Origin of the sequence: Pseudomonas sp. s4, from assembly GCF_046764235.1 — a bacterium.
GTDB lineage: Bacteria > Pseudomonadota > Gammaproteobacteria > Pseudomonadales > Pseudomonadaceae > Aquipseudomonas > Aquipseudomonas asiatica.
Genome location: NZ_CP177209.1, coordinates 2922000 through 3037342 on the forward strand (window position 1 = coordinate 2922000; position 115343 = coordinate 3037342).

A 115343-nucleotide genomic window follows, 5' to 3' on the forward strand; every position below is an offset into this window, starting at 1 on the left:
GCGGTCTGCACCAGTTCGCCACCATTGCGGCATAAATCTGCGGGGTGTAGGCGACGAACGCACCACCGTGGATGTACAGCAGCACGCGCTCCTGCCTGCAACTGGCCGGCGACAGCCAATGTGCAGGGGTACCGTTGCACGAGACTCTCGTCCGAAGCACGTCCGTTGGTAGCGCTTGGCCTTGGCGATCCAGCTGCGCGAACTGCTTGCGCAGGCGCTGGATATCGATACCCATGCCGTGGCGGGACTTCACCGACAGGCGCAATAGCAGGTTGAGCAGCCTGCGCTTCCAGCGACCTTCGCTCGGGTCGATGACACGGGTATCGGCCCGGCTTCTCGCAGGGGCGTTCATGACGCCACCTCGCGCGCTGGTGAGCCCGGCCATTGGTAGTCACGCAACGCCTGGCGCAACTGGATCTTGCTGACCTTGCCGGTGGCAGTGTGCGGCAGTGCCTCGACGAACACCACGTCGTCAGGGATGCAGAAGCGTGCCACTTTGCCGGTATAGAGCGCGAGGATCGCCTCACGGGTCGGCGCCTCTCCAGGCTTGGCGACAACTACCAGCAGCGGGCGTTCGTCCCATTTCGGATGGGCGATGCCCAGCGCGGCAGCTTCAGCGACGGCAGGGTGGCCCATGGCGATGTTCTCCAGCTCGATTGAACTGATCCACTCACCGCCCGACTTGATCACATCCTTGGCCCGGTCGGTGATCTGCATGAACCCGTCCTGGTCGAGACTGGCGACGTCGCCGGTCGGGAACCAGCCGTTCACCAGCGGCGTTTCATCACTGCGGTAGTAGCGATCGACCACCCAATGGCCACGTACAACCAGGGCTCCCGAGGTCTTGCCGTCACGCACTACCTCGTTGCCATCATCGTCAACGGTTTTCAGCTCGATGCCGAACAGTGGTCGACCTTGCTTGATGCTGATGGCAAAGCGCGCTTCTTCGTCCAGGGGCAGGTGCGACGCTTTCAAGGTATTGACGGTGCCCGTCGGTGACATTTCGGTCATGCCCCAGGCGTGCTGGATCCGGATACCGAACTCCTGTTCGAAGCTGCGCATCAGTGCAGGCGGACAGGCGGCACCACCGACCACCAGACGCTGCAGGCTGGGCAGGCGCTTTCCGGTCTGCTGCATGTACTGCTGAAGGCTCAGCCACACGGTGGGCACGCCGGCCGAGAAGGTGACACCTTCCTGTTCGAACAGCTTGAAGACGCTCTGACCATCAAGGCCGGCACCGGGCAGCACTAGCTTGGCGCCCACCAAGGCCGCGGAGTACGGCAGCCCCCAGGCATTGACATGGAACATTGGCACGATCGGTGCCACGACCTCGCGGGCCGACAGCGAGAGCGAGTCGGGCAGGGCACTGGACAGCGCGTGCAGCAGCGTGGCGCGATGGGAGTAGAGCACGCCCTTGGGGTTGCCGGTGGTTCCGGAGGTGTAGCACAGCGCCGCCGCCGCATGCTCATCGAGGGTCGGCCAGACGAACGTCGCGGGTTCGGCAGCCAGCAGCTCCTCGTAGCACAGCAGGCGGGTCTCGCCCGCGGTCGGCATCTGCGCAGCATCCGACAAGGCGATCCAGTGCTTCACGCTCGGGCACTGCGCCGCGATGTCGGCGACCAGCGGAGCGAAGCTCTCGTCAAAGCAGATCACCTCGTCTTCGGCATGCCCGATGATCCACGCGACCTGCTCCGGGAACAGTCGCGGGTTGATGGTGTGGGTGATCGCCCCCATACCCGAAATCGCATAGTAGAGCTCGAAATGACGGTAGCCATTCCAGGCCAGGGTACCCACCCGGTCGCCAGGTTTGACGCCCAGGCGGGTCAGGGCGTTGGCGGCTTGCCTGGCACGCTGGTGAGCGTCGGCATAGGTGTAGCGGTGCAGGGCGCCGCCAGGGAGGCAGGAAACGATTTCCGTATCGCCGTGATACCGCTGCGCATGCTCCAGCAGTGAAGGAATGGTCAGCGGGAGCGTCATCATTTGACCTAGCATGATATTCAGCCTTTTACCTTTCTTGTTTTTCACGCACTGGCGGCGAGGCCGTGGGCGTCGTGGTTCAACCGGTGACCTTGGCGGGCCGCGGGGTGAGTGCTTGTTGCTGGGCGCGCTGGAACTCCAGGTGGTGGTCTTCGATCGGGTCCTTGAGCAACATCTTCTTGTCGCGCCCGTAGTGCATGAAGACGAACCAGGGGTGCGACCGGCCCTGACGCGGCAGGAAGTGCTGGTCACGCTGGATGTAGCCGGACTTCATCGAATTCAGGATCCCGTCGCTCAACGCGTTGTTGGCGTTGTCGTAAGGCGTCACGACATCCAGGTTGCGTTGTTCCATGTAGCGGAACAGGCGGCACAGGTAAGTGGCGGCCAGGCCGACCTTCAGCGTCCACGAAACGTTGGTGTAGCCGAAGATCCAGGCCATGTTCGGCAGGTTTTCCAGCAGCACACCCTTGTAGGTCATCTGCTCGCCGATCGGGTACGGCGTGCCGTCGACCGAGACGGTCATGCCGCCGAGCAACTGCAAACGCAGCCCGGTGGCAGTGATGATGATGTCGGCAGGCAGCTCCTTGCCCGACTTGAGTCGAATGCCATGCTCGGTGAAACGCTCGATATGGTCCGTTTCCACCGACGCCTGGCCGTTGCGAATGGACTTGAACAGGTCGCCGTCGGGTACGGCGCACAGGCGCTCGTCCCAAGGCATGTAAGTCGGGGTGAAGTGGCGCATGTCGGCATTCGGGCCTACCTGGCGGCGCACGTGTGCCAGGATGATCCTGCGCATCAGGCGTGGCCATTGCCGGCAGGCAATGTAAACGGCGCGGTACAGCATGATGTTGCGTTTGCGTGCCAGGCCGAGCGCCCAGCTTGCGGGCATGATGCGGGAGAGCACGCCCGTGAGCTTATCGGTCGAAGGCAACGAGTAGATGTACGAGGGGGAGCGTTGCAGCATCGTGATATGGCGGGTCTTGTCGGCCATCGCCGGAATCAGCGTGGCAGCGGTTGCGCCGCTGCCAATGACCACGACATTCTTGTCGCGATAGTCCAGGTCCTCGGGCCAATGCTGGGGATGGATCCGCACACCTTTGAAGTCGTTCTCCCCTGGAAAGGCGGGCAGAAAACCCTCGTCATGGTTGTAGTAGCCGGTGCAGCAGAGCAGGAATCGGCAGGTGTAATGCCGGATATCCCCGCTGGCTTCGTGCAGCACCGTCAATTGCCACAGGCGCTGCTGGCTGCACCAGTTCGCACTGAGGGTCCTGAGGCCGTAATGGATCTTGTCGGCAAGGCCGTACTGCTTTGCCGTGTCCTGGATGTAGCGCCGGATCGAGGCTCCGTCAGCCAGCACCTTGGGGCTGTCCCACAGGCGGAACTTGTAGCCGTAACTCAGCATGTCCGAGTCGGAGCGGATGCCTGGATAGCGGAACAAGTCCCAGGTTCCGCCCATGCATTCACGCCGTTCCAGAATGGCGAGATTGCGGTTGGGAAACTCGTCCATCAGATGGCACGCCGTGCCGATGCCGGACAGGCCTGCACCGATGATCAAGGTATCGAAATGAAGGTTGCTCATGGAGTCTCCGCGCCTTCGGAATTTGACCGGGTCATTGATTGAAAGGTGGGTATCAGCGCGCACGCGATCACGCGGTAGTCGTTCGGCAGCCGCGAGACGGCAGTGCTGAGGCCCGGAGGAGGGTGGCCGGCAGCGGGTGGGGCAATGGAGTCGTGCATACGATGCGCTCCGTTGATTGTTGTTGTTTGACTGCACTGTAATCCGCTCTCGACTTTAACGCAACGACTGTTATGTTTAAGTTCGAAACGTTTTTTTCCCGCCGCACCAAGCTCGCGTGATAGCGCCGTGGAACAGGGGCGGAGGCTGAGCATCCGCCCTTTGACAGGTCAGCGGCTGGCGGCGGCAAGGCCTGCGAGGTAGTGCGCCAGCGCTTGTGCCTCGGCTGGCGAAAGTAGACCGGCAGTCGCGTTCATGGCCCCACTCGGGTCTGTCCGCGTGCCCTGCTTGAACGCCAGGAGCTGGCTGAGCAGATAAGCTTGTCCCTGCCCGGCGAGGCGCGGCCCAGCTGCCCCGCCCATGAAATCGCTGCCATGACAGGCGCTACAGCCACGCGCTGCGGCGCTCGCCTGGCCCTCGGCCGACAACCGCTCATCCGCCGCCGGGGTGTCTGTGCGCAGCGGCGCCTGCCGGGCAAAATACTGCGCCAGCGACGCGATCTGGTCGTCGGTCAATGTTGCGGCCAGTGGCTCCATTTGCGCACTTTGCCGTTTGCCCTCGGCAAATGCCTTGAGTTGTGTCTGGAGGTAGCTGGCCTGCTGCCCGGCGAGGGATGGGTACTGCTCGTTCTGTGACTGCCCGGAGGCACCATGGCATGCGTTGCAGGTATCCTGGGGTTGCGGCCAGGTTCCGACATCGGCGTCGTAGCGGGCGTAATGGCTGTCCAGTGCACTCATGAATCGATAGCCTGCTAGCATTTGCGGGCCGGCAATGACTGCCGCCAGCACAAGCCCGGTAACGCCGATCGCAACACCTATCAGCAAAGCGCGTTTCATCATGCGTTCCTCCGATTGGCAACCAGCGCCTGCAACGCTTCCAGGGCAGCTCGGTGGCCGGAGCGCACTGCGCCATCCATGCTGCTGGCCCAGATGTCAGCGGTTTCGGTGCCCGACCAGATCAGTCGACCGACGGCAGGTTTCAGGTAGCGGCCCCAACGGGTGAGAAAACCGGGAGGGATGGCGCCGACGCAGGTCAAGGTCCAGGGGTCGACCTTGGCCCAGTCGTGATCGTGGTACTGCCTGAACTGCAAGGCTTCATCACCCAATGCCTGGGCAAAAATGCCGGCCAGCGTCTGGCTCGCCCGTTCGGCTTCATGTGTTAGCTGGGCGCTGCGCACGAACGCCGAAAGGATGCCGACGCTGCCATCGGCGGGCGAGTTGTCGCAGGAAAAGATCAGGGGGCCATCGGCCTGGCTGATCTGCCCATTGAGCCCTTTGTCTCGCCAGAATGGCCGGTCGTAGACATGCACCGTCTTGCGCATCGGTGCATGGGCAGGCCACAGCCGTTGCAGTTGCGCGCGCCCCTCGGGCAAAGCCGGCTCGAAGACAATCTGGTGGCACAGTGCGGGATGCAGTGCAACGATCACCTGGCGGGCGCGGACCAGCCCCTGGTCTGTGTAGATTTCGACGATGTCCCTGTCCCAGTTGGCGATCTTGCGTACCGGGCTGGACAGCCTCATGCGGTCGCCCAACGCCTCTGCCATGCGCGTGCTCAATACATGGGAACCGCCCACGAAGCGGGTCTCCTGGGCGCCGCCATGGAAGCCCTCCAGCTTTTCCATACTGCAGTCGGCCGAGTTGATAAGTGAGAGGTAGTGGAGCAGGGCCAGGCTGGCTGGCGGAGTACCGGTGGTCAGGCCTATTGAGGTGTCAAAGCTGAAACGGCTGGCATTGTCGATGCCTTGACTCGTCAGCCATTGGGCTACCGACAGCTTGTCGATTTCGGCCGCATCGGCTGCGGTCCACGGCTCCTTGCTCGGAACCTTCCGCGATAGTTGGTTGAGCTTCGCAGTGACAGGGTTGCCATGGGCGGCGCTGAGATCTTCCTCGTATCGGGCGTCGCCCGCCAGATAGACATTGCGACCCTGGTAATAGCTCGGGAAGGTCTCTACTTCCAGTTCGCGTGCCAAGTCGAAGATGGCCGTCTGTCCGGGGCCTGCCCATTGCCCTCCGGCCTCCGCGATCACACCGCCGCCGAGCTGATGGTTGACGGTTCGTCCCCCTACTCGATCCCGAGCCTCCAGTACGGCGAAGGAGGTGCAGCCAGCGCGATGCAGATCTCTGGCTGCGGTGAGGCCGGCAAGCCCGGCGCCGATGACAACCACGTCCAGTACATCTGACGGGGCTGCCTCTACCGTCTGGGCCAGCGCTCGCCCGGCGAGCCCCGTACCACCTGCCAACGCCACGCCAGCGAGCGCCTGCAGAAGCAGACGCCGGCGGCATGCCGGCGAAGACGTGTCTTCAGTGTTCATTTTTTTGCCTCGGCACGCTATTGTTGTATTTAAATAACCGTAGTTATGTAAAATAGCGCAGCGCGATCGTCGTGCAAAGAGGGAGCGAGCGTCCAGTCATCGTTTCAGCCCCGAAAATCGGGCGTCGATCCCTACGCGACCTATATTAAATAGTCGGCGTTATCCAAATTTGCTGCACACAACCCGAGGAGCTACCCATGAACATGTTGAAAGTGATAGCCGTTGCATCGATCATCAGCGCGCCAGTGGTCTATGCCGCGGACAAGACCGAAGCCGACAACTGTACTGCCAAGATCGACCAGCTCGACGCTATCGAGCGTTCCGAGGGCGCCGGCCAACACGGTGGAGTGGCCACGGATATTCGAAAACTGATTGCGCAGGCCAAGGAAGCTCGGGAAAAGGGCGATGGGAAAGGGTGCCTGGCCGCAGCCAACAGGGCACTGAGCGTGTATAAGAACGCGTCCAAGTAGGAGGCTTCACCGCCCAAAGGCGGGGCGAGATTAGCCAGGGCCGGACGAATTCCCGTCCGGCCTACGCCTTATGGTTCTGCTTCGATCAGGCTTTGCGCGAGCGCCTGTGCTTGGCAGGGGGCGCTATCAGCGTGATGAGCGCATCGAGCAGGGTATTCCCGCGCTCGGCGCTGAAGCGCTCGGGCTCGATCGGCATCATCATCAGCCAGCCGTCGCAGATGGTGCTGATCTGGTCAGCCAGTACATCCGGCGGTAGGTCGTCGCGGACTTTGCCTTGGCGCTGCTCTTCCTCGATCACCACGGTAAACACCTGGCGGAATCTGGCATAGCGCTGCTTGATGACATGTGCGAACGCCGGCTCGTGCCGTGCATGGGTCAGCAATTGCAACCAGGAAAGCCAGAGCGTCGACTCGCCATCGTTGACCCACTCCATCCACTGCCGGAGCAACGCGGGAATGTTCATCTCCGCCTGATTCGCTGCCAACATCGTGTCGACCTGGTCGAACAGGCTCTGGGCGACCTCAGTGATCATCTCTTCCTTGTTGGCGAAGTAATAGGTCACCGCGCCTGTGGTGCAGCCTGCGTGTTTTGCGACATTGCGCATCGAAGCCCCGGCGTAGCCATCCCGCGCGATCACGGTAATGGCCGCCTCCAGCAATTCTGCACGCTTGGCGTCGCGGTCGCCCACGGGCCGTCCCCGGCGTGTTGAACTGCGAGGTGCACTCGTACCGGCGGAAGTGGTGGCTGTTCTGGAAGGTGACTTGGAATCAGGCATGGGGTCTCAGGATTTCAGGACGAAAACGTTTCTGGATCAGGTGGCTGGCTTCCACGGTTGGCTCAGCATAGAGAAATCGAGCGTGGATTACACCTGCCTGAAGACAGGAATGATTCTCCACGCCGATTGAAGCGGCAGCCGGGCCTTTGCCAATCACCGCCGAGTCAGGCGCTACCGCTTCCTGCTACAGCTACCGCGCGAATCTCCACTACCAGCTCTGGCAGGGCTAGCTCTGTGATACCGACCGCAGTCCAGGAAGGATACCGTGAGGGGAAGTATTCATCCTTGATACTGGCGAATACTGGCATGTCAGCCCTTAGCCGGGTGTGGAAAGTGGTCAGTTCGACCACATCCTCCAGGCCTGCACCAGCTGCTTGCAGCACCTTGGCCAGCGACTGGAATGCCAGGTGTGTCTGGGTTGCCACATCGCTTTCAGGTTTCATTTCGCTGTTGATGCCTACCTGCCCCGATACCCAGATGAGGTCGCCAACGCGGGTTGCCTGGGAATAGTGAAACTGATCGTAGAACAGCTGGGTTGGCGGTGGATTGATCGATAGCCGTTTTAAGGGGGTGGTATTCATGGTGCCTCCTGTTCAGACAACCTGGCGGAAGGTGGGATGGCGAAACGCGGCACCGGCCGTGAGCTGCTTGAGCTCTTCGGTGAACAGCACGCCTTGCGGTGGGTATCCCGCCTTGCTGTCCTGCGGTAGCGGCTTGAAGGTGGCGTCGTCACCGAAGAAGCGGAAAACGAAGGTGTGGCGGCTGGGGAAGGCACTGTCGACCGGAGCACCGCCATGTAAGGATGCCGGATGCAGCAGGATCACATCACCCGGTTCGGTGGCCCACGAAAGCACATCGTAAGCCTGTGGATTGAGTTTGCGCTCGGCTTCGATATCGGGCAGGCGGGGAAGGGCGCCGTTGTCGTGCAGCGGTTGGGTCGGATCGTCAGGGTCGGCGAATGTGGTGCCATCGTAGCGTGGCCCGCGATGCGAACCACGGATGATCTCCAGCGCGTTGCGTTGCGGGATGGATTCGAAGCTGATCCAGGCATTGCCCCAATGCTCGCCGGCCCAGGGCAGGTAGGAGGTGTCCTGGTGCCAGAGTGTCCGGGAGCCTTGCCCGCCGGCTTTCAGGAAGACCTCTTCAGCAAAATACCAGACATTCCGCGAACCCCAGATCCGGGCGAAGAGGTTACCCAACGGCAGGGTTTCGACGAGCGCTTCGAGGCGCTGTTTGGCCACCGGGTTGGCATTGTCGACATGCGACTGCTGCGTGGTGCCAGCGAACATTCGGGTTGCATGGGGGCCATGGTTTTCCACGGCCCAGTCATACGCTTCACGACAGCGCGCCAGTTGCTCCTGGTTCAGAAGCCCCTTGACCAACACGGCGCCATCTTCATGAAAAGCCCTGCTTATCGAGTCTTGCATGAGCGTCCTCCCGGACCGTTTTTTTGTAGGTATCCAGGAGGCTAGCAAGCAGTCACATATATGACAACAACAGTTATGTGAATATGTGTTTCTGAGAACAATCAGCTCAAGGCTTGGACATCCAGTCGATCACCGCTGCATAGTCCTCTGCTGTGCAGTCCATGCACAAGCCGCGGGCAGGCATGGCGTTGAAACCTTCCGTGACATGCTTGACCAGCACATCCTTGCCTTGAGTGAGCCGCGGCTTCCAGGCTTCGGCGTCACCTTTTTTCGGCGCCATCGGTAGCTGGCCGTTATGGCACATCTGGCAACTGCGATTGAACACGCTCTCTGGGGGTTGTGCCGCATGGGCCAGGGAGGTGAGTGACACACAGACGGAAAATATCGATACCAAGGCGCTTTTCATGGTCATGCTCTCAAGATGTTGTTTTTAGATAAGGAAGGTCTGAAAAAGACTTCCTGAATCTGGTGAAATACGCCGATCCCGCCAGCCGAGTTTTTCCATGAAGCAGATGACCTTCGCCGACGCCGAGTACGCCGGCAAGCGCAAGCAGACCCGTAAGGAATTGTTCCTGATCGAGATGGATCAGGTGGTGCCGTGGAAGGGATTGATTGCCCTGATCGAGCCACACTACCCAAAGGGTGAAGGTGGTCGTCCAGCCTATCCGCTGATGGCCATGTTACGTATCCATCTGATGCAGAACTGGTTCGGCTACAGCGACCCGGCCATGGAAGAAGCGCTCTACGAGACGACCATCCTGCGTCAGTTCGCCGGGCTGAGCCTCGAGCGTATTCCCGACGAAACCACCATCCTCAAGTTCCGTCGCTTGCTGGAGAAACATGAGCTGGCAGCCGGCATCCTCGGCGTAATCAATGGCTACCTGGGGGATCGCGGCCTGTCGCTGCGCCAGGGCACTATCGTCGATGCCACACTGATCCACGCGCCCAGCTCGACCAAGAACCAGGACGGCAAGCGCGACCCGGAAATGCACCAGAGCAAGAAAGGGAACCAGTATTACTTTGGCATGAAGGCGCACATCGGCGTGGATGATGAGTCGGGGCTGGTACACAGCGTGGTAGGCACGGCAGCCAACGTGGCGGATATCACCCAGGTCGAAAAACTGCTGCACGGTGACGAGAACGTCGTCTGCGCCGATGCCGGCTACACCGGCGTCGAAAAGCGCCCCGAACATGCTGGCCGCGAAGTGATCTGGCAGGTCGCAGCACGCCGCAGCACCTACAAGAAGCTCGATAAACGCAGCGCCCTGTACAAAGCCAAGCGCAAGATCGAGAAGGCCAAGGCACAAGTGCGAGCGAAGGTCGAGCACCCGTTTCGAGTGATCAAGCGCCAGTTCGGTTACGTGAAGGTGCGCTTCCGTGGCCTGGCCAAGAACACCGCTCAGCTGGTGACGCTGTTCGCGCTGTCGAACCTATGGATGGCGCGCCGACATTTGCTGACTACCGCAGGAAAGGTGCACCTGTAATGCGGAAAATGGCTGCTGCGAGGTGCTCGCGGCGGCCAAAAACGGAGAACTGAGCGGGTTACCTGGTCGAATTTGATCGACGGCCCGCTTTCAAAAGCAGCGAGGGCTGAAGTCGACCGGAAATACAGGGCTACTTCAGACCTTCCATAAGGGATATTGTTATAGCGCTCGCGCCTGGCTTGCGAAGTTGCTACGCATCTCGTCCAGGACGGGCATCACTATGCTGACCTACTCCGCTAATGGAGTTTTCCGGCTGATATCAAGTTCGAGTAGCGCATCCAGCTGTGTTTCAATCTGCAGGAAACGCATGGCGCGTTTAGGGGAAACAGCACTAGCGATGCGCCGTGTGTACTTCTCACGGAGTTCTATGTGGTCTTCCTGGAGGGTGTAAATCCGATCGAGCAACTCTGTGGCCAGCTCATCGGTCACATAGCCTTTGTTATAGGCCTGGCCGTAGTCGATCATGGTTTCCAGGATGTTCTTGTTGATTTTCAGGGCCTCTGCCCGGTAGGTGTTATAGATCGGCCAGAATTTTTCGTTTTCCTGACCCTCCAGGCCCATGTTGTTTTTAACCACGATTTTGCGTTTGTAGTCGGCATCATCCAGGTTGTTCTGTATCTGTGCCTGGTTCTGTCGCATGACGTCCTTGCCGGAGGGAAGCTCGTGCTCGGCAGCCAACAATGGCAGGCTGCAAAATGCAAGTAGCATAGCGGTGGTTCTTAAAAGCATTTCTATTCCTTGGCAATTGCCCGGGGAGGGCGGCGCATTATTTGAACAGTGCTGTCGTCAGCGTCTGATCGATTTTTCGCGAAGTAAGTCCTGGGAAAACAGCTGTACTGGCTTTCGGTAGTTTCGTGAGGGGCGAAGTCCTTCGTGATTACCTTTTCCAAGTGAGCCCCTCACGTGTAGCGAGATACCTAGAAATGGACTTTAAGAGCTCAAATGAGCCAAGAATGACTCATTAGAGTCGAATTTATCACTGCCCCGATACGCAAGCAAGACGCCTCAGCGGCTGCGCTCGAGATTCTTCTTCGCAGCTGCCGCCAAGTCCGGCGGCAGGAAGTCCTTGTCCGGGTTGTAGTCCGGCTTCAGGTATCGCTTGAGGTCCTGCAGGTCCTGCGGGCTCAAGGTGCCGGCCGCCTGCTTCAGGCTCAGGTTGTCGAGGATGTAGTCATAGCGGCTGTTGTTGTAGTCGCGCACCGAGGTGTACAGCTGACGCTGGGCATCGAGCACGTCGACGATGTTGCGGGTACCCACCTGATAGCCGATCTCGGTGGCTTCCAGCGCGCTCTGGTTGGAGATGATCGACTGCTTGCGCGCCTGCACCTGTTCCACGTCGGTGTTCACTGCGCGGTGCAGGTTGCGGGTGTTCTCCACCACCTGGCGGCGCAGGCTTTCGCGCTGCTGCTCGCTCTGGCTCAGGCGCTGGTAGGCCTCGCGCACCTGCGAGCTGGTCAGGCCGCCGCTGTAGATAGGAATGTTCAACTGCAGGCCGATGCTGGTCTGCTCCACGTCGCCACCGTAGTGCACGTTTGGCTGGGCGGCCGAGTTGGTGAAGCCAAGATTGTCGTTGTCCCCTTTCTGGTACTTGGCAACCGCATCCAGCGTCGGCGCATGGCCGGCCTTGCGCTGGCGCAGGGTTTCCTCGGCAGCGGTGACCGCGTGGTTGGTGGCCAGCAGGTTGAGGTTCTGGCGCCCGGCGGTTTCAACCCAGGCCATGGCGTCGTTGGGCGTTGGCACCTGTACCGGTAGGGTATGCACCACGCCCTGGATCGAGGAGTACTCGCGGTTGGTCAGGGTAACCAGTGCCTCGAAGGCATCCTGTACCTGGCGCTCGGCAATGATCCGGTTGGCCCGTGCCGTGTCATAGCTAGCTTGGGATTGCAGTACGTCGGTCTTGTCGGAAAGGCCGACGTCGAACCGTTCGTTGGACTGGTCCAGCTGGCGCTTGAAGGCAGCTTCCTCAGCCTTGGTCGCGGCCAGGTTGTCCTGGGCGCGGAGCACGGCGAAGTAGTTTTGCGCGGTTTGCAGGATCAGGTTCTGCTCGGTCGCCGACAGCTCCAGTGCCGCCTGTTCGTTGACCGCCTCGGCCGCCTGCAACTGGAACCAGCGGTCAGCGCGAAAGATCGGTTGCGCCAGGGTCGCGCTCCAGGTATTGCCGCTGCGGTTGCTGGTGGCCGACGGCTCGTCGAACTTGGTGCGGGTGTTCTGCATCTCGGCACCGGCCGAAAGATTGGGCAGCAACCCGGCACGGGCCTGCGGCACCACTTCGCGGCGGGCGCCGTAATCGGCGCGGGCTGCAGCCAGGTCAGCATTATTGTCGACCGCTTCCTGGTAGACGCTGACCAGGTCGGTCTTCACTGTTTGGGGCACGTCAGCTGCCCAGACCACTCCGTTGGACGCACAAGACACGGCTATCGCCAGTGAGAGTTTGCGCAGCATGGTGGCAATCCTTCAGTACTGATTTGTGGATACGTATTCAGCTTGGCTTGTCCCGCTCTGGCAGCCGCTTTGTTGAACTGCCTGAAGTCCTAGCACAGGGCGCACAGGCGCTTGCCCTCTATGCACGTGGATAGGCTGCACTTACAATAACGAGTGATATGCTAATGCTTGGGTCGTGCTGAGGCAACGGTTGAACAGCGGTAATTGCCTTGCGTTCAGTCACGGCCTTTGGATTGTGTACCTCGCCCATGCTGTGACAGCTCCTGCTGAGCCTGGACAAGGAGGTAGTGACGAGCAGAACGCTGTTTTGCTTTGCGCTTGTGGCAAGCCCCCTGCAGGAGCAGGGAATGTATCGAGAAACCGGCTGCGAGTGCGCCCTGGGGCACCAGCCGTGCGGAACCATTTCATGAAGAGGGCATTTGACATGACGCTGCTCAAGTCGGTACTGGCATGCGGTTTATTGGGCAGTCTGGGCCTTGCGCTTGTCGGGTGTCGTGAGGAGGTTCGTTCAGAGGAACCGCTACGCGCCGTTCGGACCCAGATCGTAAAGGCCGCCACCATCGGTGAGGAGGTTGCCCAGACGGGAGAGGTACAAGCTCAGGTCGTGACCGATCTCGGCTTTCGCATCGGCGGGCGCGTAGCCACTCGAACCGCGGAAGTCGGAATGAGCGTTGCCAAGGGGCAGGTTCTGGCGACGCTCGAACCTAATGATGTGCAAAATGAACTGCGGGCCGCGGAAGCCGAATTGACAAGTGCCGAAGCGACCGAGCAGCTTGCCAGGTCTCAGTTGAGCCAACAACGCACGCTGTTTGACAAACAGTTCGTCGCGCGTGTACGTGTTGAAGAGGCCGAGGCAAACTGGCGAGCCGCGAACGCAAGACTGAATGTTGCGAAAACCAGATTGTTTACGACACGCGACAAGCTTTCCTACACGGAGCTGCGTGCGCCAAACGCAGCCATCGTCAGCGCTGTCGCTGTGAACGCAGGACAAGTCGTCGATGCGGGGCAATTGGCGATCAAGCTGTCCTCGACAAACGACCGCGTTGCAGTCTTCAACGTGTCCGAGCGGCTTTACACATCGGTTCCGTCCGATGTGAAAGTGGAAGTGGCACTCGTATCTGACCCGTCGATCAAAGTCATCGGCTCAATTCGCGATGCAAGCCCTACTGCTGATGTGGCAACACGTACTTACCGGGTTCGTGTTGCTTTACCGGATGCGCCTCCTGTTATGACGCTTGGGGCTACCGTGACCGGGCGCCTTGTTTTGAGTGGCAAGCCTCTGGTCATCCTGCCAGCCTCTGCATTGACCAGTGACGGTGGTACGCCTGCTGTATATGTCGTCCAGCCCACCACGCATGAACTTGTGCGCAAACCAGTCGTAGTTGCGCGCTACACGGCTGGCCAGACGATCATCGAATCCGGGCTAACGGAAGGTGAGGCGGTCGTAACCGCTGGGGTGAGCAAACTCAGACTTGGGCAAAAAGTCTCGTATGACGCAGAGCAGGTGACGAAATGAGATCGAAGCCAAAACTCGATAAAGAGCAGTCAGGCTTCAACCTCTCGGCGTGGTCGATCGGTCAAAAGCCTCTAATGTTTTTCCTGATGCTCATTACGCTCGTGGGCGGAATGAGCAGCTATGAAAACCTGAGCCGAAACGAAGATCCTGCATTCACCATCAAAACCATGGTGGTGGCTGCGCGCTGGCCAGGCGCGAACATTGAAGACACGACGAACCTGCTGACTGATCGGCTGGAAAAGAAGCTGGAAGAGATACCCTATCTCGACCGACTCGATAGCTACACGCGTCCCGGCGAAACCGTCATCATGGTCAACCTGCGTGATGATGCTCCGTCGCGGATCGTACCTGACGCGTGGTACCAGGTTCGCAAGAAAATGGCAGATATCGGCGCAACGCTTCCGGCGGGTGTTCAAGGGCCATTTTTTGACGACGAGTTTGGCGATACCTATGGCCAGATTTTCGGCTTTACCGGCGAAGGCTTTTCCGATCGGGAGCTGCGTGACTACCTTGAGGGAGTGCGTGCGGAGCTACTGCGCCTTCCCAGCATTGGCAAGGTGCAACTGCTCGGTGTGCAAGAGGAGCAGATCGTCGTGGAGTTTTCGCCTGCCAGGCTTGCGGCTTTTGGCTTGGACGAAGAGGCGATCCTGCACGCGCTGAAGGCGCAAAACGCTGTCATTCCTTCCGGAACGGTACGGTTGCCTGATGACAAGATCGCTCTGCGAGTGAGCGGAGGGTTTGCCTCCGAGGAAAGTTTGCGCAGTTTGACGTTGCGAGCTGACAACCGGTTTGTGCCACTGACCGAGCTTGTCGATATCCGGAGAATCCCGGCCGACCCGCCAGCGCCATTGTTCCGGGTGAACGGCGAAAAAGCGCTCGGCCTTGCCGTTTCGATGGCCGCAGGCGGCAATCTCCTGGAGTTTGGAGAGGCGGTGCGGGCCCGTATGAATGAGGTCGGAGCGACCCTTCCCTACGGTATCGAAATGGCGCTGGTAGCCGACCAGTCTACTGTCGTGAAGCAGGCGGTTAGCGGGTTTTTGACGGTGTTGGCTGAGGCAGTTGCGATCGTCCTGGCAGTGTCGTTTCTGTCACTCGGTGTGCGTGCCGGCCTGGTTGTGAGTATTTCGATCCCGTTCGTGTTGGCGCTGACGTTCATCGGGATGGAGATCATGGGTATCGGTCTTCAGCGAATCTCTTTGGGCGCGTTGATTATTGCGTTGGGGCTGCTTGTCGATGACGCGATGATCACCGTCGAGGCCATGGTCGGGAAACTGGAAGAAGGCTGGAACCTGTCGCGGGCGGCGAGCTTTGCCTACGAGTCAACAGCGTTTCCAATGTTGACGGGCACGCTCGTCATGATTGCCGGATTCATTCCAGTTGGCTTCGCGGCTTCAAGTGCCGGCGAATACTGCTACTCGATGTTCATGGTGGTATTGATTTCATTATCAGCATCCTGGGTGGTAGCGGTTCTGTTTTCACCCTTGCTTGGCACCCTGATTCTACCTAAGGCTCTGCCGCACCATGAGCATGGCGGAGGTAAACTCATGGGCGCCTACCGGCGGGCCTTGGGCTGGGTTCTGCAGCATCGCGCAATAACGCTCGGCGCTGCAGTCACGGCTTTTGTCGCCTCCCTCGGCGCTGCATCTTATCTTGAGCAGCAGTTCTTTCCGCCCTCGGACAGGCCAGAGCTGCTGGTAAGCCTGACGCTGCCGCAAAATGCTTCCCTGGATGCGACGGAGCGCGAAGCGGCAAAGCTCGAGAAGTTGCTTAAAGCTGACCCTGCTGTCGAGCGTTTTTCAACCTATATCGGCTCTGGGGCTATCCGTTTCTATCTGCCCATGGAAGTTTTGCTGCAGAACGAGAACATCACTCAAACTGTCGTGATCGCCAAAGGGGTCAAAGAACGGGATGCCCTGCAGGCACGCCTGGCTGAGAGTTTCAAAACAGAGTTTTCCGGCCTCATCGCGCGCGCGACTCCGCTTGAGTTGGGCCCGCCGGTGGGCTGGCCGTTGAAGTACCGTGTCACCGGCCCGGATCAGGCCACGGTCCGTGATTTGGCGTCGCGCCTGGCCAACATTTTATCTGCCAACTCCGACACCCGTGAGGTCCACCTTCTATCAGGCGAGCCGCAAAGAAGTGTCCTGGTCAAGGTTGACCAGACCCAGGCACGAGCATTGGGCCTGTCTTCAGAGGACGTTGCCAGTGCCTTGGCGACGATTTTCTCTGGTTCTGCGGTGACCAGTGTGCGTGACAAGGACCGTCTTGTGGACGTGATCGTACGGGCGCAAAGCGGTGAACGGACCGACCTTGCGACCCTTGCGAACCTGCAGATACGTACACCTCAAGGCCATACCATTCCCTTGAGCCAGATTGCTGTCCTCAGCTATGGCGTCGAAGACCCGATCATCTGGAGAAGGCAGCGTCTTCCTTTGATCACTGTTCAAGGGGATGTTCGCGAAGGGCTCGAGGCTGCAACAGTTGTGCAGGCACTGGCGCCAGCGGTAGCGGATTTTGCTGCGCTGCTACCCAAGGGCTACAACATCGCGACAGGCGGAGCAGTCGAGGAGGCTGCCAAAGGCAGTGCGTCACTGGCTGCTGTTCTGCCTATTACGGCGTTGGTGATGTGCGTGCTGTTGATGGTGCAGTTGCGTAGTTTCTCGCGGATGTTCCTGGCGCTGGCGATGGCGCCGTTCGGCTTGATCGGTGTGGTCATGGCGATGTTGCCGACCGGGACACCTATGGGGTTCGTCGCACAGCTTGGTGTAATTGCACTTGTCGGTATGATCGTCCGCAATGCCGTTATCCTGATCGAAGAAGTGGATATCAACATCAGTACCGGCCAGTCGCCGCGTGAGGCTATCACGCATGCCGCCATTCACCGGGCGCGCCCCATTGTGTTGACGGCGTGTGCGGCAATTCTTGGGATGATTCCAATCGCGCCTCAGATTTTCTGGGGGCCCATGGCTTTTTCGGTCATCGGCGGGCTTGCCGTTGCCACGATCATTACGTTGACCGTTCTACCCAGTGCCTTGTCGCTTTTGCTGCAATGGGAACATCGAAATGTTCAACCTCGACACGCGGAACATCCAGAGGTGTCGCAAGAGCACAACTAGGGTCGGCGAAATGGCCATTTGAACGAGCTGGCATCCAGACCCGAAGATACCGGCGCCGATAACATCGATAACCAAGGTTCAACCTTGGTTATCGTTTTCTACGGGCCGTTGCCAGTTCCGCGTCGCTTTATCGCGTGGTGCCACCTGGTGCTTCTTTGGCGGCTTGCAGAACGATGGTGTCAAACCATTTCTCCATGAAGGCGTCATTTTCGAACCACTGACATAGCGCAAATGCCGTTGCGGGAAAGCCGGAGATGGAACGCTGTTGCCTGATGTTCGTGATGGTCATCCGCGGGCCACCGCTTTTGATGGTGACGACATCGCCTCTAAACAGGTTTTTCATCCAATACCTCTGTTGTGTTTGCAGTGCTCTGTAGGCGGCTCGCTGCGCCTTGGAGGAAAGCCGGTGATCAACTCGCGACCAATGCCGAGAGGCGGTGCAACGTGGCACGGCCGCGATCAGATGATGCATGTTCTTTTTTGATTCTAATGAGACATAATTGACTCATTAGTGATTCGAAGATATCATCCGGGTCGTTTTCAATCAAGGCTGTGGTGAATGATGGGCAAGATACATACGATAGGGATGGGTGGGCTGCTAGCTGTTGCGGTGGCGTTGGCCGGTTGCGGAGCGGGTGAGGAGCCACAGGCCGCCTCTGCAGCGGTTATGCCCGTGGAGACCGTGACGGTGACGACCGAACAGTTGGCGCTCGCCTCGACGCTGCCTGGCCGGGTCGAGCCGATGCGCGTAGCCGAGGTGCGTGCCCGTGTGGCCGGTATCGTCTTGCACAAGCGTTTTGAAGAAGGTGCCGATGTCAAGGCCGGCGACGTGCTGTTCCAGATCGACCCTGAGCCATTCAAGGTGGCCCTGGCGCGCGCCGAAGGCGACCTGGCGCGTGCTCAGGCGGTACAGCAAGAGGCTCAGGCGCGGGTCAAGCGCTACGAGCCCCTAGTCAAGATCGAAGCTGTCAGCCAGCAAGATTTCGATAGTGCCACCGCCGAACTGCGCAGTGCCCAGGCCGCTGTGCGTACGGCACAGGCCGACGTGCAGTCCGCACGCCTGAACCTTGGCTACGCCACGGTAACCGCGCCCATTTCCGGCCGCATCGGGCGTGCCCTGACCACCGAAGGTGCGCTGGTCGGGCAGGGCGACGCCACGTTGATGGCACGCATCCAGCAGCTCGATCCGATCTACGTCGACTTCACACAGTCTGCCGCCGATGCCTTGCGTCTGCGTCAGGCGCTCACGGAAGGTGCCCTGACAGGCGGCGAAGATAAGGTCCTGAGCGCCCAGGTCGAAGGCACCGGCTACCAGCGCGAAGGCGCACTGATGTTCACTGATGTCGCGGTTGACCGCGGCACGGGCCAGGTCACCTTGCGCGGGCGCTTCGACAACCGCGACGGAACCCTCCTGCCAGGCATGTATGTGCGTGTGCGCACCCCACAGGGCACCGACCAGCAGGCCATCCTGGTGCCGCAACGGGCGGTGCAGCGTGGCAGCGACGGCATGGCACGGGTGATGGTGGTGGGATCCGACAACCTGGCCGAGGTGCGCAGCGTGCGTACCGGCGTGATGCAAGGCTCGCGCTGGCAAATCAGCGAAGGCCTGCGTGCCGGTGACCAGGTCATTGTCGGCAGCCCGGCCGGATTGGCCCCTGGCATGCCCGTGGCGCCGGCTCAGGCGCAACAGGCCGCGGCGCACTAAGACGAGGTTAGCGAGATGTCCAAGTTCTTCATCAATCGGCCGAATTTTGCCTGGGTCGTGGCGCTGTTCATTTCCCTGGCCGGCCTGCTGGTGATCCCGGCGCTGCCGGTGGCCCAGTATCCCAGCGTTGCGCCGCCACAGATTTCCATCACCGCCACCTACCCGGGGGCTTCCGCCAAGGTGCTAGTGGAATCGGTGACCAGCATCATCGAGGAGTCGCTCAACGGCGCGAAGGGCCTGCTGTACTACGAGTCCACCAACAACTCCAACGGTGTCGCCGAGGTGATGGTGACTTTTGAACCCGGTACGCTGCCGGACATGGCCCAGGTCGATGTGCAGAACCGCCTGAAGAAGGCCGAGGCGCGTATGCCCCAGGCTGTGCTGACCCAGGGGCTGAAGGTGGAGCAGGCAAGTTCGGGCTTCCTGCTGATGTATGCCCTGACCAGTGCGACAGGTGGGCGCGACAACGTAACGGCGTTGGCAGACTATGCGGCGCGTAACATCAATAACGAACTGCTGCGCGTACCCGGCGTGGGCAAGCTGCAGTTCTTCGCCTCCGAAGCGGCCATGCGCGTCTGGGTCGACCCGCAGAAACTGGTGGGCTACGGCCTTTCCATCGACGACATCAGCAATGCCATCCGAGGTCAGAACGTCCAGGTACCTGCTGGCAGCTTCGGCAGCACGCCGGGCGCCAGCGAGCAGGAACTGACCGCGACCTTGGCCGTGCAAGGCACCCTGGAAACCCCCGAAGCGTTCGCCGGTATCGTTCTGCGTGCCAACCCGGACGGTTCCAGCGTGCGCCTGGGTGATGTCGCACGCATGGCCATCGGTAGCGAGAACTACAACCTGTCAGCGCGCCTGGATGGTAAACCCGCAGTGGTAGCTGCAGTGCAACTGGCCCCTGGGGCCAACGCCATCCAGACCGCGACGCTGGTCAAGGAACGCCTGGCGGAACTTGCGCAGTTCTTCCCCGAGGGCGTCGAGTATTCGGTGCCCTACGACACCTCGCGCTTCGTCGACGTGGCCATCGAGAAGGTGATCCACACCTTGATCGAAGCCATGGTGCTGGTGTTCCTTGTGATGTTCCTGTTCCTGCAGAACGTGCGCTATACCCTGATCCCGTCGATCGTGGTGCCGGTGTGCCTGCTCGGCACGCTGATGATCATGAAACTGCTCGGTTTCTCGGTGAACATGATGACCATGTTCGGCATGGTGCTGGCTATCGGCATCCTGGTGGACGACGCCATCGTGGTTGTGGAGAACGTAGAGCGCCTGATGGCCGAGGAAGGGTTGTCGCCGGTAGACGCAACCATCAAGGCGATGGGGCAGGTGTCCGGAGCGATCATCGGTATCACCATGGTGCTGGCAGCGGTGTTTCTGCCGCTGGCGTTCATGTCCGGCTCGGTGGGGGTGATCTATCAGCAGTTCTCGGTGTCGCTGGCGGTATCGATCCTGTTCTCTGGCTTCCTGGCCCTGACCTTCACCCCCGCGTTGTGCGCCACGCTGCTCAAGCCGGTAGCACATGGGCATCATGAAAAGGGCGGTTTCTTTGGTGCTTTCAACCGCACATTCGCCCGCATGACAGAACGTTACTCGGTAATGAACAGTGCCCTGGTGGCGAGTGCCGGGCGTTGGATGCTGGCCTACGTGGGCATCCTGGTGGTCCTCGGTTACTCCTATGTACGAGTACCTGAGGCTTTTGTCCCCGCCGAGGATCTGGGCTACGGCATCGTCGACGTGCAGTTGCCGCCGGGCGCCAGCCGGGTGCGTACTGATCACACTGCCGAGACACTGGAAGCTTTCCTGATGTCCCGAGAGGCTGTCGCCAACACTATTGTCGTGACTGGTTTCAGCTTCTCGGGCCAGGGCGAGAATGCCGCGCTGGCTTTCCCGACCTACAAAGACTGGTCGTTACGTGGCGAGGAGCAATCCGCAGCAGCTGAAACTGCCGTGGTCAATGAGCAGTTCGTTGCCAACGGCGACGGTGCCATCACCGCGGTCATGCCGCCGCCAATCGACGGCCTGGGCAACTCCGGTGGTTTCGCCCTGCGCCTGATGGACCGTGGCGGCCTTGGGCGCGAGGCATTGCTGGCCGCCCGCGATCAACTGCTGGCCCGCGCCAATGACAACCCGGTGATCCTCTACGCAATGATGGAAGGCCTGGCCGAGGCGCCGCAGTTGCGCGTGCAGATCGACCGCGAGAAGGCCCGCGCCCTGGGCGTGAACTTCGAGTCGATCAACAACACCCTGGCCACCGCCTTTGGTTCTGCGGTGATCAACGACTTCAGCAACGCCGGGCGCCAGCAGCGCGTGGTGGTGCAGGCCGAGCAGGGCGCACGCATGACCCCGGAGAGCGTGCTGCACCTGTATGCGCCGAACGCCCAAGGCGAGCAAGTGCCGTTCAGTGCCTTCGTCACCACCCGGTGGGAAGAAGGGCCGGTGCAACTGGTGCGCTACAACGGCTACCCGTCGATCCGCATCGCTGGCGACGCGTCGCCGGGCCACAGTACCGGCCAGGCCATGGCCGAGATGGAGCGCCTGGTCAGTGAGCTGCCGCCGGGGATCGGCTACGCCTGGACCGGCCTGTCGTACCAGGAGAAGGTGTCCAGCGGCCAGGCCGCCGGCCTGTTCGCCTTGGCCATCCTGGTGGTGTTCCTGCTGCTGGTAGCGCTCTACGAGAGCTGGGCGATCCCGCTGACGGTGATGCTGATCGTGCCGATTGGTGCGCTGGGCGCGGTGTGGGCGGTACTGCTCACCGGTCTGCCCAACGATGTGTATTTCAAGGTTGGCCTGATCACCATCATCGGCCTGGCGGCGAAGAACGCGATCCTGATCGTCGAGTTCGCCAAGGAACTATGGGAGAAGGGCTACAGCTTGAGCGACGCCGCCATCGAGGCCGCGCGCCTGCGCTTCCGCCCGATCGTGATGACCTCCATGGCCTTCATCCTCGGCGTGGTGCCGCTGGCCATCGCCACCGGCGCTGGCGCGGCCAGCCAGCGCGCCATTGGTACCGGAGTGATTGGTGGCATGCTCAGCGCAACCTTGCTGGGCGTGGTGTTCGTGCCGATCTGTTTCGTCTGGGTGCTCAAGCTGCTCAAGCGCAAGCCGGCCCACATGCAACACGCTGTCGAGGTGGTGAAGTAATGGTCATGGGTAATCTTGCAATTCCATTCGCGCTGGCCTGTGCCCTGGTCGGCTGCTCGCTGGCCCCGACCTACCAGCGCCCCGAGGCACCGGTGCCGGCGCAATGGGGCAATGCCACCGGGCAGCAGGGCCAGGCCGTGGCGCAGTTGGACTGGCAGGCGTTCATTGTTGACCCTACGCTGCGCCAGCTGGTCGGCAGCGCACTGGGCAACAACCGTTCCCTGCGCCAGGCCTTGCTCGATATCGAGCAGGCCCGTGCGCTATATGGCATTCGGCGTGCCGACCGCATGCCAGGGCTGAACGCCGGCGCTTCGGGCAATCGCCAGCATTTACCGTCGGACCTTTCCAGCGATGGCCGTGAAGGCGTCAACAGCACTTATCAGGTAGGGCTGTCGCTGCCGGAGTACGAAATCGACTTGTTCGGCCGCGTGAAAAGCCTGAGCGACGCAGCGCTTGAGCAGTATCTGGCAACCGAGGAAGTCAGCCGGGCTGCACATATTGCCCTGATCGCCGAGGTCAGCCAGGCCTATCTGACCCTCGATGGCGCCGAGCGACGCCTGGCGCTGACCCGGAAGACCCTTGGCAGCCGCGAAGACTCCCTCGCCCTGGTCGGCCAGCGCCGCACCGTAGGCACCGCGACGGCGCTGGACCATCAGGAGGCACTGGGGCTGGTCGAGCAGTCGCGGGCAGAGCTGGAGTCCATCCTGCGCGAACAGCAGCAGGCTTACAACGCTCTGGTGCTGCTGCTCGGTAACGCCAGCGCGGCCAAGGTAATCCCTGCCCAACGGCCTAAGGCGCCGATGGTGTTGCAGGACATCGCCCCGGGTGCACCGTCGGCACTGATCGAGCGGCGTCCGGACATTCTTGCCGCCGAGCACCGGCTGCGGGCGCGTAACGCTGATATCGGCGCGGCACGGGCGGCGTTCTTTCCGCGGATCAGCCTGACCGGCAGCTTCGGTACCTCCAGCGCGCAGATGTCCGGGCTATTCGAGGGTGGCTCGCGCAGTTGGGGCTTCATGCCGCAACTGACATTGCCGCTGTTCGACGCCGGGCGTAACAAGGCTGCCCTGAGCCTGGCCGAGGCGCGCAAGGACTCGGCGGTTGCAGCTTACGAAGGCACGATCCAGACCGCCTTCCGGGAAGTGGCCGATGCACTGGCCGCCAGTGATACCTTGCGGCGTGAGGAGATCGCACGCAAAGCGTTGGCCGACACCAGCCGGGCGAGCCTGGCACTGGCGAAGGCTCGCTACGAGGGTGGCGTGGACAGCCATCTGCGGTACCTGGATGCGCAGCGCAACACCTACCTGAACGAAGCGGCCGCTATCGAGGCGAGTATCGAGCGGCAAAAATCGCTTGTCGACCTGTTCCGCGCCCTCGGTGGTGGCTGGCCTGCGCGGGGATAGCCCATCGATCCTTTGGTTGGTCTGGCCAACCGCTTTTGCCCCTGAGCGATCAGGGGCATTTTTTTATCCGGGCATAAACTAGCGAGATGCCGCCACGGCGCCATTGAGGAAAAGATTCTCGAGCGTCAACGCAGATGTTGCACTGGCCGCGCGACCGCGGCGTTCGGCATCGACAATTCCGTAGACCAGGCTAAGAAACATCTCGGTAAATACTGCCGCGCTGATATCGATGCGGAAAAAACCGGCCTGCTGACCACGCAGGAAATAGTCGTCCAGCGCGTCGGCGTAGGCTCGCCAACCCTGGTTGGCTTCACTGCCGTCAAAGGTATCCGGGCGGTATTGGAAGAGCAGGAACACCATCATTTCGCGGTGCTTGAAATGCTCGGCGATCAAACGTCGCAATGCCGCAAGCGGTTCACTGCTTTTCAGATCGGCATCGGCGATCACATGACGCAGAACTTGCTCGCCGTAACCTTCCAGCAAGCTGACCAGATTGTCTCTAGTACCGCAGAAGCGATGCAGGGTCGCCTTGCTGACACCGGCCGTTTCCGCCAACTCTTTCAGCGTGGCTCTGGGGTGGATAACAATTGCTGCGGCGAGTGCCTTGAGCAGACGTTCGTCGGTGGCTGAAAGGTGCATGGAAGATTCTCGATTACCTGAATCTGACCATTGTGCGGCAACCGAATCCAAAATGCATCATTTGAGTTCTTTAAGATTCATCTGGGGCGGGGCGCGGAACTGATAGGTTATGGAGCTACAAAGGGCCGTTGGGGATTAAATTCAGCGAGCAAGAAGCATGAAGTGGAGTCCCCAATAGCTGGCGCACGGGCGGTTGTCCGTAAGAATTTATACATAAGGAGCGGCCTGATGGGGGAGCCTCCATCCTACGCTCACATGCTTTCTACTGACAGCAATCGACCCGTGGCGAATCGCTTCATCGCCCTCTAATCCTCATGGCCACCCGAGCCGTCGATCGCGTGCAACTTGGCCCAGTCAGCCGGGTATTGACTAAGCGTGCTGAACGCCAGAGTCCGCAGCAACCCGTCGCCGTCAGAAGACTCCAACCGGCATCCCATCCTCGTGCACGCCAAGCGGACGACTATGAACCACCCAGCAACCGTTGACACCAGCGCACGGCATTTAATGATCCGCCTACAACAGAATCGAGACGGCAAATCAAAAGGCGAGGGTGCTCTCCTAATTGAGCTGCAGGAGTGGCACAAACGCACGCCTATTCGGGCGAAAGGCTTCCGTGGGGCAAAGGCTTCCGATGGATTCGGTGACTTTCGTCGCCATAACCACCAGATATGTATAATTTAGTACGTTGAACGTATTATAAAACAATTTCTCAGCCAATAAGGTCGGATAAGATTTAGTTATCAGATCTAAATGGGTGGAGGGTAGGGCATGGCAGTAGGCGTACCAGAAAACGACGTGTTTGCCGCCGCGGACACGGTCCTGGCCCGCGGTGAGCGGCCGACGGTGGAACGGGTACGCTTGGAGTTGGGGCGCGGTAGCCCGGCGCGGGTCGGTGCGTTACTCGACCAATGGTGGGAACAGTTGGCGGGGCGCCTGCGCGGAGAAACGCGGTGTGAGCACGACCTTCGCTGCGCATCTTGTCCACGGCTTTATCAAACACAGCTTGGAGGAGGGCGCGGATTTGCCGATCAGACAAGCCTGCTCGACCCTTGAGCGTTTTGATCAGCGGCGTACTATCTCCTGGATGAGGTAAGTCGGGGAGCCCCAGGAATCGCCGATAGCGTTTTAAATAACGCTCTACGTATATATCCCGCACGGCAATCTTGGCCGCCTTGTTGCCTTTACCCACCGCGAAGTACCACCAGTTGCCTTCATCATCTAAGCGAAAGTCACCCATGGTGGGTTTCCAATTCTTTCGGCCGGCGAGATCTGAAACCCGCAGGTACATGGCGAACAGCGTGGCAACAATAAACAAGGTTCGTTCATGCCGTTCCGGCTAGGTGTTCGCCATCTCCTCAACAGTATCCAGGACAAAGTCCCATTGCAGGGGCGTGAGTGCCCGCGAAGAAGCAACTTCAAGTTCTTGCGTAGAAAATCGGTTGCCTTTCTTGAGGAGGCGAAACGGATTCGTTTGGGCGAAGCCGTCTTCAATGAGAAATTCATAGAACCGGCTGCAGACGGTAAACACTTGGTTTAACGTGCCATTCGCCGCTTGATAGTGCTGGGCACTGCGAGATTCTGTGGCCGTCGCCTTGCGAGACTTAATGTTGAAAGGATGCCATTTCGGATTAGGGATCCAGCCATCACGAGCATCCATCGCTGCCGGGTTATTCAGGAAGCGGCTGCGGGTCACCGGACCCACCCAGTCAGCCGGCGGGTTTCGACAGAAATCCAGATAATCTTGCGCATCCTGGCGCTTGAGCTGGTTCAGCGGTTTCCTTTGGACCAGCAGTGCCCACAGCAACAAGCGCTCCGTATGACTGCGGTACGAGTTGAACGTCTGCGCGTTGTCGGAAAATGCGCGCAGGAATGCACGCACCGCAGCGTAGCCACGATCAGCTTCCAAAGCCGCTTGACACTCATTCAAAAAGGAAGCGACGCAGGCGAGTGATGAGCCCAGCAAACTAAAGTCTTGCTCGATGAAGTTATCGTAGGTTTCGAACAGGGTGTGGGTGCGCGCGCCATGGAATACCAGCCAGAATTTTGAAGACAATAGACTTCCAGTTATGACAGTAATCGGAAGTTTCAACCTTTTGAGAACAAATAGCGATAGCCTCAGATGGGGACAGAATTATCGAGTTTTCCTATTCACCGACAGGCCCGTAACCTCATGATTTATATGGGTTTATTAATTTGTATTTCAGATATCGCTGCCTTAAAAATGTAAGAAGGCCGGTGATACATGATCTGAATCGTGCCGTCTATCGCCAACCAAATCGCTCGACAGTGATGGGTGTTATACCTTCATTACCATCCATTTGCACTCCTAGGAGTTCAAAATGACAACTGTCTGTTCGATTGCCGCTCGATTGCCTCTCAGTCCACGGGGCACCTGTCCACCACCGCCTATCCCAACTGTTTTGTGACTGGGGGCGCGAAGCCATGCTGATAGGCGCCTTCGTGATGCTTCCTGGAGACCAAGATCTCTTTATGGTGAAGGCGGTATTGGCGCGAGGCAACTCCAATACCCGGGTAAAACTGCAGCGTTGGTCTGACGGCAATAATCGTACCGCTTTGCTTCGCGACGTGATCAAGATCTCTCCCGACGGTGCCAGGGAACTAATTTGGAAAAGGCTTGCGACTGCAAATCGAAGATTCGCGTTGTTACATGCAGAAGAAATCTTCTACGGTCTTGGTCTGCATGAGGAGATTCAACTCTTCATCTCTAATCTGATAAAAGATCACGCCATTGCTCCTGCAGGTCGAGAATTCATAATTGAGCTTATTATTCAGTTGTCATGGCAGCAAACTTATAGTGAGCCTTTTGTGACGAATCATTATGTTTACAAAAAGATTTGTGCTTATTGCTTGATGTTTGGTTTGGATTTCCCGACGCAGACGCTCGTTAGGCGTCGCCTTTGGAAATTGTCCAAGCAAGAATCTCGAATATCGAGCTTCCCCGACGAAGCGCGCGAGGGCTAAACCATGAATGACAAAACCGTTAACGGGGCGGTCAATCCAACCTTTGATCAGCCTGACAGCTTTCGTGAGGGCGAAATCGTGATGGTCGATGATGATCCCGATCAACCATACACGCTTTTAAATTATGACGTTGAGGCTGGCGAATGGAGAGCACTTGCCAGCGGAACTGGTAAGGTTCTTAGACTCAACAAGTTGAAACTTATTAAGCTGCCAAGAACTGAGTTTTCAACGTTGCACTCAAAGCTTTTGGACGGGAGGTCTGAGGATCAGGGGCAGCCATTGTCAGAGTCGAAGGTGCTCGCAGTTACTTATACTCCTGAGCAGGAACGTATAGGTAAGAGTCGTCAGGATATAATAAAGGCTTTGGAGTCGGGTGAAATCGAGACCAGAGATGAGGCCATGGCTAAAATGGGCCTCAAGCGTTCGGCTTTTCGGGACGTATTGCAGGCATATGCCCTTGATCCCAATTGGCGGTCGTTAGTGCCGAAAGCACCCGGGCGTCTCCCTGGTACGAGTGAGCAGGATCCAGAACTGCTAAAGCTATTTAATCAGGCATTCGACGATTTTTATGTTAATTATGGTGCGAAATTGCCCCCGGTTTATGGTGCTTTTGAGGATCTCTGCAAGGCGGCCGGCAAAGTACCATTTTCAAAAAGTACGGCATATCGGATTTTTAAAAAGATTGACCCTAAGATTCGGGCCAAGAAAAAAGAAGGGGCAGATTTTGCGAATAAAAAGTTTGAGCCATATCCAAGCTCTTATGAGTTGAATGGCCCATTTTCCAGGGCTCAAATAGACAGCACTGTGGCCGATATCATTATAGTAGATGAATTAACGGGCAAAGTGCTGGGGCGGCCTTATCTAACGGTGGTAGAAGATGAGTTTACGGGTGGAATATTAGCTATCTATGTGTCATTTTCCGCCCCTTCTCGTGCCGTTATCGCTGCTGCGCTATATCAATCGTTTACTCCAAAAAACAAGATGCTGATAGAGTTAGGTATTCGTGAGGATGCTTGGTTTCTGACCGGCCCGGCGGCATGTTACTTGGTCGACAAGGGGTCGGAGCATGATAATAAACATTTTCGGGCAACCTGTAATAAATACGGAATTAAATATGAGTATCGGCGGCGCGTTCAAACTGGCGGGGCAGTGGAGAGCGCAATAAGGTTGATCAATACTGGTTTTGTGCAGCGATTAGAAGGAAGCACGGGTTCAGCTCCCCGTCATCATAGAGATTTTAATCCGGAAGGAAAGGCTGAATATGATCTCATGGAGTTCAATCGATTGGTTCAGAGTGAGGCAATTCGGTTGAACGGGATGAGTAGGGAGAGGGATAGGCTTTCTCCTAATAAGCGAGCAATCCGATGGTTTGCAAATAATAAATATGGAATCAAGGTTCCTCCGGTCATGCGAGATCCTGAAGGATTTATGATCAACATGCTTCCCGGTAAGCGTGTACCAGTCAAGCGGGAAGGCCTTTTATATAACGGAATTTTATATGACCATGGCCCGGTGAGGCATTTAGTCGAGCGAAAAATTAAGGTCTCCGTACGTCAGAATCCATTGGATCTTCACTATCTTTATGTATTGCACGAAAATGTTTGGCATAAAGTTTCAGTTTTGAAACCTGGCCGTGCTCCTAAAACTGAGGCACAGCGTAAGGTTGAGCAACGATCCGGAGATCCTGTAGGTAGTTTGGATGACGCTGGCGTTGCAGCTCGACAATTCATAAACGATACCATCCGTAAAAAAAGGGATGAAAAATCTCTTGGCCGGGCATCAGCGTCGCGTAAATTGGCCCAGCAACAAGACTTGATCACCCCTGATAAGGCTGAACCTGTGCGGGAGATAGTAGAAACTAATCGATTTGCTCATGTTCGTCCATTCAAAGGGGATGAAGACAAATGACTGAATATTCTGATTTGGATCTCACACCTGATACAAAGACAATGTTACACCTCCCAGCTCATGAGCGCGCCGCCGCATGTTGCCGAGATATCTGGGTGGAGTATCCTTCAGCTTTTTTGGCAACTGAACGAGTGAAGTCCCTGGTTAGTCTACCGAGATGTTCCTACAATCCTGGAATGATGCTTGTAGGACTGAGTGGGGCAGGAAAAAGTCGGCTTGCTCAAAGGTGGGTGGAACAGAGCTGGGAGTCTGAAAGCGTTTGGGCTGGGCGACTGATTTACGTTGATATGTCGGAAGATACTGAAAACCTTGATGTTCGAAAACGAGTGATTGAAGAGATTGGCAAAGCATGTGGCCGGCCGGAAATTCGTACAGTCCAGCAAGCGCGGCGCATAATTCGAGAATATGGAATTGTTGCAATAATTATTGACGAGCTTGGTGAGACAGAAGAGGCAATTGTCAAAAGGCATTGGAAAGCTAATCTTCTCGCTGTTAGGGGGTTTGCTTCTGGGGCATGGGGGGTAAATCTTATCCTCGTCGGGATACCGGCGTTTCTGGAGGCGGTGATGCTAAATGAGCAATTGCGTAGCCGTTTCGCTAACAGAGTCGCTCGCCTCAATTATTGGACTGAAAATGATGATTTGGCGGCGTTTGTGCTTGGCTATGTAAGGCATATGCCAATGCGGCAAGTCTCTGCCGTCGCAACGGATAGGTTTATTGGAGCATTGTTACAATATTCGCTGGCTGCTCAGTCGGGTGCTACATACGCCTATGCCTCGCTCCGTTCGATTGTTGACCTGCTGAAAGAGACCTTCAGGCAAGCTTTGCTCAGCGGGAAAGAATATGTGACTGAGGCAAATCTGCTGATAACTTATAAGCAAATGGGTGGGAATATGGGCCTCGATCCTAAAGACCGTCCGAAACTTACAGTTCTAGTTAAAGGTGACAAGCCTCCCAAGATTCTTGATAGCTCAAAAATGGGCTCGTCGAAAAATGCCAAGTAAATTATAAGTCGGGAGGAGATCAATCGTGAGCTCAAATCGCACAGATAATGCGAAGGTAAATTCTCTGGTTAAAATATTACCTCCTCAGCCGGCGAGAATTTGCTGGATTCCTAATAGCGGAAACCAAGTCGCGCTTGACGTCTGTAAAAAAATTTTCGATGCATGTGATGGATCAAATCGGCGGATTCTGTTAGTCGATGGGGTAGGCGGGTCAGGGTTATCTTATCTGCTTCTGGCATTTGAAAGGAGTTTACGCCGGAATGGAAATCGAGTGTTAACCTTGCTTGAAGGGGTCGTAGAGGATGAGGGAAGTTTGTTATCAAATCTTACTGCTGCTGTTGGCGTTCCATTCTCAGTAAAGAGATCCAGGGAGATTAGTGATATTCTGGCAAGCGTGCTTAAGCTACGCCGAATTGATGCTGTGATTATTCATGACTTTCAGCGCTTTACAAGTATTGAAGGTCGTCAGTCTTGTGCCAATTTAGATGCTCTTCTTTATTTGCTCGCTTTGATGCCGAAATGTAAATTTATTTTGGGTGGAACGTCGTCTTCGCTTGAGTTGGTGGGGCTTTTGATGGCGGCACATATTGTTGAAAGGGTTTCGCTGCAGTCAATGGATTATGATCAGAATTTTATCAGCTTCGTTGATCATCTTGCAGCGCTGTATGCGAATGATTTGAACGGCCGAAAGGTTGATGCGAAAGCTATTCACGCAATCACTGGAGGTTTGGTGGGGGAGACTGCGATTCAAGTTAGGTTGATGGTGAGTCATGCATAATTTTCTTCGATTCTCGTTGAGCCAAACGTAATATAATTCTGCGAGGATATGGGTATGAGGCGAGCTTCGGAGGTGTTAAGGCCGGTCTATGGAGAGGCTCTCAGTTCTTGGTTTGGGAGGTTGATCGATGCAGAATATATTGATAGGGAGGTGATGAATCAGCTTTTCGCTGCCCAATATTCTCGTGAAGGAAGCGATCTTGATGCGCTGTATAAAAATTGCGACTTCATGGAGCTCCTCGATCCAAGGCTTCGATCCATTATACCTGGTAGATTCGAGTTGCCACCTCATTGCTTGTCGTTCTTCAGCAGTGATGTATATTGCCCTCGTTGTATAAAGAGTGATATTGCGGAAGGCAGGTCGCCTGCTTGGCGAGCAAAGTGGCGTACGCAGGGCGAATGCGTATGTGAATTTCATCAGAACCCAGTTCTACTCATGCGTCTAGAGTCCACTCGATTCAATTATGCAAGCAAGGGGTGGCTTGCTTTCGGGGAATATATTAATAGTCCCGCCTCACGATTGAGTATCGATTTTTCGTTATCGACACCAGCTTCGAGATCTGCAATTACGCAGAATAAAATTCTGTTGCACTTGATTGGCAGGGTTCAACGCTGGATTCGCTGCATGGTAGCTAAGGGGCAAGTCGCTGAACTTAGCCTGCCTGCATGTCGTAATTTATTGTATATATGGCTGTGGCAGAATGTTGATCGCGCAGGGGCGAGTGGCTTCGCTCGCCAATTTTTCCGTCCAATGCGTGGCGACGTGATTACACCGTCGCCAAGGAAGGGGCTGGGTGTAGATAAGTTATTTGACAAAGCAGAAGTACCGCATTTGGCAGTGGCGCATTTACTCTTGGGAGTGGCCTATGGCGTGATTTCTGAAAAAGAGGCAAGTTTAATTCGGGAAATTACTTTTTCTCCGGCTTGGATTTTTCCGGTCAATCGTGCTGAGGTTGTGTCATGCGGCCTCAATGCATTGGGGCGAGAGGCACTGGAGATGGTACGCGGGGAGGTACAGCATGCGCTGGGCGAAAAAAGCTATCAGTTAATAAGCTGGGCTCTACAGCGGTAAGAGTTATTAATATAGGCAAAAGTCACTTTGGATGGGTGTTCCATAGTCGACCTACGGTGGTGGTAGAAATTCCCACTTCATTTGCCGTCTCTTTTCGACTCAGCCCTCGTTCACGACATGCCAAGATAGCCTCCACTGTCTCCGGAGGTGTCCTTCGTCCAGGCTTGGTGGTGACCAGCGATCCGTCTTCAAACTCCCCGCGCCATCTCGCTAACACACCAAGTTCAGCCAGTTGCTGACCATCGTCTTCCAGGTGCACGAGCAAATCCTTGTGCGATTGGCCACGCTCAAGGCTCGCTGCGACGGTGAGGAGGGTGAGGGCATCGACCTGAAGCACTGAAGCGATTGCTTCCAGCGTGTCGAGGGTTACGCCGCTCTTGGCTGTTTCGAGGTTGTATACGTGCTTGGGATCGACGAGCCCTTGGAAGTCATCCTTGCTGAGGCCGCGCGAAGCTCTCACGAGCCGGAGGACTGCGGCTAATGACTCTCTCAGTGGCATGACGGCTCCCCAAAGCTGAGGATAGAGCCACATTGATTAAATTCAATCCATGGAATATATTCCCTGTTCTGCACGCATTGCCTGATTGGTCGAGCGAGGCGGGGGCGGAGGTCTGATCTCGAGCCCAGTGCCCAGCCGCCAATTTATGGAAAACCTTTGCGACAGGCTCAGGCGGCCCGGTATGCGACAGACCACCCAGGCTTAAGGATCTTGGGGTCATGGCCCATAGCATCGCCATCGTACCTGTGCACGTTCACCTCTGATAGGGAATAGTCGGAGCCGCCGCGCAGAGCCGCGTTAGGGCAATAACCCGAAATTTTCAATGCGTCGCCCAAGCGATGGCTTCACCGAGATGATCGATGTTCAGAACAGACGACAATGATATGGCAGGCCTCCCAGGTATGTTTGGTGAGGGGCTTGCTCATTGGCACGCCGTGACCCGAATGCTCCGAAAGCACTGGTTCCATCTCTCAGTTGTGATGGTCGGGCAGGGCAAGGGCCATGAGTTTGAGCTCATGGTCAATGACGAGCTGAAATTGCAGCAAGTCCTCCAGTCCCAGGACGAGGAGGTTTTCGTCAAAGAGATCCAGGTTGTCACCCCAGCGAACATGAATGGTAGCGGTGCATGGCGGATGGAGAAGGTGAAGAGCCTGGCGATCGGAGATGACCAGGATGGTGACAGCGTCTGCGTCGTTACGGTTGACGGTGGTTCTGTTTACCACGATTCGTACCGTACGAATCTGGATGTAGCGTCGCTCTCCAACATGCGGGTTTTGTACGACGCCCTGAGCGCGAAAAGGAGCTTGCAATGAGCGAAGGTAAGCTCGAAAGCTCTGTCGACAGCGAGCTCCTATCAGATAACCATGTCCCTGCTGCCGGCCTTGAGCTCTCTGTTGAAGCTGCTCGTGCTCTGGTTGTCGAGCGTTTCCCACGTAGGTCGTACTGCATCGTCGAAGACTGGACGTTGTTTGAACCTGACCTAACCGAGGAAGAGCTTGCCAAGGTCAACGCCGTAGGCCTGTTGCCTCTGATCGTTTTTGCCCATTGCGTTGTTGACGACAGTGAAGGGCGTTTCCCATCTGGTGGCTGGGTTCGGTCGACGATGTGTGCCTCATTCGTGGATGGGGTTTTCGCTGCAACGAGGAACACTGTCTACGTGCTGCTAGGCCCCGGACGTCGTCAGAAGGCCAGCCTCAAAACCATCTTCTCTTTCTTTTAAGAATCGCGTCGCTGCTTCCAAAGCTGAGGCCTTTAGCGGCCTACCCGCCGGCGCTTCATGTTGTAAGGATACTCAATGACCACCTCCATCAATCTCGACTTTCTCAGCAAGCGGCACACTGACTTCGATTTGAGGCGAATCGCCCGGGCGATGGAGCAAGGGTTCGATGAGCCTGTTACCGCCTACCTAACAGATGCTTTCATCATGTCTCGAGTCGGAGGAGGTGTGGTGTTTGGGTTTGAAGGTGACGACCCTGCAGGCCGTTATGCTGATGGTCGTGTCGTTCAGACGGCAAAGGTCAATCGGGTTGAGAAGGAAGGGCGGTTTTGGGTGCTGACCACGGTGGAAGGTAGCCGCTATGTGATGGCTGCGTTTCGCCGAGAAGGCGGTCGAAACTCACTTCGGGATTTCCTGCAGATGGCCAAGGCGTAAAGCCCTTCGAGCGAGGTGATATTCATGACGTTGGCAGTTCGGCTTCCTGGGGCAGCGCCGGTGACTCTTACGTAGATTCAGTCGAAATTCGGGGTGGGCTACATGGTAGGGTGAGTGTTGCCTCCCAGCTTTCATTGGGCACCGAGGCTTGCGACACTCCAGGCAAACAGGTTTTTGGCAAGTGGTTGTGTACGTTGTGTCCGGGGATTTCTGGGCGTGCCGCATCCGCGGACGGCTGTCGTGAACCGAGCCACATTGTGTCTCGGCCCTGCGGGCTTCCATCCTCACGCTCTTCGGCCGTGCCGGCCTGCGAGCTCTGCTTGCATGGAGCTTTGCTCAGCAGTGAGTACTTAGCGAAGGCCTAAGGTTTCCCTTCTGAACGCCCCCAAGCTCGCCACCCAGTTGCGAAAGATCGTGTGAAGGTTGTTGGCGAGGTCGCGGCAACACTCTGGCGTAAAGACTGAGCCCAAGTCATCCTCGGTTTTCACATACGTGCCATTTCGAGCCGTTTGCGATCTAGAAGCGTCAGCGAACCAGCCGGCCGGTTGGCCTTTTTGAGTAGACATAACGCCTCCCGCGATGAGGTTGAACAGAGTGCTCTTGCCTGCTCCGTTGGGCCCAATGATGCCGAGCGCCTCGCCCTGCCCGAGGCAGAGGTCGACGCCTTCGGTTACCTTGAATGAACCATAGCTCTTATGCACATTTTCCAGTGCGAGTAGCTGCTCCATCACAACCTCCTCACCGGTAAACAATCTGCTGCATTTCGCCGCCAACGGGAATAACGGCAGCACTGGCGTTGCTGGTGATGACCAGATCGAACTTGCCGCTGCCCTGCATGCGCCACTGACCGCCAACCAGAGGCGTCTTCGCTACGTTCTTGCTCGGGCTGTCGCTCCAGTTCACCGGCCCCACCACGGTATTCAGGCGTGTCTTGCGCAGCGCGTCTCGAACCGCTTCAGGATTACCGACTTCCTCAGTTCGTTTGAGGATGTCGACGGCCAGCTCGAAGAGCGCGTGAACGAAGCCCAGCGGTTGCGTCCATTGCTTGCCGGTGGCCTGGGTGAACTCGTTGGCCAACTGGCTCGATGATGCACCCGTGAGGGAGGAGCTGAACGGATGATTGGGGCTCCACCAGACCTCGGTCGAGAGGTTGTGCCCTGATTTGCCGAGTGTCTCGACTGCGCTCGGGAACAACAGCGCTTTACCGACCGAGACGATCTTGGGCTCGAAGTTCTGCTGGCGCGCCTGCGTCCAGAAGGTCGTGAGGTCGGGCGGGATGACCACCCCTGTGACGATTTCGGTGTTGGCCTTCTTGAATGCCGACAGCTGCGCCGAGAAGTCATCGGTGGTCGTCTCGGATGTGGAAGACACCAGCATCAGGTCAACCTTGTCAGACAGAATCAGCTCGCTGGCAACTTCCGCTGCCCGGTTCGGGTTCGATTGGCTGTCCTTGACCACGACCTCGAACTTGTAGGTCTTGCCGCCAATGCCAATGGTGTTGCTCATCACGCGCTGCAGCGATTGGAGGATGTACTGGTCAGCTGCAGCGAAGGGGGCGAGCGGCCCTGTTTGCGGGCTGACGTAGCCAATCTTGATGGTACGCTCAGCCGCCAGCAGTGGCCCGAAGGGCATGGTGGCGAGTGCAGCGGTACCCGCCACGATGCCAGTGGCGCGCAGGAAGTTGCGCCGCGTTACCGGTAAACCACCGACGAGGTTTTTTATTGTTGTCGTCTCGCATGGTCAGCTCCGACGTTGGGGTGAAGGCCAGGTCTGGCCGCCCACCTGAACCAGGTCAGGTGGCGGACAGGGTTTAGAAGAAGACGGTGGCGTCGAACGACAGCACCAGTTGTGCATCCCGATTTCCATCGCCGAAAGCATCTCGCCCAGGCCCAGAGTGGATGTCGTAACGCGCCTCGGGGCGCAGGCGCAGGTTCGGCGTCGGCAGCCAGGAAAGGTTGGTGGTGACCGCGTAGAAGCTGCCCCAGCTGGGGTCAGGGATACCGGTGCGCGAGTCGATATTGGCCATTACCACATGTACCGGCGCATCGGTGTAGAACCACTCTGCGCGGTTGTTCCAGCTCAGGTTCTCGCTCAACTGATGGTGGAAGTTGAAGTTGGCGCCGTACCAGGTGGCATCGGTTTTGTTGGCAAAGCCCGCGAGCGCACCGTTCTTTTGCTTGCCGTACGAGGTCTCAACAGCAATTCGATTGGTCGGATCGAGCTGGTGCGATACGGTCAGGTAGGTCTCGTAGCGCTGGGCTGTGTCGTCTTTATTGCCAGCGGGCATGGGCGAGCCACAGGCGCAGTTGGCGAAGCTGTCGCCCGCGCCGTTGCCGTAGATGTTCTCCCAGTCCACCCAGGTGCCGAAGTCGGCAGACCGCCAGCGGACGTTGGCGATGACATGCGGGTCGTGGTTCTCGCTCTGCAGGTTGTTCCATCCCTGAACGACGCCGACCTCAAAACCGAGCATACTATCGCCCGGTGCCGACGGCCGCTTGAAGGAGTACAGGGCACCGGCATGCTTGGCTGGCCCATGCATGAAGGAATAGGTGTGGCTGTAGAAGTCTGTGGCGCTGGGGATGGCAGCGGGAAGCCAATCTCATTCTCCAGCGGGGTATGAAAGATGCCAAGCATCAAGTCCGAGCCACTGAGCACAGGGAAGTAGAACTCCAGGTAGGCCTGAGCGATGGTGAACGCCTCGTCCTCGGGCTTGTTGTTCCGGTTGACCCCGAGGTCTTCATCCCAGCCGCAGGTCTTGAAGTAACGGGCGTCTTTGCCATAGACCGTCGTGACGTTGAAACCCCAGTCGGCTTCCTGCGGCATTGGGCCGGAACGGGCCGATGCGCCCTTGGACGTTGCTGACGGGGGAGCGCTGGATTCCTAAGGCCAACTGGTTGAGGTTGAAGCCTTTATCCGTGTTGAAAAAAGCCTGCTTGCTGACGTCGTCGGTGGAGTTGTTGTTGTAGATCAGGCCTGCTTGTGCCCAACCGTAAACCTTGACGCCATAGTCCTCCTTCAACTGTTTCCCCAGTGCGGCACTACCGACCAGGCTGCCCAAAGGATCTTCTGCTGCGAGCGCACCCGCAGAGCAAAGGACTCCGATTGTCAAAATGGGGGCGAGACGAAGCGCTGCATTCTTAAACCCATGTGTGGACATACCTGCTTCCTTTTATTTTTATTTCGGGCGAGGCTGCTGAGTGTTGGCGCTCACCGACTCAATTGACGGGAGGCTTGGAGGTGAGGTTACGCGCCGCTAGATCCGCGAACAATTATGTTTTGAGCGACCTGAGTGTTTGCGTTTTTCGACTAATCCGGGTCGCCTTGAGGCCTTTGCTTGACATGGTTCGTGAGCGTTGCCATTTCTGGGGGAAGGTGCGTCCAGGCGCCCAGTAAGGGCTTATTTGCTTAACCCCTCAATTTGTTGATAATCCTGCCGACACCTTTGTCGAGTTCACAAGGCATTCAAGAGATGCCACCGTCGAGTAATGTGTGACGTCGACGTCAACTAAAAAGCTCATTCAGCCCAAGGAAGAATGAATTGATCCGTAAGATTTTGCTGGCCGCTTTTACTTTGGTAGCTATACAGCAAGCCGTGGCAAAAGGCGAAGAAGAAATGGCATCTTTTGTCAGTTTTCTCACGGAGCCTGCGGCTTGGCGCTCACTCGGTACGCTCGACCCAGGTGTTGAGCAGGGTGTCCCGCACGACGTCTATCGCAACAGCGCTGTGATTGCAGCCACCATAGCTAAGCAGGGTGTGAATGTGCCGTATACACGCCTGGCGACCGATCCCCAGCAAGCTCGTGAGATGTTTAAAAGCTATCTAACCAGTGTGATAGGTGATAAAAACTTTAAGGCTGATGAGAAGTCCTGCGGAATTGGTGTCGCACATTTGTACAGCGGTATATTGGCGCAGTACCTGCGTAGCCGTGGGCCGAAATGGGTTAACCCAGGACTGTCTGACCAAGCTGCCATAGAAGCGGCGTCCACTGCAGCAGGGCTAATCCTTCCTGCCAGGCAGGCACTCGCCACATTGTGTGACACGTGGCGGTACAGGGAGGTTGCTAGGGCTTATGATGCGTTCTTGAAGCGGATTGACGGAGAAATGCCGTATCTCCTCAATCAAGGTCTGCCTATCAGCAAGGTTAGGGACGATAAAATTCTCGCTGAGAAAGCGGCCTCCGATCAGCTTGTGGTTGCAGGTGAGCGGTCGTTGGAGCGTCGAAATAACATGCTCACCGAGCTGTCTTCGATAGGGCTAAAAATTGCCGATCCCTATGCGGCTTGCATGGATTACAAGAGCGATCCAACGGCGCTTCAAAAAAATCAGTGTATGTCGAATGCCCTGAATGCTGAACAAATCCGCCATACAACCAGCTTCAAAGCGTCGCTGGCCGGCGTGTCAAAATCGCGTACTCAAGAAATTGTGAGTAAGCATGAAAGTTTTAACAGTCAGTATTACGGTATCTGCAACAAGGCCCAAGCTGCCGGCAAGTCACCTGATGAGTCGGAACAGCAAAGCTCGGAAATATTTTATCGGTGCGCATTCGTGCAGCTCAGAAAGAATGAGGCCGAGCGCGCGCGAACGCCCATTAAGACTGACGTTCAATTGGGGGCTGACCTGTACACTCAGTCACAAACCCTGCGGGTGGCGAATGAGCTAACGGATGAGTCGAGAACCATGTATCTCAGCCTCCTTCAACAATCCAGTGAGCTGGGCAACATGGACGCCAAGTTGGCGTTGGCAACCGCCAATGCAGCGGATCTGAGCGATATTAAATCGCTGGATATGGCTGAAAGATTGCTGAATCAGGTTGAGCAAGCCAGAGGCACCTCGACTGAAACTGTTGAACTGCGGAACAAGATCTCCGGCCCACTCCAGGAGTACCGGTTTGCCCATAGCCCCGCTCAGCTTCGAAAAACCCATCATGCTTCGATGGCCTCCGGCAGTGATGATGCTGAGAGAGCGGCATTGGCCATGGACGATATGTCGCGCGCTGGGGGCATGTGTGACAATCTGGTTGTTCAGGCTTACGGTTACGCAGCTAACAAGAATATGGACGAGAATATCCGCGTTATTATCATTACCGACAAGCTAATAGGCGCTGCTGCTAAAATTGGTTGCATACGCTGATCTCTGATTAAACGTCGTGTCGGGAAGGGGCGGAAAGGCCCTTTCCCGTGGTGTGCGAACGGGGCTTAATCCATCCTGAAGTAGTGTTGGCTACTGCTGCACTCTTGGATTTATAATTTTTCTATAAGCAGCAATATTTTTTTTGATGCAAAACCGTGGGCGAATGAAAATAGTCCTGTCTCGTCCAAGCACCGCGTGTAGGATGCATGCAAATGTATCGATTGTTGTCGCCAAAATATCGCCCCCCCCCCAGAAAACACTCTGCGCTATTGAAGTGATGGTGGGCAATCGCTCAATCTCAAGCAGCCAACAACAACGCTAACAGGAGTAACGTAATGGCTGTCTATGTGGTGACATGGAATCTCAATCAAGAGCGTAGCAATTATGACCAAGCGCGACGCGCATTCATTGCTCATCTTGAACGATATGATAATTGCAAGGAACCGGGGGTGGAGTCGGTGCGCTGGATCAGTAGCACAGGCAGTGCAGCTCAAATTTCTGAAGATTTGCGAACTAAGGATTCTCCGATCAAGTCAGCACAAGTCATCTGACCTGTGCTGAAATAGCCCTCCGTCCAACTGCCCTCTACAAGCCCTCCATCCCATGAGTCAGATGAGCTTCTCCGATTCCGAGTACGCCGGTAAGCGCAAGCAAACCCGTCGCGAGCGTTTCCTGGCCGAGATGGAGCAGGTGGTGCCGTGGAGCGGTTTGGTGGCATTGATCGAGCCGCATTACCCAAAGGTTGGCGGTGGTCGCAAGCCGTATCCACTGGAAACCATGCTGCGCATTCACCTGCTGCAGAACTGATTCTCGTTGAGCGACCCAGCCATGGAAGAGGGTAGGGCTCACCGCGCAGGCGAAGCTGATCTCTCATGTTCAATTCGGCTGAGGTGAAGTACGCGAAAGGCGTTCTAGCCTCACTGTCGTGAGGTCAGGTCGCGATTGTTGATTCCCCGATTTTCCCCTATTCTCTCAAGCTCAAAATAGGGGGCGGTGAAATGCCTGAAGACATAATGACCCTGAAGGAAGTGGCCGGGTACCTGAAGCTGGCGGAGAAGACAGCCTATCGTCTGGCCGCCAAAGGGAAAATCCCTGGCTTCAAGGTCGGGGGAAGCTGGCGGTTTCGAAAAAACGCTATAGAAGACTGGATCGACCAGCAAACGACCAAAAATCGCACTTGAACTAGGGTGGACAAGCTTTGTTACTGGACAACAGAAATAACGGTCATGTTGGGAACACGCTGCGCGATCACCTTACCGCAGGATCGAAGCTATCCGTGCTTTCAGGCCTATTCACCATCTATGGCTTCTCGGCGCTCAAAAAGGAGCTTTCCCGCATCGATGGGGCAAGGCTACTACTGTCTGACTGGGAAGGCTCGCCGCTTCAGGCGCTCATCGGGTCGGATGCTGACCTGCGCCTTGTGAACCAGCTTGATCAGAAACGCATCGCCAGAGAGTGCGCTAAATGGCTCGCCAGCAAGGCCGATGTGCGGTCAGCCAATGCGGCCCAGAACATGTTTCTTGTCGAAAACGGTAGTCAGGGGAGTTTTGCCATCCACGGCAGTTCTGCCTTCACTCCTGCAGGTCTGGGTGAAGTTCAGGTTGACACCCCGCTGATGAATACCGGTATCAACGAGCCGGAAACGACCAAGCAGCTTCTGTCCTGGTTTAACTCTGTCTGGTCGGACGCCCCTAAAGCGCGCGACATCAAGGATGAGCTCCTTGAGAAGCTGGAGTTCATCGCCGCCGACCAGCCGGGCGACTTCATTTACTTCCTGACGCTCTACAACATTTTCAAAGACTTCCTCGATGACATCGATGAAGACAGCATCATCAAGACCAAGACCGGATTCAAGGACACCCTTGTCTGGAACAAGCTTTACAAGTTTCAGAAGGACGGCGTACTGGGGGCTATCGACAAGCTCGAAAAGCACAATGGCTGCATCATCGCCGACAGTGTCGGTTTGGGCAAAACCTTTGAGGCGCTGGCCGTCATCAAGTACTACGAGCTGCGTAATGACCGTGTGCTGGTGCTATGCCCGAAAAAGCTCCGGGACAACTGGACGATCTACACCATTAACGACAAGCGCAACCTGCTGGCCCAGGATCGCTTCAACTATGACGTCCTGAACCATACCGACCTGTCGCGCACGAAAGGCAGCTCCGGCGAGATCAATCTCGAAACCCTGAACTGGGGAAATTACGACCTTGTCGTCATCGACGAGTCGCACAACTTCCGCAACAACAACCCCACCAAAGGCACCAAAAACCGCTATAGCCGCCTGATGGAGGACATCATCCAGTCAGGTGTGAAGACCAGGGTGCTGATGCTCTCCGCCACGCCGGTAAACAACCGCATGAACGACCTGAAGAATCAGGTCGCCTTCATCACCGAGGGGCGTGATGACGCCTTCAGCGATGTCGGCATTAAAAATGTGGAAAGCACACTGCGCCTGGCTCAGAAGCAGTTCAACCAGTGGGTCAAGCAACCGCCTGAAAGCCGTAGCGTCGAGTCCTTGCTGGATACGATGAGCTTTGACTATTTCAAGCTGCTCGATATCGTCACCATCGCGCGCTCCCGCAAGCATATTCAGAAATACTACGGCACGGCAGATATCGGCCAGTTCCCCGTGCGATTGCCACCGCAGAACATCTATGCGGACATCGATGCCACCCACGAATTTCCGCCGCTCAAGGAAGTGAACAAGACAATCCGCAGGCTGTCGCTCGCAGGCTACTCGCCGATGAAGTTCGTTCGGACTGACAAGAAGGATGAGTACGCGCGGCGCTATGACAACGCTGTGGGCGATGGCAAGGGCGTGTTCAAGCAGGTCGACCGGGAAGAGAGCCTGATCCACCTGATGCGGGTGAACCTGCTCAAGCGCATGGAGAGCTCGATCAGCTCGTTCACGCTCACCTCCCAAAAACTGCTGGCGCAGGTGGTAGCGCTGCTGCAGAAAATCGACGCCCATGAAAGCGGCGACATCGAAGCACTGAATATCGAGGATATTCACGACTTTGAAATGGACTCGCCGGAACTTGAGCCCTTCATGATCGGCAATAAAACCCGCGTCCTGCTCCAGGACATGGATCTCATCCGGTTCCGGCAGGAGCTGGAGGCGGACAGGATCTTCCTGACCACTATCGTCGAATCCGCGCAAACCGTGGGTGCGCCACGCGATGCAAAGCTCGAAAGGCTTAAAGAGGTCATTGCCCAAAAAGTCCGAGAGCCCCTTAATCCGGGAAACAAGAAGGTCATCGTCTTCACGGCCTTTGCCGATACCGCGAAGTACCTCTATACCCATCTTGTCGATTGGGCGCGGGACGAACTAGGTATCCACAGTGCCCTCATCACGGGGGGCGGCACCAACAAGACAACCCTTGCCGGAGCAGGCTCGGATCTGAACAACCTCCTGACAGCTTTCTCCCCTGTGTCTAAGGAGCGCGGAAAGATTGATCCCGACGCGAAGGCTGAGATTGACCTGCTGATTGCCACTGATTGCATCAGCGAGGGTCAAAACCTTCAGGATTGCGACACGCTCATCAACTACGACATTCACTGGAACCCGGTCAGGATCATCCAGCGCTTTGGTCGCGTTGATCGCTTGGGCTCGAAAAATACCAGAATCCAACTCATCAACTTCTGGCCGAATATGGAGCTGGACGAATACATCAATCTGGAAGCACGGGTGGCAGGCCGCATGATGCTTCTGGATGTCTCGGCCACGGGCGAGGAAAACGTCATCGACGCCAACGCCCAGGAAATGAACGACCTGGAATATCGACGCAGGCAGCTTCAGCAACTCAAAGATGCCGTGGTCGATCTGGAAGACATGGCGGGTGGCGTCTCCATCACCGACTTAACCCTGAACGACTTCCGCATGGATCTTTCGGGCTACATGAAGAAGGGGTTGCACCAGCTGGCGCAGGCTCCCCACGGCCTCTATGCGGCAGTCACCATTGATGCCGATCTCAAAGCTGACGGCCTCAAGCCCGGCGTCATCTTCTGCTTGAAGAGCATCAGGGATGGTCATCGCGCCGTCCAGGTGGACGAGAACTATCCGCTTGCGCCGTTCTTCCTGGTCTATGTCACGGACGAAGCCGTCGTCGAGCTCAACTTCACGCAAAGCAAGAAGGTACTCGACCTTCTGAAGAAACACGGTCTCTCGGCGACAGCTGTTGATGAGGAGGCGGCCGGGCAGGTAAACGACCGTACAAGGAATGGTTCCGACATGGCGCACTACCAGCAGCTAATCGCCGTCGCGGTGGATAGCATTGCAGGCAAGAGCGAAGAAAAGGGCGTACAAAGCCTCTTCACGAAAGGCGGTACGGTGCTGACCGCGATCAGCAGCCAGGGCATTGAGGACTTTGCTGTTGTAACCTACCTCATCATCACGGACGCTCCGTAAGGCAAGGACACGCTATGACGCCAGGTACTCTGGAAGCCTTCATCGACCATCTTTCAATTCCCAGGTCTTGTGAATTGAACAAGCCTGTTTTCAAGAAGCTCTTTCTTGAAAACGGGGTGCTGGACATCGCCGATAAAACGGCCCTGAAGGACGACGTTGATAAGATCCGTTGGCTCTACACCCTGAAAGCCGCCACGATCAATATCGCGGCCTATGTTGATAGCGAACGCGACTTCTCTGAAATCGCGATGCTTCAGGTCGATCTGACTTCGGCCAAGCGGCTGAAGCGGATCGCGAACTTCATGCAGCGGTCGATCCCATATCCGCTCATTCTGCTGTTCACGCAAGGCAACCAGATTTGTCTCAGCGTGTCCGACAAGCGCATCAACCAGGCGGACAAGGAAAAATGGGTGGTCGAAGACCCCCTTTACACGGATTGGATCGACCTGGCCGCGCCAACAGCGGCACAGGCAGGATTTTTGGAAGACTGTCATATCAACAGTTTTTCCTTCGCCAATTTCCTTAGTTTCTATAAAAGCCTGACCGAACGTGTCATAGCTATTAACTGTGCCGCCCATAGCGGACGCTATGAACGAGACGTGACCGACAATATAGAAAATAAACCCAATGAGAGCCGTCTTGAGCGGCTCCGTGAGCTTGAAAAGCTCAACCTGCAAAAGACAGAGATCGCCAACAAGCTGAAAAAAGAGAAGCAGATGGGGCGGCAGGTTGAGCTGAATACCAAGATCAAACAGATCAATGACGTAATTGAAAAAATTAGAGAGAGCATCTGATGAGTAAGGCCGCTATGGAATTAGTTACCCTACAGGACGGTGAGACTGCAAACATCGTCAGTGAAAATATTGAGCAGCTCAAAAGCTTGTTTCCTGAGGCCTTCGGAGAAGGTGGTGTAAATTTTGATACGCTGCGGCAGCTTCTGGGTGACGCCGGAGCAGTTGATGAGAGTGAAGAAAAGTACGGCCTGAACTGGCATGGAAAGAAGAAAGCACGTCAGATAGCGCTAACGCCATCGACGGGAACTCTGCTGCCTTGCCCGGAAGAGAGTATCGATTGGAATACGACAAAAAATATCTTTGTTGAAGGCGATAACCTTGAAGTGTTGAAGCTCTTGCAAAAGAGCTACGCTGGAAAGGTCAAAATGATATTCATTGATCCGCCATACAATACCGGAAATGAATTCATTTATCCGGACAAATATCAGGATAATTTAGATACGTATCTGCAATACACTGGGCAAAAGAGTAGTGAGGGTTTGAAGCTGTCCAGTAATACTGAGGGCTCTGGTCGATTCCATACGAACTGGCTCAATATGATGTATCCAAGGCTAAAGTTGGCGAAGTCATTGTTGAGGAATGATGGTGCAATATTTATATCTATTGATGATAATGAAGCGCCGAGACTGAGAATGCTTTGTGATGAAATTTTCGGTGAGGAAAATTTCATCACAAATATCATATGGCAGCATAGTGTCCAGCCGAAAGGATATTCTGGTATATTTTCTGTGCATCATAACCATATTTTGATGTATAGAAAATCTGAAGATTTCGAGCTCATGTCGCTTGAGAGAACAGATGAGGACAATAAAGCCTACTCCAATCCAGATAATGATCCCAAGGGTGACTGGCGGACAGGCGACGTCAGGAATGCACTGTATCGAAAAAACCTGAAATACCCAATTACAACTCCGTCAGGGAAAGTAATTAATCCGCCTGATAACGGGTGGCGGTGGAGTAAGGAGACCCTTGGTAGCAAAATTGATACTGGGGAAATATTTTTCAGTGAAGATGAAACAAGGATTATCAGGAAAATATACCTTGCTGATCTTGACGGGCGTACACCAGAAACAATTTGGTTCGCAAAAGACTCTGGGACTACAAGGTCTGGTGTAAAAGAGTTAAAGGTCACGTTCGATGGCGAGGTTCCATTTGATACAGTCAAACCTACAGAGCTGATAAAGCGAATGATGAAGGTGTCTGGTGTCAATGCCGATGATATTGTTCTAGATTTTTTTGCAGGGTCTGGAAGTACCGGCGCAGCTGTTCTTGATCTTGAACAGCCTAGATTCATACTGGTGCAGTTGCCAGAAGCTATCGACGAGAGCAAGCCTCATGGAATTACAGCTCGAAAGCTGGGTTTGCTAAACATATCTGATGTTACGAAGGAAAGGCTAAGACGGTGCACTGCTGGTAAGACTCATCCAAATTCCGGGTTTAAAGTCTTTAAACTTGCTAACTCCAATATTCGGGCATGGAGTCCAGATCGTAATGACCTTGAGCAGACTCTGCTGTCTCATCAGGAACATTTGATTGATGGGCGTACTGAGCAAGATGTTCTCTACGAGCTTCTAGTTAAGCGCGGTATCGATTTGGCTGTTCCTGTCAAAAGTCGGCTTGTATCCGGGAAAGAAATTTTTAGTATCGGCTACGGCGTGCTGTTCGCGTGTCTTGATCACTCAATAACCGGGGCGGATGTTGAAAATGTTGCACAAGGGATTCTCAAGTGGCATGGAGAATTGAACCCGATCTCGGATACACATGTTTTCTTCCGTGACAGCGCATTCAGCGATGACATTGCGAAGACAAATATGGCCGCCATTCTAGAACAAAATGGCATTTCTCACGTGCGCAGCTTGTAAGGAGTTTCTCTGATGAAGCTGCATTTTGAAGACAATCTTGAATACCAGATGGCGGCGATTGCGTCTGTTATCGGACTTTTTAAAGGTCAAGAAGTCTCGCGATCTGAATTCACTGTGACCCACCGTCCAGATGCGGGGCCGCAGGCCTCGCTTGGTCTGGCGGAAAGCGAGCTCGGTGTTGGCAACCGTCTGCAACTGCTCGATGATGATATTCTCGATAATTTGCATACTATCCAACTCGATAACGGATTGCGTCCTGCTGGTGATCTCACGAGCGGTGATTTTACCGTCGAAATGGAAACCGGCACAGGGAAAACCTATGTCTATCTGCGCACGATATTTGAGCTGAATAAGAACTACGGCTTTACCAAGTTTGTGATTGTGGTGCCTTCAGTAGCGATTAAAGAAGGTACTTATAAGACTCTCCAAATTACGAGTGAGCATTTTGAAGGTTTGTATCCAAAGGCCAAGGGTTACGAGTACTTTCTGTACGATTCCTCCAAGCTTGGGCAAGTCCGCAATTTCGCCACCAGCTCGAACGTCCAGATCATGGTGACGACGGTAGGGGCTATTAACAAGAAAGACGTTAACAACCTCTATAAAGAAAATGAGAGCACGGGCGGTGAGCGCCCCATTGACCTGATCAAGGCCACCAGTCCGATCATCATCGTGGACGAGCCGCAAAGCGTGGATGGCGGTCTGCAAGGGCAGGGCAAGAAGGCACTGGATGCCATGAACCCGCTCTGCACCCTGCGTTACTCAGCAACGCACGTCGATAAACACCACATGGTTTATCGTCTTGACGCTGTCGATGCTTATGATCGCGGCCTGGTGAAGCAAATTGAAGTGGCCTCGCTTCAGATCGAGGGCGCTAACAATAAGCCTTATGTCAGACTTGAATCCACGCACAACCGTAAAGGCTCGATTACGGCAAAGGTCGAGATCGACGTGCAGCGCGGCAAAAAAATCAGCCGCGAGATCCTCACCGTTGAAGATGGCGACGATCTGGAGCAGATCGCTAACCGCGCCATTTACGAAAACATGCAGATCGGCACGATCACCTGTGGCAAAAACAACGAGTCCGTTCAGATCAAGGGGCCGGGGCTTGACGAAACCCTGACTCCTGGTGAGGCCATTGGCGGTGTCAACCCGGATGAGATCAAGCGGTTGATGATCCGCCGCACAATCAAAGAGCACCTCGAAAAAGAGCTGACCTTTGCCGCCAACAAGCAGCCTATCAAGGTGTTGAGCCTGTTCTTCATCGATAGCGTCGAGCACTACCGTCAGTACGACGAAGACGGCAATGCGGTCAAAGGCAAATATGCCAAGATGTTTGAAGAGGAATATACCAAGCTCGCGAAGTCTGAAAAGTATCGAAGCCTCTTCAACGAAATCGACCTGGAGACAAATGCCGCCGAAGTCCACAACGGTTATTTCTCCATCGACAAGAAGGCAAGGCTTGTCGAGACAGCGGAAAACACGCAAGCCGGTCGCGACAACTCCGAGCGCGCCTATAACCTGATTATGCAGGAGAAGGAAAAGCTGCTGAGCTTTAGCACCAAGCTCAAATTCATCTTCTCCCACTCAGCCCTGAAAGAGGGCTGGGACAACCCGAACGTTTTCCAGATTTGCGCCCTGCGTGAAATGGGGACTGAGCGGGAGCGTCGCCAGACCATCGGGCGGGGCTTGCGCCTCTGCGTCAACCAGGAAGGGCAGCGCCTGCGTGGCTCTGACATCAACACGCTCACCGTGATCGCCACCGAGAGCTATGAAGAGTTTGCTGAAAACCTTCAGAAGGAGATTGAAGAAGATACCGGCATCCGCTTTGGCATCGTAGAGTCTCACCAGTTCGCGACGGTGCTGATCGTCAACGATAAAGGCGAAGCAGCGCCGCTTGGTGTAGAGCAGTCTGACAAAATCCGGAAATTCCTAAAGAGCGAAGATTTTGTTGATGCCAAAGGCAAGATCCAGGACAGCCTTCGATCGGCTCTGAAAGACGGCAGCTTCAAGCTGCCGGACGATATTAAAGCCGAGCTTGGGTGCAAGGCGGATGAAGCTGAAGAAGACATCCTGCGCATTTTGAAGAAGCTCGCGGGCAAGCTCGATATCAAGAATGCGGACGACCGCAGAACCATCCGTACCCGCGAGGCCGTTCTTCAGAGTGAGGAGTTCAAGGCGCTCTGGGAGCGTATCAAGTACAAGACGACCTACCGGGTCGATTTCAACAATGACAAGCTCATTGCTGATTGTGCCAAAGCCATTCAGGATTGCCCACCCATCCTCAAAACCAGGGCGCAATTCCGGAAAGCTGACATTGCGATAGGCAAAGGCGGCGTGACAACCAAGGAAACTGGCGCCTCTCAATTCACGACGATCCATGAGAATGACATTGAGCTTCCTGACATCATCACGGATTTGCAGGACAAGACGCAACTGACCCGCAGCAGCATCGTCAAAATCCTCACCGAGAGCCGCCGCCTGCAGGACTTCGCCCGCAACCCGCAGCAGTTCATCGACTTTGCTTCAGAGGCCATCAACCGCACCAAACGTCTGGCGCTGGTCGATGGCATTAAGTACAGCAAAATTGGTGACGAGCACTTCTATGCACAGGAGCTTTTCCAGCAGGAGGAGCTGAAGGGCTATTTGAAAAATACCCTCGAAACGCAAAAGTCTGTCTATACGCATGTCGTCTATGACTCGGCGGGCGTAGAGAGAAACTTTGCCGTACAGCTGGAAAGCAACGAAGACGTGAAAGTCTATGCGAAGCTGCCGTCCTGGTTCAAAATTCCAACGCCGCTGGGCACCTATAACCCGGACTGGGCGGTGGTCGTCGATGACGAAGGCAAGGAAAGACTGTACTTCGTCGTGGAAACCAAAGGCAGCACCTGGTGGGGCGATCTGCGCCACGTCGAGGGTGCCAAAATCCTCTGTGGTGAAAAGCATTTTGAGGAAGTCGTCAATGACGCCAACCCAGCACGGTACATACGTGCAGTCGATGTCAATGGCATGATGGCGCATATCAATCAGGACTGACATCCAGGAACGGTTTAAAGTCGTTTATGCCTGGTAGTTCAATCGGAATGCTCCGATTGGCCTGCCAGGTCTTTCCAGATGGTTACCTAAAATATCTCGGACGGTAACGCCATGTATGAATCGCCTTTTCAGACACATGCCGATTTATTGATCAACGGGCGGGATGCCTCCGCACAGTATTTGCAATCCTTCGTTCTGTCGATGCATGACAGCAACAATTACAAATTTTCTGCCAAAGAGCTTTCCAGCCTCAGTGATGCCCATTTTAATATTTTTATCGAGCTTGCGAAGAATTTCAGGGAGGAGGGGCGAGATAGTGATCCGTTCAAAAATGTATGCCGGGAGATGATCGCGCGACGCCCTGACTACACGCAGGAGCCTTCCGATTTTTACATGTTTCCAGAGCCTGAGTTCGTTTTTGTTCCCGATCAAACCGACCTTGCCACACATCTGCACCCGCTTTTCAGTATTGATCTGAGTACGGTTAATCGGGAGTGGTCTGGTTACGCGCATATGCTGTGTCCGCTTGAACCGGGCGAAGATCGTCTGGTCGGTTATGCTACCGAGCATACGGACTATCATTCCGCCTTGCTGCAAACAAACTGGATCGGATTCAAAATCGAAGACGGTCGTTACCGCCTGATGGGTGATCCTCGTTATTTCTTCCTTCATGCAGAAAATGCAGACCTTTCAGACCCCTATCCGTATGCTCGATCCGAGTTGATTGAATGCTACAAGGACTGCAGTTCCTCTTTTGTGGTTGTTCGTGACGGCTACCGCAAGACAGGATATCTTTATGACCCTTACTGGCTTCATCCCGGAAGGGGCGTGGAAGGCCGGGATCGGTATCCCTTTGTAGAACAAATCGGCGGCGATGTGGATCTCTGGCTGGTAGGGATGCGTGGCATGCCGCTGTACTATGCTGAGGAGTGTAACGGAATTACGCCCGTGTATCCCAAGGGCCCCTCCGGGCACCCGTTCTATCATGTTGCAACGGTGTCTTCGGGCTCTTATCAAGTAGGTGGCCCGGAAAAAGTCATCATGTTTTATGAGCCCGTCGAGAAGCTGGTGCTGTTTACCTTCTATTCGGAACCGCCCTACAAGCCGTCATACGAATAACCTCCGAGTAAGTAGGCGATTGTCCAATCGTCGGTATATTATCCGGAAGCGATGTAAGCACCGCTTTCGCTATCTGATGGCGGCTAAATTTTTAAATCTTTAAGGAGCACCAGCAGGTGGATCAGCAGCTCCGTGGGATACGGTGGCTCGCCACCCTTGGCAGCGCAGAGCATCGGTGCTTCCTGGGACGATACGAACAAATTCTTTCGGTCGCGGAAAGGGTGTTTGGGGATCGCAACAAAGCGCAATGTTGGCTTGTAAGGCCGGTGATTGGACTGGGCCACCAGGCACCTTGCACTGAGTGCGATCCATGAACCCCACCTGCCCAGCACTTGGTTAGCGGGTTACCGTGGCATCTCTGGCAAGCAATTCCACGGCAGCAGGGCTTCGTAGTCTGCTATCGATGAGGCGTGAGGCAGCCGCTCAAGTACATGGCGCAGCCATGTATAGGGTTCCTGGCCGTTGACCTTGGCGGTCTCGAGCAGGCTGTAGAGCTGCGCACTGGCCGTGGCGCCCTTAGGCGTGTCACTGAAGAGCCACGCCTTACGCCCAATGACAAACGGCTTTATCGCACGCTCCGCAAGATTGTTGTCGATCGGCAAATGGCCGGCCTCGACGTAGCGCTCCAACCGGCTCCAGTTATTCGCCAGATAGTGCACTGCCTTTCCCAACACACTTTGCGGTGTGACTTGGGGCTGCGTTTTATCCAGCCAGCTTTTCAACTGGCCGAGGATCGGCAAGCTTCTTTCCTGACGACCGATAAACCGCTCTTCATTGCTGGCATCCTTGAGTTCGCGTTCGATGACATACAGCTTAAAGCCTACTCAGCCGTGTGCAGCTAACGCTGCCGAACGTGCGATCGCCCGTCGCCCGTCGGGCCTTCACCTTTCCAACAGATAAACTATCCGCACCAAAACAAAGATAGCAGACGGGGAATACGGTAGGTTTCGAGCTGGAAATACCACTCGATAGCTGATTGTCCGTAGTTCAATACCGGCATAGTCAGTGACACATCAGCTTTTCAGCAAGAAATCCAGGATGCGCTTGGAATAATCACGCGCTATCGAGCGCTTCCAGCCGGCCAAGGGCATCAGTAAGCCGCGTAGATGATCTCTGAATTCAGGGTGCGCAAGCTGCTCAATAGAGTGGCCATTCGCCACGCAGCCAAAATGGTCGCGTCAAGCCAACATGGGCGAGCGCCAAGTATGTCTCTGACAATGACTCAAGCTAGGCAACATCACCGTCGGTACTTCAATAGTTGCTTGAGACGGGCGGCAAGCAATTCCACAGGAGTCGCTGCGCGGAGCTGCAAGGGCGCAGCACCGCAGGTCGGACACTGGTCGAGCCAGTCCCCTGGAAATAGTACATCGCTCAGCGGAATAACCGTATGGCTCCAGCTGCATGAGCTGCAGTAGTGGGTATAGGGTCGCATAGGCACAGGCATGAAAGTCACCCCAGGATGGAATACCTGCCGGCGTGACAGGGAGGCGCGACATAATTACGTCGTCCCTCCTTGCCACCCAGGCACGCACCTACTTCAGTCGCTCCATTGCATCAGACAGTACTTTGTCAGCCTGCAGCGAATCTTTCTGGATCGCGGACAATGCTGTCTCAGATGCACGTAATGCGTTGCGACTCTTTTGAGCAGCCATGACTCGCCCGACACAGTGCAGGGTGTCGTTATAGCCTTGTTCAATCCAGGACGGGATTTTTTCGGCATCGAACCCCAATAGGTCGCGCGCACCACCAAGCGGGCCGGTGGCGCGGTTAAGACTTTGCCCCGGACGGATTTCAAGGATGGTGGCGCCAGGAAAACGTTGCCGGCTCCATAACGAGCCATCACTTAAATGGGTAACGATCACCAGGTTGCAGCCAGCCTCGAGCAATGGAGTAATCGGTGTATTCCCCTGCATGGTCTGCCAGCCACCCTGACCTCCGTCCGAGTAACGTTGCCCCTCAATACGACGTGGTGCAAACAACAATGGGATGGCTGCCGAGGCCAACAACACGTCCTTGCGAACCTTCTCGTCAAGGGACTGGATGTGCAGAAACTCGGAATCCGGCGTATCAGTAAGCCCAAACTCAGCACTCAGCGCCCGCGCCATGTCCCGTAGTCCACCACCGCTTCGATATGAGGATACGTATAACGGCAGACCTCGTTCGAGATCTTTGCTGACCAGAAACTCATCCATCAGTGCCTTCAATGGTTGATCATCGAGAACACCTGCGTCAGCCCCATCGAGCCAGCTCGGCAACGCCAAATCCAGCCGTTGAGCAATACCTTGTACCGCGTGCAGAACGCCCAGGGCGATACCCGCTCCCTGCACGCGCAAGCCCGCAGCCACAAGGAGAGTCAGATAACCTGGCACTTTCATGCTCAACGGTGAGTCCATGGCCAGGCGCCCCCACAGCCGCTCCAAGCGTTCGATGGCCACATCCAGCGAAGGGGCCGAGGCCAAAACACCACCGTTCAGGGCTCCAATACTCGCCCCCGATACGGCGTCGATCTGCGTTCCCAGCTCGCTCAAAGCCTTGAGCACGCCTACCTGGTAGGCGCCCTTAGCGCCGCCACCCGATAACACCAGGCCAACTTTCATCGCTTCGGTCATGACGAAACCTCCATGAACAGCTCACTGATCATGCCTTCAGTCATGCGCTGAGCTGAGCCTAACCGAGGCAAATGCAGGGGCAACTCGTCAGGTGTCTGCGATACTGCATACGAGAACGGTGCCAAATACGGATCAGCCCAGTCGCCGAGGTAACTAACCGCTTGTTCACCATCAAGCCAGGCAGTGTTGGCTGCCGGTCTAGCTAGCCAGCGCTCACGGGTGGCAATACGTTCGCCCGGGGTAAGCCTGGCATCTTGGTTCAACTGGATGATGGCCAGGTTGGCCAGGCGCTCCAGTTGCTGCTGACGTTCATGTCCCGACACAGTCTGGCAGTAATTGCCAAACGCTCCCCAGCGCAGCTCTTCCAGGGCGGCATAGCAGCGGCCAGAGAAACTCAGGCCATTGAAGCGCCCCGCCCCCCACTTGCTGAACACACCATCGAGGTGTAGGTGGGCCTGCTGCAGGATATCGATGCGAGCGACCTGCTGCTCCAATGCATAACAGCGCTCATCCAGTCGCTGTGAAAGCTCGTTGAGTGCTTGCCGAGTGGTTACTGAATAGTCAATGAGATGCGCCATATCGTGCTTCATCCCATTCACCCGGGACTGAATCTGGACAATCGCATGATTACTACGCGCCAAGGACTCAGAGAGGTCTTGCAACCAAATCAGCGAACCTTCAATGCCGTCGGTCAGGCTGGCGTTGATCTCGGCCTGATGACGAGTCCCCTGCCCAGTAAACCCATCATATAACCGCGAGAAAAAACCGGTTCGCGTAGCCATGTGACGCTGACGCTCGCGGGCCACATCGATGCCATTGGCAAAATCCACGACGAACTTTTCCGGCAGGCAGGTCATTAGTTGGCAAACTTCAGCATTCGGCGGTATGGCATTTGACTCACTCATGCCATGACCTCACTTTCTTGCGGTTGAACGTCTCGCTTGAGCGCCGCGCTGTCCTGCTGAAGCCCCGGCACCTGACGCTTGAATTCGGCCAGGCGCTCAGCGAGTGCCTTCTGCTGTTCCTGGCTGGTTTGTTTGTCACGAATGCTTTGTGCCAGGTCACTGCGCAGCGACTCCACGGCCAGCTTGAGCTCATCGAAGAACTGCTTGACGCTTTCTTCCAGGGGCTTCTCGATCGTCTCAAGCATCGCAGTAGCCAACGCGGCGAACAGCGTATCAATGGTTTTGTCGATAGAGCCCTTGACCTTGTCGATGTCCACTTCGTAGTAACCAACCGTCGTAGAATAAGTCTCCCAACCCCAGTCGTCGGTATCGAACACTTCGCACAAGCGCCCCCACAAGCTGGTGGTGCGACGACGCTTGGTTACTGCACGCTGCTTGCTTTCGATGACGCCACGCAATAATTCGCCACGGCCTTCGCGCATAGACAGTGCGGGTGTATAGGGCATCTTGATTTCGATCGAAAAGCCACAGCCGTTGAGCCGTTGATTAAGCTCACCGATGATGGAGCTGGCTTGAGTCGAGATATCCTGCTCGAAGGTGATACGAAAATCCTTGAGGATTTGATCAGAGTCTTTGATCAGGCGCGACTCATTTGAGTCGATGATTTGCTGAACACCCTCTTCAATATCCTTGACAACTTTTTCTGCGTCCTCTCGAGAGTTCAGGCTGATGATCGGATTATCTTCATCGAACTCTCGACCAAATTTGCTACCCGATTTACGTGATGCTTGCTTTGTTTGACCAGCAGTCTGCCTCTTGAGTGCATCCCATACCCCCAAGAACCCACGTAATGACCCCATAGAGCTAGCGATTGCAGTCTCGATAGACTGTTGCTCTTCTGTTTTCTTCGCGGCGATGAAACCTTCAGAAATCTCATCGTTGATGTCGCTGCGAATCGCGTCAAACGCGCGCTCCATCCTCACCTTGATATTTTTGAGAGCCTTTTTCGTGTCGGCATGGGTTTGACGTTCAAGGTCACTGATTCGCTCAATATCACTGAGCAAAGAGTTGATTTGCCCGACCAACTCTTCTGCGCTCTTTCCCAGCGCCACCTCGCGAACGTCCAGAAAATTATTCAGCTTGCTGGAAATGTCCACCAGCTTGGCGGCGGCCGAGGAAATCGCCAGCATCGCCGCCTGGCTGTGGGCTTTGCGGATAACGTTGTCCAGCGGCTCGGAGAATTTCGACGCTTTCCACAACAGGTCGGCGGTCTTCCTTACCGTGCCTGGATCTTCAATTTGCATCTCCCACATCGCGCCGAAAGCAGCTTTCCCAAAGTCTTCGACCCAAGCGTTGATTTCGCCGTTGATCGGCGGAAGACAGCCGTTTATATCCAGTTCACGCTTGGCCCGGTTGGCCAGATCGCCCAGCTTCGACGACACTGGGAAAACCTGCGAAACGTCCAGGCGCCCCTTGAGCAAGGACTCGGCAACCAGGTTTTGGGTTTGCTCAGCATTGTCACTGTTGCGATCTTTTTCATCGAACTTGTTGACCAGGGCAAACATGCGTCCTTGCGCAACGTCGGCAATTTCCTCAAGCGCTTCGCGCACCTGATGGTCAGCATCTGACTTGAGCTGGGTAAAGTCGAGAACAGCCAATACTGCCGAGGCATTTTTCAATTGCTCATGCAGCATATGACGCAAATGAACCTGGCCGGCCTCATTCGGGCCGGGAGTATCGAGCAGTGTGAGACTGCCCACGCTGCCCGGCAGATGCGCCAGGTGTGCGAACTCCACGTCGATAACCGGAATGTCATCGATGCTGGCATAGCAGTCGAACGGGAACTCAACCTCTAGTGCTTGAGACAGTCGAACTAGGTCGTTCAGGCTCCTGAGGAACCAAAAGATGGCTTCCGGGCCTTCATGACGATGCTCGAAGGGTTGCTTGCTGAGGATAAATTGCAGCAGCGCCGTCATGTCTTTATCGTGCGCGTTGGCCGCCAGAATTTCTTTACCACCCGATTTGGAAATAACCTTCCGCAGCTTGTCCACCAGCGCATTGATCGGGCCATTGTTTTCCAACAACAGAACGGGCTCTTTGACACCTGGCGTATGGCGAATCCGCGTTGGCAACGCCGTCATGGGGCGGTTGCGATTGGGTAGCACTTCAGTGCCAACGATGGCATTGATGGTCGTGGACTTACCGGCCTTCATGGTACCGACAACAGCCAGTACCATTTCCAGGCGCTCCAGCTTGCTCATCTCGCCACTGAGCATTTTCAAATCTTTGTCGATACTGGCTGACGAGAAGGTCTGGTGCTCCTCGGCGTGCTCTTCGACAACAACACCTTTCGCATCCTTCATGCGCTGCAGCAGGTCGATCTCCACTTGCAGCAATCGAAGGGATTCATCGCGAAACAGTTCAATGGTGCTTTCGTGCATTTCATCTCCTTGAAGGAAGCTATCCTAGCTTTCCATCATTCTTTCCGTCATGTCGTCATCGTCAGCACAGCAAACGTGTTGACGTCTTGTGTTGGTTATGTTGGAAACCGAACAAAGATCCGAATAGTGGCATATAGCCAGAAAAACTGCACTCAGGGAAATCCTGAAGAAGATCCGCCGAGTCTGATGGGATATGCCGATGCTGATGCCCGAATTTCCCGATGAAGCAGATGACCTTCTCTGACGCCCAGTACGTAGGCCGGCAAGGCAACCAGACCTTTGTTGAAATACACGCTGGAGAAGACCTTCCTTATAGTCTCGCCACGACATGCCGTCCACGCCCACCGCAGCATCGCGGCGCAGGGCATAAAAGCTCTGCGCCAATAACTGTGGTGTGATGCGGTGCAACAATGGCGTGAACTGCATGCCCTCGTTCCTTCTGGCTGCTTCACGTACACCTTCAAGTCCCATCGACTCGTAACTGATCCGGCTCTGTGTCCGGGGCGCGGGAGGTCTGTCGGTGTTTCCCTTGGCTACGTCCCTTTCCTCTACTATCTCCGCAGTGCCAGGCCCTTTGTTCAATGGCTTCTCAGGTACTACGGACGTATCCGACTTCTCAGCGGCGTGGGCAGCAGGGTTACGGCTTTTGGCCTTTCCTGCTCCGCCCGGTGCTCGCGCACCGGACACAGCTGAGATCTCCCAGTTTCTGTGCAAAGGACTTTGCCCCATCTCAGACATAAAGACGCGGTACAAGACGGAGTGTCTGCCCTTGTTGATTTGCCGGCTTAATATGGGCAGATTGACATCATGTACGTGGCTACATCGGCCATGCTTGGGAAAAATCAAATGCTTACAGTGCTGTCACTCATGGATGAGCGCTCACGGCCCAAGGGGTCGCGAGACCCTTTGGGGATTGAGGCAATCTGGAGCTATATCGGGCGTAAGGTGGTCGGCAACCTTACCACTGTCACGAGCAACCTCGATAACTTCATGGTCAGTTTGCTATGCTGTGCACAGGCAAACGCTTCAACAGATCAACTCGAACAGATCCAAACGAAATTTCTGCGTGCTGAACAGCTAGCGGCATATCTGCGCCTTGCTGTTGGGAATGAAAACTTTCTGGGCATCACTCGGGCAAAGGCCAATTTCAAGAACGGCCAACTGTCTCTTGGCAAGGCTGAGTCGGCACAGATCCTGAGCAACCAGCTGAGTTACGGCCTATGGGGGTTGTACTCGACAGCCATGCAGGTAGCAGGTCTGATCTCGGGGGCAGAGCGACGGTTGACTGACCAGGGGCGGGCACTCGTAACCGAGATGGTTCTGTGCTTGGGTGAAGATCAATGGAACGCCTTCAATTCCCTTGCTCAACATAGTCAACTCAGCGTGTCTGATCTCGATGTCCTTGCTACTGCGTTTCATCGCATGCTTCGAGACAGACAACTGCGCCGCACGGTGGTGCAGGCACTGCTCAACTGGCAATCAGCAAAACCATTGCAGATGGAGCTGTACAGCAGAGCAACGGATTACCTCAGCCATTTCAATGGCGAGATCAGTGTTCCGGTTTTCTGTAGGTGGCTGAGCGACTCCTCGAAAACGAGTGGTGATCTGCGAGAAACAATCCTTCAGATTCAGTCCCTAGAGCCAATGCTTGTGCTTGCGGGCACACTCATGGACTGGTTACAGGGCCAGAAAGGCTCTGACCGTGCGGCTCTACTGGATATTCTTCAGCCACGCCTGGATGAAGGCTTGGGGTTCACTAATGTCTGGCAGGCAGTAGCAAAGCTTCCGCATCGAGCATTCCTGATGCGGCTTTTCGAGGCAGCTAACGCGCCTGATGCTGATGCCCTGATCAACTGCGTGTTGGAGCAAAACAAGCTAGTCATGCAGCAGCGGGGCGGAGCTGCGTGGCTTGAATGGCAGGGTGATGTCTTGAGAGTGCGCGTCGCCAATGATCGTGCATCTATCCCGGCATCCCTAAGTACGTACTGCCAAGGTACGTGGCGGAATACCTATTTCATTGGCTCGTTTCTACAGATTGCCAGGCAGGCCGTGCAATGAAGGCCATGACCATAAGTGAAGCTTTCCGCGCAACCATTGGCGAGCGGGAGGTCATGCAGGCATTCTTCAGCACGTACAGCTTTGAGCCAGATTTTTTTGAGCTCGAAGTCCTACCCCTACTATTGGGAAGTCCAGCCCTTTCCAGCAACGAAACTATCCGTTACTACCAGTTGCAGAGCCTGATGCGCAAACACACTGGGCGCTTGGCAGTTGTGTACGACCTGGACGTATTTGATCCCCAGCTGGCGCCTCGACTTGAGGTTGACTACTTGCCGATGCGAGTAGGAGGTGCCTGCCAACATGCCAAACTCATGGTGCTTGTCGTTCGTGAACGCAAATCCGAGCAACTGAGCATCGTTTTAGGGGCTGGCTCTTTCAATCTGACCAAGGCGGGCTGGTGGGAAAATCTTGAGGTCGGCCATTGGGTCGAACTGAGCCAAGGCTTTGCCCCCAGCAACATCCATAAGCCATTGCTGGATGCGCTGCATTTCTTCCAGGCTCAGACACCTGCGCCTGTGCTGGAGGCCATCCTTGATGTGGCGCGATCCTTCGAGTCCACTGCTGCCGACCCCAGCTGTGCTTTCTACTTCTCAAGTAGTGGCGAAGGGCGAACTCAATTCGACGCATTCATCATCGAGCAGACCAACGCTGATGCGCCGCTAGAAGTGATCAGTCCGTTCTTTGCTGCCGAAGGTGACAATCAGGTCATCATAAACCTACTCAAGCGCCACCCATCAACCACTGTGCTGTTACCACTAGATGAGCATGGTCAGGCTTTGGTTGATCGAGAGTCGGTTTACGAGGCTTTATCCAACGAGACGATCAGTTGGGGGCGCTGGACTGAATCCATTCGCAAGAATCACCTCGACCCTAAAGCCGGTCACCGAAAGCTCCATGCCAAAATCTACCAGTCTCTGGGGAGCGATCCTTGGGCATTCGTGGGCTCAGTTAACCTGAGTTTCAAAGCCTTTCGCCAAAATGTGGAAGCCGGCTTCTTACTTCGTGGGCATGCAACAAAGTGCTTGCTCGCGCCACTTCAGGCACCACCAGACAAGTTTAAGGTAGAGCCTGAGGCCCAAAGTCAGAGCAACCTTAGCAGCGAGGAAATGCCAGCCATCCATGCGCTGTTTGACTGGCAGAGCGAAACCCTTCATCTGACGACCGCTAAACCGGGCTCGCTCACATTACTCAGCAGTGCATTGGACGTATTACTCGACGTACGGCTCAATGCCCAGGAAGACCAAGCTATTCCAGCCTCACAGCTGAAGCAGCACCTTCAAGGATCATCACTGATCCAGGCGCGCTGGCACTCGGATGGAAAGCATGCCATCGGCACGATATTGATCTCGCAACGTAATCTCTTCTGTAGGCCGACTCATCTGCCCCCTCTGGACTTGCAGGCACTGCTCAGGATTTTCATAGGCATGCATGAGGCGCGTCGCCTGGAGCTATTTGGTGACTTGGCTGTCCGGCTGCTTCATGCCAGTCAAGAGGAGGGCCTTAAGGATGAGTTTCTACCTGAGCTCACGTCTGAGGGATCCTATGAGAGCTTCTTCTCCGAATTTTCCCAGGTTAACGGGGCATTTTGGGAGCTCGCAGGCCGCTTACAAAAAGCTGAGCAGGGCGGTGACACACAGACCTTGACGTACTACCTGCGCGGCCAACAACCTGATTCCTTAAGGAAGTTGCTTGAGACCATTACTAAGCCCCCCGGCAAGCAGTCTCCATCGTTGATCGTACGTTACCTGACGTTACTGAGCGTTTCTGATCTACTGAAGCGCTTTAACAAGCATGCGGATGCGTCATTGCTCGAAGATGCAGAAACAGCACTCCTGACCTTGGAGCAGGGAGAGCTTCTGCCTCAGCTCGACGAAGAAAAGGGCGAACAATTTTTACGCTGGTTTAAAGCCAAGTTTTTTGAGCCTGTTGCGACGATGACGCGCCCAAGCAGGGAAGGGGATTGCTTTGCAAAGGATTAACCAAGCCACGGCTGCGAGCCTGATTGATTTTTCTGCTGGCAAGCAAGAACTAGAGCAACTTGCAGTGCAGCAGCTTGAAGGGACTGTCGCCCTGCATAATCGACTGGCAGATCACCGGGTAGCCTACCTTGCTGATGAGGTCGGCATGGGTAAAACATATATCGCCCTGGGAGTAGCTGCGTTGATGAGGCGCTTTAACCCCTCATTACGCGTGCTTTACCTATTGCCCAAGAACAATGTACGCGACAAATGGGTCAAGGACTACAGGAGCTTCGTCGAGTACAACTATGTCCCACGTGACCTTTCGGTAAAGGGGCTCGGCAACCAACCCGTTGCACCTTATCTAGTATGCCTTGGTTTACCGGAGCTGATTCAGGCCGTTGCTACCAGCAGTAACCGTGACTACTTCATCTGTACGTCAGCATTCAGTTTTGCGCTGGGCAATACCGTCGCTGACCTAAGAGCATCATTGAGTCAGTTCGCTCGACTGCTGCCACAACACATGGAGGCAGCCAACAAGCTGCGGGCTGAACTCCACGATGGGTTATCGGGATCTGAGTTTTCAAAGCTGAAGAACAAAGTGAAAGCTGCTTGGGCAAAGGCCTTAAACGACATCCTTCCACGCTTCGATCTTGTCGTAGTCGATGAAGCACACAACCTGAAGAAGGGGCGAGACACCAGTGACCGCAACCAGTTGCTAGCCATGCTTCTGGGTGCTGACTCAGAACACACCAATCGCGTTGGGCGGTTGCTATTGCTGTCGGCTACACCGTTCGACCGGCAACTGAATCACCTACACAATCAACTGAACCTTTTCGGCCTTTCCCGTGAAGCAGCTTTACCCTCCGGCAACGACTGTACCTCTGACTCGGCCCAAGCAGCATTGGGGAGGCTAATCGTCCGCCGACTCAATGCCATTGAGTTAGGTGGCAAGATCCACACCCGCAACATGTACCGCCAAGAGCATCGAACTGGTACGGCTGCTGAAGTACAGATGACCATTGAGCAGCACCTTTTTGCTGCCCTGATGCAGAAGAAGGTCAGTGAGTACTTGCAGGAGAACTGCGCAGGACGCTTTGAGCTTGGCATGCTGGCCTCGTTCGAAAGCTACCTGCCAGGCGAAAAAAACAAAGCCATTGAGTTCGATGGCCAGGATGACCAGCCGATTGAAGGCAATAAACGTGATGCTCAAGATCGTCATGTGGTTGAAAGCCTGATCGACGATTTCAATCAGGAGTTCAAGACCACCCCACCACACCCCAAGATGGACTGGGTGGCAGATAAGACGCATGAGCTTAGCTTCGGGAAGGGCAAGAAGCAGCTGATATTCGTACGTCGGGTCAGGAGTGTTTCTGAGCTCAAGTTCAAGCTGGAACGTGCTTATGATGCATGGCTGGGGGACTACATACGAAGTGACTCTGCTGTCGCCCACTGGTTTGACAAGTACAGCGCCCAGGTTCGTGATCGAAACCAGGCATTAACTGATGAGGTTGGCGAGGACGGGGAGGCCAGGGCTAGTAGCGAGAATTTCTTCACCTGGTTCTACAGGGGTAAAAATGCCGAGCTGGAGCTAGGTGCAGAGCAACTGATGCAATTGCCATTCAACTTCAGGAATGCCTTGGCGCAGAACAGCTACATGTTCGAGCCAAACTGGGCCACGCTGGAAGGCATGCCAAGCGTGGCTGACTGCCAAATTCAATGGCAGGAATGGATTCACAGCAATGGAAAGACAAAGCCCACACCGCAGCTGCGTTTCCGTTTAGCGCAGTATGCCTATCTCAAGACGGTTCAAGCGCAAGGCGGGGTTCAGGCCAAAATTGCAGCTGGACGCATTCTGTCGACCGCATTTGAAGGCTTCAAAGCAGAGGTTGACCTGGCAGACTTGACCGCTCTCCATGCTGAACTGGAGCGCAAAACATTCTGGGACGTAACGCACTCTTTATCGGAGCTGGCCAGCATAGCGCCTGCCTGGAGTAATGAGACTTTCCAGCTATTAGCAACCCAGGATGAGCTGGTCGCAGAACGTGCCGTACGCCGGATTCTGACGCATACCGAGTTATTGGCTGTGGCGTGTCGAGTCGACCATCCATTCATTGATCTCTACTCATTGCGCAGCGCACGCAGAGGGGACACCGAGACGGATGCCGACAGCAATTTGATCACCGGCTTTGTCGAGCTACTCATGAAACAACGTAGCTCCGGTGCAGGCTTCAGCTCCTTTCAAATCCTGTATGACCTTGCTTGTAACTTAGACCTGCTCATCAAGCTCAACTTTGCCGATGCGTACCATACCTCGGCAGACAAGCTGACCCGCTACCTAACAGCCCAGCTCAATCCGTTGTCACCAGTCAGCGGGGCTACAGGTGAGAACAGCACCAACCGCTCACCCTTGGCCCGAAAATTCAGAATGCCTGGCTACCCACGCGTTTTGATCTCAACGGATGTCTTTCAGGAAGGAGAGGATCTCCACACCTTCTGCGACAGCATCCAGCACTACGGTATCTCAGCCAGCCCAATAGCCTTGGAGCAAAAGGTAGGTCGGGTTGACCGCATTGCATCCATGGCACATCGACGCATGGGGAGTGCCGGTGAGCTATATGGACAGCACTTCATCCAGGTGGGCTATCCCCATATTCGAGAGAGCCTTGAGTTTTTCCAGGTGCGGCAGGCCGCAGCTAACTTGAATGCCTTTCAGCGCTCACTCCATAGGCTTGGGGATGGCAGCGCGACCTTCCAGCAAAGCATTGACATGCGCGAACAACTGGCTAAGTCGAGCGCCATTGAACCCCAAATCACCGAGCCGCTTGAGAGCCTTTTTAAGATCAGTACGGAGGATCTAATTGGTGAGGACTTCCGCTCTTTGCTCCAAACAGAACAGGGTGGGGTGGTTCGCCGGTTAGCTCATGTCCGCAGTCAGGTCGAGCACTGCCTGAGCCAGTTGCTTGACGATTCGACCACGCCAGTACGTCTGCAAGAGACAACCAATGGGTGGGGTTGGGATGGCAATGGGGCGGCGCCTGTTGCTTTCCAAGTGCGCAGCGCCAAGGGGCTAGCCAGGCTTCTGATATCGGCAACATCCCTTGCAGCTATTGATTGCTCGTACAGCGAATTGCACGCGTCCAGTCGAGTGAACTGGCTACGTGAATTGCAAAAAGCCCCGCTGGTTCGTTTGCAATGGGACAGCTATGACTCTGCCACTGGGGCGGCGAAGCTCAAACGCAACACAGAGGTCTATGCGGGCGGTGAAGAGGTGCTGATCAGCATCGAAGTGGATGACATCTACCAGCGAGTATTGGGGGCTGTAGCTGAAAATGACTCTCCCAGTCAACAATGGGATGGGATTCGGCAAAAGGTCAAAGCACTTTGCAAGGTAAATGGTCGAGTCAGCATCTACGAAGAGGCCGATAGCCGTCTTTTGTTTACTTTCCATCACGAAGGCCGAAAGCAGCCGGTCGACTGGTGCCTGAGCGGCTCGCATGTGGTTTTCTCTTCAGTCGTGCTCGATAAGCATAAAACCTTGGCACTCGCACAGGTGGATAAATCCATCGCAGGCTGCCCTCTGATAACACACACGCTGAGGCGTAATCTGGCGTTCGATTTGGTGGATTTTCACATTGATGAGCATGGCCAGTTGGCAGTGAGGGCATGTCATCCGATAGCCCATCTGAATAACGAGGAGCTTGAATTTATCGCTTGCTCTGTAGCTTCCGAGGCGGATCGTTTGGAACAGATCCTGTTGGGGTTAGTTGGCAGTGACTGAAGCAGTTAGTCAGTCTAGGGCAGTGATGGCTTCAAAACCTTGGTAGCTTATGGGTACTAACACGCGAGGCGGGCAGCATGAGCCGTGTGCTGGGAAACTCGCATGCACGGTTCTTAGGGGGTTGGACGCGGGTAACCGCGTCTGACTACCCGACAATCAGATCAGGCCATGGGCGCTTGGACGTTCCAACTGGTTGTTTGCCGGGTCGCTTCGCAGCGGTAAACGGGCGGCGGCGATCATGAGTTTGATCCAATCGGCGCGTATGAATGGGCATGATCCGTATGCTTATTTGAAGGATGTTCGTAACCGTCTGGCCAACTCACCCCTCAGCACACAGACCAGCTCGGACAAGAACGGGTGGAAAACAAAGCCTTGCCCGCAGGTATACCCATTGAATAAGCCTGTATCTGACGTAGGTCATGCAGAGCCTGCCAGCGGGTCGCAATCGACGATGGCTTCATTGTATACTTCGGCTCCGCATACCCCTTGAGCTACAGGAACATCAGCATGACTGTACTCCAAACGATCTACTGGCAGCCTACGCCGCCTTAGCGCTACGCCCCCTCGCAACAACCTGCTTCCGCTAGCCTCGCTCGCGGGTGCTCACTGCTGTACGCCTGGTTTTACACCTTAAGCACACAGCAAAAAATCCTCAAAATTTGAATTTGTATCGATTCGCTCGCCACTCCCTTGGCGTGCGCGATGCTTTGCCTTGGATATTTATATGCTGCAAAAACTTAGACAAACGTGGTTTTCCAACGTCCGTGCCGACGTGCTCGCGGGGCTGGTGGTCGCACTCGCGCTGATCCCGGAAGCCATCGCCTTTTCCATCATCGCCGGGGTAGATCCCAAAGTCGGTCTCTACGCCTCCTTCTGTATCTGTGCTGTCATCGCCTTTGTCGGCGGGCGCCCCGGAATGATCTCGGCGGCGACAGGCGCCATGGCACTGCTGATGGTTACGCTGGTAAAAGAGCATGGACTCCAGTACCTGCTGGCCGCGACGCTACTATGTGGCGTACTTCAAATCCTTGCCGGCTACCTGAAGCTCGGCTCGTTGATGCGCTTTGTTTCACGCTCGGTAGTCACCGGCTTCGTAAACGCATTAGCGATTCTGATTTTTATGGCGCAATTGCCTGAGCTGACCAATGTCACCTGGCATGTCTATGCCATGACCGCTGCGGGCCTGGGAATCATCTACCTGTTCCCGTATGTACCGAAAATCGGCAAGGTGATTCCCTCTCCATTGGTGTGCATTCTGACGCTGACTGCCATCGCCATTTACCTCGGTTTGGATATCCGCACCGTCGGTGACATGGGCCAACTGCCTGATACGCTCCCGATCTTCCTCTGGCCTGAAGTTCCGCTGAATTTTGAAACCCTGCGCATCATTTTCCCGTACTCGGCTGCGTTGGCAGTAGTGGGTCTACTCGAATCAATGATGACCGCGACCATCGTCGACGACCTTACCGACACCACCAGCAACAAAAACCGCGAGTGCAAAGGCCAGGGTGTGGCCAACATCGCTGCCGGCATGCTTGGCGGCATGGCAGGTTGCGCCATGATCGGCCAGTCGATCATCAACGTGAAATCTGGTGGCCGCACCCGTCTCTCGACATTGTGTGCCGGCGTTTTCCTGCTGCTGATGGTGGTATTTCTTGGCGAGTGGCTCTCCAAAATCCCTATGGCGGCACTCGTGGCTGTGATGATCATGGTGTCCATCGGCACCTTTAGCTGGGATTCCTTGCGTAATCTGAAAGAGCATCCGCTGTCGACCAACCTCGTCATGGTGGCGACCGTCGTGGTCGTCGTGGCCACTCACAATCTGGCTTACGGCGTACTGGTAGGTGTGCTGCTGGCCTCCCTGTTCTTCGCAAACAAGGTCGGGCACTACCTGGATATCAAGAGCACTCTTGAAGAGACGAAATCGCATCGGACTTACCGCGTCGTGGGCCAGGTGTTCTTTAGCTCTGCGGACAAGTTCACTGAGGTTTTTGACTTCAAGGAGGCGCTCAACAAGGTCACCATCGATCTCACACAGGCGCATTTCTGGGATATCACCGCCGTCGCAGCGCTGGATAAGGTCGTGATCAAGTTCCGACGCGAAGGCGCTGAGGTTGAAGTGCTCGGTCTCAATGAAGCCAGCGCGACAATCGTTGACCGCTTCGGCGTGCATGACAAACCCGGTGCCATCGACAAGCTCATGAGCCACTAAGGAGAACGACAATGACCCGCGTAATGGCATGCATTGATAACTCACAATCCTCATTGGCGGTCTGCGATTACGCAGCATGGGCCTCGCAACGACTCAGCGCTCCCCTGACCTTGCTTCATGTGCTGGATAAGGAGAAATATCCTGCATCCGCTGACCTCAGCGGCAATATCGGTCTCGGTAGCAGAGAACATCTGCTGGAAGAGTTGGCCATGCTGGATGCGCAGCGGGCAAAACTGGCGTTGGAGCATGGGCAGCACATGCTTGAAAAAGCTCGCGAGCGAACAGTTCACTCTGGCGCCATGTCACCTGATATGAAGCAGCGCCATGGCCATCTCGTCGAGAGCCTGAGCGATCTCCAAGACGATATTCGGTTACTGGTGATTGGAAGAGTCGGTGAGGACAGCACGCGCAGTGCCCAAAGTCTTGGCAGCCAGATTGAAGCGATAGTCCGAACTATCCACCGCCCCACCCTGATTACAACCAGCCATTTCAGGAAACCTGAAACGGTCATGGTGGCATTTGACGGCAGCGCAACAGGCCACAAGACCTTACAGATGCTTGCTTCAAGCCCGCTGTGCGAAGGCCTGCCAATTCATATCGTCATGGTTGGAACGGATTCTGAAGACAACCAGAACGCGCTGGAGAAGGCACGAACCACGCTTGCGTCTTCCGGCTCGCTGGTGCATTCCGAGATCCGCCCAGGCGAAGTAGAGTCCACACTGCATGCGTATCAGGCAGAGCACGGCATTGACCTCTTGGTCATGGGGGCGTACGGGCACTCACGCATCAGGCAGTTTCTGATAGGCAGCACGACCACGACGATGCTGCGTACATCCACTGTACCCTTATTGCTGCTTCGCTGAGCCAGTTCCACTGGCCACAGTATTTCCAGAACTGAGGAAATACCGTGGCCACCCTGGACGATGACTAACTGATCTTGCCGCTACGAGACCACATGCAACTCATAACTGAAATTGTTCACCCCGAGCTGAAATCCAAGCAGGGCAGAGTATTCCGTCGACATGCAGCTCGCGGCATCGTGATGCGGGGTGAACAGATCCTGTTGCTGTTCACCGAGCGCTATAACGATTTCAGCTTTCCTGGAGGCGGCCTTGATGGTGACGAGGACATTGTCGCAGGCCTGAAGCGTGAGCTTGAGGAAGAGACTGGTGCTCGTGAAATACAGGTGCTCCAGCACTACGGTTACATCGAGGAGTACCGGCCCTACCAAAAGCCACAGTACGATCTGATGCACATGACCTCGCATTTTTATCAATGCGAAGTAGCGCCCCAGCTAGAGCCGGTGAGAATGGAAAGCCACGAAATCGCTAATGGTATGCGGCCTGTCTGGATCAACCTGCATGAAGCCATCGCACACAATGAAGCCGTCATGCAGCGTCACGAGTCTTCGATGGGGCAGTCAATTCTGCGCGAAACCTACATGCTGAGAAAAGTCGCTTCCGAATTGTTGATGCCAATCAGCCTTTGAGCTGACTATTTGGCGAAGTCCACTTAGCCTGCCTCAGGCAAGCATCCAATGCTGCGGGAGTAATTGCGTGATTTCGCTCGCCCGCTGTGTCGGAAGCCGCATCAGTACATCCTTGAGATAGGCATACGGATCGTGCCCATTCATACGCGCCGACTGGATCAGGCTCATGATTGCCGCCGCCCTTTTTCCACTGCGCAGCGACCCGGCAAATAACCAGTTCGAGCGCCCAAGCGCCCACGGCCGGATCAAATTCTCGATCTGGTTATTGTCGATGGGCACAGCACCATCTTCCAGGTAGCGCGTCAGCGCTACCCAGCGTTTAAGGCTGTAATCCAGGGCCTTGGCCGTGGCCGAACCCTCGGGCACAAGTTCGCGTTGGGCCAACATCCACTCATGCAGTTTTTCAGCGATGGGCACCGCTGTTTCCTGACGTAATCGCCAGCGGGCTTCGTCGCTCATTTCCTTGGCGTGTCGCTCGACTTCATACAACCCGCCAATCGAGTGAAGCGCCTGCTCCGCCAACTGGCTTTTATTGGCTGCATGCAGGTCGAAGAATTTGCGGCGTGCATGGGCCATGCAGCCGATTTCGGTGATGCCCAGCTCGAAGCTGGCCTTGTAGCCGGCGAAGTCATCGCAGACCAGCTTACCGTTCCACGTGCCCAGGAAGTTACGCGCATGTTCGCCGGCACGGCTGGGGCTGAAGTCGTAGACCACGGCCTTTAGGGCCGAGAAAGGCGTGGTGCTATAGGCCCACACGTAAGCGCGGTGGGTTTTCTTTTCGCCTGGTGCGAGCATCTGAACCGGGGTCTCATCGGCGTGGATCACGCCCTGGGCCAACACATGCTCACGCAGCGCATCGACCAGAGGCTGGAGCTGCACACCGGTCTGTCCGATCCATTGCGCCAGTGTCGAACGGGCGATGGGCAGTCCGGCCCGACCAAAAATCTTCTCCTGCCGGTACAGCGGTAAATGGTCGGCGAACTTCGCCACCATCACGTGGGCCAAAAGGCCTGCGGTCGGGATGCCCTTGTCGATCACTTGGGCCGGTACAGGCGCCTGGATCAGTGTTTCACACTGACGGCACGTCCATTTTCCACGCACATGCCGCTCAACTGTGAACACGCCCGGAGTGTAATCGAGCTTCTCGCTGACGTCTTCGCCGATTCGCTGAAGCTGGCAGCCGCACACGCACTGAGTATTCTCTGGTTCGTGACGGATCACGGTTCGCGGAAACTGCGGCGGCAGTGGTGCACGCTTGGGCTTATGACGTGGCTCGGCCGGTGCGGCCGGCGGATTGGCTGCCTTCAGCTCGGCTTCGATAGCTGCGATATCGGTATCGAGCAGATCATCAAGCAGACTGCCTTGGTCGGGGCTCAGTTGCTCGCTGCGCTTGGCGAACTTGTGTCGCTTGAGGATGGCGATTTCATGAGCCAGTTGCTCGTTGACCGTTTCGAGGCGTTGGATTTTCTGGCTCATGGAGTCGACCTGGGACAGCAACTGCATAGCCTGTTCGGCCAAGCCGCGCAGCTGTTCCGGTGTCATCTGGTCGAGATTGGGCGAGGAAGTCATGCCGCTGATTGTGTCAGAGCAGGTCGTCAACAGCGATAAACCGATGGGCTAATGGCAGGGGCTAAAGCACTGTGATCGCGCTGCCTGCGCCGACCCGCTGCCACGGCAAACCCAGTACCAAGGCTTGAAGTTGCTCGTTATCGAGTTCGACTTCCGATCCGTGACGGATGCCGGGCCAATGAAACTTGCCTTGGTTCAATCGTCGCGCTGCCAGCCAAATGCCCACACCGTCATGCACCAAGACTTTCATTCGGTTGGCACGGCGATTAGCGAAGAGGTATGCGCAGTGCGGCTTCGCCACACCGAACACCGCGATCACCCTGGCCAGCGCGGTCTCGGTACCGGCGCGCATGTCCATAGGCTCGGTGGCAAGCCAGATGGCATCGATCCGAATCATTCCAACAGGTCTCGCAGAAAGGTGGCACAGGCGACAGCGCTTTCGGTCGGCCAGTTCACTTTGACGGTGCCACGCGGGTGCTGGATTTCAATGCAGATACTTGATGAAGCTGCCTGCGAATGTCCTCCGGCTAGCGGCAAGGGCACTGGAATGAAAGCAGGTTGCAGCGCCATAGTTTTGTTCGTGAGTACCCTAATCCATTTATGTACGAGGTTCGCGTTAAGGCTGTGCTTCTGCGCGACGCTGGCAATCGATGCGCCGGGCTGGGCGCACTCTTGGACAACTTGGGCCTTGAAGGATTTTGAATAGGAACGGCGTTGTGACTGCATGGAAAGACCCGCTTAAAAGGCTAGAAATGGTGTCCACTTAAATTAGGTGGACACCATCGCCTTTGGCGTCGGGGTCAGGAAGGTGAGTTGGCCGGACGGTTACGGATGTTCTCACGCGGCTGCCGACACAGCGGGCGAGTAAAATCGACCAGTTGCTGCTGCATAACTGGCAGCCGCCTAAACTGGGTTAAGACACTAACCTAAGGACATAGAATGCTCATTGTCTTCAGCGGCCTTCCAGGTACCGGAAAAACGACTATCGCAAGTGACCTTGCCACCAGAACAGGTGCCGTGTATCTGCGGATCGATACGATTGAGCAAGCTATTCGAGACTCCGGTGCTCTTGCACAAGACGTAGGGCGGAGCGGTTACATGGTCGCCAATGAGCTTGCTCTGAGCAATCTTCGTTTTGGCAGCACGGTCATAGTTGACTGTGTTAACCCAGTAATCGAAAGCCGAAAGGCTTGGAGCGATATCGCCACACGCTCTGGTGCTCCATTAGTGAATATCCAAGTGCTCTGCTCTGATAAGCATGAACATCAGCGCCGGGTAGAAACCAGAAAGATTGATATTCCTGGGCTGACTCCACCAACCTGGCAGTCTGTACTGGATCATGAATACGAGGCGTGGGAAAGCGCTCCGTTTAATATAGACACAGCCCTGACGTCTCCGGAACAGGCGGTGGCGATGATCACCGAACGATTTTTATCCAAGGCGTAGCGCCAGCTAAAGTCGCAAGGTGTGATTAGCAAACGCTTACAGTTGGCCGAACAGGCACTGCACTCAATTGGCGGTTTGTACGAGGTCAAATGCCAAGCGCGGCACATGCCGCCTTGCCGATGCCCTGAGTGGAATCGGAGAACTGGTGGTAAGCGCTTGATTCTGAGGGAGGCGCGGAGGGAAGACCGTTGGGTTTGGGGCTGATTGAGTAGTTGACTGAATTCTCCCCGCGTTCGCGGAGGGGCTTGACGTCTCAGGCACTGGCGTAGATACCAGGGACGCTGCAGGAAGCCTGCCCCCCCAGAGATACCTGGGCCCCGTTGGACTCCCTCCAGGGCCTCTCTGTTGGTGGTGCAGGGATACGCCGCTCAGTAATGTCCAAGAGCTCTTAGCCCCGCACTAACCTTATCCTGCTTGGGTTCTACCGTAGTCGATGAAGGAGTCTTGATTTCGAGTCCGTGCGCATCTTTGACCCTCTGCACGGTGGACTTGGCGCAATTCACCTCTTTTGCGGTGCGTCGAATAGTCTTACCGCTATTAAGGCACTCCAGAATCCTCTGGTGTAAAAGCTTATTTGGCTGCCTGCCTTTGTACTTACCTAGCGCTTTGGCCCGTGCAATTCCCAGGGCTATTCGCTCTAGCTTCTCTTGCCTCCTGCTGTTCGCCACTGCCACCACTATTTCCCGATACAGGGCTGCACACATATCTCGCACCTCAATACCGGCAACCGCGACCGCTTGCTCTGCCGCCTCCTGAATCTCTCTGGGGAACTCCTCGATCTGATTATCAACCATCTTCACGACCTCGCTTGCTCCGGTGTGTAGTTTCTGTAGCGTTATCTCAGCCATCCGAGCGCTCAATGGGCGCCAAGCAGCTAGATACTTATAGAGTGTAGGCAACAGGAGGCTTGGCCATCCCATCCGCCATCAATTTCTTTGTAGTCGCTACTACTACCGGGTTTAGCGCCGTGCGGCCCTTGTACTGTATCCGTCCGGCCAACACATCTTCCTGCCGCAACCGCGGAAGGCGATGGTGTCCACCTAATTTTAGTGGACACCATTTCTGGCCCATCATGCCTTGATACTGGGGCTGCCTTGGCAAAGAGTTGGCCCTGGAAACGCCATTTCCATCCTCTAAGCCAAGTCATGCCCCATCCGGCAGTGCAATTGTCCGATCAGTCTGTCGTCCTGTTTACGCTGATCTGGCAAGATCGGCGGCATGACTTCGATCCCCGACCTCGACCAACTGAACCCGAACAACTGCGCGCTCTGGCGGCGCAGTTGCTACAACGTGTCTCGGCGCTCGACGAGCAAGTCGAGACGATGGGCAAGACCGTTCAGGTCATGGACAAGAAGATCCATCACGACAAAACGCTGATCGAAAAACTCAGCCACGAGATCGCCCAGCTCAAGCGCTTCAAGTTCGCCAAGCGTAGCGAGCAAATGAGCCCTGAGCAGGCCAGCTTGCTCGATGACCTTATCGATACCGATATCGCCGCCATCGAAGCGGAACTGGAGTCGCTGCGGGTCACTCCGGCACCCGGCCAAGAAAAGCAGAAGCCTAAACGTCGTGCCTTACCGCCCGAGTTTCCCCGCACGCTGATTCATCATGAACCGGACAATACCGATTGCACTTGTGGCTGCGCACTCAAACGTATCGGTGAAGATGTCAGCGAGAAGCTTGATTACACACCGGGCGTATTCACCGTGGAGCGCCATATTCGTGGCAAGTGGGTCTGCGACAGTTGCGAAACGCTGATCCAGGCCCCGGTGCCGGCGCAGGTGATCGACAAGGGCATCCCGACTGCTGGTTTGTTGGCCCACGTCATGATTGCGAAGTTCGCCGACCATCGTGTGTCACGAACACATGCGCGCCGCAAGTTCTTTGACTTGCATGCGGCGAACAAGAGTCAGTTGGCCGAGCAGGCGCTTCTAACGATTGGTGCGCTCTACGAGGTCGAACGGCAGGCCAAGGACATGCGCGAAGAAGACCGCCGGCGAATACGTCAGCGGGATGCGGTTCCCATCGCTGAAAAACTGCATGACTGGATGCTGACCCAGCGCGAGCTGGTGCCCGAAGGCTCGGCCATCGCTAAGGCTCTCGATTACAGCCTGAAACGCTGGATAGCGCTGACGCGCTACCTGGACGACGGTGCCTTGCCCATCGACAACAACCACGTCGAGGTGCGACACGAAGTCGCTTACAGAAGTTGTTCCCCTTGGAGGGAACCACCCGTGTCACCGGGTGAATCTAGAAGGCTGAATCAAGAGCGCCTTCGACAATGGAACGAGGCACCGCAGGTGCGGGGTACTAATCGTGAGAGGCGTACCCTTCTGGCAGCCATAGCCGGACAAGTGCTAGATAGTCGGTATGGTGAACACATGTGAATCTGCGCAACGATCGTTAAGTTGAACGAGCGGAAATGGCTTACACGCTCGAACCAAAACGGTAATGGGGGTGGGAATTGCGTCTTTCGACTACGCACTCGTGACCCACATGCCTCCCGGTCGATAGCAGGCACCTAACCCGACGCACTTCAGTAGGCGGAACGTGGAAATCCCGTATCGCTCCCGTCAGGGAAAGCCGTTTGTAAAAACTGCCCATGGCGGTGCGGGCGAAGGAACGAGGAAAAAGCGAACGCCGTCCTGTAATGGGTTGGATAGAGGTTGAAATATCACTTCACGCGAAAGCGGGCAGACGTCCTCATGGTCTCTCTTCACACGAGAGTAGGTAGAACCCTTTCAACGGAAGGAGAGCAAATGAACGCAGCAGCATTGGCGTGTGCACCTTCCGGCACGTCGTGGGACTGCATCGATTGGATCGCCGTACAACGTCGTGTCAGAGGGCTGTAAGCGCGTATTGTGAAGGCTGTACAAGATGGCAGACATAACAAGGTGAAAGCCCTGCAATGGCTGCTGACTCACTCGTTCAGCGGCAAGGCATTTGCCGTGAAACGGGTGTCTGAAAACAAAGGCAAAAATACCCCCGGCGTGGACAAGGTTACTAGGAATACGCCTAGGGCCAAGCTCGGCGCGATAGAGTCGTTGACGCGGCGAGGTTACTCGTCGCTCCCGCTTCGGAGAGTCCTCATTCCGAAGAAAAACGGCAAGACTAGACCTCTCGGAATTCCCGCGATGAAATGCCGGGCCATGCAGGCGCTTCATTTACTGGCTCTGGAACCAATAGCGGAAACCACCGCCGATCCGAACTCTTATGGATTCAGGCCAGAACGTTCAACTGCGGATGCCGCCGCACAGTGTTTTGGTGTGCTGTCACGAAAAGCAAACGCGGAGTGGGTGTTAGAGGGCGACATTGAAGGCTGTTTCGACAATATCAGCCATGACTGGTTGATCGCCAACATCCCCATGGATAAGGCGATTTTGCAGAAATGGCTCCGGGCTGGTCATGTCTACCAAAAACAGCTATTCCCCAGCCACGCCGGAACCCCGCAGGGAGGCATCATATCCCCGGTGTTGGCGAACATGACGCTGGATGGGTTGGAAGCGATGCTGGCGAAGAGATTTCCCAACGCGAAGTGGACAGCCCGAAAAATGCGCGTGGTGCGTTATGCAGATGATTTCATTATCACTGGTTGTTCGAAAGAATGGCTGGAGAATGAAGTCAGGCCCGCCGTGGTTGAATTTCTGGCGGAGCGCGGTCTCGTTCTCTCTCCGGAAAAAACCAAGATAACGCACATAGGGGACGGGTTCGACTTCCTCGGATGGAACTTGCGTAAGTACAACGGCAAGCTCCTGATCAAGCCGTCCAAGGCGAACATCGGGGCTCTCCTTGCCAAGCTGCGAGAGTTGATCAAGACCAACAAAACGATACGACAGGCTAACTTGATAGGTTTGCTCAACCCGGTTCTACGGGGCTGGGCGAACTATCACAGTCATGTCGTCGCCAAGAAGGTCTTCAACCAGGTGGACAGCGCAGTGTGGGAAATGCTTTGGCGATGGGCGGTACGTCGCCACCCTCGCAAGACACGTCGATGGGTGAAGGATCGGTATTTCAAAGTACAAGGGGCGCGCCGTTGGGTGTTCTCGTGTACTGAAAAATCCGCCGATGGTCGGAAGCGTCAGTACACGCTAGTAGACGCCTCAGACACACCGATTGTGCGACATATCAAGATTAAGGCCTCTGCCAACCCTCACGACCCTGTGTGGGATGAGTACTTCGAGTCCCGCTGGGGCAAGAAGATGCTCACTTCCGTTAAAGGTCGAGCCAAGCTGTATCGGGTATGGGTGCAACAGGGCGGCAGGTGCTGCGCCTGCTTCAAGCCGGTGACCAAAGACACACCGTGGCACAGTCGCCATATTGTGAAGCTAGGTCATGGCGGGACGAACGCTGCGGCTAATCTTGAGATTTACCACCTGCGTTGCCCACGAGATGTGCAATTTGCCAATGTCGACGATGTATAACCGGGTGCCCAATGGCGCCTTAGCAGAGGCTTGAGCCGTGTGCTGGGAAACTCGCATGCACGGTTCTTAGGGGGTTGGACGCGGGTAACCGCGTCTGACTACCCGACAACCAAATACGACCGTGGGCACTTGGACGTGCCAATTGGTTGTTTGCTGGGTCACTGCGCAGTGGCAAGCGCGCGGCGGCGATCATGAGCTTGATCCAGTCGGCGCGCATGAGTGGGCATGATCCGTATGCCTATCTCAAGGACGTGCTGAAGCGCCTGCCGACGCAGCGGGCTAGCGAGATCGAGGCCTTATTGCCGCATCAGTGGACGCCTGCTTAACGAGCGCAAGGTGTGTTCGCGGTTCGCTTACTTCTTTAAGTCCCGCTGGTAGTGAAAACCGAGGTGTAGGCCGTTTTGACGCGAGTAACCGCTGTGTCTTGGTACATAGAGTATTTTTCTTTACGGAACCACGCAGAGTAAAACTGAGCGTCCTTGACGAAATTCATCTCATTGAGGCAAAACTCTTCGAAGCTTAGGCTTGGATTGCCTTCCAGAAATTCTTCATACATGTTGATGTACAAGTCATCAAACCAGGTCGGCTCGAGAATCTGCAGCAGATCCGCATCACGAAGGATGGCCTGGTATTCATTCAAAGGCTCACGTTTGAACGGGTATTGGGTGCTCTGCAAGGTTTCCAGTAGAAATGGGACATCCAGGGCTACCGATCGATCGCCTTTGCTCAAGATGCCAGCATCCATCAGGAAGCGATGGGCGATCATAATCGAGCGCGACACATTCACAATGTCTGGTTCTTTTACACCGGTGTGCCCGATGTCGTGGAACGCTGCGGCAAGGATCGTCGAGTTGACCTCCTTTTGCTGAGCCTCGGAAAGGCCAAGCAGATCGGCCCTCAAAAAATAGCGCAAGCCTTGAATGACGCCATCGACCACGCAGCAGGTGTGATACCAGTCATGGTAAGGACGCCTGAGGCTGTTTTCCTCGAAGCACTGATGGATGCGGTCGAACAGACCCTGCGAGTCGACGCCATTGAGCTTTACCATCTCGGAGAATGCTTGCCTGGTGGTGACATGCTTCAAGATGCGGCTGGCTTCAGGATCAGGGCAGATGAGTTTGTAGCCGAGCTGCTTTTTGACTCCTGTAATGAGTTGCATGTCCATGTCGTGTTCCTTTGAGGATGAGCACCAAGAGTTGGCTATTCCAGGTGAGGGCTAAGCTTGATCGAAAGGATTTCATAACGGATCTGCTTGCCTCGCATGGGAAGCTCAACCTCGTCACCTACGGTCTTGTGAAGCAGCCGCTCTCCGACCGGAGAGAGATAAGAGACGATCCCTTTATGAGGATCTCCTTCCTCGTAACCCAAGATGGAGTGCGTGCGCGTCTGGCCGTCCTCCGATTCCATCTGGACTTCCACGCCGGGTAGAACCTCGTGAAAATCTTGGTTCTGGATGTGCTCGGAATCATTGATCAGGCGGGCAGAGCGAATGACGTTTTCCAGCTCCGCAATTTTGTTCGGTAGCTCGTAGGTTACCTTGGTGCGCAGCTGCATGAACTCAGGGTTTTCCCTAAGATCATTATCCAGGCTTGCTGAATGACCCATGGCGCGGGTGGATTTCTCCAAGTCATCGACCAGATCCTTCTGCCTGTTGGCTAGGTTCAACAAGCCCTTGCGGGTAACGTAGTAAGCGGTAGACATGTCTTAATTCAACCAAGGTAGACGGGAGGCCGCGATCTTCAGCGCATCTTGCAGGTCGTTGGTGCTGTTGTCGACAATGCAGAGGTGCTCGGCCAGGCGTTGGAACTCGGTGAGGAAGCGATTGCGGATGCTGTTGTCATCCAGAACCTTGTCTAGATCGCTTTTGCCACGAACAGTGATTCGATCCTGGCGAACAGACTCGTCGATGTTGATGAAGATGGTGGCGTCCGGTTCATGGATGTCGTAACCCATGCCTTTGTACACCAGATCAACGTCCATGCCGGCGACGCGGTGAGAAACTACGGTGTCGATCAGGTAGCGAACGCAGTAAACGTTGTGGGTCTTGAGCTTCTCTTTGATTCGCTCAGAGGCGTAGGCGACTGCCGCCAAGTAGAACAGGAAGTGGGCAGACTGCGAGCGGTCTCTCACTTCACTGTCGAACAGCTCTCGGGTTTCGCCGAAGGGGCCATCTGGGGTCTTGAAAAGAAAGCCCTTGGGGTCGAGCTTGCAAAGCTGTTCCGCCAGGCTCGAGGTGCCGGAGCCGTCAAGTCCAGTGATGACGACGAGTTTTCCAACCATGCTTAAACTCCTGTTGTGTGACCAGGGATCACGGGGAAGCTGAGTGCATCCCGAATAGTGATCCGCTCGATAGTTTCAGTTTTCAGGAAGAACCGTTCCTTGGATTGCCCCGCTTCGGTGGCTGTCATCGCCAGATCCAGTCGCTCGACCAGGATCGAAGGGGTGTCCTTGTAGGTGTTGCGTTCGCCACGTGCGCTGCTTGTCGAAGATGCTCCAAGCACCGGCGCAACCGCCAGGCGCCAAGCCTCGCCCTCTTCGGCAAGCTCACCGGTGAGGCCGAAGGCGCGTTCATGGTTTGGGGTCAACGGCAAGTCAGGCCGTGAGGCGATAGCTTTGTATTCGTGATATGCACGCCCCAGATTACAGATGTGCCCGGTGTCCACGCTGAGGTCTTTGTCAAAGAAGGCCGTGGACGGATAGTTGGCGAGCTGCAGGACGCGCACGTAGCTTTTGAGCACCTCGACAACCTGCTCACGGATGTATGCCGCTGCGCGTGGGTCGCGACAGGTCAGCTCATTGGCCTGCTCATAGAGTGCTGTGATGATGTGCTCTACATCAGCCCAGGTCACATTCTGCCCTGTGGACTTCGCCTGAATAAGCAGGTTCAGCAGGTACCGCTCACCGTCGATATAGCCTGCCCCTGGGCGCCCATCGGTTTTAGGGTAGAAGTACTTGGCAGTAACCCCGTCGGGCCGGCGCTCCGCATCAACAGCGAAATATTCACCGTCTTCGTTCTGCAGCCGGTGAAGCAGGGCGTCGCGACACTGAATCGATGGTGGTAGCGAGTTAGCCAAAGACAGGTTGGTTATCAGCGCCAGCATGTCATCCTGAATGACCTGCTCGTGGCCGTAGATCAACCAGCAAGGCTCGCCTGGTTGCGAGAGCTCGGTACCGTGGCTTTTTGCATCGGTAATGCTGGCGAAGTCGAGGGCATGATGTGGTGACTTCTGTACAACCAGGTAGGGCCCTGCACGAAGTACACGACGCCCCTGAATCTCAGATACTTCGACTTCTGCTCGCACCACCAGCGGACGGAAGCGCAATTCTACGCAGGCACCTTTGCGCCCCTTACGCTTGGAGAGGAACGTGCTGCGGTAGGTGTCGAGCATAACCGCGATGTCTTGCTCGAAGTCGTCGCGTGATGCTGCTCCCACACGCTCGGCAGCTTGTGTCCAACCGTAGGTGTACGGCGAGAAGGACAGACGTAGGCCCGCGATGCCTGACATGAGGTTGCTGCTGATGCGTTCGTGCATCGCCTGGATCGTTGGATTGAGTCGGCTGTAGCCTACCGTTGCGATACGTACCTGTGCGCCAAGGTCTTCATGGAGCCACTGCACAAGATCGTCCAGGTGCGGGTAGGCGGCAGGATCGTTGTCCAGGTAGCAGTAGATAACGCCAGGGCGATCATTGCGCTTGTTTCCGATCAACCCGTGTTTGGGCATAACGAATCCCGGCGTGAACAGGCCGGCGCCGTCGAGAGGTTTTGCGCACACTTCGCCCTCTTCACGAGCCCAGGCGAGGGCTACCGTCTTCATGGCGGCCACGAGGTTGGCCAGATCACGGCGACTCATGTTCCACAGCGTCGTGCCGGCGCTTTGACTACAAAAGCTGCAGCGATTGAGACAACCAATCTGTGTCTGGAAATGTCGCATGTTCTGCAGCGATTCACGGGGAAGCGCCAGCAGCTGATCTACAAGCTCTTGTCGGCGATGTTGGTCTTCAGCCGACACGTTGAGCAAGGTTCCTTCGCTTTGCAGGACAGCCAGGGGCGGTACAATGCGATCCAGACCAGATTCCAAAGGGTCGAAAGGCCTACAAACGGCGGATTCGGCGGTTACACAAACATCGCCCATGGCTTCTAAATTCCTTTGAAGAGGTTGAATGCTCATAATGACTATTAGTATCATATGGCTATGAGTGAAGCCATGTCAAACAACCCTCTCGAAATTCTGGATTCCATTCGCAACGGCGCCGTGGTGCGCCAGCGCCTGCAATGGATTGAGGATCGCCTGTGGTGGGTTGGTGAGCTAAACCGCTCTGACCTCGTTCTTAGATTCGGAATTTCTCCGCCTCAAGCGACGAACGATTTCTCGCTCTACCAGAAACTCGCCCCCGAAAATCTCAGGTATGACCCAAGGAAAAAGCTTTACGTGGCCGGTGACGGGTTCGTGCCGATGTTCCCTAAGGATCACGAGCTGTGGCTGAAGGGAAACGCCACAGAAGACTCGACCCTCAAGAGCGTTGACATGGTCGGTATAACCTCGCTCAAGCGTGGGATAGATCCGGCATTGGTACGAAGCATCTCCATGGCTGCGAGGAACCACATCCCGCTACGCATCGTGTACCAGTCAATGAAGGCGTCAAATCCAGAAGAGCGTGTGGTTAGCCCTCATGCCATTGTTGAGACTGAAGTGCGTTGGCATGTCCGGGCCTGGGATGAAAAGCGCCAGGCGTTTTTGGATTTGGTGCCTTCGCGGATCATCAAGGTCAGTCCAGAGCCGACTTCGACCTGGGTGCCGCAGGAGCTCGATGAAGAGTGGAACCGGACGGTAGAGATCATCCTCGTCCCTTCAGCAAAGCTTTCTGAAAGCCAGCGCCGTATTGCGGAGGGTGATTACCACATGACCAATGGCAGAAGGGTGCTGCAGGTGCGCGCGTGCATGGCGTACTACCAGCTCTCAGCGATGTACTTGGTCGACGCGGTGCGTTACCACGAAGGGCAGCCTGAAGAACGTGATTTTGGAATCGCAGTGGAAAACTGGAAAGCGCTCCAACCGTTGGTAATGGAGATGAACTAATGGCGTTGACTTGGTCGGACTTGGCGATGATTCAAGAGCGGATGACGGACTCAGCGAAGATTCCATCAGCCTCCATTTTGGGATCAGCGCCAGCCTCGATATGGATTGCTTCTGGGCTCGCGAAAATCTCTGCAGCTTATGGTGCATCTCTGATTGAGCAATCTGTTGGAGCTCCAAGTCAGTTGATGTCAGCCATGGACTACTGCCGGAAGCCGCTTCTTCGATCACTCCCGGTACTGATCTCAATGAAGGGGCGGCATGAGGATGCCGTTAGTGTGGCTCAATCCATCGTGAATCGAGGCTCGCCAGCTTCTGCCCTGATCACAGGCGATGTCCAGGGGCCTGCTGCGCAGCTGCTAAACGCCGGTGTTCAGACATCGTGCATGGTCTCAGCAAGCTATCCGGCTCGAGATAGCCGTTTTGTGAATTGCGGCTCGATCTTCATGCTTTCGGCGTTGGCCTACCAGCTGAATAGGCAGGCCTTTGGCGATGATGTGATTGGCGCGGTCGACAAAGACGATTTGGCGCACGCGTTCTCACGAGCGGCGGAAGGCTCCCATGCAATTTCCCAGGGCATCGCCTCGACGGAATGCTGGGATCGCAAACAGCTCATCATCCTTGGGCAGGGCCTCGGTTCTGAGCTGACATTGCCATGGCAATCGATCTTCGCAGAGGCCGGGATCCTGACCTCCACATGCCTGGATCTCAAGGACTACACCCACGGCGATCACCTTGCTGCCGTACGATCTAACAATGCCATCTACCTGGTAATTCAACAGCCAGGTACTGAAGACATGGTGCAGATTTTTAGATCTAGATTTGGCACGAGGTTTCCGGTGTTGGTAGCACGACTGGAATCATCAGGGCCGACGAGGTTTTGGGAGAGTTTATTCTACTGCTGCAACGTGGCTGATGCGCTGACTGACCTACTTGGTTATGGTGATGAGCGCCCACCCAAGGATCCAACTGTCCATAGCTGGAGGGGGTGGGGGCGTCTGTGTTGAGGGGATGTTTCTAAGGAGCGGCGTTTTTCAAGGTAGTTGTCGCGTCGACCATCCAACTATGCCGCTTCTTTCGCGTACTGCTGCTCCCGATCAGGGTTCAGCAGTACGGTACCTATCGGCTCCCAGTTTCGTGTAGGCCCTGACCATCGCCCTGGGCTAGCCTGCCGGGCCTGCATATACAGCTCATGCCGCTGAGCGAGAATCTGTTGATCCTGGCCTCGGTGCCGTTCTGCCGGCGTGACGAAATGGATCCGGCTATGCCGATGCTCGTGGTTGTACCAGCGTATGAAGTCGCGTACCCAGGCCCTCGCCCGCATCCAGGCTGGCAAATCCCGTCTGTGGCCATTGCGGGCAGTATTTCAGTGTCCTGAACAGCGCCTCCGAGTACGGATTGTCGTTGCTCACCCGCGGTCGACCACGCGATGGCGTGATGCCCAGGTCGTACATTTTGCTCAGCAAGGTCGTCGATTTCATCGGTGCACCGTTGTCCGAGTGCAATACCAGCGGTTCGCGCAAGCATTGCTCGCTGATCACGCTGCGTTGCAACAGCGCCGCAGCCTTTGCGCCATCTTCATCCTCGTGGACTTCCCAGCCGACGCCTTTGCGGCTGTAGATGTCCTCGATCAGGTACAGGTAGTAATGCTTTCCCCGCACCGGCGACGGTAGGTACGTGATGTCCCACGACCACACCTGATTCGGCGCGTGCGCCGCATGGGTGGTTGGAGTGGCATGACGACCAGGTCGCTGGCTGCGGCCTCGACGCTGTTGTTGCCCTGCCGCGCGCAGCACCCGATAAAACGTCGAAGCGGGCCATTTGCCGATCGACAACAACCTGGCAGAGCGGGCAATAAAGCCGTTTGTCATCGGGCGCAAGGCTTGGCTGTTCAGTGACACGCCCCAGGGAGCCACGGCCAGCGCGCAGATCTACAGCCTGGTCGAAACCGCTAAGGTCAACGGCCAGGAACCCTATACATGGCTGCGCCACGTACTTGAGCGACTGCCACATGCGTCGTCAGTAGCAGACTACGAAGCGCTGCTGCCGTGGAACTGCTCGCCGGAGATGCCACGGTAAACCTGGCCCCCATCTGGTGGTAGGTGGGGTTCATGGATCGTATACCTTCCTTTTCTCTTCCTCGCTTCCTGTTGCGAGTGCTCGTTCGACGTCCTCCTGAAGACCGGTGATATCTACAGCGGTCAGTCCTAGTTCGGAGAGTCGAGCCTGAAGAGCCTGCCAGTTGCCAGTTTCGATGACAGCTGCTGACGTCTGACTGAAATCAGAGCTCGCGTTCCCGTGCGCACCAGGTACCAATAACGGCGTTTATGTTTAATCGGGGGCCCCGAAACGACCTCCGCGACGCCCAGTCATGCGGTTTATGGCCACCATGTCCCATAGGACTGGGTGACCAGCCTGGGCGGCTGTGGCATGCTGCGTAGTACGACACCGGCCCGAGGTTTTCGACACCATGCGCGATGACCGCACCGCTCGCCTCCAGCAGCTGCTGAGCCGGGAGCCGGCCTTTCCAGGGCAGCGCCCTGGGCTGCTGGGCTGGCTGGGCCAGTTGCTCGATGCCCACCCCGGCGCCGATGGCTACGACCAGGTCGAGCGCCTGCTGCAGTTCTTTCGCAATCTCACTTGCGCTCTTGCCTTCAGCTTTCATGGCTTTGATCTGTGCCGCTCGATCCATCGTTTTTTGCTGACGATTCTGCTCATATTGAGCACGCTCCAGAACACCTGAAGCACGGCGTTTTTCACGTTGACGGACAGTGTCGCGCTCGGTAGCCAACGCCGGTGTAATGATCGTACGCAGCTGCTGTTGCTCGGCGTCTGTAATGCCGAAGATGTCGATCAGCGTCTGGTTTTTTGGCGTGTACAGCGCAGGCCATGCGCGACCGCCAAACTCAATCGTTTGTCCGGAAGCGTAAGCCAGAGCTCTGTTGCGCAGCGTGCCCATTTCGTCGATCGAGAACTTCCAGGATGGATCAAGCTGCTTGGCCAGCTCCTTTGCTTCAAAATGAAAAGTCGCAGGGTTTACTGCGCCGGATAGGATTTAAAAGTGTTCCAACTCGCCCTGCGGATTCCGCGACCATCCGGCCACTTATTCCATGAACATCCCGCCGTTGATTTCAATCGGCATGAGACTGCGATAGATTCCGTTTCAGGTTTGATTGCGGGCTCTCGTCATTCGTGTATCAAGCGCGACGTCCCTCAGCATCCTGTAGAACATTTTTTATCCTTGGGGTGAGCTACGCTAAAGGCCTGAGACCTCATTCGCCTTAAATAATTACAACTTTGATGTAGGAGAGTGGATATGGAAAATTTGGTGGTTCTCATCATATCGCCATTGCTGACCTTCATCGTGGCCTGGGTGATCGCCAGTTGGCGTGCCCAGCGCAACAACCAGCAGCTCCAGATTGAGCTGGAAGTGACACAGGCCGATCTGACGCGAGTTCAGGCAGAGTTGGCGGAACATCAGGCCACACTTGGCAGCCTGTCTGGAGAGAAAGCAGCACTGGATATTGCTTACGCACGATTGGAAACTGAACGGGATAGCGGTAAGGCACGGATTGACCGTCTTGAGGGTGATATTGTCACCCAGCAAGCTGAGATAGATCGCTTGCGACAATCCGAACAAGCGGCCAAAGAGACAAGTTCGAAAGCACAAGAAGCGGCCGTCAAGCTGCAAGACCAGTTAGCCAGTAATAGTACCGCCTTCAAAGAGCGCCTCGAAGAGAAGGATCAACGCATTTCAGGGCTGGATCAAAAGCAAGTCGCCGCAGAGTTGCAACAAACTAACACAGCGAAGCTGCTGTCCGAAAGTCGAGAGGCACTGAAGAAAGCCCAGACCCAGCTGGAAGAGAAACAGGTTGTTCAAGAGCGTTTTGAACGTGATTGGGTTGCCCAGAAAGCCGAACTCGAGACCCTGCGTCAGACAGAAAAGCAGGCTCGTGAGGTCGGAGCTACGGCACAGGAAGCCGCGAACAAGTTGAAAGAGCAAATTGTAGCTTACAGTACGACCTCCAAGGAGCGTATCGAAGAGAAGGATCAGCGCATCACGCAGCTTGATGAAAAGCTGGCAACCGCCGATGCGGCGCAAAAGCATACCGCTGCTCAACTGGCTGAGATCCGCGAGACACTAAAAAAGGCGCAGACGCAACTGGAAGAAAAGCAGGAGGCGTTAACCAACTACAAAACGTGGTGGGAGCAGTCCAAGATCGAATTGAAGACCACACAAGACCGATATGCGGAACTGGACAACTCCCATGGTCAACTTAAAATTTCCTTGGCTGAAAAGCAGCAACACTTTGACGCGCAGTTGAAGCTGCTGCAGGAGAATCGGGAGGAATTAACCAAGGAGTTCGAACGCCTCGCCAATGAGGTTCTGGAGCGCAAAGGCAAGGCGTTTAAAGAGCTGAACCAGGAGAGCATTACCAACTTGCTCAACCCACTTCATACTGAAATGAAAGGCTTTAAGGCGAAGGTGGAGGACATTCATGCTAAAGATGCGGAGCAGCGCATCGAGCTCAGAACCGAGCTGAAGAACCTACAAACGCTCAACAAGGAAATCACCGACCAAGCCGATAAGCTGACTACCGCCCTGCAAGGCCAGAAGAAGGTGCAGGGAAACTGGGGTGAGCTGATGCTGGAGAACGTACTGGACAATTCAGGCCTGCGACTCGGTATCGACTACAAACGGGAAGTCAGTTTCACCACTGAAGAGGGCCGACAACGTCCCGATGCGATCGTCTACCTGCCACAAAAACAGCATCTGATCATCGATGCCAAGACGTCGTTAATGTCCTACACCCAGTATGTAAACGCCGATAACGATTTGGAGCGCGTTCAAGCGTTGGAGGCCCATACGAAGGCGGTGAGTGACCGGGTCAATGAGTTGGCCGATCGAGATTATTTCAAGCTGCCTGGCCTGAACTCACCCGAGGTGGTGATTATGTTTATTCCGATCGAGTCCGCCTACGTCGAAGCCCTTAAGTACGACGAAACCCTGTTCCAGCGGGCTATCGAACGTAACGTGCTGGTCGCCACGCCCACCACGCTGTTGACCAGTCTTAACATCGTCCGCCAGCTGTGGCGCTTCGAAGATCAGAACAAGCACACAGCTGAACTGGCCAACCGAGCTGAGAAGTTTTACAACAAGCTCAATGGCTTCCTGACCAGCATGCAGGGGGTAGGCAACCAATTGAACAGAGCTCGTGAAAGTTACGACAAGGCCTTCGGTCAGTTGTACATCGGAAAAGGGAACCTGATCAAACAAGCTGCTGAGTTTAAAGACCTGGGTGTGTCTGTCCAGAAAGAGCTGCCGGCCGATCTTGTCGAACGTGCAAACTTAGAGCTAAGCAGTGCCGTCGCAGAACTCGAAGAGATTGAAGCAACAGTATTGATGGCCTCATCATGACTCTATCCGACCTAATAGCTCACACACCAGGATAAGGTGATAGGCATAGGAATGATCCAGTTTAAAAAATCGATGGTGGCCGCCTCCAAGCCAAGGTGAGCAGGCCTTCATTGGTTTTTGCATTACAGGCAAGGGCGCACTTCCCAGAATGCGGATAAAGGACGGTTGCTAGTTGCGGTTACGCGTGGTGGCTAAGTGGCCTATCCTACCTCTGGTGGCTGACGTCATTTAGGTACCAATATTTCCGTAGGGTGCCGTCCGATTATTCAATCAGCGGGCCCTGATCACCTCCGCCGCTCTCCCGCTCCAATCTGGGAGAGTTGCAATACCATTGCCAACGGAAGGAGTCTGCTCAATGTTCTTGGGAAGTCGCGAACAAATTTTGTCGGCAATCAAAAATCTCATTCAGGCCCCCGATGCCGATTACGGCGTGGCAGTCGCTTTCTGGGGTAATGGCTCAGAAGCTCTGATACCCCGCCAAGGAGCCGGCAGGCTGATTTGCAATCTGAGTCACCCTGGAACCAACCCTTATGCTGTAGAACGCATAATGGCGCAGCCTGGCATCCGCATGAGGCAATCTAGCCGACTGCATGCCAAGGTAGTTGTTTCCAATGCGGGCGCTATCGTGGGGTCAGCCAACTTCTCTGATGCTGCTCTCGGGTTCGAGGGGCAGGCATTGGGCTGGACTGAAGCCGGGGTGTTGCTCGACCCTGAGCGCGATGAGTACAAGCAAGTCTTGGACTGGTTCCGGAGCACTTGGGAAAAAGCGGCTGAGGTAGCAGAAACTGATTTGGCAACTGCCAAGGAAAACTGGAAAGCTAGAGGCCTGCCTGAGGCGCCCGTACCTCTTCCTAGTGTGAGCACAAGCGAGTCGAAGCCGGAAGTCACAATTCCCGAGCCGAGCGACCGAGCGCCTGAGCTATACGAGGAAGACATTTTTGAGAAGAAGCCTTTTTTGCGCACCTCCGCTAACCAGATGAGGATGGTCTCCGACACCCTTCAAGGCCTGTTCGATGAGTCTGTGCTAGGGATTGAGTGTGGATCCAGAGACACGAAACCAAAGGACAAGGAGCGATATGCTTCAGCTCATGCGGCCCACATCCTATGGACAGCGAGTGGACAGATCTCTTCTACAAACATCGCGGGAATCTCAGTTTTCAGAAATCCTGAGGACGTCGCCGCGCGATCCAGGGAGATGGGTACCTTCGACCTCGTGCTCTCATTCATAGAGCGGCTCGCGCATGACACCACGCTTCCAGTAAAACCATCGATCAGGTACTGGGCCAAGATTGCTCATAAACAGATAAGGCCACAGTAGCGGCTGGTAGCTCTGCCTGAAAACGGGGGAGGTGAAGAGGCTGTTAGCGCTGAAGCGATTTTATCCCAGATTGCTGATTTAGCTGACCCATGTGCAATTCTGAAATCCCGAGCACGGCCATAACTTACTGGCATTCGAATGGGCCAATGATTTTCGGCAGCTCTGATCAATGTCGCATCAGCGCCAACAAAGTCGTTCCTTCGTGCAACTCCCGGGTGCGCATCTGGCGGTGGGGCGGCCTCTACAGAGAAACACTAGATCAGTCATCCAGGTGCTGCGCCAGAGAGTTCACCAACTCCAGTGGAGTCCGGCTGTCGATCACCTTATAGATCAGATCCCGCTTACCGGGCGGTAGTTTCTTCACCACGCTTTTCGCAGAGGCCCTAATCGTCGAGCCTCAGGCTTGCGTTGCCCTCGGACGTCGAATCGCGTGCCGGTTTGCTATACCCAACAGATGACGCGCGTTTGCTGACAAATGCAGCCCAGGAGGGTATGGAACGCGTGTATCAGGAAGGCTTTCGTTACAGCAAAGCCGAGGTGCTGCTACTTGACCTCAGTAAGCGGAACGAGATCACCGGTGACCTATTCGCTGCTGCCCAGACCGCGACGAGCGAAAAGCTCATGGGAGTGCTTGATGCTGTGAATGGACGATGGGGTAGGGGGACGATGCGTTTGTCGAGCGTCCCGGTCGACCCGTAGTGGGGCATGCGACGGGAGATGATGAGTCAGAGCTTTACCACACGGATTGATGAATTATGGACGGTGTACTGTAAATGAAGACGCGATTGCTAGATTGGACAGAGCCGAAACGAGCACAGAAAAAAGCGGCTACTGAAGACCAGAGCCGCTGTACTGCTGAGCAGTAAGCTGGGCAAGCCCAGCAAGAGAGAGGGGGGGGGAATTGCCGCCCCACCCCAGGCGGTGACTAAGATCTACAGCAGGGGGAACCCCCTCCTTCCGATTAAAAGCGCTCCAGCGCCTGGAGCTTCGCCAGCTTGTCCAAGATCTTGGATTTGGCGCTGTCCAACACTATCGGATTGGTTTGAGTCGACAGCTCATCTCGGGGTTTTCTGCCGACGAAATAGCTGATGCGCTCTGCATTAGCGCCAGATGGGTGAGGGAGCCCATCAAGAATTTGTTCGGCTTTCAGCAGGCCTTTGGCCTGCAAATGCTGGAAGACCTCCGCCACCTTCGGCCCGAGCGGTACTTACAAACATTGCGGGCCCAAGACTCTGATCTCTTCCGCCAAGTGGGTTTCAACCTGGCGCCGCAAGCTGGAGCGACTGAGCATGGCTGGGCTGCCGCTGTAGTTCAGACCGTCTACAAAAACTGGATAGCGCAACGCCGAGGTGTAGTGCACCAGATGACGGTGCGTATCGAAGAGTCGAGCGCAGCTGTCGATGTCAAGCAGCGTGTGAACACCTATATGATCAAGCATGTTTTCGCATAGGCCCAGCAAAGCTGGCGGTTGCCTTGGCAGCTTCTCTGGCCTGCTCGATGGAGGCACCTTGCCCCTTCTGCTTTACCAGGCGGCGGATCACTGTGGGGGGCGATTTAACCTAATCGCCAATTACGCGTAGAGCGATGAGCGGGCTTAGGTGTTGTCTTTCTTTTCTTGCGCCCTCCTGAAGGCAAGGGCCATCGTCGTCTTGCCAGGAGGTGGCGGGGGGAGGCGGTTTGGCTGACGGCTGAGGGTGCTCGGGCGTTTGCTCGACTGCGCCGCGACGGTGGAATGGGCGCCGCTGGTTTGGGCTTTCTTCGCCTGAATCCGCTGACTCAGGTCACTTCGCGCATCCGCTAGCAGCAGGAAGGCGCTGAGGGTGATCGGCACCCCATGGGGCAGAAGGATCGACAGCTGCTGGCTGGTGTCGGGGTTGGCTTTAACCATGGCCAGGCTTTTCTCGGAAAATGCCTGAGTGTGTAAATGGTGTTCGACTAGCCGCTGGATGTAGAGGCAAATACGCTGGTGATCCAGGATTCCCGTGATCTTGAGAAAGTCCTTGTCGATGCCGATGATCGACTTGATAGCGAACGGCTGCCAGCCTGAACGTTGCCAAGCATAGCTGGCCGCTTCGGTGCTGGCGTTCGGGGCAGCATCGAGTTTTTCGGGGCGACTGGTGTTGTCTGTAGGCGGGTGGACGTCTTTGTCGATGCCAATGCTCGACTTGATACCGGAAGCCTGCCAGCCGGAAGGTTGCCGAGCATAGCTGGCCGCGCCGTTGCTGGCGCTCGGGGCAGAAGCGAGTTGTCCGGGGCGGCTGGCGTTGTCTGTACACGGGTGCTTGGGCCAAGGCGGGCCAAGCTCGTCGAAGAAGACCCGGCCACCACTGGGCGATTGGTAAAAAAATACCGCCGTGCCGCACACGGGGCAGCTGGCATTGGGATTGACGTAGCTGTCGTATGTGCTCGTCAGCGCACGTGGCCACCAGTTTTGCGTAGCGGGCATGAAATTGAAAAAGGGTGAACGCCCTGAATACCCCGAATACCCCGAATGCCCCGAATGCCCCGAATGCCCCGAATGCCCCGAGTGTCCTTCCCCGCCCCAGCCGCAGGTACAATTTTTGGGGTGATTCCATGCGTTGCACATAAACACCTCGTTGTGGCCGTGGTGGCTAAACGCCTTATCTTTCAGTACGTCTCAGCGTAGCAGCCCGTTGCGTGTTATTTGGTGTTCAGATCCGATAGGTGATGGGGGGAGATGACGCTCACTCAGAAAATCCGGAACGCTGTGGCTCACCTGATCTCGATCCGTGAGCACCAGGCCTATAGCTCGAAGGCTTACCTACATCAACAAGGCTGTGCGATGTGATCACTGCCCACCAGACCCCGAGCCTGCCTAGATCGGAGCCCCAATCCGCGCACAGATCCTGGCCCCAGTACCCTGGCAGGACATTCAGGGCCTACTTGCCTGAGTAGGCCTGATCGTGAAGGAACACGATAGCTGAGGCCGTCAGGTTCATCGCATACCTAGCGATATGCTCAGGCACTACCTTCGCGTTTTCTCCTGCGCCATGGGCTGAGCTCAGCTTGTTGCGAAGCGTGCCCACAACCATCAGCGGTGTCTCCCAAAAGCCCTCCATCTGTGTCTGAGCCATGATGGTTCTCAAAAGCTTTGCAGTGCTATCGCCCTCGCTGTAGCCGAAACGCTTCTGGCCGCAGATCACTTTCATGACGCTCTCATAACTGGCGTTGCACTTGGTGACACAGTCACCGAATTTCCGATGCCTGTAGTCTTCAAGCGCGGCCATGAACTCGGTGTTGGCATAGCGAAATGCGGGTTGCCGGAGCAACTGAAGTGCCGGCTCAATTGCCGTTTCATGGATCACCTGACTGTCTTTGAGGATCACCTTCGATTCCTCAAGAAGCCTTATTGTCTGGCTACTGCGGAAATCTTCGCCCTGCCAAGGCTCCCAGACCTGTTTGGTGACAAAGGCAGGTCATCGATGCTTAAGAACTCGTTCAATCGAGTCACGACGTCCACTTGCCGCCCGCCCAGGCACATATGTGCGTCTGCCTGCAGGATGTACTCCACTGCATCGAGAAAGTGGGCATCGCTGCACGTGGTTAGGAACTGCAGGGTATCTTCATGTGGAGATAATCCCTGCCGTTGACTCAATGAGACCCGGCCTACCAAGTAGGTCAATTTTCCATGGAGATGCTCAAGGGTTACAAATAGACCCCCGCCACCCGCATCACGTAGCAGCATGAGCGTCCGTTGCCTGAAGCCTGGGGTCAGCGGCTTTCTGACTGCTGCCTGGTTTTCCTTCCTGCGGGAAAAAATGTTGAAAATATTCCCTATCACATCATCTTCCTGCTGCTAGTTATCTAAGGAACGTATTTCTCGCCCGGTAGCCGTGCCTCCCAGGCAATTAGTCAACGGGTGCAGCACCATCCATCGACCGCCGTTACGCGATCGACTGAACTCCCCGTCCACCTAGCACTTATCACTGCGGTCACTTCACGATAAGCGTCTCTTTTCCTGTCTCAGGGTCACGAGACCACTTAATGTCGCAAGGGTCATCATTCCCAACCTGGCGAAATAACGAAATCACCTCATCGATACTGATGAAGTACAGGCATTTATCCTTGTCGAGATCTGAGCTGAAGAATGCCCCATCCAGTCCGCGCCCCTCAGACATACATGGCGCGAAAACGAAGCTATGAATGATCCGCCCGCAAACAAACATAACGTCTCGCCCCTCCTGACTGGCCTTGGAGAGGTCGTAGAGCTCATCTAGGCGGTGGTTGTTACGCCATGTCACGCGCTTCAGGTTTGGATGCTTATGAAGTGCGATAGAACGGTGGCGGGTCTTGTCGGTGATCTTGACAGGGGCCTCTAGGAGCTTCCTGACGGAATAGAAGCCAATAAAGATGTCGCGTTCCACCTGGGCAAGTTCTTCATCAGACAGGGCACTGGCCGTTTTGAGGTGCTCAAGACGATCTGCCATCTTTAGCAGCGGTTGTTTCCAGTACCAGCTCTGCCAGATCATCTTGTGAGCCTCTGAAGTCACTTCGATTTCTTGATCAAATAGCTGCTGACCGAGGCGCACAGGCCAACTACGAGCTCTGCGTCTTCGAAAGACGGCTCACGCCCTTCCTGGATGTGCCGCCCGAACTCCGAGGCATACGCCCAGGTTTTGATGACAGCCTGATCCAATGGCGCTGGAATCAGTGTTCGGGAATCATTCATGATCTTCCCGAGGGTCGCTTGTTGGTCGCCAGTGACCTGCCGAGCGACGCACTCCAGCGACGCCATGGCATGCTGTATCGCCCCCGTCGGGTCTGGAGACGGTCGGCGTGAAAGATCAGCAATCGCCTGGTGCAATTCCTTGCTGGCCGTGACGTGCCCATGTTGATGCTCAGTTTCTTTCGCCGAGGTCAAAACCTGTTCAAAGGATTCAGAGCCACGGATTTCGATGCGACCATCCAGCAGCTTCCACCCTATGCCGTGCTCAATGAAGAACTCGTTCAGCTCAGTAGTGAAGTGCTCGTACACGCCAGAGTCATAGTTACGGTTGCCGAGGTAATCATCGAGCCGCTCAATGACGTCATACACCTTGAACCACTTGCACTGCTCAAGCCGCTGAACGTTTTCCTCGTGGATATTGGGCCTCTCACTCCAGTTCTGCTTGTCGGGCAAGACCTTCAATGTCTGGCAGATGATTTGGCGCAGATCTGATGGCTTGAGACCACATTCGTAGCTCAATTGAATCAGATACTCCTGCAGCGCTTGCGGTGCGTCTTCCCGGACAGTGATTTCGGCTTTATCGACCTGCGAGAAACCGTTACGCCGTGAAAATGAGTCTTTCATCCTTATCCTCCGCCTCACCTAGTCCGCTGGCAAATCGCCATAGCGATCTGGCTCGATAATGCCTGACATTCCGGGCTTGGGATAGGTAACGGGAATCTATGCTTGACCTGGCCTGAAGACTACGCACTCAACCGCAGCGGTCGATTCAAGCCACGACCTTTGAGGGGCGGCCTCAGTTCTTGCCCGAGCTACCAGTGAAGGGTGTCGTCAATTTCGCCACGGTCATCCACGACTGGCAGCTATCGATCAGACGCCGTCGTTCAGCGCGGTTACAAAAGGAGGGACGATTTAGTTGTCCATTCAGTTGGCCTTACTGCGATACCAGACGACAGTATGCTCATCACCAGCTTGGGATTTTCGTATTTCGAACTGCTGCGATTCGTGCAGGACATGCCTCCAACTGCTGCAACCGTAGCGCTTGGGTGTCTGCTCTGAATCAGTACTACCAATCCAGCGGATGGCTGCATTCAGTCGAGTCCAGCCATCTTCGGCAAGCTTGGTTTCTGCTTCCCGTAAACAGCGGCCTATCCCACTGTCAGGCCAACTGACTGAACCATCCGCGTGGATGCCGTCGAGCACATCTGAAAATGCTTGGCTCTGTACAATCGAAGCCATTTCAGTTCGTGCCTTATCCATGGCTTTGGCCCAGCATTGCAGATTGAGGTAATGCCGATTGATAGCCTCGTAGCTTTCCTCCAGAAAGCCATCCGCTGCCTGGCAGCCTGATTCAGACCAGAGATCGAAACGCTCAAGAAAGTGGTGAACCAGTTCATTGCGCAAGTCGACCAACTCCTTGAGGGTGGCCTTCGTTGCCTCATAGTACTCGGCTGGCATTTCCATCTGGCATCGATAGCTGAACCAGGTCTGCACATTGGCATCGCTTTCCGTCTGTGATTTTTCCTCATTTGGAAGCGACGAGGTCAGAAAGCTTTCGATCAGCATCCCGACCAACGTGCCCATGGTCTTCTTCTGGGTGTGTGTGATCTTCTGCTCCCGGATGGTCTGCAACTGATCTGCAGGGCCACTCAACTCACCATGCGCGACCATGGCTTTCAGCTGCCGTTCGTATTGTTGCAAGCGCAACAGGCAGCGTCCGAGCTTGCGCTGCACGATATGCTGAAGCTCAGATACATCATCAGAGGGGATGGTAGTGATTTCACTCATGAATAATGCTCAGGCATTGTGGTAGAGCAGGAGTGACTCACTGCAATAGACTTGCCCTGCGAGGATAGCTGGCAATGCGTAAACCGGACGCTGTCCAAGCTCAGTGTAGGTTGAACATTTTCAACAGAATCGGTGGATAGCTGCATCGTCGTGCTCCGATCTTAGGGGAAGAAGAACGAAGTGTAGGTGCCAATCACGCATGCCACCCAAAGGCCTCATGCAGGCAGGATTGCAAACGATTGGCCATGGCTGAAAATGGTGGAGCAACATTCGTTACCCTGGATGAGCTTCTCGACGGATGAAGGCTATACCGAGGCAAACAAAACAGCCCTTGATGGTATAGGATGTCAGTCTGTTTCCTACTAATCGTATTGAGGATTACCTATGTCTCGTCTGGCAGAGTTCCGTCAACTTGAGCAGCAATTGGCTGCCCAGCTGGCTGAGCTGGAAGCATTGAAGGGTAGCTCTGAGCTGCAGCAAGAAATCGCTTTTGAGACCAAACTGCGTGACCTGCTGGCCGAGTACGGCTTCAATCTGCGTCACGTCATCAACGTCCTGGATCCGCAAGCAAACCGTCGTGCCTCTGCTCCTGCAGCAGTTGAAAAGGCCCCGCGCCGCGCCCGCCAAGTGAAGCAGTACAAGAACCCGCATAACGGCGAAATCATTGAGACCAAAGGCGGCAATCACAAGCTGCTGAAGGAATGGAAAGCCCAGTACGGCGCCGATGTAGTGGAAGGCTGGCTCGCCCAGTGACGCGCTCCACCTGTAGTTTGCTAAAGCCCCCTAATGGGGGCTTTCTCAATGGGCGTGATGCACCGCGATACCGCGAAGGGCTAGAGGGAGAGTTTCCAGGAAGCACCTGTCGCCAGCTTGTTCTACTTGTGACACGGCAATGAAAGCCTTCAGTTAGTCGGATAGTTCATCGCTGATCCTGCATCATTCTTGAAGGGTGATGGTTGGCTGCAGCGCCGCTACAGGATGTTGAAGCGATACTGCAATGACATTGGGCGAATCTATTTGGTGTTGATGTCATCGCTGTAATGTGTGGCTGAAATTTTTCGAATCGAATCTCCTCAGGACTAATGTGTCCCTTCAAATTCGTAATGAGAAGGTCGGTGGGGGATTCCTCTTACCGGCATAAATGAAGTCAAGGCATCGCAGCGATGCGGCCTTTTTCATTGGTCTGGGGGCGGGGGTTACGTTTCAGGCGAAACGGCGATGATTTCGACTAACTCAATCTTGCCAGCGCAAACTCGGCGGTTCGCTTGTCTACACTGCCCTTAACAATAGGAGCCAGCCCCATGAAAATCGAACAGCGGGAAACCGCGCCCGTGCTAGCCGCCTACCGTTCTCCCAACTTCAACGATCATGCAGAACGGCGCCCGCTCTTGCGTTTCCATGTGGTGCTCGACAATGGGGAGCCCGCGTGCGGCATGGCGGGCGGCTTGTATGGGGAGATTTGGGTAGCAGCCTACCGTCCGGAGCCGGCCGAGCTGGTGCCCGTGGGTGTGCGCTGCCAGAGATCAGGCTGCAAGGAGCGATGGCCGGCACCCATGGCAGAGGCCAAGGGAAACGAATGATAGCGGTCATGGGGTTGATGTCCTTGTGGACGGAGCACCTGACGAAGCCGTGGCATTTTCGAGAGGGGCGTTCTGGTCGTGAAGAGGGATTTGAGCAAAATGCTACTTCCGGATCATCCCATAAAGAGCATCCAGCATTGCCTGTTCTGATTGCGATCAGGCACCGCTTGCATTTGCACTTTTCCAGATATCATTTCGACTCCCAATCAGTCTCAGCACTGTATCGGCTAGCTTCAAGGGGCCCGTTTACGGCCTTACGCTCGCCGCTACTAAATCCGAGATTCCTTGCCGCACCGCATCAATGTTGTCATCAAGGGTTGCCAAGGCTCCGTTTACATTCCCAACCACGCTGTTGGTTCCTCTATCACCAACCCATTTGGCTAGCTCTTCGACTGCGGCGCGCAACGCGTCCTGGTTGTGGCTAAGGCGTTCAAGCACTTCAGCGGCTGTCCGTAGCTCTTTCATGATTAGCGTGTCCTTGTGAGGTGTGCAGCAGACGTTGTATCACGGCTTCCTATCTATAGCAGGGTGAGATAACCGGGGTTGGGTGGCATGCCCAGACTCCCTGTCAATTGAACAACTCTTTACCAGCTTCCTCCGCATCTGCTTAGCCCCGGTAGATATCGCTGCAGAAGCCGGCTGTTCTGTGGTGGGTGGAGCGCTTAAGGAGCGCACGTCAAGGCAGGTGACCAGCCTAAAATGCCATGTACGGTTCACGAGCGAACGTTGGGCCTCCTTCGACTTCTGCCTCTCGCCACCCTTTCATCGATATACCATACCAGCTTAGACTTAGGTGGCTGTGGCAATAGGCCATCTATCGAGAATCTAGCGTACCTATACGGTTCTGGACTCAATTACCAACGCTGAAAATCTAAGGAAGGAAGAATCATGAAGGAAGTCGTTGCTGCGTTAATGCTCGCATCAGGCTTCATGCCTGCGGCTCAGGCGAATGAAAACTTTGACCTGCAATGCACGCTCGATAGTGGGGATGTAATGACCCTCAGTCATGTCAATGATACTGCATACATTGAATTTTTAGCGCCAGATGACGACCCTGATGAAGGTGGAAGCGTGATAAAGCTGAACGCTCCTGCTGGAGGGGTGCAGATTTTTCTGAATCGCAGTCCTCAGGGGGTGGAGTCTTTCGTTCTACGCGGAACCGATGAAGATATCGAAGGGGCTGTTGCGGTCGGGTACGAAAAGGATACTGGGAAACAGAAGGCCTACTTTACTCAGATGAATTCTCTCGGCACGGAGACGGGACATTATGACTGCAAGTCGGAAACCATTAGAGCCTCAAACGTCCTAACGTCAGCAGGGCTCGTAGGTCTGAGCGTCCCTTCACCCGATATGCAAGGAGCTCCTTCAGTTGCAGCGTCTCAGTCAAAGACAGCTCCCGTGAAGGTGGATGTCGGCGATTATCTTTTCCAGTATGGCACTGTCAGGACTCCCTATCGCACCGTGAATATCGTGGGCGTCTCGGAGGGATTGGTAATCAACAGTGTTGTAGTAAACCGTAATCAGTGCTCTGAGTCGATGGGCAATCCGAAGAAACCGATTAGCTTGCCCTTTGGGAAAACGATCACTTACAAGTACAACATTGAATATCGCCGTTGTGATGTCGTAGAGGTTGCGATTAATACGAACCAAGGTGAGTGGGTGTGGCATCCTCAATAGCGCCTCTACGGTACCTACTGAAACTGAAGCCCAGTTAGGCTGTGAATGAAGTAATTCATTTCAGCCCTGCTTGATGGGGAATTGACAAGACGTCCAGACTGCACAAGATCTAAGGAGTGATTTGGTTTCTCGGTGATGTTCACGGGGCTTTGATCATGTGATCCGGCTGGTGACGCTCCATCCTCCCGAGGCTATGGTCTTCCTCGGTGACCTCGAGTGCAGTTTGCCCTTGGACATGATCCTGCGACCGATTCTTGACATCACTGAGGTATGGTTCATCCACGGTAACCATGGCACTGACAGGCTGGCCTACTGGCATAACCTTCATGGCAACAGTCTCGCTGAGCGCAGCTTGCATGGCCGGGTTATAGAGATTGCTGGTCATCGCATGGCGGCTCGGGGGCACATTTGAAGCTCAAGTTTGGCTACCCGGTAGCCCTGCTACGGCATTCAGAATTACCAGGAGTTCCTCAGGCGCCAGGCTCTCAGGCCGTAGTATGCAGACATCATCTCGACGAAAAAGCAGCGCGCCCTTTCAGCGATCTACCCAAACGATTACTTCTCGAATGGCCAAGACTGGGGTTCGAAGCTTATGGCGTTGCGTTCAGGTCATCATGGCCGTGAATGAGCAGGCCATCAACTGAGGCCTGGGTCGTACAGGGTGATGTTAATCAACGGCACTACGCGGTAACCCGTGCTCATCCCTCCAGCTTCCTGATGAGGCCGCCAAACTGTTGAGCCGGCTCAACATATCGAAGCGCCGATTTCATGTCGCTCCACCCGACGTATTCCATCAGAGTCTTGATATCCCAGCCTGAGCTTGCTGCCCACGTGGCAAATCCGCGCCTGATCGAATGGGCGCTATAGATTTGGGATGGGAGGCCGCATCGCGCCAAAGTGTCGCGAAGGAGTGGGATCAGGCTATGAGCAGCAAGCGGTCGATCACTGATGTTTCCCCAGCGATCAATTCCACGAAACACACCACCGCGGGTGAGGCCAGCAGCCTCGATCCAGTTGAGGTAGGCCTCTACAGGGCACAGCTTACTCAGCGATGGCGTTTTGTACTCACGACCGATGTTCTGCCGGTCTCCTTTGCTTGATCCGAGATAGAACCTGATGCCGACATAGCGCTCGGCATGCGTGTTTTCGATCGTCAGCCTAGACAGCTCATCTCCGCGAAAGCCCCTCCAGAAACCGATAGTGAGAAGGGCGATATCCCTAGTTGCTTTCATGGCGGCGCCCATGTTTCCAGCGGCTCTCGCCTGGACAATCTCTCCTTCGAGATGGGCTACAGCCTTTTCGAGATGCAGCAACGCTAGTGGGGCTGCCTGCTTCTGCTGAGTCGGGTGTAGTGCCCGGATGCCTTTCAGCAACTGCCTGACCTTGGGGGCTTTCGTGGGGTCGGGGAATCCATTGCTTTGGTGCCAGTTCGCGAGCGCAGCCAGGCGCTGTTTGAGCGTGCTGAGCGCCAGCTGGTCAGCGTACTCAGCGATGTACCGCACTACTGACTCTGTAGTGGTGGGCAGGTATCCACCCCAGGTTACTTCGAAATGGGTGAGGGCAGCCGCATAGCTCTTCGAGGTGTTCTCCCGAACGCTTGCCTCCAGGTACCGATCTGCCTTGCTGACCACGCTCATTCCTCGTTTCGAGCCTCAAGTGGCTCTGCTGTCCCGTTTGTACCGTCTTTCAGGCCATTTTACCCTCGTTCGCAGGCTTGGCAAGCCATAACTCTTGATTATGTCTTGCCAGAAAATTGCCATTTCTATTCGATTTTACGTGCTAAAATGGCACGTAATTACATGAAACGTAAAACAGTACGAAATCGTAGGAGCTGAAATGGCTAGAGGTGGCATTAACCTGGTACTGGTACGCAAAGCGCGCGACGCTCTGCTTTCCAGAGGGCAAAACCCTAGCATTGACGCAATTCGCATCGAATTGGGAAATACCGGATCTAAGACGACAATTCAGCGATATTTGAAGGAAATCGAGTCGCATCACCCGCGCCCTTCTGCTTCCCCATCGCGCCTAAGTGATGAACTTACGGAACTGGTCGGCAAGATGCTCGAGCGACTGCTGGAGGAGGGAAATGAAGCGCTAGCGCATGAGCGGGCTGCATTCGAGCTTGAGCGGAAAACCATGAAGGCCGAGAGCAGTACACTTCAAGGTCACCTGGAACAGGCCCAGCGGGAGATCATCAAGCTGCGGTCAGCACTGCAGACTCAGGACGAGGAACTCAAGACCGCTCACTCCAGCCTTCAAGCCGAGATCACTCGTAACGCCTGGATCAGCCAGAGCTGTAGCGACCTTGAGGTTCGACTCCAAGAGAGGGACGCCCAAATTCAATCCCTCGAGGAAAAGCATAAGCATGCCAGGGAAGCGCTTGAGCACTACCGTGTATCGGTGAAAGAGCAGCGCGACCAAGATTTGAACCGTCACGAATCCCAGATCTACCAGATGCAACAAGAGGTAACCCTTCTCCTGCAGACGCTCATGGTTAAGCAGGAGGAAGCCACCCGCATGATCCGCGACAACGAACGCTTGATCGCCGAGAACCGCCAGCACGCCAAGGAAGCTAACCAGCATCGCGATGCTATCGAACATCTGAGGGGCGACCTGGGCATCGCGAATGCAGCGACTGCGCGCGCGGAAGGCGCGAAAGAGCTGCTCTCCCAGCAACTGGAAGCTAAGACTAAGGAGGCTGTAGACGCTCAGTCCGAGGCCGCGACAGGGAAACTGCGGGAAGCTGAGTTGATCCAGCAGCTTGCCAGTGCACAAGCCGACCTCGAAAGGATGGGCGACAAATCCTAGGAGAGGAGGCCACGGGCATTCGCATCGTCCTGCCCGTCCTCGCTAAGAAGCCGCGCTGTTAAGACTGCAGCCTGGAGATCAAGATGACTCGAGGCAAACGACTTCATCAGGAGCGAGCGGGGAAGGGCCCAATCCCATTTCTCTCGGATCATGTTTTCGACGTTTTCCAATATGGACTCTACATCTGAGATGTCCATTTGGCCGACCATGCGCAACGCTCTCAACGTATCCTCCCCACTGAATGCTACTTCCAGGAAGAGCCCGGTGTTTTCACACTGAATGCCCACATGCCTGAGCAACAAGGCCAGCGCATCGTTGGTATAGTCCCCTCGCCAGGTCGCAACGTGGCTTACGCTGGCAGAGCCAACAATCGCCGCGGCACTCAAGCCGAGGGCACGGAAGTTACTCCGAGCTTCCTCCAGTAGGGCTTGAGCGTGTTTGTCCAGGAAGGGACAAGGGGTGGTGTCCATCAGTACGTTTCGCATTTCAAGCCTGACGCGATCATCCACCTGCGCGCCTAGCCCATCAAACTGAGGGGGCTCGCCGCCCCGCGCCGGCGTGACCACGATCACCTTCGCTTCAAGATCGACGTCCTGAACCTGCCAGCGTCGGCCACCGAAAATGATACGTTGCCCCTTGGTCAGGGGTTTGCTGACGGGCAGCGAGCCAAGTGGTTTGCCATCCCGGAGCAAACGAAACTCTTCATCGCTCGTGAAGGCGGTGTAGAACTCATAGTGGTTGATCAACCGCTCCCCGAGTTCGCCTGGCAGCAGAAGTCCTGAGCTGTCCTGGACGATCAATTCTTTCTCACCCATACCTTTGAGCAAAGACAGGAAATCGGGCTTGGTGACGCTAGCAAAACTGCCACTTGCTATGAGATTTCCCCATAATTGCGCCGCCGAGGCACCGCCGAGCTGAGCAATCGACGACAAGCACTGCTGCACCAGTGTCGAGGCGTGTAGGCCTTCCGACCGTGGCGGTTCAAACCACCCATTGATCAGCAAGCGGATCATGGCGACCGTTTGGACAAGGCCCTCACGTAACTGATCGGAGAGATCAGACTGATCCGTTAAGGGGCGCTCGCGGCAGTACGCCCTCAGCATCGCGGGCTCACCAGGTCGACGCCCTGAGCGGCCAAGCCTTTGCCTCAGGCTCGCCACGGAGGGTGGACAGCCGATCTGTGCGACCGTCCTGATGTTGCCAATGTCTATACCCAGCTCCAGGGTCGTAGTGCATACGGCTGAAGCTGGAGGATCTCCCGCTTTCAACGCCCGTTCGGCATCCTGGCGCAGTTCCTTGGACAAGCTACCGTGGTGCGGCCAGAACTCGTTTGGAACTCCATCGTTCTCGCACAGTGATCGCAGACGGTCGGCAAACCATTCAACCTCTTGGCGCCTGTTGGGGAAGATCAGATTGTTGTGCCCCCTCAACACCTTGTACAGGTGGCCAGCAATTGCCACTTTGGTACCAGAGGTATCCTCCTGCTCGGCGTCTTCATCTGTTGACGCTTTCCCGGGGTATTCTGCCACCACCTGTTGCATCGGCTGTTCGATGTAGCCGCGTACTTGCACCTGGAGCTCCTGGCCAGAGGATTTCGACTCGATGACGGTAATGTCATCGGGGCGAACTGGCCTCAGGAATTTTCGGGCCAGCGACATCTCCCCAAGCGTCGCGGATAGCCCTACACGAGGCAGGGCCCTACCTACGACGATCTCAACCCGTTGCATGAGCGATTGCAGTTGTTTACCGCGCTCACTGCCAATGAAGGCATGGAGCTCATCGACGACGATGTAGCGCAGGTTCTGAAAAGCTCCAGGCAAACTCGAGCCTCTGTTCACGAACAGCGCCTCGAGCGACTCCGGAGTGATCAGCAAGATGCCTTCGGGCGATTTCAGGAACCGTTGTTTCTTACTTGCTGCCACATCACCATGCCAAGCAACGACGGGCAGCCCTAGCCGCTCGCACAGCCGACTGAGTCTGTCCCACTGGTCGTTGATCAGTGCCTTGAGCGGGCTGATATACAGCACCGCGCCGGCGGGTTCGCTGTCGTTGAGCAGGTTGGTCAGGATGGGGAGGAATGCAGCCTCTGTTTTACCCGCGGCGGTAGACGCTGCAATGATTACGTCGCGATCAGCACCCACCAAGGCCGGTACCGCCCACTCTTGGGCATCACGTAACGACGTCCACCCCTGTGACCAGATCCATTGCTGAACCTCGGGGTGTAGACGTTCGAACGAAGAGGAGTCAGAGCTTGAAGCTGGCGAGCTCATCGTCGGCCTCGACTTCAAGATCTTGCTGCCCACCCTCATCCCTAGACAGCTCCACGGCGCCCAGCAAAGTTCGCCAATCTGCTGTAGGGTTTTGCTCGATGACCGCGAGCAGGTTGATGAAAGCGGTAATGGTCGTGCGTGGTGTCCGGAAATATGCCTCGCCCAAGCGCTGGTTGCAGTGCGCCATGAACGCGGGGATGGCTTCGTCCGGCAGCAAGAACTTCTCAGGTACGCCGAAGGCATAGACATTGCGTAGCTTCTGCAGCAGCACGTAGAAGTCTTCAGGGGTCAGGCTGCTGAGCCGAATGACAGGCCCAGAAAGGTCGACCAGCCCAGACTTCGCAAAGCTGTTTTCCGCGAGGCGCGACTGCAGGGCAGGGTAGCTGTAGAGCCCGCGACGAGTGTCCATCAGAAACTCTGGTGTGCCGCCCAGGACAAAGCCCAGGCCTTCAGCCGAGCCCTGCAACGAATCGTTGAGGATGCGCAGGATTTGTTCGTAGTTGGCGTTCCGGGCCTGGGTATTTGCCAGTTTGTATAGGTTGACTAACTCATCCAGGCACACCATCAGTCCGCCGAAGCCAGCGAGGCGCACGAACCGTGACAGCAATTTCAATTGATCGTAAACGGAGGCATCGTCGACGATCGTACGCACGCCTAGTGCAGCGCGGGCGTCGGTCTTGGTGGAAAATTCCCCGCGCAGCCACCGGATGGCATCAGCCTTAAGCTGCTCATTCCCTTCCTCGAAACCGCGGCAGTAGGCGGCAATGACGTCGGCGAAGTCATAGCCGTTGACCATCTCGGTGAGCTCCGACAGGTACTCACGAATGACAACCTCGCCCTCGACACCTTTGGCCTTGGCTTCCGTTTTAGCCTGGGAGATGAATTTCTCGACGATACCCTGGAGCGCGCCGCCATCGGGTTTGGTACGCGTGGCCATGTTTTTGGCCAGCTCGGAGTAAAGGGAGCGCGCCTGGCCACCGGAAGCATGAAGACGACGGTCAGGGTTCAAATCGGCGTGCATGGTGACGAGCTTGCGCTCCATGGCGATGCCGCGCACCAGGTTGAGGAAGAAGGTTTTACCCGCACCGTACTCGCCAACGACGACGCGGAATGCGGAACCGCCATCTGCGAGACGATCCACATCCTTGAGCAGCGAGTCGAGCTCACCCGCCCGACCTACCTGGATCAGGTGCTGCCCAACACGGGGCACTACGCCTGCGCGCAGCGATTGAATGACCGCGTCGCGATCCTTGGCTCGTATCTTACTCATAGGGCTAATTCATCCAGAATGTCGGGGTTGATCTCTATGGGGTCGTCGCCTTCAGTCACGGGCATGTCGAACAGCTCAAACGCTGTGTCGTTGATCCGTTCAAGAGCGCCATCCAACATCAGTTCCATATCACTGGCTGCGTCTTCCAGATCAGCGCGGCTCCATTCAGTCCTAGAAACCAACAAACGGAGGAACGCAGAATGCTCAACGTCCAAACCATGTACGGTAGCAAGCTGTTCGGCGGTACTGCCTTCCTGTTCTTGGGGGGCTTCTTGTCCCGAGGCATTAGGTGTTTCAGCAGGCGATTCTTCATTGAAGACGCTGGCCAGAAGCGCCGACACCTCTGCTGTTTCTTGTTGCAGACGAGCGACCTTGTCCATGTCCAGGGCAAAGCCTGTACTACTGCTTTCTGAAGACGGTGCCATAGTGGCCGACGCGGCAGTTGCAGTCATTGCCTCCACGACCTGGGAAGGGCGAACGGCTGCACTATGGAGGTCGCTGTAGACGAACTGCGGATCGAGAGCGAGCGATTTGTACACGCGCTCAAGCAGCTTCACCTCCTGCGGTGTCACCTCACCATCTGCTTGCGCCAGGTGGGCCAGGAAACTGGCAATTCTTCGTTTGGCCTCAAGGGGCAGCGGCTCAAGTTTCTTCTTGAGGCTTGCCAGCGTGGGCGGCTGCTTCAATTGAATCTGGAGATGCGCCTTCAAGCGTTTGCGATGCGCGACGCAGAGGTGATCCCATGAGTCAATGTGGCCTGACAGCAGATTCACCTCCTCAAGCGAGGTGTCACCGTCTGCCGCAGCTACTGCACTGGCCAGATCTAAGGTCACTGCTGCAGCGCTGTAAGCATCTGTAGAGCGAAGAGTGCCTTCGTCAGAGTCCGCGGCGAACAGCGCGATGGTGTCTTCTGCCTTGGGCGTACGGCTGCCAGAAAGGACATCGGGCTCCAATCCAATTCGCTTGCTTTCCAAGGCCCGGGCGAGTGCGACGACTTTGTCGCGGGAGAGCGCGCCGGCTGATTTGAATCGGCCTGCCAGCTCACCGAAACTCATGCAGATGGTTTCGCCCCCGACGCGTTGCTCCAACTGTTCAAGTTCTGCTTTTGCTTCAGCGGGCCAGAGTTCTGTTGGCAACTGCAGGATGGCTTCCAGGCTATTTTCCGCGTCCGGATTGCGCCCCAGATACCGACTGAACGCGTCGAGTACGACGGTGCATTCCTCGACAATGACCTGCAGCTTGTTGCGCGTTCCTGAGGTTGCCGCAACATCGGGAAGGTCACCTACGGCCACTGCCGGAACGCTCAATCCAGCAGAAGCAGGGCGATAGGCAATCTTCAGCTTGGTCTTGTTCTGAGGAAGCACAATTCCGTTGGGGTAGCGTTTTGCGAATTCGTTTTTGAAGAGCTCTGCGAATTGCTCCGGACACCGGGTCACGGGTGTACGCCTGGAAATGTTGGGTTCTGCAAGCGCCCAGGCCAATGCCCAGCTCGGGTTGAGCGGATACTTGTCCACAGCCATCTGACCCAGCGCAACGCGCAGTGACATCGGCAGCTCATAACCGTCTGTGGAAGTGGCGGCGGGCTCACTCATGTAGCTTTGAGGTTGAACAGAACCTGTGTCGATATGGGCGAGGAAGCGAGTAGCGTAGCTGCGGAAAGAATTGTTGTCGCCGTAAAGACCAAGCAAGCGCTCGACCTCAGCCTTGATGGCTGGGATCTCTGCCTTGGCCTGAGGGTCAGTCGGTGCATCGACCAGCGCGCGGCGTTCAAGCCCGTAGAAAAACAGGAACACATAACCTGCATCGGCAGGCTGGCGGCGACCGCCTGCCAACCATTGCAGATACGCTCGCCGCGCCTCAGGCGTGATGCTTCGGTAGCTTGGCCAATAGGGCATCTGCCGCTCGGTGAGGTTCATAGGTGAGCGTGCGACTCGAAGCGTAGCATCGATCAAGGACGGTTCAGTTTGGCCGAATTGTGTCGCTCGTTCGGTGATGTAGAGCATTCCGCCTGGGATGGCCAGCCCAGCCACGTTGATGGACTCACCTTCAGCAAGCCAACGAACCCCCGTGGGCTTAGCACTTGGCTTTGGGATGGCGTAGCTCTGACTATCGCTGGACGAGCCGATTTGGACGGTATGGAAATCTCGCTCGCGGGTATTCGTGCTGAACTGGACGGTTACTGTGGGGGAGGTTGCTTGTCGAGAAGACGCAGCGTTCTCCGCGGCAATATCGTCTTCAGGAACGTAGGGCTTTGCCTGGGTGGTGCGCCTGACCACCCATACCAACACGCCTATGCCCAGGATCACCCCAAGGGCGATCCATACCTGTTTTGGAATCTGTGCCAAGAGGGCAACGACGAACAACAAGGCGTACAGAGCGATCGACCCGCCGCCGCCCCCTTTGAGCTTCCGTGGCATATGAGTGTTCCGTACAGTTGGTAATAGCCAAGTGACATTCTTGCGGATTTTTCGAGGGCGGCCAAGCTGAACAGACGAAGGGATTGCTCGAAAAATTCTGGTCTGGGTCGCCAGTAGAGTTGGTCTACGAGACTCAGGCAGAGCATTCTGCTATCGCGGCTTAGGAAACTACGACGCTGGTCTTCTTACGACACCAACTCTACGGGCATCTTAGGCAAATGAGTTTCTCTGTGCTTCAACGTAGGGGTGGTCAACCGCGATCTTCTTCCCGAGGTGCATAGGGCCCGGCAACCGGATGTACCAGTCCCAAAGCGGCGCATGACGGCATAGAAGACCGATGCCTTCCGCCACAACGGCTTCACTCTGGAAAGCGCCGGGCTGGAGGACAACCAGTTCAGTCACGCCTAGATGATGCCACGGCTTATCCAGCCCTTCATCTGCACTGTATCGATTGGCATTGCGATGAGAGGGTTCTTTGTTGTAATGCCTGGATGGCGAAACAAAGTAGTGAACGCGGTGGTCGTCCTCTGCGCTGTAGAGCCCGATGTGATTGCCGATATGCGCCGGAGTAGCTGGCGATTTCGAATGGTTGCCGGTCACCAGCGCGCTGTTCTCATCGCAACGTACCCTGACGACGGCCGCATCAGTTGGTATCGGAGGAAGATCCCCGGCAGGAGCGTCCTGCAGCGCTTTGTAGATTCGAGCTAGCCCCTTGTCGAGGCATACAATCAACGGTTGCTCCAGAGCACGTCTTGGCGCAAGGAAAGCTTGATCGACCAGGCGCATGACCTCCTGCTCGCTGAAAAGCTTCCTGGTGCTATGGATGAGGGCAGCGGCATCGCCATACGGATACCAACGGCCAACCGAGCCATCCCCATTGCTTCCCCAGAAAACCTCCGCTCTCTGACTGCGGGTTTCAATGCGTGTGATGACCGGCAGATGAACATACCCGCCTTCCTCTGATATGCGTTCCAGATACACAGACAGGATCATGGTATTCGGGGCCAACCGCGGTGCTTCCGGAAGCGGCATTGGAATAAGCCCATGCAGCCGAATGCACTCGATCAATGCGTTCAGCGCCGGATGATCTGCATCGAGCTTCCCCCGACGCACTCGTCTGACGGGAGGATGGAAGATGAACTGGGTTCGAACGCCGTGGCGAGCGAACAGATCACGCAATTTGTGCTTGGAATCGCTCAACTTGTTCCTCGCCAGTTCTGGCGTGGTTTCGACGATGACCACTTGCGCCGAAGTACGCTGTATTTCAGGAAGCACCTCTGATTTGAACCACGCTTCCATATTGGCATCGCTCTGACAAGGCTGGAGTAGGTACGTTGCGGTCTCCGGCACCGAGAGGCGTTTGAGTTCAAAAGATGGGGCTTCAAGCCGCTTGAACAGCTTGGCCTGAGTCGCAAGATCCTGAGTGGCCACATGAAGACGCATGACAAGGTCAGCAGAAGCGGCAAGCACCATGACCGGTAGGGCTGGCAAAGTCGATTCACCGACTGACCGTTTTTGCCGGAAACCGGAAATCACCCTTTGCGCCAGCATCGGCTCGGTACCAGGTACGCATTCGGTGAGATGAAAACTGGCTTCATCAAAGAACAGTGGGCCGGCGCCAGCCCCAATCGCGGCGTTAGACGGAGTAGTCGCAAAAATGGGACGGATGCAGCTATCTGGGGGAATGTCTCCCTCAACGATGGCGGGCAGCGGATCATACCCAAGGTAACCTAGGATGCGGCTGGTGGGGTGCACGTAATGGGTCACCCACTTTCCATCAACGGCTGGGGGCGTTTTGACTCTACAGCAGACGATCCCGTTATTCGAATTCACCCAGGCATGTAGCTTCTTCCCCACCCAATTAGGCATCACTCGGTTGATATGCACCCTCAGGTCGAGGTAGGGCTTTTGATGTCCGGGGAGCAGGGACAGCTTCAGGTCGAGCACATGGTGGGCGATCTCTCCCTGCTCGGCCGCCAATATGGGAGTATCCCATGTCAGAAGCGTCATCCCGTCTCTGTTGTGTCGATAGTCCGCTGTCTCAAACAGTTTCACCGGTGCGCCTGGCTGGGTCTTCATGAGCTTGGCAGCCATGCGCTGCCCCACGAGCCATGGTACGACAGCGTAGGCACCGCCCTTGGTAGCACTTGGCGTGAATAACGTCTCGGCCTCCAGCGGAATCAGCTCTTTGACCACTAGGCGTTTGGCGATACCAGGAAGGCTATGGCTGTAGGACTTCAGCACTTCCTCCCCCCAAATCTCCAGTGCTTCGTTGAGTATGGAGAGGGGGATCTCATTGAGCATGAGCAACGCTGCAGCATCAGCCCGGGGCGACGGCCTGGCGTTGGCCTTCACCGGCCCCCTGGAAATCACGGCAAGCAGTTCTTGCAAGCCTCGAGTCGGAAGATTCCTCTCCTTAAATGGGGCTACCGCTTCGATCGCTCGCCAGGCGTCATAGAACTCTGGATCAACCACGGACTGGTAGACATGCCCCAACTGAGCAGGGTCGAACCGGAACAGATTAGTGCGAAGGTGCTTTGTGCTCATTGACGCATGCTCCCCTTATCGAATGTATTGCTCCATTGCACCGGCCATGCCGGCATGCTCCCGGCAGAAGTCATCCCATTCCCCATCTTTCTTCATATGCTGGATGCTAGCCCTCAGCAAATCAGCCCAGGACGTTTTGCCATCGACAAACGCTGCATCACCAAAATAGCAAGTGATGGGCGTTTCACCACGGCGCCCCCTACCTGCCAGCTGCGCCAGGTCGACCAAGATGTTCATGATCGTGAAGTGGCGGATGTTCTCCGGCTGGCTGGAAAAATTGGGCAAGGCGTACCGAATCGCATTGAGATTACGGTAAGCCAGTGACCTGGACGCAGCCATCGCCTCGCCGGGTGTTCTGTAGACGCCGAGGCTTTTACTGTTGTCATACGTAACATGCCCCAAGGTGTCAGCTGGATTGTCGGAGGGCGGAAGCGGTCGAACACACACAATGATGGCGCCGATAGCGGAGCGACCGTTGGGGTGGACAATGTTATGGCCACGCGCTATCGGTGACAGCGAACTCACTAGGAAGCGCTTCGCCTGATGCTCTCCGGTCAACAGCCCAGGCAGGTCATGATGGAACATGGCGCAATCTGCCGGCATTTCCGTTGGGCGGGCGGCAGCACTTTTGCCTCGAACCCATAGCACCTGTTCACCCAGACACCCCAAATCCTCTGATGGCGCTAGTTTGCTAAATGCATGACGCAGCGCTATCGCAAGCACCTCGGCATCTGAATCGCTGTTGGTTATCAGGACGAAACGGCCCCGGGTAGGATCCGCCTTCAATTGGGCCTGCAGCATTGGCGGCAAACACAAGGCAAGTTCTTCGGCCAGTTCTCTCACCTTGCGCTTTCGTGCCCTGGGTAGGCTTCCAGAAATCTGAGCTGTCGTTGCCAGGTTGCAGAAAGAAATCTGTCCCGAGGCATCCGGAACATCAATGAGGTCGTTCGCAGGCAGGTCATAACGGCTCGCACCTGGAAAGTGCGCGGTGGCCGAAAGCCCAATGAAAACGCGCTGTGCGTTTGAAAAAGCCAGGGAGGTGAGGTTGGGTAGAAACTGCAAAGTGGCGTGCGGGTCGCCCTTCAGCGTTTCCACATGCAGGGTCGCAGGGCCATGATCCCCAACCTGGTATTTGAATCCGCAGATGGGATGCTGGAGTGGCCCGTTACGAACAAGTGTTACTGTGGGAGTTCCCTCCAAAGCATTCTCCACCTCACGGGCGTCAGGGATGTCAGCCCAAATCAAATCCCGCATGTAGCGGTGGAGTATGGCTATCTGCTCCTGGATAAGGCCCAAAGCTCCGCGCAGGATCAGCGCCGCCTTCATATCTCCTGATTTGGTTCCCGCTTTCCGAATGTGTCCTGCATCAGAAAGCCGTTTGAGGATATTGGTCAGTTGGCGGATTATATCTGCTGGCGCTCGGGCTTCCTTGATGCCCCAATAGGTCAAATTGTCGTGCAGGTCATGCAGCTCTTTCGGCACTGACCGATCATTCAGGTGGTACAAGGCTTCAAGCATGTCATGGTCGACCTGGAGCGTATGCTGCAACATCTTGTCCTCGGACTGAGGCCATCGCATGCCATGGCTAGGCCATCGAAAATGCTTTTCATCGCACAGGTCGAGTATTTCATCCGGTGTTTGCGCAGTGAAAGTCAGCGCCCACTTCAAGACGTTGAACTTGCTCTGCTTCATGCCCTGGATTCCGGGACGGCTGTCGACCTCCGTCCGCAGGCGAGCAAGCGCCGTGTCGTGTCGTTTTCCTCCCAGTTCCAGGGTTGTGGTGCAATTCTTGATCGTACGGCTGAGCAGCCCATCAATCTCATCCACTAGGAAAATCGATTTAGTGCGAAGCAAAAGCTCCAAGTAGCTGCGCCTTGAGCCAAAACGGTCGCTGTCCTCAAGCGGGATACTGGTCGAGGCCGCGAGCAGGGCGTCGTGATTCACCACCACGATGTCAGCTTTCAGCGCGCCGGCAAGCATCGAGGTCTTCCCACATTTGAAGAGGAATGGGCAGTGCGCGATTTTTGAAATGCGCTTATTGCCCTGGCCTATCGATTCCACTAATCGAAGTCCAAAACACGGCTCCCTAGAGGAGGGGATCGGTACTCCATCACTGGCATGCCCCTGTAGCAGGCAAATATGCTCATACGGTGGAGATTGGCCACCTGCATCGAATTGCCGCGCGGCAATCTCAGCCAGGCGACGTTCGCCGTGCAGAGGAGCCACTGTCAGGTGTGGGGCGATGATACTGAGCGAGTCTCTCAACTCGGCGGTCAATCCCTCCACTTCCAGCAGCCCGGGCACCACGAGCACGACGGATTCACCTCGGCAAGCAGCATCGATGGCCATCATGACCACCAACACGGTTTTGCCCGAGCCGGTAGGTGCATTAACCCGATAAAAAATTCCCGCTGCTGCCTCCACGCTGCGCTCGCGCCGCAAGATGTTCTGCAAGCTTTTCAGATGGCTCCCATGTAAGAGAGGCGAAGCGTCCAGTTGCTCAGCGATAGCCTTGAGCGCCGCGTAACTCCAGTGAGCCTCATGAGCTTCCGGCCGGACGGGAATCGGCAGTGTTTGATCAGGCGGGGGTAACGCTGGAAGATCACTTTCATCAAACGAATAGTATTGGTAGCGCTCGCCAAATTTAGCTCGCAAGTCAAAACCCCTGTCGACAGGAATTTGCTTGCGAGTAGGGGGCTGGTGCCGGCGAACAATTTGTAGGTAATCCTGGATCAGATCCCCCGCGTCCAAGACTTGAGCCAGCCGGTAGCGATGGTCAAATGTGAGCCTGACCAAGTCTGGATCGTCGACAAGAATGAAGTAGCTGTGAGGCTGCAGCATCACACTCTGGGCGGTGTACAGAAAGACCCGTGGCTCCGTAATTTCCGGATGTATAAAGCGCAGCGCAACGGCCAAGGACGCCTGCTCCTCCCTCGTTAGAGCATGAAGTCCTCCCCAATGAGCCAATTGGCCAGAAGCCAGCGCCGCAGCATCTCCAATGGTGGGAGTATTGCCCACATCTCGGCAAGCGATGGCCAAAAAGAGAATGCAGCCGGCCTCGACACGATCACGCTCGGCGCTTGAGTTCATTGAGGCAACTGCTGTAGGTATGAATGTATGGCCCCAAACGCTCTCTCAGTGCAGGCAGAGATCGAACCTGGTAGTCGGGAATCACAATCCAGCGATTTGGCCCACGGCTGGCAGGCTGCAGGTGTGCTTCAAGGGCTTCGGGGTAGCGCCACACCTTGGCGTCCAAATCCAGGGGCATACCACCTACGTCGATGCGCACGTCCGCCTCATCGACATCCGGCCACAGCGTTGGAAGAAAGCCCATCACGCGCAGGCCTTTAGCGAGCTGAATCTCCAGCAATCCGGGTAGCAAAGTGAACTTCCAGTAGGCATCTTGCAGTACCAAGGTCTCATCGTTGACCACCTGGCCCTTCAGGCTATTGCCATCCAACCGGTTGATGACCTGGCGGCGATGCAGGTCGAAGATGCTTCCAGCGTGCTCGCACCACTGCGAGGGGCACGCTATGTGGGACTGAGTGATCGTCATTGGCCAGTGGCACGAAGGGCACAGGTACATCTTGCCGGCAAGCACCTCATGGCGTTCCGGTGGCCTGTAGAGGTCTTCCACGGAAAGGTCGAGAGGCTGAAACAACACGCGAAGCGGGTGGCGGGTTGTCTTGCCATTCAATACCAGGAACTCCCGGAAGCTTCGGTACAGCTCATCACCCTCAGGGATTGCCTTGCAAATGTCCCTCACGCGACGAATCAGATGCTGGGTCTGCTCGTACTGCTCCCGGGTATTAAACTCCAACAACAGCTCTGTGCAGGTTCGGGTGGGGGTATTAGAGGGTGCTAGAAGCACGCCAGTGAGCTTCCCGCGGATCTCATCCGGCAGCCATGCCTCTAGAGGGCGACGGAAATTGACTTCCAGCTCTTGTGCCGTCATCACAATATGGTCTGGGTGCAATCGGTGGAGGTGGGCGCTGGCCTGCCTGAGCAGCTCAAATCCCTCAACACGATTGCGCGCGCACTTTGACGCTGCATCGGCAAGCCTCCACAGGAGATTTCTCCGGTATGCTTCTCTGTCCAAGGGATGGTGCTCCTGTAATCCCAAGAGTCGCTAGCCCCCCGCTAATCGCCTTGCAGAGGCCTTTGTACCCGCGACGATTGAGGCCTGTCGTTCAATACTGGCTCATTCATTCGTTTTTGCCAGTATTGACTGACCATGCGGCGTGATAACAGTAGCCCGCCAGATCGCCCCTGCTGAGTCAGTGCTCCAGGATTTCACTCATGACTCATGAGCAGGGCTTCCTCCAGCGCAACGGCTAGCGCTTCAGCGCCGCACATCAGCATAATGACTCCCGCATCTGCAGAGCGAGCATGCTGCAGTGGAGCTGGCCATTATCCGATCGTTCAATGGCTACAGCTTTATCGGCCTGAGATAATCCCAAAGCAGATACCAATTCGTTTTCCTCGCAGGGGAGGGTGTCGTCGACAGCCGATAGTCCCATTTCGACGCGAGGATGCTTGGTGGCCTTAGCGTTTATTTTTCCATATGGCACGGCATGGGTAGATATGGATATTGGCTTCGTAGATTTAGACATCCTAGTCACAAAAATTCGAAATCCCGCTTCCAAGCGTTACTTTCTCGATGCTATCAAAGCCTACAAAGCCGGAGCCCTAAGGGGATCACTCACTTCACTTTGGGTTGCATTAGCCTACGATTTGATCGCCAAGTATCGTGAGATCAGCGCTCAAGGAGATGCAGCTGCTGCTCAATTCATCAAGCAATGGGACGCTGCCACTGCAGCTGACAATATTCCTAAATTATTGACGCTGGAAGGTGAAATTCTTGACCATGCGACGGACACGACGCAGGTTCTTGACCCTATTGCCAAGCGTCATTTACACCGTCTGCGACTAGATAGACACCTGTGCGCACATCCTGCTTTCTCAGCCGAAGCTGAGCTTTTTGAACCATCACCAGAGCTGGTGAGGCTTCACCTTGTCAATGTCATCGATTGCGTACTGTCGCGTGAGCCGCGCCAAGGAAAAGCGATCTATGACATTTACAGCCTGGATGTCCAGTCAGCTGGGTTTCCGACATACCCTGACCAGATCCATGAATATGTGGATCAGCGGTATTTGAAGCGCATCAAGACACAGAATTTGCAAAATTTTGGCACAGTTTTGGGCAAATCATTATTGAAAGGGACTCCCCCTGAGTGGGAGACGCACCAGCAAAAAATTGCCCATACCTTAATGGCTCTGCGCAATAGGGCTCCTGACGCTTGGCCTGATATTTGTACAGCAATCCTGAGGCTCATTGACAACGCTGAGCCTGCATCACGACCTCGTGCAATCTCCCTGCTGGCGGTGTTCCCTGCGTTCTGGTCACAACTGGAGCCTGCAACCCAAACCGCGCTCGTTGAAACTGCCGCGAACTTTGATCCTACGAACGCGCCTGATTATCGGACTCTCGCTGGCGTTTCAGTACCTGCCTTGCGAGAAGGCTTGCTGAACGTTATCCAAGACATGAGTGACGCTCATCTTGAGCAGGTGATCAGCGTATCGCCGATTCCAGAACTGTGGGATCGGGCTGTCTCGAGCTACGGCGAATCAGGAAGTTTCAGGGGGTCAGAGATCCGCTTCCGCAGTCTGCTTGCACCATTCTCCGGAAGGCTCACCAGCCCACAGCTTGACCTTCTCCTGGCTACGCTCATGAGCAACAGCCAATGCTGGAATGCTGCCGCCACTGAGGGCCTTCTGCTGGGGCTGCTTCGGGACGCTGAACCACATGACTTACCAAGTAATCAAGCTAAGGACAGTTTTTTCCAGGAAGCTGTCCGGAAGAGCGCTTACTCCCAATTTACGAATGTTTTCAGCTTTTTCATCAGCCACGGCTGGATTCGGCCGCAACCAGAGGTCGATGACGACCCTGAGTAGCCGTTAGTAAGCAGATTGAGTGTCCCGCCATCCTGGCGCGCGTAGAGAGATAACCGTTCATCGGCAAAACCTATATGTTAGGTTAAGCATATATTGAAAGCACTACATATTGGGCTAGGTTGTGTTTGAGAGCCTACATATGGTGTTTTGCCATGAATGAAGCCCATATCGAGAAAGCAGCGACCGATCTGCTCATGCAGATTTACCGTGATCGCCGGTTCCTGTGGCAGATCAAGATATTCCGTCGATGATGATGCTCAGCCCCGGATCGCTGCCATGGTCTGCGGCTACGACTACCATGAGCATCTAGGTGTGACCTGGGTCGTAAAGCGTACGGCCGTATTGAGCCAATCCAATGCCAAGGTTGCCCAGCGCCATACCCAGGATCTGATTGTCCTCCAAGGCGTTGCGCCATTCCCCAAGCGCCTCGATCCATCGCCCACACGCCTTGAGCGTATTGCCTAGGTTGCAGTAGATTCGGGAGCGAAGCATTGGTGCCAGCTCTTTAAAGCCTGAGTGATGTAATGAGGCGCGCAGGAAATAAAGCTGTTTGAGCAGAGCAGGGTGGTCAAGGGTATCGTCCTTCCATGACTGCACCACCAGCTTCCTGAGCGCGGCCCATGCATTGGAACATGAGTAGTAAACGAGGCATCCGTTCTCCGGTTCGACGCGCGAAGCCACAACCTCCGCTAGCTCTGTCGCATGCCGCAGACGCCTTCATCGCCGCCATCCCCTGCAGCATCGATCAATGAGTCATAAAGGCGCCGAAGACGAGGAGCGTCGCCTGGGCTGCAGAGCTGTTCATTCAATGCCTTCAGAAGGTGAGAGCGGTCGTCGGCGTGGGGTTCATAACCCTGCTCAGAAAAACGGCTGGCGAAATCGTCCATAGGCAATCACTGCGATGAGGAGCTGATGATCTTAGCTGCCTTAGCCGACCGTCTGCTAAGTCAAAACCCTGTCGCTCTCTCATGGCCGGCTACGAGGCACTCAACAGTTTTTCAAGCTGCGCATGCTCCCAAGTGCTCAATAACTCTACAGGGTCAGTGCTGTACGACTGCGACGAATTGAAAACGTACGCGCGGCCATCAGGGCTGTAGCAGCTGTCGCAGTAATCGAGGGCGTCGCAATCGTTGTAGAACGTGAGCACCCAGCCATCGGCCTCGACAGTCATCAAGCCACAGTAGATTTCAGCCCACGACTGCTGGCCAATGCGGCGCATCGTGCGAACCCCTAGGGCAACGTCTCGCAGGATTTGATAGGCC

Annotated in this window: 90 protein-coding genes and 10 pseudogenes (2 of these 100 cut by a window edge); 47 read left to right on the forward strand and 53 right to left on the reverse strand. The window is 55.7% G+C overall.

What is annotated here, in order from left to right:
• From ACK56M_RS13775 to ACK56M_RS13795, 5 genes are all read right to left on the reverse strand, one after another.
• Positions 1-352: the 5' portion of an alpha/beta hydrolase gene (locus tag ACK56M_RS13775; RefSeq protein ID WP_411959546.1), read on the reverse strand. It extends 608 nt beyond the left edge of the window; 352 of the gene's 960 nt are visible here — the first part of the coding sequence; its start codon is at positions 350-352; its stop codon lies off the left edge, out of view.
• A complete protein-coding gene (locus ACK56M_RS13780; protein WP_411959547.1) occupies positions 349-1980 on the reverse strand; it encodes a 3-(methylthio)propionyl-CoA ligase in 1632 nt (543 codons plus the stop codon). The genes ACK56M_RS13775 and ACK56M_RS13780 overlap by 4 nt, the downstream gene beginning before the upstream one ends.
• A 76-nt stretch (positions 1981-2056) precedes the next feature.
• Entirely contained in the window at positions 2057-3556 is a 1500-nt protein-coding gene (locus tag ACK56M_RS13785; RefSeq protein ID WP_217190403.1) for a flavin-containing monooxygenase, read from the reverse strand.
• A 326-nt stretch (positions 3557-3882) separates the two neighbouring features.
• Positions 3883-4551 carry a c-type cytochrome gene (locus ACK56M_RS13790; RefSeq protein WP_309673696.1) on the reverse strand — a complete coding sequence of 223 codons (669 nt, stop codon included), beginning with the start codon at positions 4549-4551 and terminating at the stop codon, positions 3883-3885.
• On the reverse strand, positions 4548-6023 hold the full coding sequence (locus ACK56M_RS13795; protein WP_217190402.1) for a flavin monoamine oxidase family protein: 1476 nt from the start codon (positions 6021-6023) through the stop codon (positions 4548-4550). The genes ACK56M_RS13790 and ACK56M_RS13795 overlap by 4 nt, the downstream gene beginning before the upstream one ends.
• Positions 6024-6220: 197 nt before the next feature.
• On the opposite strand from ACK56M_RS13795, the gene ACK56M_RS13800 reads away from it, so the two are divergent.
• Positions 6221-6493 (forward strand): hypothetical protein, encoded by a 273-nt coding sequence (locus ACK56M_RS13800; protein ID WP_217190401.1) that lies wholly within the window; start codon positions 6221-6223, stop codon positions 6491-6493.
• 85 nt (positions 6494-6578) lie between these two features.
• Here ACK56M_RS13800 and ACK56M_RS13805 read toward each other — a convergent pair whose 3' ends face one another.
• The 4 genes from ACK56M_RS13805 to ACK56M_RS13820 all read right to left on the reverse strand — a co-directional run bounded on the left by ACK56M_RS13805 (position 6579) and on the right by ACK56M_RS13820 (position 9101).
• Entirely contained in the window at positions 6579-7181 is a 603-nt protein-coding gene (locus ACK56M_RS13805; RefSeq protein WP_143110123.1) for a TetR/AcrR family transcriptional regulator, read from the reverse strand.
• A 251-nt stretch (positions 7182-7432) separates the two neighbouring features.
• Entirely contained in the window at positions 7433-7849 is a 417-nt protein-coding gene (locus tag ACK56M_RS13810; protein ID WP_085622654.1) for a RidA family protein, read from the reverse strand.
• A gap of 12 nt (positions 7850-7861) precedes the next feature.
• Positions 7862-8695 (reverse strand): phytanoyl-CoA dioxygenase family protein, encoded by an 834-nt coding sequence (locus ACK56M_RS13815; RefSeq protein WP_112253733.1) that lies wholly within the window; start codon positions 8693-8695, stop codon positions 7862-7864.
• A gap of 106 nt (positions 8696-8801) precedes the next feature.
• A complete protein-coding gene (locus ACK56M_RS13820) occupies positions 8802-9101 on the reverse strand; it encodes a c-type cytochrome (protein ID WP_411959548.1) in 300 nt (99 codons plus the stop codon).
• Between the two features lie 97 nt (positions 9102-9198).
• Here ACK56M_RS13820 and ACK56M_RS13825 point away from each other — a divergent pair, with 97 nt between their 5' ends.
• Complete coding sequence (locus ACK56M_RS13825) at positions 9199-10179, forward strand: IS5-like element ISPpu18 family transposase (RefSeq protein ID WP_058178368.1); 981 nt, start codon at positions 9199-9201, stop codon at positions 10177-10179.
• Positions 10180-10407: 228 nt separating this feature from the next.
• On the opposite strand, the gene ACK56M_RS13830 is transcribed toward ACK56M_RS13825, so the two are convergent.
• The gene (locus ACK56M_RS13830) at positions 10408-10908 is read right to left on the reverse strand and encodes a hypothetical protein (RefSeq protein WP_061302286.1); all 501 of its coding nucleotides are present in this window, start codon (positions 10906-10908) and stop codon (positions 10408-10410) included.
• A 276-nt stretch (positions 10909-11184) separates the two neighbouring features.
• Positions 11185-12621: a TolC family outer membrane protein gene (locus tag ACK56M_RS13835; RefSeq protein WP_217190399.1), complete on the reverse strand. Its 1437-nt coding sequence runs from the start codon at positions 12619-12621 to the stop codon at positions 11185-11187.
• A gap of 424 nt (positions 12622-13045) precedes the next feature.
• On the opposite strand from ACK56M_RS13835, the gene ACK56M_RS13840 reads away from it, so the two are divergent.
• Both ACK56M_RS13840 and ACK56M_RS13845 read left to right on the forward strand, forming a co-directional pair.
• A complete protein-coding gene (locus tag ACK56M_RS13840) occupies positions 13046-14137 on the forward strand; it encodes an efflux RND transporter periplasmic adaptor subunit (RefSeq protein WP_236222162.1) in 1092 nt (363 codons plus the stop codon).
• Positions 14134-17250 (forward strand): efflux RND transporter permease subunit, encoded by a 3117-nt coding sequence (locus tag ACK56M_RS13845; RefSeq protein ID WP_061302284.1) that lies wholly within the window; start codon positions 14134-14136, stop codon positions 17248-17250. The genes ACK56M_RS13840 and ACK56M_RS13845 overlap by 4 nt, the downstream gene beginning before the upstream one ends.
• 127 nt (positions 17251-17377) lie before the next feature.
• Here ACK56M_RS13845 and ACK56M_RS13850 read toward each other — a convergent pair whose 3' ends face one another.
• On the reverse strand, positions 17378-17593 hold the full coding sequence (locus ACK56M_RS13850) for a YodC family protein (protein WP_061302283.1): 216 nt from the start codon (positions 17591-17593) through the stop codon (positions 17378-17380).
• Positions 17594-17812: 219 nt separating this feature from the next.
• On the opposite strand from ACK56M_RS13850, the gene ACK56M_RS13855 reads away from it, so the two are divergent.
• Genes ACK56M_RS13855 through ACK56M_RS13865 form a run of 3 tightly spaced genes read left to right on the forward strand, consistent with a single transcriptional unit; the run spans position 17813 to position 23502 of the window.
• Positions 17813-18955 carry a MexC family multidrug efflux RND transporter periplasmic adaptor subunit gene (locus ACK56M_RS13855; protein WP_236222229.1) on the forward strand — a complete coding sequence of 381 codons (1143 nt, stop codon included), beginning with the start codon at positions 17813-17815 and terminating at the stop codon, positions 18953-18955.
• A 15-nt stretch (positions 18956-18970) separates the two neighbouring features.
• The gene (locus ACK56M_RS13860; protein WP_217190394.1) at positions 18971-22099 is read left to right on the forward strand and encodes an efflux RND transporter permease subunit; all 3129 of its coding nucleotides are present in this window, start codon (positions 18971-18973) and stop codon (positions 22097-22099) included.
• A complete protein-coding gene (locus tag ACK56M_RS13865; protein WP_217190392.1) occupies positions 22099-23502 on the forward strand; it encodes an efflux transporter outer membrane subunit in 1404 nt (467 codons plus the stop codon). Before ACK56M_RS13860 ends, ACK56M_RS13865 begins: the two co-directional genes overlap by 1 nt.
• Positions 23503-23580: 78 nt before the next feature.
• Here ACK56M_RS13865 and ACK56M_RS13870 read toward each other — a convergent pair whose 3' ends face one another.
• Positions 23581-24141: a TetR/AcrR family transcriptional regulator gene (locus tag ACK56M_RS13870; protein ID WP_061302281.1), complete on the reverse strand. Its 561-nt coding sequence runs from the start codon at positions 24139-24141 to the stop codon at positions 23581-23583.
• Positions 24142-24909: 768 nt separating this feature from the next.
• On the opposite strand from ACK56M_RS13870, the pseudogene ACK56M_RS13875 reads away from it, so the two are divergent.
• Positions 24910-25092, forward strand: a pseudogene (locus tag ACK56M_RS13875) (DNA-binding protein); the annotation flags it as partial.
• Positions 25093-25477: 385 nt separating this feature from the next.
• On the opposite strand, the gene ACK56M_RS13880 reads toward ACK56M_RS13875, so the two are convergent.
• Positions 25478-26194, reverse strand: a complete 717-nt coding sequence (locus ACK56M_RS13880; RefSeq protein WP_061302280.1) for a hypothetical protein — start codon at positions 26192-26194, stop codon at positions 25478-25480.
• A 389-nt stretch (positions 26195-26583) separates the two neighbouring features.
• Here ACK56M_RS13880 and ACK56M_RS13885 point away from each other — a divergent pair, with 389 nt between their 5' ends.
• The 5 genes from ACK56M_RS13885 (at position 26584) to ACK56M_RS13905 (ending at position 31884) form a co-directional block, all read left to right on the forward strand.
• Complete coding sequence (locus ACK56M_RS13885) at positions 26584-27123, forward strand: hypothetical protein (protein WP_411959549.1); 540 nt, start codon at positions 26584-26586, stop codon at positions 27121-27123.
• Positions 27124-27126: 3 nt separating this feature from the next.
• On the forward strand, positions 27127-29031 hold the full coding sequence (locus ACK56M_RS13890) for a Mu transposase C-terminal domain-containing protein (protein ID WP_411959550.1): 1905 nt from the start codon (positions 27127-27129) through the stop codon (positions 29029-29031).
• On the forward strand, positions 29028-30035 hold the full coding sequence (locus tag ACK56M_RS13895) for a TniB family NTP-binding protein (protein WP_411959551.1): 1008 nt from the start codon (positions 29028-29030) through the stop codon (positions 30033-30035). The genes ACK56M_RS13890 and ACK56M_RS13895 overlap by 4 nt, the downstream gene beginning before the upstream one ends.
• 25 nt (positions 30036-30060) lie before the next feature.
• A complete protein-coding gene (locus tag ACK56M_RS13900) occupies positions 30061-30813 on the forward strand; it encodes a hypothetical protein (RefSeq protein WP_411959552.1) in 753 nt (250 codons plus the stop codon).
• A gap of 120 nt (positions 30814-30933) precedes the next feature.
• Positions 30934-31884 (forward strand): hypothetical protein, encoded by a 951-nt coding sequence (locus ACK56M_RS13905; protein WP_411959553.1) that lies wholly within the window; start codon positions 30934-30936, stop codon positions 31882-31884.
• A 22-nt stretch (positions 31885-31906) separates the two neighbouring features.
• Here ACK56M_RS13905 and ACK56M_RS13910 read toward each other — a convergent pair whose 3' ends face one another.
• A complete protein-coding gene (locus ACK56M_RS13910; protein WP_411959554.1) occupies positions 31907-32383 on the reverse strand; it encodes a helix-turn-helix domain-containing protein in 477 nt (158 codons plus the stop codon).
• Between the two features lie 359 nt (positions 32384-32742).
• Between ACK56M_RS13910 and ACK56M_RS13915 the strand changes: the two genes are divergently transcribed.
• The 3 genes from ACK56M_RS13915 (at position 32743) to ACK56M_RS13925 (ending at position 34034) form a co-directional block, all read left to right on the forward strand.
• Entirely contained in the window at positions 32743-33195 is a 453-nt protein-coding gene (locus ACK56M_RS13915; RefSeq protein WP_411959555.1) for a hypothetical protein, read from the forward strand.
• Positions 33192-33602, forward strand: a complete 411-nt coding sequence (locus ACK56M_RS13920; protein WP_411959556.1) for a DUF6957 family protein — start codon at positions 33192-33194, stop codon at positions 33600-33602. Before ACK56M_RS13915 ends, ACK56M_RS13920 begins: the two co-directional genes overlap by 4 nt.
• 75 nt (positions 33603-33677) lie before the next feature.
• On the forward strand, positions 33678-34034 hold the full coding sequence (locus ACK56M_RS13925) for a hypothetical protein (protein WP_411959557.1): 357 nt from the start codon (positions 33678-33680) through the stop codon (positions 34032-34034).
• A 350-nt stretch (positions 34035-34384) separates the two neighbouring features.
• Here ACK56M_RS13925 and ACK56M_RS13930 read toward each other — a convergent pair whose 3' ends face one another.
• The 4 genes from ACK56M_RS13930 to ACK56M_RS13945 form a co-directional block, all read right to left on the reverse strand.
• Positions 34385-34762: an ATP-binding cassette domain-containing protein gene (locus ACK56M_RS13930; protein ID WP_054890509.1), complete on the reverse strand. Its 378-nt coding sequence runs from the start codon at positions 34760-34762 to the stop codon at positions 34385-34387.
• Between the two features lie 10 nt (positions 34763-34772).
• Positions 34773-35756 carry an ABC transporter substrate-binding protein gene (locus ACK56M_RS13935; RefSeq protein WP_054890508.1) on the reverse strand — a complete coding sequence of 328 codons (984 nt, stop codon included), beginning with the start codon at positions 35754-35756 and terminating at the stop codon, positions 34773-34775.
• A gap of 88 nt (positions 35757-35844) precedes the next feature.
• Positions 35845-36573, reverse strand: a complete 729-nt coding sequence (locus ACK56M_RS13940; RefSeq protein WP_411959558.1) for an outer membrane beta-barrel protein — start codon at positions 36571-36573, stop codon at positions 35845-35847.
• 198 nt (positions 36574-36771) lie between these two features.
• Positions 36772-37191 (reverse strand): hypothetical protein, encoded by a 420-nt coding sequence (locus tag ACK56M_RS13945; protein WP_232892305.1) that lies wholly within the window; start codon positions 37189-37191, stop codon positions 36772-36774.
• Positions 37192-37572: 381 nt separating this feature from the next.
• Between ACK56M_RS13945 and ACK56M_RS13950 the strand changes: the two genes are divergently transcribed.
• The 9 genes and pseudogenes from ACK56M_RS13950 to ACK56M_RS13990 all read left to right on the forward strand — a co-directional run bounded on the left by ACK56M_RS13950 (position 37573) and on the right by ACK56M_RS13990 (position 50381).
• Complete coding sequence (locus ACK56M_RS13950) at positions 37573-39165, forward strand: hypothetical protein (RefSeq protein WP_054890507.1); 1593 nt, start codon at positions 37573-37575, stop codon at positions 39163-39165.
• Between the two features lie 335 nt (positions 39166-39500).
• Complete coding sequence (locus tag ACK56M_RS13955) at positions 39501-39716, forward strand: hypothetical protein (protein WP_144188266.1); 216 nt, start codon at positions 39501-39503, stop codon at positions 39714-39716.
• A 52-nt stretch (positions 39717-39768) separates the two neighbouring features.
• Positions 39769-39969, forward strand: a pseudogene (locus tag ACK56M_RS13960) (IS5/IS1182 family transposase); the annotation flags it as partial.
• Between the two features lie 209 nt (positions 39970-40178).
• Positions 40179-40346, forward strand: a complete 168-nt coding sequence (locus ACK56M_RS13965; RefSeq protein ID WP_411959559.1) for a helix-turn-helix domain-containing protein — start codon at positions 40179-40181, stop codon at positions 40344-40346.
• A 17-nt stretch (positions 40347-40363) separates the two neighbouring features.
• On the forward strand, positions 40364-43573 hold the full coding sequence (locus ACK56M_RS13970; protein WP_054890532.1) for a helicase-related protein: 3210 nt from the start codon (positions 40364-40366) through the stop codon (positions 43571-43573).
• 14 nt (positions 43574-43587) lie between these two features.
• Positions 43588-44367 (forward strand): DUF4391 domain-containing protein, encoded by a 780-nt coding sequence (locus tag ACK56M_RS13975; RefSeq protein ID WP_054890531.1) that lies wholly within the window; start codon positions 43588-43590, stop codon positions 44365-44367.
• The gene (locus ACK56M_RS13980) at positions 44367-46229 is read left to right on the forward strand and encodes a site-specific DNA-methyltransferase (RefSeq protein WP_232892302.1); all 1863 of its coding nucleotides are present in this window, start codon (positions 44367-44369) and stop codon (positions 46227-46229) included. Before ACK56M_RS13975 ends, ACK56M_RS13980 begins: the two co-directional genes overlap by 1 nt.
• 12 nt (positions 46230-46241) lie before the next feature.
• Positions 46242-49262, forward strand: coding sequence for a type III restriction-modification system endonuclease (locus tag ACK56M_RS13985; protein ID WP_411959560.1), 3021 nt, complete (start codon positions 46242-46244; stop codon positions 49260-49262).
• Between the two features lie 111 nt (positions 49263-49373).
• Positions 49374-50381 carry a hypothetical protein gene (locus ACK56M_RS13990; protein WP_232892301.1) on the forward strand — a complete coding sequence of 336 codons (1008 nt, stop codon included), beginning with the start codon at positions 49374-49376 and terminating at the stop codon, positions 50379-50381.
• An 83-nt stretch (positions 50382-50464) separates the two neighbouring features.
• On the opposite strand, the gene ACK56M_RS13995 is transcribed toward ACK56M_RS13990, so the two are convergent.
• The 6 genes and pseudogenes from ACK56M_RS13995 to ACK56M_RS14020 all read right to left on the reverse strand — a co-directional run bounded on the left by ACK56M_RS13995 (position 50465) and on the right by ACK56M_RS14020 (position 56762).
• Entirely contained in the window at positions 50465-50665 is a 201-nt protein-coding gene (locus ACK56M_RS13995; protein WP_144188268.1) for a hypothetical protein, read from the reverse strand.
• A 60-nt stretch (positions 50666-50725) separates the two neighbouring features.
• Positions 50726-51196: pseudogene (locus ACK56M_RS14000) on the reverse strand (IS66 family transposase); the annotation flags it as partial.
• A gap of 717 nt (positions 51197-51913) precedes the next feature.
• Entirely contained in the window at positions 51914-52990 is a 1077-nt protein-coding gene (locus ACK56M_RS14005) for a patatin-like phospholipase family protein (RefSeq protein ID WP_064314791.1), read from the reverse strand.
• On the reverse strand, positions 52987-53895 hold the full coding sequence (locus tag ACK56M_RS14010; RefSeq protein WP_064314790.1) for a diguanylate cyclase regulator RdcB family protein: 909 nt from the start codon (positions 53893-53895) through the stop codon (positions 52987-52989). Before ACK56M_RS14010 ends, ACK56M_RS14005 begins: the two co-directional genes overlap by 4 nt.
• The gene (locus tag ACK56M_RS14015; RefSeq protein WP_064314789.1) at positions 53892-56336 is read right to left on the reverse strand and encodes a dynamin family protein; all 2445 of its coding nucleotides are present in this window, start codon (positions 56334-56336) and stop codon (positions 53892-53894) included. Before ACK56M_RS14015 ends, ACK56M_RS14010 begins: the two co-directional genes overlap by 4 nt.
• 24 nt (positions 56337-56360) lie before the next feature.
• Positions 56361-56762: a hypothetical protein gene (locus tag ACK56M_RS14020; RefSeq protein ID WP_232892300.1), complete on the reverse strand. Its 402-nt coding sequence runs from the start codon at positions 56760-56762 to the stop codon at positions 56361-56363.
• 420 nt (positions 56763-57182) lie between these two features.
• On the opposite strand from ACK56M_RS14020, the gene ACK56M_RS14025 reads away from it, so the two are divergent.
• The 7 genes and pseudogenes from ACK56M_RS14025 (at position 57183) to ACK56M_RS14055 (ending at position 67834) form a co-directional block, all read left to right on the forward strand.
• On the forward strand, positions 57183-58394 hold the full coding sequence (locus ACK56M_RS14025) for a hypothetical protein (RefSeq protein ID WP_064314810.1): 1212 nt from the start codon (positions 57183-57185) through the stop codon (positions 58392-58394).
• The gene (locus ACK56M_RS14030) at positions 58391-60373 is read left to right on the forward strand and encodes a hypothetical protein (protein WP_104148361.1); all 1983 of its coding nucleotides are present in this window, start codon (positions 58391-58393) and stop codon (positions 60371-60373) included. The genes ACK56M_RS14025 and ACK56M_RS14030 overlap by 4 nt, the downstream gene beginning before the upstream one ends.
• Positions 60360-64133, forward strand: a complete 3774-nt coding sequence (locus tag ACK56M_RS14035; protein WP_102083946.1) for a DEAD/DEAH box helicase family protein — start codon at positions 60360-60362, stop codon at positions 64131-64133. Before ACK56M_RS14030 ends, ACK56M_RS14035 begins: the two co-directional genes overlap by 14 nt.
• Before the next feature lie 151 nt (positions 64134-64284).
• Positions 64285-64446, forward strand: a pseudogene (locus ACK56M_RS14040) (transposase domain-containing protein); the annotation flags it as partial.
• A gap of 411 nt (positions 64447-64857) precedes the next feature.
• On the forward strand, positions 64858-66345 hold the full coding sequence (locus tag ACK56M_RS14045) for a SulP family inorganic anion transporter (protein ID WP_009684101.1): 1488 nt from the start codon (positions 64858-64860) through the stop codon (positions 66343-66345).
• An 11-nt stretch (positions 66346-66356) separates the two neighbouring features.
• Positions 66357-67208, forward strand: coding sequence for a universal stress protein (locus ACK56M_RS14050; protein ID WP_012316922.1), 852 nt, complete (start codon positions 66357-66359; stop codon positions 67206-67208).
• Between the two features lie 92 nt (positions 67209-67300).
• Positions 67301-67834: an NUDIX hydrolase gene (locus ACK56M_RS14055; protein WP_009684099.1), complete on the forward strand. Its 534-nt coding sequence runs from the start codon at positions 67301-67303 to the stop codon at positions 67832-67834.
• A 33-nt stretch (positions 67835-67867) separates the two neighbouring features.
• Here the strand turns inward: ACK56M_RS14055 and tnpC are convergent, their stop codons facing one another.
• The 3 genes from tnpC to tnpA form a co-directional block, all read right to left on the reverse strand.
• Positions 67868-69403: an IS66 family transposase gene (gene tnpC / locus ACK56M_RS14060; RefSeq protein ID WP_009684098.1), complete on the reverse strand. Its 1536-nt coding sequence runs from the start codon at positions 69401-69403 to the stop codon at positions 67868-67870.
• A gap of 61 nt (positions 69404-69464) precedes the next feature.
• Positions 69465-69800 carry an IS66 family insertion sequence element accessory protein TnpB gene (gene tnpB / locus ACK56M_RS14065; protein ID WP_009684097.1) on the reverse strand — a complete coding sequence of 112 codons (336 nt, stop codon included), beginning with the start codon at positions 69798-69800 and terminating at the stop codon, positions 69465-69467.
• Positions 69797-70129, reverse strand: a complete 333-nt coding sequence (tnpA, locus tag ACK56M_RS14070; protein ID WP_009684096.1) for an IS66-like element accessory protein TnpA — start codon at positions 70127-70129, stop codon at positions 69797-69799. Before tnpA ends, tnpB begins: the two co-directional genes overlap by 4 nt.
• Positions 70130-70342: 213 nt before the next feature.
• On the opposite strand from tnpA, the gene ACK56M_RS14075 reads away from it, so the two are divergent.
• Positions 70343-70849, forward strand: a complete 507-nt coding sequence (locus ACK56M_RS14075; protein ID WP_102083945.1) for an AAA family ATPase — start codon at positions 70343-70345, stop codon at positions 70847-70849.
• 368 nt (positions 70850-71217) lie between these two features.
• Here the strand turns inward: ACK56M_RS14075 and ACK56M_RS14080 are convergent, their stop codons facing one another.
• Positions 71218-71697: a helix-turn-helix domain-containing protein gene (locus tag ACK56M_RS14080; RefSeq protein WP_054890481.1), complete on the reverse strand. Its 480-nt coding sequence runs from the start codon at positions 71695-71697 to the stop codon at positions 71218-71220.
• Between the two features lie 370 nt (positions 71698-72067).
• On the opposite strand from ACK56M_RS14080, the pseudogene ACK56M_RS14085 reads away from it, so the two are divergent.
• The 3 pseudogenes from ACK56M_RS14085 to ACK56M_RS14095 form a co-directional block, all read left to right on the forward strand.
• Positions 72068-73032 (forward strand): annotated as a pseudogene (locus ACK56M_RS14085) (IS66 family transposase); the annotation flags it as partial.
• A gap of 576 nt (positions 73033-73608) precedes the next feature.
• A pseudogene (gene ltrA / locus ACK56M_RS14090) lies at positions 73609-75270 on the forward strand (group II intron reverse transcriptase/maturase).
• Between the two features lie 104 nt (positions 75271-75374).
• Positions 75375-75596: pseudogene (locus ACK56M_RS14095) on the forward strand (transposase domain-containing protein); the annotation flags it as partial.
• Between the two features lie 35 nt (positions 75597-75631).
• Here ACK56M_RS14095 and ACK56M_RS14100 read toward each other — a convergent pair.
• From ACK56M_RS14100 to ACK56M_RS14115, 4 genes are read right to left on the reverse strand one after another with little or no spacing between them, the layout of a single operon-like run.
• A complete protein-coding gene (locus ACK56M_RS14100; RefSeq protein ID WP_054890478.1) occupies positions 75632-76435 on the reverse strand; it encodes an HD domain-containing protein in 804 nt (267 codons plus the stop codon).
• Between the two features lie 35 nt (positions 76436-76470).
• Positions 76471-76971, reverse strand: a complete 501-nt coding sequence (locus ACK56M_RS14105; protein WP_054890477.1) for a GreA/GreB family elongation factor — start codon at positions 76969-76971, stop codon at positions 76471-76473.
• A gap of 3 nt (positions 76972-76974) precedes the next feature.
• Complete coding sequence (locus tag ACK56M_RS14110; protein ID WP_054890476.1) at positions 76975-77550, reverse strand: hypothetical protein; 576 nt, start codon at positions 77548-77550, stop codon at positions 76975-76977.
• A 2-nt stretch (positions 77551-77552) separates the two neighbouring features.
• Positions 77553-79403, reverse strand: coding sequence for a hypothetical protein (locus tag ACK56M_RS14115; protein WP_137138311.1), 1851 nt, complete (start codon positions 79401-79403; stop codon positions 77553-77555).
• Positions 79404-79475: 72 nt separating this feature from the next.
• On the opposite strand from ACK56M_RS14115, the gene ACK56M_RS14120 reads away from it, so the two are divergent.
• Together ACK56M_RS14120 and ACK56M_RS14125 are read left to right on the forward strand one after the other, a co-directional pair.
• Entirely contained in the window at positions 79476-80348 is an 873-nt protein-coding gene (locus tag ACK56M_RS14120) for a WYL domain-containing protein (RefSeq protein WP_064314783.1), read from the forward strand.
• Positions 80348-81352, forward strand: coding sequence for a hypothetical protein (locus ACK56M_RS14125; protein ID WP_054890472.1), 1005 nt, complete (start codon positions 80348-80350; stop codon positions 81350-81352). The genes ACK56M_RS14120 and ACK56M_RS14125 overlap by 1 nt, the downstream gene beginning before the upstream one ends.
• Positions 81353-81408: 56 nt before the next feature.
• On the opposite strand, the pseudogene ACK56M_RS14130 reads toward ACK56M_RS14125, so the two are convergent.
• A pseudogene (locus tag ACK56M_RS14130) lies at positions 81409-82159 on the reverse strand (IS3 family transposase); the annotation flags it as partial.
• Between ACK56M_RS14130 and ACK56M_RS14135 the strand changes: the two are divergent.
• A pseudogene (locus ACK56M_RS14135) lies at positions 82152-82424 on the forward strand (transposase domain-containing protein); the annotation flags it as partial. The pseudogenes ACK56M_RS14130 and ACK56M_RS14135 sit on opposite strands and share 8 nt — an antisense overlap.
• 202 nt (positions 82425-82626) lie before the next feature.
• Here the strand turns inward: ACK56M_RS14135 and ACK56M_RS14140 are convergent.
• On the reverse strand, positions 82627-83304 hold the full coding sequence (locus tag ACK56M_RS14140) for a hypothetical protein (protein ID WP_137138310.1): 678 nt from the start codon (positions 83302-83304) through the stop codon (positions 82627-82629).
• A gap of 357 nt (positions 83305-83661) precedes the next feature.
• Here ACK56M_RS14140 and rmuC point away from each other — a divergent pair, with 357 nt between their 5' ends.
• The 3 genes and pseudogenes from rmuC to ACK56M_RS14155 all read left to right on the forward strand — a co-directional run.
• Positions 83662-85764, forward strand: a complete 2103-nt coding sequence (gene rmuC, locus ACK56M_RS14145) for a DNA recombination protein RmuC (protein WP_102083943.1) — start codon at positions 83662-83664, stop codon at positions 85762-85764.
• Between the two features lie 355 nt (positions 85765-86119).
• Entirely contained in the window at positions 86120-87082 is a 963-nt protein-coding gene (locus ACK56M_RS14150) for a phospholipase D family protein (protein ID WP_054889916.1), read from the forward strand.
• Between the two features lie 438 nt (positions 87083-87520).
• A pseudogene (locus tag ACK56M_RS14155) lies at positions 87521-87859 on the forward strand (DUF4113 domain-containing protein); the annotation flags it as partial.
• 184 nt (positions 87860-88043) lie between these two features.
• Here the strand turns inward: ACK56M_RS14155 and ACK56M_RS14160 are convergent.
• From ACK56M_RS14160 to ACK56M_RS14185, 6 genes are all read right to left on the reverse strand, one after another.
• Positions 88044-88271 carry a hypothetical protein gene (locus tag ACK56M_RS14160; protein WP_054889914.1) on the reverse strand — a complete coding sequence of 76 codons (228 nt, stop codon included), beginning with the start codon at positions 88269-88271 and terminating at the stop codon, positions 88044-88046.
• 405 nt (positions 88272-88676) lie between these two features.
• Positions 88677-89669, reverse strand: coding sequence for a hypothetical protein (locus ACK56M_RS14165; RefSeq protein WP_411959561.1), 993 nt, complete (start codon positions 89667-89669; stop codon positions 88677-88679).
• A gap of 313 nt (positions 89670-89982) precedes the next feature.
• Positions 89983-90429, reverse strand: a complete 447-nt coding sequence (locus ACK56M_RS14170) for an abortive infection family protein (RefSeq protein WP_241523229.1) — start codon at positions 90427-90429, stop codon at positions 89983-89985.
• A gap of 606 nt (positions 90430-91035) precedes the next feature.
• Entirely contained in the window at positions 91036-91572 is a 537-nt protein-coding gene (locus ACK56M_RS14175; RefSeq protein WP_137138338.1) for a hypothetical protein, read from the reverse strand.
• A gap of 17 nt (positions 91573-91589) precedes the next feature.
• The gene (locus tag ACK56M_RS14180; protein WP_054889911.1) at positions 91590-92393 is read right to left on the reverse strand and encodes an AbiJ-NTD4 domain-containing protein; all 804 of its coding nucleotides are present in this window, start codon (positions 92391-92393) and stop codon (positions 91590-91592) included.
• Between the two features lie 300 nt (positions 92394-92693).
• Entirely contained in the window at positions 92694-93557 is an 864-nt protein-coding gene (locus ACK56M_RS14185) for an OST-HTH/LOTUS domain-containing protein (RefSeq protein ID WP_054889910.1), read from the reverse strand.
• Positions 93558-93941: 384 nt separating this feature from the next.
• Between ACK56M_RS14185 and ACK56M_RS14190 the strand changes: the two genes are divergently transcribed.
• Both ACK56M_RS14190 and ACK56M_RS14195 read left to right on the forward strand, forming a co-directional pair.
• Positions 93942-94310 (forward strand): histone-like nucleoid-structuring protein, MvaT/MvaU family, encoded by a 369-nt coding sequence (locus ACK56M_RS14190; protein WP_054889909.1) that lies wholly within the window; start codon positions 93942-93944, stop codon positions 94308-94310.
• 548 nt (positions 94311-94858) lie between these two features.
• Entirely contained in the window at positions 94859-95137 is a 279-nt protein-coding gene (locus ACK56M_RS14195) for a hypothetical protein (RefSeq protein ID WP_054889908.1), read from the forward strand.
• Between the two features lie 246 nt (positions 95138-95383).
• Here the strand turns inward: ACK56M_RS14195 and ACK56M_RS14200 are convergent, their stop codons facing one another.
• Positions 95384-95602 carry a hypothetical protein gene (locus ACK56M_RS14200; protein ID WP_054889907.1) on the reverse strand — a complete coding sequence of 73 codons (219 nt, stop codon included), beginning with the start codon at positions 95600-95602 and terminating at the stop codon, positions 95384-95386.
• Positions 95603-96025: 423 nt separating this feature from the next.
• On the opposite strand from ACK56M_RS14200, the gene ACK56M_RS14205 reads away from it, so the two are divergent.
• Entirely contained in the window at positions 96026-96814 is a 789-nt protein-coding gene (locus ACK56M_RS14205) for a hypothetical protein (protein WP_054889906.1), read from the forward strand.
• A 139-nt stretch (positions 96815-96953) separates the two neighbouring features.
• On the opposite strand, the gene ACK56M_RS14210 is transcribed toward ACK56M_RS14205, so the two are convergent.
• Together ACK56M_RS14210 and ACK56M_RS14215 are read right to left on the reverse strand one after the other, a co-directional pair.
• The gene (locus ACK56M_RS14210) at positions 96954-97199 is read right to left on the reverse strand and encodes a hypothetical protein (RefSeq protein WP_054889905.1); all 246 of its coding nucleotides are present in this window, start codon (positions 97197-97199) and stop codon (positions 96954-96956) included.
• Between the two features lie 313 nt (positions 97200-97512).
• Positions 97513-98451, reverse strand: a complete 939-nt coding sequence (locus tag ACK56M_RS14215; RefSeq protein ID WP_054889904.1) for a tyrosine-type recombinase/integrase — start codon at positions 98449-98451, stop codon at positions 97513-97515.
• A 199-nt stretch (positions 98452-98650) separates the two neighbouring features.
• Between ACK56M_RS14215 and ACK56M_RS14220 the strand changes: the two genes are divergently transcribed.
• Positions 98651-99622 (forward strand): DNA-binding protein, encoded by a 972-nt coding sequence (locus tag ACK56M_RS14220; RefSeq protein ID WP_102083941.1) that lies wholly within the window; start codon positions 98651-98653, stop codon positions 99620-99622.
• Here ACK56M_RS14220 and ACK56M_RS14225 read toward each other — a convergent pair.
• The 6 genes from ACK56M_RS14225 to ACK56M_RS14250 all read right to left on the reverse strand — a co-directional run bounded on the left by ACK56M_RS14225 (position 99619) and on the right by ACK56M_RS14250 (position 112225).
• Positions 99619-101823 carry a DEAD/DEAH box helicase gene (locus ACK56M_RS14225; RefSeq protein ID WP_054889917.1) on the reverse strand — a complete coding sequence of 735 codons (2205 nt, stop codon included), beginning with the start codon at positions 101821-101823 and terminating at the stop codon, positions 99619-99621. The two genes, ACK56M_RS14220 and ACK56M_RS14225, sit on opposite strands and share 4 nt — an antisense overlap.
• A gap of 43 nt (positions 101824-101866) precedes the next feature.
• Complete coding sequence (locus tag ACK56M_RS14230) at positions 101867-103162, reverse strand: ATP-binding protein (protein ID WP_102083940.1); 1296 nt, start codon at positions 103160-103162, stop codon at positions 101867-101869.
• Positions 103159-105579, reverse strand: a complete 2421-nt coding sequence (locus ACK56M_RS14235; RefSeq protein WP_102083939.1) for a TerB N-terminal domain-containing protein — start codon at positions 105577-105579, stop codon at positions 103159-103161. Before ACK56M_RS14235 ends, ACK56M_RS14230 begins: the two co-directional genes overlap by 4 nt.
• A 210-nt stretch (positions 105580-105789) precedes the next feature.
• Positions 105790-108126: an RNaseH domain-containing protein gene (locus tag ACK56M_RS14240; protein ID WP_029886800.1), complete on the reverse strand. Its 2337-nt coding sequence runs from the start codon at positions 108124-108126 to the stop codon at positions 105790-105792.
• 15 nt (positions 108127-108141) lie between these two features.
• A complete protein-coding gene (locus ACK56M_RS14245; RefSeq protein WP_102083938.1) occupies positions 108142-111216 on the reverse strand; it encodes a hypothetical protein in 3075 nt (1024 codons plus the stop codon).
• Entirely contained in the window at positions 111194-112225 is a 1032-nt protein-coding gene (locus ACK56M_RS14250) for a hypothetical protein (RefSeq protein WP_029886798.1), read from the reverse strand. The genes ACK56M_RS14245 and ACK56M_RS14250 overlap by 23 nt, the downstream gene beginning before the upstream one ends.
• Positions 112226-112665: 440 nt before the next feature.
• On the opposite strand from ACK56M_RS14250, the gene ACK56M_RS14255 reads away from it, so the two are divergent.
• Positions 112666-114081: a hypothetical protein gene (locus ACK56M_RS14255; RefSeq protein WP_102085141.1), complete on the forward strand. Its 1416-nt coding sequence runs from the start codon at positions 112666-112668 to the stop codon at positions 114079-114081.
• A gap of 306 nt (positions 114082-114387) precedes the next feature.
• Here the strand turns inward: ACK56M_RS14255 and ACK56M_RS14260 are convergent, their stop codons facing one another.
• From ACK56M_RS14260 to ACK56M_RS14270, 3 genes are all read right to left on the reverse strand, one after another.
• On the reverse strand, positions 114388-114678 hold the full coding sequence (locus tag ACK56M_RS14260) for a hypothetical protein (RefSeq protein ID WP_029886796.1): 291 nt from the start codon (positions 114676-114678) through the stop codon (positions 114388-114390).
• 92 nt (positions 114679-114770) lie between these two features.
• Positions 114771-114968 carry a hypothetical protein gene (locus ACK56M_RS14265; RefSeq protein WP_145997532.1) on the reverse strand — a complete coding sequence of 66 codons (198 nt, stop codon included), beginning with the start codon at positions 114966-114968 and terminating at the stop codon, positions 114771-114773.
• A gap of 89 nt (positions 114969-115057) precedes the next feature.
• Positions 115058-115343 carry the 3' portion of a hypothetical protein gene (locus ACK56M_RS14270; protein WP_029886795.1) on the reverse strand. It continues 29 nt past the right edge of the window, so 286 of the gene's 315 nt are visible here — the last part of the coding sequence; the start codon falls outside the window, past its right edge; the stop codon is at positions 115058-115060.

Bases quoted from the DNA above. Each gene is read 5' to 3' on its own strand.
- ACK56M_RS13780 (WP_411959547.1), bottom strand. From the start codon at position 1,980: ATGATGACGCTCCCGCTGACCATTCCTTCACTGCTGGAGCATGCGCAG.
- ACK56M_RS13785 (WP_217190403.1), bottom strand. From the start codon at position 3,556: ATGAGCAACCTTCATTTCGATACCTTGATCATCGGTGCAGGCCTGTCC.
- ACK56M_RS13790 (WP_309673696.1), bottom strand. From the start codon at position 4,551: ATGATGAAACGCGCTTTGCTGATAGGTGTTGCGATCGGCGTTACCGGG.
- ACK56M_RS13795 (WP_217190402.1), bottom strand. From the start codon at position 6,023: ATGAACACTGAAGACACGTCTTCGCCGGCATGCCGCCGGCGTCTGCTT.
- ACK56M_RS13800 (WP_217190401.1), top strand. From the start codon at position 6,221: ATGAACATGTTGAAAGTGATAGCCGTTGCATCGATCATCAGCGCGCCA.
- ACK56M_RS13810 (WP_085622654.1), bottom strand. From the start codon at position 7,849: ATGAATACCACCCCCTTAAAACGGCTATCGATCAATCCACCGCCAACC.
- ACK56M_RS13815 (WP_112253733.1), bottom strand. From the start codon at position 8,695: ATGCAAGACTCGATAAGCAGGGCTTTTCATGAAGATGGCGCCGTGTTG.
- ACK56M_RS13820 (WP_411959548.1), bottom strand. From the start codon at position 9,101: ATGAAAAGCGCCTTGGTATCGATATTTTCCGTCTGTGTGTCACTCACC.
- ACK56M_RS13825 (WP_058178368.1), top strand. From the start codon at position 9,199: ATGAAGCAGATGACCTTCGCCGACGCCGAGTACGCCGGCAAGCGCAAG.
- ACK56M_RS13830 (WP_061302286.1), bottom strand. From the start codon at position 10,908: ATGCTTTTAAGAACCACCGCTATGCTACTTGCATTTTGCAGCCTGCCA.
- ACK56M_RS13835 (WP_217190399.1), bottom strand. From the start codon at position 12,621: ATGCTGCGCAAACTCTCACTGGCGATAGCCGTGTCTTGTGCGTCCAAC.
- ACK56M_RS13840 (WP_236222162.1), top strand. From the start codon at position 13,046: ATGACGCTGCTCAAGTCGGTACTGGCATGCGGTTTATTGGGCAGTCTG.
- ACK56M_RS13845 (WP_061302284.1), top strand. From the start codon at position 14,134: ATGAGATCGAAGCCAAAACTCGATAAAGAGCAGTCAGGCTTCAACCTC.
- ACK56M_RS13850 (WP_061302283.1), bottom strand. From the start codon at position 17,593: ATGAAAAACCTGTTTAGAGGCGATGTCGTCACCATCAAAAGCGGTGGC.
- ACK56M_RS13855 (WP_236222229.1), top strand. From the start codon at position 17,813: ATGGGCAAGATACATACGATAGGGATGGGTGGGCTGCTAGCTGTTGCG.
- ACK56M_RS13860 (WP_217190394.1), top strand. From the start codon at position 18,971: ATGTCCAAGTTCTTCATCAATCGGCCGAATTTTGCCTGGGTCGTGGCG.
- ACK56M_RS13865 (WP_217190392.1), top strand. From the start codon at position 22,099: ATGGTCATGGGTAATCTTGCAATTCCATTCGCGCTGGCCTGTGCCCTG.
- ACK56M_RS13870 (WP_061302281.1), bottom strand. From the start codon at position 24,141: ATGCACCTTTCAGCCACCGACGAACGTCTGCTCAAGGCACTCGCCGCA.
- ACK56M_RS13885 (WP_411959549.1), top strand. From the start codon at position 26,584: ATGCTGATAGGCGCCTTCGTGATGCTTCCTGGAGACCAAGATCTCTTT.
- ACK56M_RS13890 (WP_411959550.1), top strand. From the start codon at position 27,127: ATGAATGACAAAACCGTTAACGGGGCGGTCAATCCAACCTTTGATCAG.
- ACK56M_RS13895 (WP_411959551.1), top strand. From the start codon at position 29,028: ATGACTGAATATTCTGATTTGGATCTCACACCTGATACAAAGACAATG.
- ACK56M_RS13910 (WP_411959554.1), bottom strand. From the start codon at position 32,383: ATGCCACTGAGAGAGTCATTAGCCGCAGTCCTCCGGCTCGTGAGAGCT.
- ACK56M_RS13915 (WP_411959555.1), top strand. From the start codon at position 32,743: ATGTTCAGAACAGACGACAATGATATGGCAGGCCTCCCAGGTATGTTT.
- ACK56M_RS13920 (WP_411959556.1), top strand. From the start codon at position 33,192: ATGAGCGAAGGTAAGCTCGAAAGCTCTGTCGACAGCGAGCTCCTATCA.
- ACK56M_RS13925 (WP_411959557.1), top strand. From the start codon at position 33,678: ATGACCACCTCCATCAATCTCGACTTTCTCAGCAAGCGGCACACTGAC.
- ACK56M_RS13930 (WP_054890509.1), bottom strand. From the start codon at position 34,762: ATGGAGCAGCTACTCGCACTGGAAAATGTGCATAAGAGCTATGGTTCA.
- ACK56M_RS13940 (WP_411959558.1), bottom strand. From the start codon at position 36,573: ATGCATGGGCCAGCCAAGCATGCCGGTGCCCTGTACTCCTTCAAGCGG.
- ACK56M_RS13945 (WP_232892305.1), bottom strand. From the start codon at position 37,191: ATGTCCACACATGGGTTTAAGAATGCAGCGCTTCGTCTCGCCCCCATT.
- ACK56M_RS13955 (WP_144188266.1), top strand. From the start codon at position 39,501: ATGGCTGTCTATGTGGTGACATGGAATCTCAATCAAGAGCGTAGCAAT.
- ACK56M_RS13965 (WP_411959559.1), top strand. From the start codon at position 40,179: ATGACCCTGAAGGAAGTGGCCGGGTACCTGAAGCTGGCGGAGAAGACA.
- ACK56M_RS13975 (WP_054890531.1), top strand. From the start codon at position 43,588: ATGACGCCAGGTACTCTGGAAGCCTTCATCGACCATCTTTCAATTCCC.
- ACK56M_RS13980 (WP_232892302.1), top strand. From the start codon at position 44,367: ATGAGTAAGGCCGCTATGGAATTAGTTACCCTACAGGACGGTGAGACT.
- ACK56M_RS13985 (WP_411959560.1), top strand. From the start codon at position 46,242: ATGAAGCTGCATTTTGAAGACAATCTTGAATACCAGATGGCGGCGATT.
- ACK56M_RS13990 (WP_232892301.1), top strand. From the start codon at position 49,374: ATGTATGAATCGCCTTTTCAGACACATGCCGATTTATTGATCAACGGG.
- ACK56M_RS14005 (WP_064314791.1), bottom strand. From the start codon at position 52,990: ATGACCGAAGCGATGAAAGTTGGCCTGGTGTTATCGGGTGGCGGCGCT.
- ACK56M_RS14010 (WP_064314790.1), bottom strand. From the start codon at position 53,895: ATGAGTGAGTCAAATGCCATACCGCCGAATGCTGAAGTTTGCCAACTA.
- ACK56M_RS14015 (WP_064314789.1), bottom strand. From the start codon at position 56,336: ATGCACGAAAGCACCATTGAACTGTTTCGCGATGAATCCCTTCGATTG.
- ACK56M_RS14020 (WP_232892300.1), bottom strand. From the start codon at position 56,762: ATGCAGTTCACGCCATTGTTGCACCGCATCACACCACAGTTATTGGCG.
- ACK56M_RS14025 (WP_064314810.1), top strand. From the start codon at position 57,183: ATGCTTACAGTGCTGTCACTCATGGATGAGCGCTCACGGCCCAAGGGG.
- ACK56M_RS14030 (WP_104148361.1), top strand. From the start codon at position 58,391: ATGAAGGCCATGACCATAAGTGAAGCTTTCCGCGCAACCATTGGCGAG.
- ACK56M_RS14045 (WP_009684101.1), top strand. From the start codon at position 64,858: ATGCTGCAAAAACTTAGACAAACGTGGTTTTCCAACGTCCGTGCCGAC.
- ACK56M_RS14050 (WP_012316922.1), top strand. From the start codon at position 66,357: ATGACCCGCGTAATGGCATGCATTGATAACTCACAATCCTCATTGGCG.
- ACK56M_RS14055 (WP_009684099.1), top strand. From the start codon at position 67,301: ATGCAACTCATAACTGAAATTGTTCACCCCGAGCTGAAATCCAAGCAG.
- tnpC (WP_009684098.1), bottom strand. From the start codon at position 69,403: ATGACTTCCTCGCCCAATCTCGACCAGATGACACCGGAACAGCTGCGC.
- tnpB (WP_009684097.1), bottom strand. From the start codon at position 69,800: ATGATTCGGATCGATGCCATCTGGCTTGCCACCGAGCCTATGGACATG.
- tnpA (WP_009684096.1), bottom strand. From the start codon at position 70,129: ATGCAGTCACAACGCCGTTCCTATTCAAAATCCTTCAAGGCCCAAGTT.
- ACK56M_RS14075 (WP_102083945.1), top strand. From the start codon at position 70,343: ATGCTCATTGTCTTCAGCGGCCTTCCAGGTACCGGAAAAACGACTATC.
- ACK56M_RS14080 (WP_054890481.1), bottom strand. From the start codon at position 71,697: ATGGCTGAGATAACGCTACAGAAACTACACACCGGAGCAAGCGAGGTC.
- ACK56M_RS14100 (WP_054890478.1), bottom strand. From the start codon at position 76,435: ATGGACATGCAACTCATTACAGGAGTCAAAAAGCAGCTCGGCTACAAA.
- ACK56M_RS14105 (WP_054890477.1), bottom strand. From the start codon at position 76,971: ATGTCTACCGCTTACTACGTTACCCGCAAGGGCTTGTTGAACCTAGCC.
- ACK56M_RS14110 (WP_054890476.1), bottom strand. From the start codon at position 77,550: ATGGTTGGAAAACTCGTCGTCATCACTGGACTTGACGGCTCCGGCACC.
- ACK56M_RS14115 (WP_137138311.1), bottom strand. From the start codon at position 79,403: ATGGGCGATGTTTGTGTAACCGCCGAATCCGCCGTTTGTAGGCCTTTC.
- ACK56M_RS14120 (WP_064314783.1), top strand. From the start codon at position 79,476: ATGTCAAACAACCCTCTCGAAATTCTGGATTCCATTCGCAACGGCGCC.
- ACK56M_RS14125 (WP_054890472.1), top strand. From the start codon at position 80,348: ATGGCGTTGACTTGGTCGGACTTGGCGATGATTCAAGAGCGGATGACG.
- ACK56M_RS14140 (WP_137138310.1), bottom strand. From the start codon at position 83,304: ATGGGCACGCTGCGCAACAGAGCTCTGGCTTACGCTTCCGGACAAACG.
- rmuC (WP_102083943.1), top strand. From the start codon at position 83,662: ATGGAAAATTTGGTGGTTCTCATCATATCGCCATTGCTGACCTTCATC.
- ACK56M_RS14150 (WP_054889916.1), top strand. From the start codon at position 86,120: ATGTTCTTGGGAAGTCGCGAACAAATTTTGTCGGCAATCAAAAATCTC.
- ACK56M_RS14165 (WP_411959561.1), bottom strand. From the start codon at position 89,669: ATGTGCAACGCATGGAATCACCCCAAAAATTGTACCTGCGGCTGGGGC.
- ACK56M_RS14175 (WP_137138338.1), bottom strand. From the start codon at position 91,572: ATGATCTGGCAGAGCTGGTACTGGAAACAACCGCTGCTAAAGATGGCA.
- ACK56M_RS14180 (WP_054889911.1), bottom strand. From the start codon at position 92,393: ATGAAAGACTCATTTTCACGGCGTAACGGTTTCTCGCAGGTCGATAAA.
- ACK56M_RS14185 (WP_054889910.1), bottom strand. From the start codon at position 93,557: ATGAGTGAAATCACTACCATCCCCTCTGATGATGTATCTGAGCTTCAG.
- ACK56M_RS14190 (WP_054889909.1), top strand. From the start codon at position 93,942: ATGTCTCGTCTGGCAGAGTTCCGTCAACTTGAGCAGCAATTGGCTGCC.
- ACK56M_RS14195 (WP_054889908.1), top strand. From the start codon at position 94,859: ATGAAAATCGAACAGCGGGAAACCGCGCCCGTGCTAGCCGCCTACCGT.
- ACK56M_RS14200 (WP_054889907.1), bottom strand. From the start codon at position 95,602: ATGAAAGAGCTACGGACAGCCGCTGAAGTGCTTGAACGCCTTAGCCAC.
- ACK56M_RS14205 (WP_054889906.1), top strand. From the start codon at position 96,026: ATGAAGGAAGTCGTTGCTGCGTTAATGCTCGCATCAGGCTTCATGCCT.
- ACK56M_RS14210 (WP_054889905.1), bottom strand. From the start codon at position 97,199: ATGACCAGCAATCTCTATAACCCGGCCATGCAAGCTGCGCTCAGCGAG.
- ACK56M_RS14215 (WP_054889904.1), bottom strand. From the start codon at position 98,451: ATGAGCGTGGTCAGCAAGGCAGATCGGTACCTGGAGGCAAGCGTTCGG.
- ACK56M_RS14220 (WP_102083941.1), top strand. From the start codon at position 98,651: ATGGCTAGAGGTGGCATTAACCTGGTACTGGTACGCAAAGCGCGCGAC.
- ACK56M_RS14230 (WP_102083940.1), bottom strand. From the start codon at position 103,162: ATGAGTAAGATACGAGCCAAGGATCGCGACGCGGTCATTCAATCGCTG.
- ACK56M_RS14235 (WP_102083939.1), bottom strand. From the start codon at position 105,579: ATGCCACGGAAGCTCAAAGGGGGCGGCGGCGGGTCGATCGCTCTGTAC.
- ACK56M_RS14240 (WP_029886800.1), bottom strand. From the start codon at position 108,126: ATGAGCACAAAGCACCTTCGCACTAATCTGTTCCGGTTCGACCCTGCT.
- ACK56M_RS14245 (WP_102083938.1), bottom strand. From the start codon at position 111,216: ATGAACTCAAGCGCCGAGCGTGATCGTGTCGAGGCCGGCTGCATTCTC.
- ACK56M_RS14265 (WP_145997532.1), bottom strand. From the start codon at position 114,968: ATGGACGATTTCGCCAGCCGTTTTTCTGAGCAGGGTTATGAACCCCAC.